Source organism: Rhodococcus sp. T2V (assembly GCF_029269925.1).
GTDB classification, from domain to species: Bacteria; Actinomycetota; Actinomycetes; order Mycobacteriales; family Mycobacteriaceae; genus Rhodococcus_F; species Rhodococcus_F koreensis.
The window spans coordinates 171,695-287,037 of the sequence record NZ_JARJBD010000004.1 but is presented as its reverse complement, the minus strand read 5'-3'; the positions used below and the strand labels follow the sequence as shown (position 1 = coordinate 287,037).

General features: G+C 65.9%; 104 protein-coding genes, 1 pseudogene and 1 riboswitch (2 of these 106 running past the window's edge). Of the genes and pseudogenes, 43 read left to right on the top strand and 62 right to left on the bottom strand.

Features of this window, described 5'->3' with window-relative positions; translation table 11 throughout:
• A pseudogene (locus P3H15_RS06105) lies at positions 1-1,182 on the top strand (ABC transporter ATP-binding protein); it begins 489 nt to the left of the window's first position.
• Between the two features lie 6 nt (positions 1,183-1,188).
• Here the strand turns inward: P3H15_RS06105 and P3H15_RS06100 are convergent.
• The 3 genes from P3H15_RS06100 to P3H15_RS06090 form a co-directional block, all read right to left on the bottom strand.
• A complete protein-coding gene (locus tag P3H15_RS06100; protein ID WP_276136417.1) occupies positions 1,189-1,440 on the bottom strand; it encodes a hypothetical protein in 252 nt (83 codons plus the stop codon).
• Positions 1,441-1,586: 146 nt separating this feature from the next.
• Positions 1,587-2,957, bottom strand: a complete 1,371-nt coding sequence (locus P3H15_RS06095; RefSeq protein WP_276136416.1) for an NtaA/DmoA family FMN-dependent monooxygenase — start codon at positions 2,955-2,957, stop codon at positions 1,587-1,589.
• A 23-nt stretch (positions 2,958-2,980) separates the two neighbouring features.
• Positions 2,981-4,063 (bottom strand): LLM class flavin-dependent oxidoreductase, encoded by a 1,083-nt coding sequence (locus tag P3H15_RS06090; RefSeq protein ID WP_276136415.1) that lies wholly within the window; start codon positions 4,061-4,063, stop codon positions 2,981-2,983.
• Between the two features lie 59 nt (positions 4,064-4,122).
• Positions 4,123-4,236: riboswitch (SAM riboswitch) on the bottom strand.
• A 321-nt stretch (positions 4,237-4,557) separates the two neighbouring features.
• On the opposite strand from P3H15_RS06090, the gene P3H15_RS06085 reads away from it, so the two are divergent.
• Positions 4,558-5,061, top strand: coding sequence for a GNAT family N-acetyltransferase (locus P3H15_RS06085; RefSeq protein WP_276136414.1), 504 nt, complete (start codon positions 4,558-4,560; stop codon positions 5,059-5,061).
• Positions 5,062-5,316: 255 nt separating this feature from the next.
• Here P3H15_RS06085 and P3H15_RS06080 read toward each other — a convergent pair whose 3' ends face one another.
• Genes P3H15_RS06080 through P3H15_RS06065 form a run of 4 tightly spaced genes read right to left on the bottom strand, consistent with a single transcriptional unit; the run spans position 5,317 to position 8,014 of the window.
• Positions 5,317-6,087, bottom strand: coding sequence for an SDR family NAD(P)-dependent oxidoreductase (locus P3H15_RS06080; RefSeq protein WP_276136413.1), 771 nt, complete (start codon positions 6,085-6,087; stop codon positions 5,317-5,319).
• A gap of 36 nt (positions 6,088-6,123) precedes the next feature.
• Entirely contained in the window at positions 6,124-6,891 is a 768-nt protein-coding gene (locus P3H15_RS06075) for an SDR family NAD(P)-dependent oxidoreductase (RefSeq protein ID WP_276136412.1), read from the bottom strand.
• 10 nt (positions 6,892-6,901) lie between these two features.
• The gene (locus tag P3H15_RS06070; protein WP_276136411.1) at positions 6,902-7,408 is read right to left on the bottom strand and encodes a VOC family protein; all 507 of its coding nucleotides are present in this window, start codon (positions 7,406-7,408) and stop codon (positions 6,902-6,904) included.
• Between the two features lie 36 nt (positions 7,409-7,444).
• Positions 7,445-8,014 (bottom strand): hypothetical protein, encoded by a 570-nt coding sequence (locus P3H15_RS06065; protein WP_276136410.1) that lies wholly within the window; start codon positions 8,012-8,014, stop codon positions 7,445-7,447.
• 226 nt (positions 8,015-8,240) lie between these two features.
• On the opposite strand from P3H15_RS06065, the gene P3H15_RS06060 reads away from it, so the two are divergent.
• Positions 8,241-9,125, top strand: a complete 885-nt coding sequence (locus tag P3H15_RS06060; protein WP_276136409.1) for a LysR family transcriptional regulator — start codon at positions 8,241-8,243, stop codon at positions 9,123-9,125.
• A 220-nt stretch (positions 9,126-9,345) separates the two neighbouring features.
• On the opposite strand, the gene P3H15_RS06055 is transcribed toward P3H15_RS06060, so the two are convergent.
• The 5 genes from P3H15_RS06055 to P3H15_RS06035 form a co-directional block, all read right to left on the bottom strand.
• Positions 9,346-9,504 (bottom strand): hypothetical protein, encoded by a 159-nt coding sequence (locus P3H15_RS06055; RefSeq protein ID WP_276136408.1) that lies wholly within the window; start codon positions 9,502-9,504, stop codon positions 9,346-9,348.
• A gap of 30 nt (positions 9,505-9,534) precedes the next feature.
• Complete coding sequence (locus P3H15_RS06050; protein ID WP_276136407.1) at positions 9,535-10,764, bottom strand: PLP-dependent aminotransferase family protein; 1,230 nt, start codon at positions 10,762-10,764, stop codon at positions 9,535-9,537.
• A gap of 37 nt (positions 10,765-10,801) precedes the next feature.
• On the bottom strand, positions 10,802-12,085 hold the full coding sequence (locus P3H15_RS06045; RefSeq protein WP_276136406.1) for an NtaA/DmoA family FMN-dependent monooxygenase: 1,284 nt from the start codon (positions 12,083-12,085) through the stop codon (positions 10,802-10,804).
• 153 nt (positions 12,086-12,238) lie between these two features.
• Positions 12,239-13,672, bottom strand: a complete 1,434-nt coding sequence (locus P3H15_RS06040) for an MFS transporter (protein ID WP_276136432.1) — start codon at positions 13,670-13,672, stop codon at positions 12,239-12,241.
• A 7-nt stretch (positions 13,673-13,679) separates the two neighbouring features.
• Positions 13,680-15,101 carry a PLP-dependent cysteine synthase family protein gene (locus P3H15_RS06035; RefSeq protein ID WP_276136405.1) on the bottom strand — a complete coding sequence of 474 codons (1,422 nt, stop codon included), beginning with the start codon at positions 15,099-15,101 and terminating at the stop codon, positions 13,680-13,682.
• Positions 15,102-15,283: 182 nt separating this feature from the next.
• On the opposite strand from P3H15_RS06035, the gene P3H15_RS06030 reads away from it, so the two are divergent.
• Entirely contained in the window at positions 15,284-15,559 is a 276-nt protein-coding gene (locus P3H15_RS06030) for a WhiB family transcriptional regulator (protein WP_346348755.1), read from the top strand.
• A gap of 215 nt (positions 15,560-15,774) precedes the next feature.
• Here the strand turns inward: P3H15_RS06030 and P3H15_RS06025 are convergent, their stop codons facing one another.
• The 13 genes from P3H15_RS06025 to P3H15_RS05965 form a co-directional block, all read right to left on the bottom strand.
• On the bottom strand, positions 15,775-16,815 hold the full coding sequence (locus P3H15_RS06025; RefSeq protein WP_276136403.1) for an aldo/keto reductase: 1,041 nt from the start codon (positions 16,813-16,815) through the stop codon (positions 15,775-15,777).
• Positions 16,815-17,867 (bottom strand): aldo/keto reductase, encoded by a 1,053-nt coding sequence (locus P3H15_RS06020; protein WP_276136402.1) that lies wholly within the window; start codon positions 17,865-17,867, stop codon positions 16,815-16,817. The genes P3H15_RS06025 and P3H15_RS06020 overlap by 1 nt, the downstream gene beginning before the upstream one ends.
• 29 nt (positions 17,868-17,896) lie before the next feature.
• Entirely contained in the window at positions 17,897-19,231 is a 1,335-nt protein-coding gene (locus tag P3H15_RS06015) for an NtaA/DmoA family FMN-dependent monooxygenase (RefSeq protein ID WP_276136401.1), read from the bottom strand.
• A complete protein-coding gene (locus P3H15_RS06010; RefSeq protein WP_276136400.1) occupies positions 19,231-20,574 on the bottom strand; it encodes an LLM class flavin-dependent oxidoreductase in 1,344 nt (447 codons plus the stop codon). Before P3H15_RS06010 ends, P3H15_RS06015 begins: the two co-directional genes overlap by 1 nt.
• Complete coding sequence (locus tag P3H15_RS06005) at positions 20,571-21,761, bottom strand: acyl-CoA dehydrogenase family protein (RefSeq protein ID WP_276136399.1); 1,191 nt, start codon at positions 21,759-21,761, stop codon at positions 20,571-20,573. Before P3H15_RS06005 ends, P3H15_RS06010 begins: the two co-directional genes overlap by 4 nt.
• Positions 21,758-23,101, bottom strand: a complete 1,344-nt coding sequence (locus P3H15_RS06000) for an NtaA/DmoA family FMN-dependent monooxygenase (RefSeq protein WP_276136431.1) — start codon at positions 23,099-23,101, stop codon at positions 21,758-21,760. Before P3H15_RS06000 ends, P3H15_RS06005 begins: the two co-directional genes overlap by 4 nt.
• Before the next feature lie 104 nt (positions 23,102-23,205).
• Positions 23,206-24,111 carry a LysR family transcriptional regulator gene (locus P3H15_RS05995; protein ID WP_276136398.1) on the bottom strand — a complete coding sequence of 302 codons (906 nt, stop codon included), beginning with the start codon at positions 24,109-24,111 and terminating at the stop codon, positions 23,206-23,208.
• 179 nt (positions 24,112-24,290) lie between these two features.
• Entirely contained in the window at positions 24,291-25,526 is a 1,236-nt protein-coding gene (locus tag P3H15_RS05990) for an acyl-CoA dehydrogenase family protein (protein ID WP_276136397.1), read from the bottom strand.
• A 178-nt stretch (positions 25,527-25,704) separates the two neighbouring features.
• Positions 25,705-26,109: a rhodanese-like domain-containing protein gene (locus P3H15_RS05985; protein WP_276136396.1), complete on the bottom strand. Its 405-nt coding sequence runs from the start codon at positions 26,107-26,109 to the stop codon at positions 25,705-25,707.
• 34 nt (positions 26,110-26,143) lie between these two features.
• Entirely contained in the window at positions 26,144-27,820 is a 1,677-nt protein-coding gene (locus P3H15_RS05980) for an ABC transporter ATP-binding protein (protein ID WP_276136395.1), read from the bottom strand.
• Positions 27,817-28,701, bottom strand: coding sequence for an ABC transporter permease (locus tag P3H15_RS05975; protein WP_276136394.1), 885 nt, complete (start codon positions 28,699-28,701; stop codon positions 27,817-27,819). The genes P3H15_RS05980 and P3H15_RS05975 overlap by 4 nt, the downstream gene beginning before the upstream one ends.
• Before the next feature lie 12 nt (positions 28,702-28,713).
• A complete protein-coding gene (locus P3H15_RS05970; protein ID WP_072941319.1) occupies positions 28,714-29,676 on the bottom strand; it encodes an ABC transporter permease in 963 nt (320 codons plus the stop codon).
• Positions 29,677-29,679: 3 nt separating this feature from the next.
• Positions 29,680-31,335, bottom strand: coding sequence for an ABC transporter substrate-binding protein (locus tag P3H15_RS05965; RefSeq protein ID WP_276136393.1), 1,656 nt, complete (start codon positions 31,333-31,335; stop codon positions 29,680-29,682).
• Between the two features lie 470 nt (positions 31,336-31,805).
• On the opposite strand from P3H15_RS05965, the gene P3H15_RS05960 reads away from it, so the two are divergent.
• The 11 genes from P3H15_RS05960 to P3H15_RS05910 all read left to right on the top strand — a co-directional run bounded on the left by P3H15_RS05960 (position 31,806) and on the right by P3H15_RS05910 (position 45,377).
• Positions 31,806-32,183, top strand: coding sequence for an ANTAR domain-containing protein (locus P3H15_RS05960; RefSeq protein ID WP_276136392.1), 378 nt, complete (start codon positions 31,806-31,808; stop codon positions 32,181-32,183).
• A gap of 257 nt (positions 32,184-32,440) precedes the next feature.
• Positions 32,441-35,719: a protein kinase gene (locus tag P3H15_RS05955; protein WP_276136391.1), complete on the top strand. Its 3,279-nt coding sequence runs from the start codon at positions 32,441-32,443 to the stop codon at positions 35,717-35,719.
• 109 nt (positions 35,720-35,828) lie between these two features.
• Positions 35,829-36,131, top strand: a complete 303-nt coding sequence (locus tag P3H15_RS05950) for a hypothetical protein (RefSeq protein WP_276136390.1) — start codon at positions 35,829-35,831, stop codon at positions 36,129-36,131.
• Positions 36,132-36,205: 74 nt separating this feature from the next.
• Positions 36,206-36,841, top strand: a complete 636-nt coding sequence (locus tag P3H15_RS05945) for a VOC family protein (RefSeq protein ID WP_276136389.1) — start codon at positions 36,206-36,208, stop codon at positions 36,839-36,841.
• 58 nt (positions 36,842-36,899) lie between these two features.
• Positions 36,900-38,090 carry an epoxide hydrolase family protein gene (locus P3H15_RS05940; RefSeq protein ID WP_276136388.1) on the top strand — a complete coding sequence of 397 codons (1,191 nt, stop codon included), beginning with the start codon at positions 36,900-36,902 and terminating at the stop codon, positions 38,088-38,090.
• A gap of 158 nt (positions 38,091-38,248) precedes the next feature.
• Positions 38,249-39,139 (top strand): NADP-dependent oxidoreductase, encoded by an 891-nt coding sequence (locus tag P3H15_RS05935; RefSeq protein ID WP_276136387.1) that lies wholly within the window; start codon positions 38,249-38,251, stop codon positions 39,137-39,139.
• A 39-nt stretch (positions 39,140-39,178) separates the two neighbouring features.
• The gene (locus tag P3H15_RS05930; RefSeq protein WP_276136386.1) at positions 39,179-41,641 is read left to right on the top strand and encodes a LuxR C-terminal-related transcriptional regulator; all 2,463 of its coding nucleotides are present in this window, start codon (positions 39,179-39,181) and stop codon (positions 41,639-41,641) included.
• A gap of 168 nt (positions 41,642-41,809) precedes the next feature.
• The gene (locus P3H15_RS05925; protein WP_276136385.1) at positions 41,810-43,141 is read left to right on the top strand and encodes an NAD(P)/FAD-dependent oxidoreductase; all 1,332 of its coding nucleotides are present in this window, start codon (positions 41,810-41,812) and stop codon (positions 43,139-43,141) included.
• A gap of 61 nt (positions 43,142-43,202) precedes the next feature.
• On the top strand, positions 43,203-43,685 hold the full coding sequence (locus tag P3H15_RS05920; protein WP_276136384.1) for a VOC family protein: 483 nt from the start codon (positions 43,203-43,205) through the stop codon (positions 43,683-43,685).
• Between the two features lie 75 nt (positions 43,686-43,760).
• Positions 43,761-43,985, top strand: a complete 225-nt coding sequence (locus P3H15_RS55480; protein WP_346348754.1) for a thiamine pyrophosphate-binding protein — start codon at positions 43,761-43,763, stop codon at positions 43,983-43,985.
• A complete protein-coding gene (locus tag P3H15_RS05910) occupies positions 43,986-45,377 on the top strand; it encodes a thiamine pyrophosphate-dependent enzyme (protein WP_346348753.1) in 1,392 nt (463 codons plus the stop codon). It abuts the gene before it with no gap.
• Positions 45,378-45,564: 187 nt separating this feature from the next.
• Here P3H15_RS05910 and P3H15_RS05905 read toward each other — a convergent pair whose 3' ends face one another.
• The 12 genes from P3H15_RS05905 to P3H15_RS05850 all read right to left on the bottom strand — a co-directional run bounded on the left by P3H15_RS05905 (position 45,565) and on the right by P3H15_RS05850 (position 60,540).
• Positions 45,565-46,557, bottom strand: coding sequence for an alpha/beta hydrolase (locus tag P3H15_RS05905; RefSeq protein WP_276136383.1), 993 nt, complete (start codon positions 46,555-46,557; stop codon positions 45,565-45,567).
• 3 nt (positions 46,558-46,560) lie between these two features.
• Complete coding sequence (locus P3H15_RS05900) at positions 46,561-47,400, bottom strand: IclR family transcriptional regulator (RefSeq protein ID WP_276136382.1); 840 nt, start codon at positions 47,398-47,400, stop codon at positions 46,561-46,563.
• Complete coding sequence (locus tag P3H15_RS05895) at positions 47,397-48,572, bottom strand: CaiB/BaiF CoA-transferase family protein (RefSeq protein WP_276136381.1); 1,176 nt, start codon at positions 48,570-48,572, stop codon at positions 47,397-47,399. The genes P3H15_RS05900 and P3H15_RS05895 overlap by 4 nt, the downstream gene beginning before the upstream one ends.
• Positions 48,573-48,672: 100 nt before the next feature.
• Complete coding sequence (locus P3H15_RS05890; protein ID WP_276136380.1) at positions 48,673-49,437, bottom strand: SDR family NAD(P)-dependent oxidoreductase; 765 nt, start codon at positions 49,435-49,437, stop codon at positions 48,673-48,675.
• Entirely contained in the window at positions 49,434-51,380 is a 1,947-nt protein-coding gene (locus P3H15_RS05885; protein WP_276136379.1) for an NAD(P)/FAD-dependent oxidoreductase, read from the bottom strand. Before P3H15_RS05885 ends, P3H15_RS05890 begins: the two co-directional genes overlap by 4 nt.
• The gene (locus tag P3H15_RS05880) at positions 51,377-53,020 is read right to left on the bottom strand and encodes a class I adenylate-forming enzyme family protein (RefSeq protein WP_276136378.1); all 1,644 of its coding nucleotides are present in this window, start codon (positions 53,018-53,020) and stop codon (positions 51,377-51,379) included. The genes P3H15_RS05885 and P3H15_RS05880 overlap by 4 nt, the downstream gene beginning before the upstream one ends.
• Positions 53,017-54,408: a dihydrolipoyl dehydrogenase gene (gene lpdA / locus P3H15_RS05875; RefSeq protein ID WP_276136377.1), complete on the bottom strand. Its 1,392-nt coding sequence runs from the start codon at positions 54,406-54,408 to the stop codon at positions 53,017-53,019. Before lpdA ends, P3H15_RS05880 begins: the two co-directional genes overlap by 4 nt.
• Position 54,409: 1 nt before the next feature.
• Complete coding sequence (locus P3H15_RS05870) at positions 54,410-55,678, bottom strand: dihydrolipoamide acetyltransferase family protein (RefSeq protein ID WP_276136376.1); 1,269 nt, start codon at positions 55,676-55,678, stop codon at positions 54,410-54,412.
• Between the two features lie 10 nt (positions 55,679-55,688).
• Positions 55,689-56,666 (bottom strand): alpha-ketoacid dehydrogenase subunit beta, encoded by a 978-nt coding sequence (locus tag P3H15_RS05865; RefSeq protein ID WP_072941363.1) that lies wholly within the window; start codon positions 56,664-56,666, stop codon positions 55,689-55,691.
• Positions 56,663-57,715: a thiamine pyrophosphate-dependent enzyme gene (locus tag P3H15_RS05860; RefSeq protein WP_276136375.1), complete on the bottom strand. Its 1,053-nt coding sequence runs from the start codon at positions 57,713-57,715 to the stop codon at positions 56,663-56,665. Before P3H15_RS05860 ends, P3H15_RS05865 begins: the two co-directional genes overlap by 4 nt.
• A 573-nt stretch (positions 57,716-58,288) precedes the next feature.
• Positions 58,289-59,155, bottom strand: a complete 867-nt coding sequence (locus P3H15_RS05855; protein ID WP_276136374.1) for a sugar phosphate isomerase/epimerase — start codon at positions 59,153-59,155, stop codon at positions 58,289-58,291.
• 11 nt (positions 59,156-59,166) lie between these two features.
• On the bottom strand, positions 59,167-60,540 hold the full coding sequence (locus P3H15_RS05850) for an amidohydrolase family protein (RefSeq protein WP_276136373.1): 1,374 nt from the start codon (positions 60,538-60,540) through the stop codon (positions 59,167-59,169).
• 618 nt (positions 60,541-61,158) lie between these two features.
• Between P3H15_RS05850 and P3H15_RS05845 the strand changes: the two genes are divergently transcribed.
• From P3H15_RS05845 to P3H15_RS05785, 13 genes are all read left to right on the top strand, one after another.
• Entirely contained in the window at positions 61,159-62,034 is an 876-nt protein-coding gene (locus P3H15_RS05845) for a cyclase family protein (RefSeq protein WP_219458585.1), read from the top strand.
• Positions 62,031-63,248 carry an acetyl-CoA hydrolase/transferase family protein gene (locus tag P3H15_RS05840; RefSeq protein WP_276136372.1) on the top strand — a complete coding sequence of 406 codons (1,218 nt, stop codon included), beginning with the start codon at positions 62,031-62,033 and terminating at the stop codon, positions 63,246-63,248. Before P3H15_RS05845 ends, P3H15_RS05840 begins: the two co-directional genes overlap by 4 nt.
• 119 nt (positions 63,249-63,367) lie before the next feature.
• Positions 63,368-64,252 carry a phosphotransferase family protein gene (locus tag P3H15_RS05835; RefSeq protein WP_276136371.1) on the top strand — a complete coding sequence of 295 codons (885 nt, stop codon included), beginning with the start codon at positions 63,368-63,370 and terminating at the stop codon, positions 64,250-64,252.
• Positions 64,249-64,626: a hypothetical protein gene (locus P3H15_RS05830; RefSeq protein WP_276136370.1), complete on the top strand. Its 378-nt coding sequence runs from the start codon at positions 64,249-64,251 to the stop codon at positions 64,624-64,626. The genes P3H15_RS05835 and P3H15_RS05830 overlap by 4 nt, the downstream gene beginning before the upstream one ends.
• A gap of 21 nt (positions 64,627-64,647) precedes the next feature.
• The gene (locus P3H15_RS05825; RefSeq protein WP_276136369.1) at positions 64,648-65,793 is read left to right on the top strand and encodes a hypothetical protein; all 1,146 of its coding nucleotides are present in this window, start codon (positions 64,648-64,650) and stop codon (positions 65,791-65,793) included.
• 392 nt (positions 65,794-66,185) lie between these two features.
• Complete coding sequence (locus P3H15_RS05820; RefSeq protein WP_276136368.1) at positions 66,186-67,226, top strand: substrate-binding domain-containing protein; 1,041 nt, start codon at positions 66,186-66,188, stop codon at positions 67,224-67,226.
• The gene (locus P3H15_RS05815) at positions 67,223-68,032 is read left to right on the top strand and encodes an ABC transporter ATP-binding protein (RefSeq protein ID WP_276136367.1); all 810 of its coding nucleotides are present in this window, start codon (positions 67,223-67,225) and stop codon (positions 68,030-68,032) included. The genes P3H15_RS05820 and P3H15_RS05815 overlap by 4 nt, the downstream gene beginning before the upstream one ends.
• Positions 68,032-68,784, top strand: coding sequence for an ABC transporter ATP-binding protein (locus tag P3H15_RS05810; RefSeq protein WP_276136366.1), 753 nt, complete (start codon positions 68,032-68,034; stop codon positions 68,782-68,784). The genes P3H15_RS05815 and P3H15_RS05810 overlap by 1 nt, the downstream gene beginning before the upstream one ends.
• Entirely contained in the window at positions 68,781-69,671 is an 891-nt protein-coding gene (locus P3H15_RS05805) for a branched-chain amino acid ABC transporter permease (protein ID WP_276136365.1), read from the top strand. Before P3H15_RS05810 ends, P3H15_RS05805 begins: the two co-directional genes overlap by 4 nt.
• A gap of 86 nt (positions 69,672-69,757) precedes the next feature.
• The gene (locus P3H15_RS05800) at positions 69,758-70,843 is read left to right on the top strand and encodes a branched-chain amino acid ABC transporter permease (RefSeq protein ID WP_276136364.1); all 1,086 of its coding nucleotides are present in this window, start codon (positions 69,758-69,760) and stop codon (positions 70,841-70,843) included.
• Positions 70,844-70,908: 65 nt separating this feature from the next.
• Positions 70,909-71,391: a VOC family protein gene (locus P3H15_RS05795; protein WP_276136363.1), complete on the top strand. Its 483-nt coding sequence runs from the start codon at positions 70,909-70,911 to the stop codon at positions 71,389-71,391.
• Positions 71,392-72,171: 780 nt separating this feature from the next.
• Complete coding sequence (locus P3H15_RS05790) at positions 72,172-72,930, top strand: SDR family oxidoreductase (protein ID WP_276136362.1); 759 nt, start codon at positions 72,172-72,174, stop codon at positions 72,928-72,930.
• Positions 72,931-73,005: 75 nt separating this feature from the next.
• The gene (locus P3H15_RS05785; RefSeq protein WP_276136361.1) at positions 73,006-73,641 is read left to right on the top strand and encodes a VOC family protein; all 636 of its coding nucleotides are present in this window, start codon (positions 73,006-73,008) and stop codon (positions 73,639-73,641) included.
• 29 nt (positions 73,642-73,670) lie between these two features.
• On the opposite strand, the gene P3H15_RS05780 is transcribed toward P3H15_RS05785, so the two are convergent.
• Complete coding sequence (locus P3H15_RS05780) at positions 73,671-74,309, bottom strand: carboxymuconolactone decarboxylase family protein (RefSeq protein WP_276136360.1); 639 nt, start codon at positions 74,307-74,309, stop codon at positions 73,671-73,673.
• A gap of 25 nt (positions 74,310-74,334) precedes the next feature.
• On the bottom strand, positions 74,335-74,901 hold the full coding sequence (locus P3H15_RS05775) for a VOC family protein (RefSeq protein ID WP_206011107.1): 567 nt from the start codon (positions 74,899-74,901) through the stop codon (positions 74,335-74,337).
• 86 nt (positions 74,902-74,987) lie between these two features.
• Here P3H15_RS05775 and P3H15_RS05770 point away from each other — a divergent pair, with 86 nt between their 5' ends.
• The 6 genes from P3H15_RS05770 (at position 74,988) to P3H15_RS05745 (ending at position 80,968) form a co-directional block, all read left to right on the top strand.
• The gene (locus tag P3H15_RS05770) at positions 74,988-75,623 is read left to right on the top strand and encodes a TetR/AcrR family transcriptional regulator (protein WP_276136359.1); all 636 of its coding nucleotides are present in this window, start codon (positions 74,988-74,990) and stop codon (positions 75,621-75,623) included.
• Between the two features lie 148 nt (positions 75,624-75,771).
• Positions 75,772-77,037, top strand: coding sequence for a CaiB/BaiF CoA-transferase family protein (locus P3H15_RS05765; RefSeq protein WP_276136358.1), 1,266 nt, complete (start codon positions 75,772-75,774; stop codon positions 77,035-77,037).
• Positions 77,034-77,957, top strand: coding sequence for a hydroxymethylglutaryl-CoA lyase (locus tag P3H15_RS05760; RefSeq protein WP_276136357.1), 924 nt, complete (start codon positions 77,034-77,036; stop codon positions 77,955-77,957). Before P3H15_RS05765 ends, P3H15_RS05760 begins: the two co-directional genes overlap by 4 nt.
• 74 nt (positions 77,958-78,031) lie before the next feature.
• The gene (locus P3H15_RS05755; protein WP_276136356.1) at positions 78,032-78,418 is read left to right on the top strand and encodes a nuclear transport factor 2 family protein; all 387 of its coding nucleotides are present in this window, start codon (positions 78,032-78,034) and stop codon (positions 78,416-78,418) included.
• A gap of 1 nt (position 78,419) precedes the next feature.
• Positions 78,420-79,604, top strand: a complete 1,185-nt coding sequence (locus P3H15_RS05750) for an acyl-CoA dehydrogenase family protein (RefSeq protein WP_276136355.1) — start codon at positions 78,420-78,422, stop codon at positions 79,602-79,604.
• On the top strand, positions 79,595-80,968 hold the full coding sequence (locus P3H15_RS05745; RefSeq protein WP_276136354.1) for a phosphotransferase family protein: 1,374 nt from the start codon (positions 79,595-79,597) through the stop codon (positions 80,966-80,968). Before P3H15_RS05750 ends, P3H15_RS05745 begins: the two co-directional genes overlap by 10 nt.
• A gap of 71 nt (positions 80,969-81,039) precedes the next feature.
• Here P3H15_RS05745 and P3H15_RS05740 read toward each other — a convergent pair whose 3' ends face one another.
• The 7 genes from P3H15_RS05740 to P3H15_RS05710 all read right to left on the bottom strand — a co-directional run bounded on the left by P3H15_RS05740 (position 81,040) and on the right by P3H15_RS05710 (position 88,344).
• Positions 81,040-82,104 carry a branched-chain amino acid ABC transporter permease gene (locus P3H15_RS05740; protein WP_276136353.1) on the bottom strand — a complete coding sequence of 355 codons (1,065 nt, stop codon included), beginning with the start codon at positions 82,102-82,104 and terminating at the stop codon, positions 81,040-81,042.
• Entirely contained in the window at positions 82,101-82,985 is an 885-nt protein-coding gene (locus P3H15_RS05735; RefSeq protein WP_276136352.1) for a branched-chain amino acid ABC transporter permease, read from the bottom strand. Before P3H15_RS05735 ends, P3H15_RS05740 begins: the two co-directional genes overlap by 4 nt.
• A gap of 16 nt (positions 82,986-83,001) precedes the next feature.
• Complete coding sequence (locus tag P3H15_RS05730) at positions 83,002-83,709, bottom strand: ABC transporter ATP-binding protein (RefSeq protein WP_276136351.1); 708 nt, start codon at positions 83,707-83,709, stop codon at positions 83,002-83,004.
• Positions 83,706-84,491, bottom strand: a complete 786-nt coding sequence (locus P3H15_RS05725; RefSeq protein WP_276136350.1) for an ABC transporter ATP-binding protein — start codon at positions 84,489-84,491, stop codon at positions 83,706-83,708. The genes P3H15_RS05730 and P3H15_RS05725 overlap by 4 nt, the downstream gene beginning before the upstream one ends.
• Positions 84,488-85,726, bottom strand: coding sequence for an ABC transporter substrate-binding protein (locus tag P3H15_RS05720; RefSeq protein ID WP_276136349.1), 1,239 nt, complete (start codon positions 85,724-85,726; stop codon positions 84,488-84,490). Before P3H15_RS05720 ends, P3H15_RS05725 begins: the two co-directional genes overlap by 4 nt.
• Before the next feature lie 114 nt (positions 85,727-85,840).
• Complete coding sequence (locus P3H15_RS05715; RefSeq protein WP_276136348.1) at positions 85,841-87,373, bottom strand: long-chain-fatty-acid--CoA ligase; 1,533 nt, start codon at positions 87,371-87,373, stop codon at positions 85,841-85,843.
• A 44-nt stretch (positions 87,374-87,417) separates the two neighbouring features.
• Positions 87,418-88,344: a cyclase family protein gene (locus tag P3H15_RS05710; protein ID WP_276136347.1), complete on the bottom strand. Its 927-nt coding sequence runs from the start codon at positions 88,342-88,344 to the stop codon at positions 87,418-87,420.
• A gap of 204 nt (positions 88,345-88,548) precedes the next feature.
• On the opposite strand from P3H15_RS05710, the gene P3H15_RS05705 reads away from it, so the two are divergent.
• Positions 88,549-89,562, top strand: a complete 1,014-nt coding sequence (locus P3H15_RS05705; protein WP_276136346.1) for an alcohol dehydrogenase catalytic domain-containing protein — start codon at positions 88,549-88,551, stop codon at positions 89,560-89,562.
• A 25-nt stretch (positions 89,563-89,587) separates the two neighbouring features.
• Here the strand turns inward: P3H15_RS05705 and P3H15_RS05700 are convergent, their stop codons facing one another.
• From P3H15_RS05700 to P3H15_RS05685, 4 genes are all read right to left on the bottom strand, one after another.
• The gene (locus P3H15_RS05700) at positions 89,588-90,019 is read right to left on the bottom strand and encodes a DUF5313 family protein (RefSeq protein ID WP_276136345.1); all 432 of its coding nucleotides are present in this window, start codon (positions 90,017-90,019) and stop codon (positions 89,588-89,590) included.
• Positions 90,020-90,069: 50 nt separating this feature from the next.
• Positions 90,070-90,546 carry a MarR family winged helix-turn-helix transcriptional regulator gene (locus P3H15_RS05695; RefSeq protein ID WP_276136344.1) on the bottom strand — a complete coding sequence of 159 codons (477 nt, stop codon included), beginning with the start codon at positions 90,544-90,546 and terminating at the stop codon, positions 90,070-90,072.
• Between the two features lie 73 nt (positions 90,547-90,619).
• The gene (gene hemQ / locus P3H15_RS05690; protein WP_276136429.1) at positions 90,620-91,267 is read right to left on the bottom strand and encodes a hydrogen peroxide-dependent heme synthase; all 648 of its coding nucleotides are present in this window, start codon (positions 91,265-91,267) and stop codon (positions 90,620-90,622) included.
• A 51-nt stretch (positions 91,268-91,318) separates the two neighbouring features.
• Positions 91,319-92,146 carry a sulfurtransferase gene (locus tag P3H15_RS05685; RefSeq protein WP_276136343.1) on the bottom strand — a complete coding sequence of 276 codons (828 nt, stop codon included), beginning with the start codon at positions 92,144-92,146 and terminating at the stop codon, positions 91,319-91,321.
• Positions 92,147-92,253: 107 nt separating this feature from the next.
• On the opposite strand from P3H15_RS05685, the gene P3H15_RS05680 reads away from it, so the two are divergent.
• Together P3H15_RS05680 and P3H15_RS05675 are read left to right on the top strand one after the other, a co-directional pair.
• Complete coding sequence (locus tag P3H15_RS05680) at positions 92,254-93,936, top strand: nitrite/sulfite reductase (RefSeq protein WP_072941548.1); 1,683 nt, start codon at positions 92,254-92,256, stop codon at positions 93,934-93,936.
• A complete protein-coding gene (locus P3H15_RS05675; RefSeq protein WP_276136342.1) occupies positions 93,933-95,036 on the top strand; it encodes an aminotransferase class I/II-fold pyridoxal phosphate-dependent enzyme in 1,104 nt (367 codons plus the stop codon). The genes P3H15_RS05680 and P3H15_RS05675 overlap by 4 nt, the downstream gene beginning before the upstream one ends.
• An 8-nt stretch (positions 95,037-95,044) precedes the next feature.
• Here P3H15_RS05675 and P3H15_RS05670 read toward each other — a convergent pair whose 3' ends face one another.
• The 9 genes from P3H15_RS05670 to P3H15_RS05630 form a co-directional block, all read right to left on the bottom strand.
• Entirely contained in the window at positions 95,045-95,677 is a 633-nt protein-coding gene (locus P3H15_RS05670; RefSeq protein WP_276136341.1) for a hypothetical protein, read from the bottom strand.
• Between the two features lie 111 nt (positions 95,678-95,788).
• Complete coding sequence (locus tag P3H15_RS05665; RefSeq protein WP_276136340.1) at positions 95,789-96,031, bottom strand: hypothetical protein; 243 nt, start codon at positions 96,029-96,031, stop codon at positions 95,789-95,791.
• Between the two features lie 14 nt (positions 96,032-96,045).
• Entirely contained in the window at positions 96,046-96,375 is a 330-nt protein-coding gene (locus P3H15_RS05660) for an ANTAR domain-containing protein (RefSeq protein WP_072941556.1), read from the bottom strand.
• Positions 96,376-96,703: 328 nt separating this feature from the next.
• Complete coding sequence (locus P3H15_RS05655) at positions 96,704-97,561, bottom strand: class I SAM-dependent methyltransferase (protein ID WP_276136428.1); 858 nt, start codon at positions 97,559-97,561, stop codon at positions 96,704-96,706.
• Between the two features lie 708 nt (positions 97,562-98,269).
• Positions 98,270-100,813: an excinuclease ABC subunit UvrA gene (locus P3H15_RS05650; protein WP_276136339.1), complete on the bottom strand. Its 2,544-nt coding sequence runs from the start codon at positions 100,811-100,813 to the stop codon at positions 98,270-98,272.
• A gap of 89 nt (positions 100,814-100,902) precedes the next feature.
• Positions 100,903-102,069 (bottom strand): FAD-binding oxidoreductase, encoded by a 1,167-nt coding sequence (locus P3H15_RS05645; RefSeq protein ID WP_276136338.1) that lies wholly within the window; start codon positions 102,067-102,069, stop codon positions 100,903-100,905.
• A 48-nt stretch (positions 102,070-102,117) separates the two neighbouring features.
• Positions 102,118-103,266 carry a Glu/Leu/Phe/Val dehydrogenase gene (locus P3H15_RS05640; protein WP_276136337.1) on the bottom strand — a complete coding sequence of 383 codons (1,149 nt, stop codon included), beginning with the start codon at positions 103,264-103,266 and terminating at the stop codon, positions 102,118-102,120.
• A gap of 32 nt (positions 103,267-103,298) precedes the next feature.
• Positions 103,299-104,855 carry an aldehyde dehydrogenase family protein gene (locus tag P3H15_RS05635; RefSeq protein WP_276136336.1) on the bottom strand — a complete coding sequence of 519 codons (1,557 nt, stop codon included), beginning with the start codon at positions 104,853-104,855 and terminating at the stop codon, positions 103,299-103,301.
• Positions 104,856-106,319, bottom strand: a complete 1,464-nt coding sequence (locus P3H15_RS05630) for a VOC family protein (RefSeq protein ID WP_276136427.1) — start codon at positions 106,317-106,319, stop codon at positions 104,856-104,858.
• Between the two features lie 171 nt (positions 106,320-106,490).
• On the opposite strand from P3H15_RS05630, the gene P3H15_RS05625 reads away from it, so the two are divergent.
• The gene (locus P3H15_RS05625) at positions 106,491-107,408 is read left to right on the top strand and encodes a LysR family transcriptional regulator (protein WP_276136335.1); all 918 of its coding nucleotides are present in this window, start codon (positions 106,491-106,493) and stop codon (positions 107,406-107,408) included.
• Positions 107,409-107,427: 19 nt separating this feature from the next.
• Here P3H15_RS05625 and P3H15_RS05620 read toward each other — a convergent pair whose 3' ends face one another.
• A complete protein-coding gene (locus P3H15_RS05620; RefSeq protein ID WP_276136334.1) occupies positions 107,428-108,558 on the bottom strand; it encodes a CdaR family transcriptional regulator in 1,131 nt (376 codons plus the stop codon).
• Positions 108,559-108,830: 272 nt separating this feature from the next.
• On the opposite strand from P3H15_RS05620, the gene P3H15_RS05615 reads away from it, so the two are divergent.
• Complete coding sequence (locus P3H15_RS05615; RefSeq protein ID WP_276136333.1) at positions 108,831-110,222, top strand: amino acid permease; 1,392 nt, start codon at positions 108,831-108,833, stop codon at positions 110,220-110,222.
• A gap of 70 nt (positions 110,223-110,292) precedes the next feature.
• Here P3H15_RS05615 and P3H15_RS05610 read toward each other — a convergent pair whose 3' ends face one another.
• Complete coding sequence (locus P3H15_RS05610) at positions 110,293-113,142, bottom strand: FAD-binding and (Fe-S)-binding domain-containing protein (RefSeq protein WP_276136332.1); 2,850 nt, start codon at positions 113,140-113,142, stop codon at positions 110,293-110,295.
• Positions 113,143-113,194: 52 nt separating this feature from the next.
• Here P3H15_RS05610 and P3H15_RS05605 point away from each other — a divergent pair, with 52 nt between their 5' ends.
• Positions 113,195-113,920: a GntR family transcriptional regulator gene (locus P3H15_RS05605; RefSeq protein WP_276136331.1), complete on the top strand. Its 726-nt coding sequence runs from the start codon at positions 113,195-113,197 to the stop codon at positions 113,918-113,920.
• A 63-nt stretch (positions 113,921-113,983) separates the two neighbouring features.
• On the opposite strand, the gene P3H15_RS05600 is transcribed toward P3H15_RS05605, so the two are convergent.
• Positions 113,984-114,172, bottom strand: a complete 189-nt coding sequence (locus tag P3H15_RS05600; RefSeq protein WP_072941588.1) for a ChaB family protein — start codon at positions 114,170-114,172, stop codon at positions 113,984-113,986.
• A gap of 271 nt (positions 114,173-114,443) precedes the next feature.
• Here P3H15_RS05600 and P3H15_RS05595 point away from each other — a divergent pair, with 271 nt between their 5' ends.
• The 3 genes from P3H15_RS05595 to P3H15_RS05585 form a co-directional block, all read left to right on the top strand.
• Positions 114,444-114,698: a hypothetical protein gene (locus P3H15_RS05595; protein WP_276136330.1), complete on the top strand. Its 255-nt coding sequence runs from the start codon at positions 114,444-114,446 to the stop codon at positions 114,696-114,698.
• Entirely contained in the window at positions 114,695-114,901 is a 207-nt protein-coding gene (locus P3H15_RS05590; RefSeq protein WP_072941917.1) for a hypothetical protein, read from the top strand. Before P3H15_RS05595 ends, P3H15_RS05590 begins: the two co-directional genes overlap by 4 nt.
• A gap of 401 nt (positions 114,902-115,302) precedes the next feature.
• Positions 115,303-115,343, top strand: the 5' end (the start) of a protein-coding gene (locus P3H15_RS05585) for a 3' terminal RNA ribose 2'-O-methyltransferase Hen1 (RefSeq protein ID WP_276136329.1). It continues 1,396 nt past the right edge of the window; the window shows 41 of its 1,437 coding nt (coding positions 1-41); its start codon is at positions 115,303-115,305; its stop codon lies off the right edge, out of view.

The window sequence follows — 115,343 nt, the reverse complement described above, 5'->3', positions numbered from 1 at the left end:
CTGTCCGGTGGCATGAAGCAGCGGGTGCTCATCGCGATCGCCCTGTCCGGCGAGCCGGAGCTCCTCATCGCCGACGAACCGACCAGCGCGCTGGACGTGACGGTGCAGAAGCAGATCCTCGATCACCTCGACCGGCTCCGCACCGAACTGGGCATCGGCATCCTGCTCGTCACCCACGACCTCGGGGTCGCGCTCGAACGCGCCGACCGCGTCGTGGTGATGCGCAGCGGCGTCGTCGTCGAGGAGGGCCGCAGCGACACCCTCCTGAACCATGCGGCCGATCCGTACACGCGGCGGCTCCTCGACGCCGCTCCCGGTCTGCACGTCGGAAACTTGGAGCCGCGACCGATTCGGGTCGGCACGCTCACTCCGCACTCGTCCGCTGAACGCACCTCCGCCGAGTACGCGATCGAGGTGAAGGGGGTGTCGAAGACGTTCCACACCGCGCACAGCAGCGCGGAACCGGTGGTCGCGGCCGACGACGTCTCGTTCCGCGTCGCGACCGGAACCACGCACTCACTCGTCGGCGAGTCCGGTGCCGGCAAGTCCACGATCGCCCGGATCGTCGCGGGCCTGCGTACTCCCGACGAGGGCGAGGTCATCCTCCTCGGGCAGAGCGGCGCCTGGAGCCGCCAGCAGCTGAGCAAGCGCCTGCAGTTCGTGTAGCAGAACCCGTATTCCTCTCTGAATCCCCGGCTCTCGGTCGCCGACCTGATCACCGCGCCGCTGCGCGTGCACCGCAAGGACATCGACCGCAGGCAGCGGCGCGCGATCGCCGAGGAACTGCTCGACGGCGTGCGACTGGACCGCAAGTACGCCTCCCGCCGGGCCGGGGAGCTCTCCGGCGGGCAGGCACAGCGCGTCGCCATCGCTCGCGCTCTGTCCCTGAACCCGGAGATCGTCATTCTGGACGAGGCGGTGTCCGCGCTCGACGTGTCGGTGCAGGCCGAGATCCTGCATCTGCTCGTGGACCTGCAGGCCGCGTACTCGCTGACCTATCTGTTCATCACGCACGACCTCGGAGTCGTGCGGCTGATCGCGGACACGGTGACGGTGATGCGTCGCGGGAGCGTCGTCGAATCCGGTCCGACGACACAGATTCTCGACGCACCCACGGACGAGTACACGCGGCGGCTCGTCGACTCCGTGCCGGGCACCGCGGCGCTCCGCATCCGCGCGTGAGATGCACTAGAAGAGGCCGCTGGTCGGGGTTCCTCCCCGGTAAGGAGGAATGCCGCGGGCTTCGCCAGTGTCCAGTCCCGGGGGTTGTGGTTGGCGATGGTCCGTGAGTTGCGCCAGTGCCGGTCGGTCGCCGAAACCGCCACCCACGTCGAAGAGCAGCGTCGCGGCCTCGAGGGCCGTCATCGTCCGTCCTCCCGTGCGGTGCTCGGTCACCCTCCTGCCGCGGCGGGTGTCGGCGCCTGTCGACTCGGTGGGCATCGGACGTCCCTGCGCCGCGGAGATGCGGTGCTCTTGATCGTATTGGCCGGGCGGACAGACGATCCAGATATCCGACGTCCGCGTCCTCGCCTGGGTACAGCAGAATTCGCTCGCCCCGACACGCTCGGGCGACCCACGATACCGCCTTACACGGCAGGCAAGCGCAGGTGGTCGCGCAGAGTCTCGGTCGTGTACTCGGTCCGATAGACCCCGCGTTCCTGCAATTCCGGTACGAGTCTGTCGACCAGGTCGTCGATCGAATCCTGCAGGTGGTACGGGTTGACGTTGAATCCGTCCACGACGCGATGTCGCACCCAGTACGCCCAGCGATCCGCGATCTGGCCGGCAGTCCCGGCCAGGTAGCGCGAGTTCGGAGCCACTTCGAGGACAAGCTGCCGGATGGACAGCGCCTTCCCCGCGGCCAGTGCACGCCACTGGGTGATCTGATCGAGCTTGCCGGTGCGGTCCGCGATCGCCAACGTCCCGCGCGACGGATCGAGTTCTCCGTCGATCGGGTCGATGTCCGGCAACGGGCCGTCGGCGTCGTATGCCGAAAGATCCTGCCCCCAATAGTGTTCGAGAAATGCAATGGCCCGGTGCGGGTTGTAGGCGTTCTCGCGGAGCCACCGAGCCTTCTCCTCGGCTTCCTCGGGCGTGTCTCCGATGATCACGGTGACACCGGGAAGGATTCGGAGCGAATCCGTGGACCGGCCGTGGGCGGACAATCGCGCCCGGAGGTCGCGTGCGTAGGCAACGGCCGCGTCGAACTCGTTGTTCGCCGAGAACACGACGTCGGCATGACGGGCTGCCAGCTCACGGCCGCCGACGGAATCACCGGCCTGGAACAACACCGGCCGCCCCTGTCTGCTCGACGGAACGGTGGAGACCGCAGAGGCGTGCAGAAGGTCACTGCGTCGTGTGATGACCGCAGATCGGTCGGCGGGCAGCCACCTGTCCTGGCCGGCATCCGTGGCGACATCAGAGAGCGACCACGCGGCCCAATACTCCTTGGCCAACTCGACGAGTTCGGTGGCCCGCTCGTAGCGGCGTTCGTGCGGTAGCCATCCACCGCGCCGAAAGTTCTCGCCGGTCCACGCGTTGTCGGTGGTGACGATGTTCCATCCCGCCCGTCCGTCGGACAGGACATCCAAGCTTCCCAGCCGCCGCACAAGGTCGACCGGCAGACTGTACGTGGTGTTCTGCGTGGCGACGAGACCGATCCGGCTGGTCACCCCAGCAAGCGCCGACAGTTGGGTGATGGCGTCGGGACGGCCTGCAATGTCGGTGGCCAGTGCCGCACCGCGGTTCTCCCGCACACGCTGGCCGTCACCGAGGAAGAACGCATCGAACAAGCCCCGTTCCAGGGTTTGAGCAACCCGCAGGAAGGTATCCGGGGATACCTGGTCGGGGGCCTTGGGATCTTCCCACACCGTCTGCGGGCCGATTCCCGGGTAGAAAACACCGAGGTGGACCTGCGCGTCGGCATCGTACGGTGCTCCGGTGTCCGGAGTGGACATGGCAAACTCCTGCCTGGTCGTGGCTAGCTGGTGGTCGATGCGAAGCGGCTGAGCGGCCGAGGTAGTCCGAGCGTCTCCCGCAACGTCGAGCCCGGTTTCGGAATCCGGTGCAGAGACAATTCCTGCAGTATGGGAAGGACCTCGTGGACGAGAACGGCGAGGTCGGTGGTGACGACGGCGGGATGGATCCGGACACCGTCCACCTTGTCCGCCAGGGACCGCACCAGGTCGACGAAGTCCCGTGCCGAACCCGCGAATCGAAGGCGTCCCCGGTCCGGCCACGGTGAGTACCCATCGAGGCGGGCAAGGCGGGACTGCGCGGACTCGGTCTTCGTATCGAGAATCACGTCGATATCGGCGAAGGTCACGGCCTGCTGTCCTGTCGCCGACGTCCCGATTTCGGTCACATCCCGACCGGACAGCAGCACAATGTCGAGAAGATCCGTCACCCCCAGTTCCGCAGCTCCGACGACGACTATCTGACCCTGCGGTGAACGGGGTGTGATGAGCGGTCCGACGACGCTGAAGAACTCGCCCTCGAACCCGACGTGATGCACCTTGTCGGGATCGAGGTAGCGACCCGTCGCGGCATCGCGGATCACGGCATCGTCCTCCCACGAATCCCACAGCTGCCGGGCGAGCTCGATGACGTCTCGGACCTCGCGCTGTACGGCCTCGGGGTCGCGTGGCTCGAATCCGACTGCACCATTGACGTCCGCGGAGTTGTCCGAGCCGACCACCCATGCCGCGCGACCCCGACTGCCGTGATCGAGGCTGGCCAGCTGCGTCGCGAGATGGAACGGTTCGGTGGTGAGGGCTTGCACCGTCGGCGCCACCCCGATACTGGCCGTCGTCGTCGCCACGAACGACGCACGCGTCCCCGCATCCAACCGTCCCACCGGGTACTCGTCCTCCCCCGGCACCACTCGGTCGTCGATGGTGACCAGCGCGAAACCGGCGGCCTCGGCGGTGTCCACGACCGACCTGAGAACCCGGGGAGAGAGCGCATCCGCTGGCGGGCGCCCCCACACACGCCACGCGGCGGGATGACCTCCCGCGCCATCTATCTCGACTGCCAGATGTAGCGGTTTGGGCGCTCGAACCACGACGAAAGTCCTTTCGAAGGAGTGCGGACGCGCACCGGAGACCCAGGGTCCACGGACTCCTTGCGCGCTTGCGGAATCAGTTGTCGATTCCGCCGGGTCGTCACCTGGAGCACCCCGCCGCGCGGGAGGGTTGCCGACCAGCAAGCCAGGGCTTGATGCTGGTACTCATGACCGTCGACATGAATGTATCACGACACGTGAGACCGAAAAGCGCACCGTCACAACATGCTCAACGGTTCCCATAGCCCACGACGGGGACCGCGCGAAGCTTTACGCTCTCGGTGATTGAAATTCACCTGACGGGACACGCCATCCGCGTATGGGAGACCATCCGGCGCTACGATGCGGCATCGGGCCAATAGCCCAATCGCGCTCCAAATGGAAGAGTTTCAATCGTCGGATGACATTGAGGTTGCTCTGATTTCAACCATCGACTGACGCGTCGACACCATGGCACTGTGGTTCGTCGAATCTACGTGTATGGAGATACTGTCATGACCGAAAGCGTCACGCGCAGCAAGTTCGTCGTCCGCACAGCCCGTTGGTCCGATCCCGACGCGGTGACATTGCGGTCGGCTATGGCGGCAGAAGTCGGTCCCCGATATTCCGACCGAGTGTCGGATGCTGTTCGTGCTACCACCAATGCCGTGGATCCGGAATCGGTGCACGTCACTATCCTGGTGTACGTCAGCGAAATCGAGGCTGCGGAGCCACGTGCTGTCGGCCACGCGGCCCTGCGCTGGAACGGCGACGACCTCGAAGTGAAGCGGATGTTCGTCGTCAAGGAGCATCGCGGTACCGGTGTGTCGACCGCGCTGCTGAGCGCGGTCGAGGATGCGGCACGAGAGGCGAGGCGACCCCGCTTGATTCTCCAGACCGGTGACCGGCAACCCGACGCGGTCAGGCTGTACGAGAAGAGTGGCTACTCGAGGATTCCGATCTTCTCCCCGTATGAGGCCTTGCCCTTCTCGAACTGCTTCGAGAAGGTATTCGGATAGGTAACGCGCTGCATACGGCCGCGCTGGTCGTCGTCGGTCAACTCGGATAGCCGCTGCGCGAAATACGCCGTGCCGCGGGCTGAAGCGTCCTGCCTACTGTGCGCTTGCGGCCAAGACTCGCAGATCGAATCTCCTCGGCTCGACGAGGCACCGGGTTCGATACCGACCAAAACTATGCCGGGTTCGGCCGGCGAACGCCGAGGCCTGCGGTCGGCGCCCGGACGATCCGGGCGCCTCTCTCCGCACGTGCCGTCGTTACGCGGTGGTTCCGCCGTCAGCGGTGTAGACGGCACCGTTGACGAACGACGCATCATCCGACAACAGCCAGGCGACCAGCGTCGCGATCTCGTCGGCTGTGCCGTATCGGCCGAGTGGGATCTGCGAGATGAGCTGGTCGTGGACAGTTGCCGCGTTGCCGGGCGCCCACTGCTCTTCGAGGCTGTCGATCATGCGGGTCGCGATCTGACCGGGCGCGACGGCATTGACCCGGACGCCGCGTCCTCCCGCCTCCAAGGCGGCGCTTCGGGTCAGTCCGACGACCGCGTGCTTGCTGGCGGCATACGCGGAGAGCCGGGGAACACCTCGGATTCCGGCCTGGCTTGCGGTGTTGACGATGGCGCCTCGCCCCTGCGCATACAGGTGCGGAAGCACTTCCCGCATTCCGAAGTACACGCTACCCGCGTTGACCGTGAGTACCTGCCCGAACTGGTCCGGGTCACTCTCGTCGAGAGCGGTCGCCGACCCCTCGATTCCGGCGTTGTTGTGCAGGTAGTCGATGCGCCCGAAATGCGCGCGTGCCGCGTCGACATACGCTCGTGTTCCGTCGTGGGTGGAGACGTCGGCACTGACCGCCAAACAGCATTCTCCGAGTTCGCTCTCCAACTCCTTTACAGCCTGCTCGTCGAGGTCGACGGCCGCGACGCGGATCCCGTCCGCAACCAATCGGCGCACCGTCGCGGCGCCGATCCCGCCACCGGCACCGGTGACGATTGCTACACGGCCGGCACCCTGGTGATCGTCAATCATATTGCCTCACTTGTTATCGATTCCGTCGTGAACGCTCTACTGCGCGGTGTATCCGCCGTCGACGAGTAGAAGCTGACCGGTGACATAAGACGAACTGTCGCTCGCAAGATGTGCCACCGCATCGGCGATGTCGTCCGGAGTCGCGGTTCGGCCCAATGGATGGTGTGCTGCCATCGAATCCCACTGGGCGTCGTCGCTGATCTTGTCAGCGGTGAATCCCACCCGCGCGAAACTGGGTCCGACCGCATTGACACGCACTCCGTGCGAGCCGTATTCGACTGCTGCGGCTTTCGTCAACCCGAGCACCGCGTGCTTCGACGCCACGTACGCACTGATGTTCGGCATCGCAACGGTGCTCATGATCGAGGCGATGTTGATGATGGACCCTCCGCCCGAGGCCGGCGAGATCATCGCCGCCAATTCGGCTTGAAGGCAATAGAACACGCTGCTCAGGTTGACATCGATCACCTGCTTCCAGGCGTCGAGCGGGTACTCGGCGAGCGGCACCATTTCGCCGCCGATTCCGGCATTGTTTACCGCGATGTCGAGGCGGCCGTACTCGCCGACCACGGAACCGACCACGTCGCGCACTACGCAGGGATCCGTGAGGTCGATCTTGTAGAACGTTGCGAGGCCTCCGGCCTCCCGAACAGCTGCGGCGGTGGCTTCTCCGCCGGCAGGATCTCGGTCGAGCACTGCAATTTCGGCGCCCGCCGCCGCGAGGCGTCGACTGATCGCGCGGCCGAACCCGCCGCCACCCCCGGTGACGAGCGCTGTCTTGCCCGCAAGGTGTTGATCATTCATGGATATTCCTTCACTCGTGTGCGGAGGCGCGGTTGGCCCAGGTCTGATCGAACGTGCCCGAGCTGATTTCGAGGATGTTGCCGAACGGGTCCTCGCAGTAGACGACGTCGCGACCGGGAAACAGCGTCCACACCTTGCTGCGCTGCTTGCCGCCGTGCCGCTCGATATGTCCGGCCAACTCCGCGACGTTCGGCCAGGTCAGGCACACATGGAACGGCCCGGTACGCCAGTACTCGACCCGGTCCGGCTGCGTGGTGGCGGGCGAGAGGAACTGGAACAGCTCGATTCCGGTGCCGTCCCCGGTGGCGAGGAAGGCTACGCGCAGGCTCGCCCACTCGGCCCCGAAGATGTCGCTGAGGACTTCGCCGAACGGTTCGTCCTCCTTGCCGATCTTCATCGGTCCGCCGAGGACGGTGAAGCGCAGTACCTGTCGATACCACTCGACAGCCTTGTCGAGGTCGGGAACGGTGATCCCGACATGGTTGAAAGCGGGCGTCGACAATAGAGATGGGGTCATAGTTCTCCGATCGATGAGCTGTGCAGATGGAAACGGCTACTGAAGATCCGTCGATCCGTACGAGTAGTCGACCAACTGCGTGTTGGGCACCGCGCTGTTGTCTTTGGCCATGTAGTAGTGAAGTCGCGCATCACCCATGACGGCGAGTTGCCCATCCTCGGTGTAGCCGCCGATGGGTCCGTCGAACATCGCGAGCATCACGCAGCCCGTGTCGGTCGAGAAGGGCTCGTGAATGGTGCCGGCCGTTTCGACCGTGAACGAGTGGGGTGTTCCAATGTCGGGGATCGTCTGCCCGTCGACGACGACCGTTCCGTCGTAGTAGTAGAAGCCGCCCTCGAGGATGTAGACCTGCAGGTTCCCGACATGCCAATGCGAGGTGGCCTTGATGCCCGGATCCACCTGCAACAAGATCGTGAAGGCACCCGAAACGAGGTTGCAGTAGAGCAGCTTGTAGCGCGTTCCTGGCATCAGCCAGTCGGTCCACTCGGTCTCGTCCATGGTGTGGAAGTCACGCCGATCCCCCTTGGGGGTATTTCCCGGGCTCGTCATCCAGAACAGCGGATTCCTGGCGTTGGCGGGTGTGGCGGTGTCGTCGACAGCGGTCATCGAATTTCTCCTGCAAAACTGGGGGGGATGGAGGTCGTGGTGTCCGGCCGTGACGAGGACTGTTTCGACGGCCTGTGACTCACCACACTGTGCCGCCGGAGCGGGAGGAACACCAGGTCCTATCCGACGCCCAACATTAAGCAACGCTTACCGGTCCGTGCGGATGCTCCTGACGTGCACACTTGCAGAATAAGGACGCACGCCGCCGGAACCGGGAAGGAAACCCATGGACATACACCCCCGCGTCTTACGCTACTTCCTGGTGGTAGCCGAGGAACTGCACTTCCGCCGCGCTGCCGAACGCCTCTACATCACCGGACCCGCCCTGAGCCAGCAGATTCGTCATCTGGAGCGCGAGCTCGGGTTCGAGGTCCTGAGAAGAACTTCCAGGTCGGTGGAGCTCACAGACAAGGGCGCGGAACTGGTAACGCTCGCTCGCGCAGTTGTCGACGCAAGCGACACGTTGTCGGCCTGGGTTGCGCGCGCAGACCAGGGAACGACGCGCATTCGGATCGGGTTCATGGCCACCGGGGCGGGTGAGCTCACCCAGGAGATCCTCAATGCCACGAGCGCGAATCTCCCGCTGGTCGATGTGCAGCTCAAGCATCTCGAATGGGGCGACCAGACCCGTGCGCTTCTCGAGAATCGGGTGGACGTGGTCTTCACACGCGAGCCTGTCCGAGCTGACGATCTGCGATGCAGCGTGGTCCTGAGCGAGCATCGTGTAGTGGTGCTCCCCAGCAGCCATCCTCTCGCGAACCGGTCAACCGTCGCGTTCCGCGAAATCGCGGAGGAAACGTTCCTACCCAGCGAAACAGGTTCCCAGGAATGGATCGACTACTGGCTGGTCAACCCTCGCTCCGACGGATCCGCGGCGCGAACCGGACCCTCTATTTCGACGGTCGAAGAAATGCTCGAGCAATGCGCGGCCGGCACCGGCATCGCCATCACCGCGGAGTCGGTCCCCCACTTCTACGCCCATCCCGGCGTGCGCTTCGTCGTTGTCGAGGACCTGGCACCTACACGCGTTCTCCTGTGCGCTCGTTCAGACAACAGCGACCCGACCGTGCGCAAGTTCGAACAGCTTGTCGAGGAAATTGCCCACGCTTGAACCGCTCGCTTTTGCTGCGAAGCGGTACTCGTACACACGAGTCGCGGCCGCGGGCGACCGCCCGCTCACGCACGTAGCGGGTGTGGTCGCGCGCCGCTCCGATCGAGGCCGAAATTCGCCCGACATCCGGGGTGAAGCTGCTGACTGCGTTCCACACCGCTCGGCCGGCACTGATGTGGTCGAGTGTGGCGAGCCGGCGCGCCAGAATGTAGGGCGAGTTTCAGCCGGTCGGGGCCATCAGCAGCAACCCGATGTCGGAGACGTCCGCCGCGAGCGCCGAGAAGAGGATCAGCGAATCGAACGAATGGATGGGCCCAGACGTGTTGTCGCGCTGAACTTCCACGTTCAGGATCAGGGGCCGACGTCCGGCAGTGGTCATCGCGGTTCCTGTCGACGTGAGAGATGCGGATCAGGCGAGCGACGCGGAGTGGATCTCACGGACGGCCCGGGCGATGCGCTGCGCCCCGAGCCGGAGGTTGTGTTCACTCTGGTTCGTGAAGCCCAAACGCAGGCTCCGCGCGTAGAGTCCGCCCGCGGCGGGATCGAAGTAGCGGCCCGAGGAGAAGTCCGCGCCGAGCGCGTTCGCGGCGGCACGGACTTCCGCGAGATCGATGCCGGGGTCGGTCACCGTGGCCCAGGCGAAGATTCCGCCCTCGGCCTGCGGAATCGACAGCAGGTCACCCGCCTCGGTGGTGAGAACGTCGGCCAGCAGATCCGCTCGCGCCCGGTAGAGGGTTCGGGCGTTCGCGACGATGCCGTCGAACAGTCCTGGCCGACCGAGAAGTTGTGCCACGGCGGACTGGGTCACCAACGATGGATGCTGATCGAGGTTCGCGCGTAACCGCAACAGTCCGGCCTGAAGCCAGGACGGGGCGACAGCCCATCCCAGTCGGAGCCCGGGTCCGAGGGTCTTGGAGAAGGTATTGATTCGCACCACACGGTCGCTGTCGAGCGGGACGTCCGGGACTGCCGTGCCCCGGAAACGGAGTTCGCGGTAGGGATTGTCGGAGACGACGACGAATCCGTAGCGCTCGGCGAGGGCGACCAGTCGCAACCGGTCCTCGGCTGCGAGGGTCGTGCCGGTCGGATTGTGGAAGTCGGGGATCACGTAGAACAGCTTCGGGATCCGCCCCGCCTGCAGATGGTCCTGCAAGACGTCGAGGTCCAGTCGGCCGCCGGTGTTGAGCACCGGCAGGACCTGGGCACCGTAGTGGTCGAGCACCCGCAGCGCAACGGGAAAAGTAGGGCTCTCGACGGCCACCAGGTCGCCGGGGTCGAGGAGAGCGGCGAAGACCAGGCTCAGTCCGTGCAGGGCACCGTTGGTGACGACCACCCGGTCCGGATCGACGACACCGGACTCGTCGCTCTCCCGCCCCGCGATCCACTCGCGGAGGCTGGCGATGCCTGGAGCGACCGAGTATTGCAGCGCCCGAGCTCCGGTCGGGGGCGTCGCGAGGGCGACGGCGAACGCGGCCGCCAGTTCGTTCACCGGGAGCGCCTCGTCGGCGGGGACCCCGCCCACCAGGCGGATCGCGTCGGGTTGCAGCGAGTCCGGCGGCGGTCCGAACCCACCCGCTTCGAGCGGGCGAGTGATCAAGCGGGACAACGAGGACGGAGGAGAGGATGTGAGACTCGTCATGTTCGAACTTCCTTCGTGGGCGGGAGTGTACGACGGATCACGCAGCGAGGAGGCGGTCCGGAGTCGCGGGGAGGCCGAGATTCCCTCGAAGCGTGGCGGATTCGTATTCGGTGCGGAACAGTCCGCGCTTCTGCAGGATCGGGACGACATGCTCGGTGAACGCCTCGACACCGCCCGGACCCTGCCCGGGCATGACGATGAACCCGTCGGCACCGCCCTCGGCGAACCACTGCTCGAGCCGGTTCGCGACCTGTTCGGGTGAGCCGACAGCGCGACCGTGACCTGCGGACCGTTGCTGCAGTGTGATCAAGTGCCGAACCGTCCAGCGTTCGTCCACCGCCAGTTCGCGGAACATACCGTACCGACTCTGCCTGCCTTGCACCGATGCGACCGGTGGCAGCCACGACGGCGGAATCGTGTCGTCGAGTGCGAGGCCGGACAGGTCGACGCCGGCCAGTTGACCCTCGAGCGCGGTGCGGGAGGCATCACTGAAGTGCTGTTCGAACAACTCGTCGTCGATCCGCCTGGCCTCGTCCTCGGTGCCACCGATCGTTGTACTGATCCCGGGTAGGACATGGATGTTCGCCGGATCGCGGCCTGCTGCCGCGGTCCGGGCCTTCAGGTCGCGGTAGAAGTGCTGCGCTCCGCGCAGTGTCTGCTGCGCGGTGTAGACGCCCTCCGCGAACGCGGCAGCGAACGCCTTGCCGTCGTCGGACGAGCCGGCCTGGAACAACACCGGATGATGCTGTGCGGACGGTGGCAGCGGAAGGGGCCCTTCGACGGTGTAGAACTCGCCGCGGTGGTCGATCGGGACAGCAGACTGGTCGTCGACCCACGAGTTCCACAGCGCCTGGACAACGGCCACATGTTCGAGTCCTTGCCGGTACCGTGCCTCGTGTTCGGGCAGCGGTGCGTCGCCGAAGTTGCGCTCCCCCGCAGCCGACGTGACCGCGTTCCACCCCACGCGACCACTGGAGAGGTGGTCCAGCGACTGCAACTGTCGCGCAAGGTTGAACGGCGCGGTGAAGGTCGTCGACACCGTCGGGACCAGCCCGATGTGGTCCGTCACGGCGGCGACCGCCGAGAAGAGTGTCAGCGGTTCCGGTTTCGCGCCGAGCTCGGTATCGGACGTCAGTCCGTCGGCAGCGAACAGGACGTCGAACTTCGCGGCTTCCGCAGCCCGGGCGAGATGGGTGTAATGGTCGAGGACGCGGCCGGGATGCCGAACATCACCGGGACGGATCTGCCCGCGGGCACCGTTGCCGGGCGGGTTGGTGAGGAGGCCGAGCCGGATCTGCCGGCGTGCGGATTGTGCTGACACGATTCTGTGCTCCATTGTCGTTGTGCGGCGGGCTGAATCACGCAGAAGTTGTCCCCAGTCTCCAAGCCGCCCCGCCGACCTACAAGAGTTTGTCTCGCACCGATCCGAAGCGGCCGATGCTGCAGCGCCGACGGCGGGGCCACGGAACCGTCATTACCGTCTCCTGCGACCGTCTCGGACGGCACATGCCAATGACAACAACAGCATTCCGGCGCACACTGCAAGCCCCGCCGCCATCGCACGGCCGTAGTTCCCGGCGTCCGCGGACAGGACCCCGAGATACAAGCCAGGCACCGCGGCGAGGCTGACGGTGGCCGACAACCGCTGCGACAGCTGCAGGAATCCCACGGCCACGCCACTCACACCGGCCGGCGCATGCTCGAGCGTCATCGCACGGTTGGGGGCGTCGACGAATCCGCTCGCGACCCCGGACAGAACGGCCAGCGCGGCGACCACCGCGAGCACCGACGTCCGCGGCAGCACAGTGACCGCGAGCACGTATCCGGCGACCACGAAGAGTTCCGCGACGATGGCACCCACCACCGCGGCGCGACCGAACCGAGCGACCACCCGCCAGCCGGCTGCCGAGGTCACGGCCATCATCACCGAACTTCCCGACATCACCAGGGCCGCGTGCAGCGGTGCGATGCCGAGTCCCTCGATCAGATAGAGGCTCATCACGGCGTTCATCGCCAGGAGGGCGCCGAACCAGAACAACGCGACCGCCGTACCCAGTGTGTAGCCACGTGCCCGCATCAATGCAGGCAACAGCACCGGCGTGCTTCCGCGACTCGCGTAGCGCCGTTCCCACCAGCGGAAACACCCCAGAGCCAGGATCGAACCCGACACCGACAGCACCGCTCGCGTCGCCCCGAAGCGCGACACCATCGGCAACAGCAGTAGCGTCGTCGCAGCCGCGAGCAACCCGAGACCGACGACATCGACTGTCGCCCCCGACCGCGAGCGGCTGTCGCGACGCAGGAACAGCACGCCGAGCGCCACGGTGACGACCGCGAACGGCACGTTCAGCACGAGCAACAGCCGCCACCCCCAATCGGGACCCCCGACCCCGAGGAGCACACCACCGACGATCGGACCGATGAAACCGGCGAGCCCCCCGGCCGTTCCGTATGCCGCGAGTGCCTTGGCTCGACGAGGCCCGGAGTAGCGGTCGGAGATGATGCCGAGGACCTGGGAACTGACGACTCCCGCCCCGACGCCCTGGCCGAGGCGGGCCGCAACGACGGTCCACGGCTCCGCGGCGAAGGCACCGACCAGGCCCATGACGGCGAACAGGCTCAACCCCGCGAGGAACAGCCGCCTGCGGCCGATCAGATCACCCATCCGCCCCGCCGGGACGAGGGCGAGACCGAAGGTCAGTGAGTAACTCGCCAGGATCCACTGCACGTCCGCCGTCCCCGCATCGAGGGACGACCGGATGGCCGGCAAGCCGATGCCCAGCACAGCGGAGTCGAGGAGTGTGGTGAAACCGGCGGCGGCGCAGACGAGTACCTCCCGATGTCCCGCCGTGTCGCGGAGCGCCGGTCCGGCATCGGTGCGTTCCGGTGCTGTGTCGAGGTCGGTCAGGATCGGCCTACCGATGCTCGCCCGCGGCGGCGGTGCGGATGCTCTCGGCGTCTGCGAGCGCCACCACCCGCCCGGCTTCGGCCACGACCACCGGCCCCCGGTGTCCGCCGATTCGCCGCACTGCCACCGACAACTCCTCGGTGACTCCCACGACGGGCAGCGGCTGAGCGACGTGCGCGCCGACCGGGTCGTCGTCCGGAGCGTCCGACAGCGCCTCGGGACCGACGGCCCCCAGGATCTCCGCGACCACGATCGGACCGGCACCCGGGCGCGCCAGCACGACGGGTAGCGCCGGGGTGTCCGTGAGCAGGTCACGTGCCTCGGCCACGGTCGCGGTGGACGGCACTGTCCGGGGTGCGATTCCCCGGCCACCCAGTGCGTCACCCACGACGGGTCCGCTCGCTGCGTGGTAGAGCGGGAAGCCGAGCCGTCCGAGCCACTCGTTGTCGAAGTACTTCGACAAGTACGCCCGGCCCGAGTCCGGGACGATCACGACCACGACGTCGACCGGGCCGAGAGTTCGCGCGACCCGCAGGGCGGCGGCGACCGCGGTGCCGGCGGATCCCCCGACGAGGAGTCCTTCCTCCCGGGCGAGGCGGTGCAGCACCGTGAGGGCCTCGACGTCCGTGATCCGCTCGAGTCGGTCGACGACGTCCGGGTGGTAAGAGTCCGGCCACTCGTCTGTCTCGGTCTGCGGGTGCAGGAAGTGGCCGACGGATTCGATGTACCAGGCCCGGCCGTCTCCCCCGCCGTACACAGAGGTTTCGGGGTCCGCGCCGACTGTCTGCACGGCGCCGCCGGAGACCTCGGCCAGGAACTCCCCTGTCCCCGTGATGGTCCCACCGGTTCCGACTCCCGCCACGAAATGGGTGACCCGGCCCTGGGTCTGACGCCAGATCTCGGGTCCGGTCGTGGTGCGGTGCGCGTCCGGATTGGCCGGGTTGTCGTACTGACCGGCGAGCCAGCCGCCGGGAATCTCCGCCGCGAGCCGAGTGGCGACGTTGCGGACGAATTCAGGATGATGACTGGGCCGTCCGCCGGGCGTCACATGCACCTGCGCCCCGTGCGCCCGCAGCAACGCGATCTTCTCGGCGCTGGTCTTGTCGGGCACGACGACGACCGAACGGTAACCCCGGGCGGCAGCAACCAACGTCAGACCGACCCCGGTATTGCCCGACGTGCCTTCCACGACAGTGCCCCCGGGTAGCAACTCTCCCGATTCCTCCGCCGCGCGAATCATGGCCAGCGCGGCACGGTCCTTCACACTTCCGCCGGGATTGAGGAACTCGAGCTTGGCGTACACCGTCGCGGAGATGCCTTCGGTGACCCGGTTCAATCGAACGAGGGGCGTGTTGCCGATGGCATCGGTGATCGAGTCGTAGACGCCGAGGCTCGCAGCATCGACTGTGGGTGGATCGAGGATGGTCATGCGTCTACCTTTCGAGGCCGCAGCGGTGTCACTCGATCAGCATGGCAAGGACGGTCGCCGAACGACAGGATTCGAGTCACGCCGATCGGATCTTCGCATCCTCGAGATTCGAATTCTTCTCCGGCGACAGCCGATCGGCTGTACTACGGGACGACCCGAGACCGAAGGGGGTAGTCGAAAAGATGTCGACACCGGTGACAACACTGCAGCGTCACGACACAGAGCTGTGGCAGTGGCGACTGTCTGCGCGTTGCCATGAAGAGGACGCGGAGATCTTCTTCCCGGCGGACGCCGAACGCAGGAACGCGCGCTTCGAGCGGGAAGATATCGCCAAGGAGTTCTGCCGCGGCTGCGCAGTAGTTGCGGAATGCCTCGCGTATGCGCTCGACACCGGCCAACAGCACGGAGTCTGGGGAGCGACGACGCCGGGTGAACGGCTCGCTCGACTGGGCCGCTGAGATACGTTGAGCGCGAAAGCCGAATTATATTCGCAAAGAATTGATTTGGTGCGCCACTCCCGGAAAGCAAGTACGTTCGGTATGCCGCGGTCTTGGGAGAGGCTGCGGTGACATGCGGTGTTCGAGAAGAGGGGTAAGAACACCGGACGTGGTGGATGGCCCCGCCGACGACGTCTCCTCGAGACGCGTTGGCGGGGCCTCCGCCGGCCCTCGTGTTACGCGGCGGGGCTCCGTCGCAGCTCCGGACGGGCCAGCGCCTCGGGAATCTTTCCGGTGTCGCGCTCGGTGAACACCGTTCCCGGAGGGACGATCTCGTCGATCCTGTCCAGCACTTCACCGGACAGCGGTACATCGACCGCACCCAGATAGCTGTCGAGGTGCTCGATGGTGCGTGGTCCGACGATCGCGGATGTCACATCGGGATGGGCCAGCACGAACGCCAGCGACAGTTGGATCAGGCTGATGCCGAGTTCTTCCGCCAGCACGGCAAGTGCGTCCGCGGCGGCGAGCTTGTGGGCGTTGGCGGGTGCTTCGATGTCGAAGCGGCCCTTGATCAGTTCGGCGCGGTACGACTCCGGCTGCGGAGCACCGATCCGGTACTTCCCGCTGAGCCAGCCCGCGGCGAGCGGACCGTAGGTGATCACACCGAGCCCGTATTTGCGGGCGATCGGCAGGGTTTCCCGTTCGATGCCGCGGATCAGCAGCGAATACGGAACCTGCTCGCTCGACGAGCGCTGCAGGTTCCGGGAGTCCGCCACCCACTGGGTCTCGACGAGTTCCGCCGGCGAGAACACGGAGGTTCCGTAGTAGCGAATCTTGCCCGCCCGAACCAGATCGTCGAGTGCTCCGACAGTTTCACCGATCTCGGTGTGCGACTCGGGCCGGTGGACCTGGTACAGGTCCAGGTAGTCGGTGCCGAGGCGCCGAAGACTGCCCTCCACGGCCTCGGTGATCCATCGCCGCGAATTGCCGCGATGCTGTGGATTGTCGTCGACGGCGTTGTGAAACTTGCTCGCCAGGAACACGTCGTCGCGGCGGCCCTTCAACGCCTTCCCGACGATCTCCTCGGATTCCCCGCGCGAGTATGTGTCTGCCGTGTCGACGACGTTGATGCCCGCGTCCAGCGCCCGGTGGATCACCCGGATGCCGTCCTCGTGCGTAGTCTTGCCGCGGGCCCCGAAGTTCATCGTGCCCAGCGTCAACGGGCTGAGTTTCACACCCGTGCGTCCCAAGACGCGGAAGTCCTGCAGTGCCATCAGTGATCGTCCTTTGCTGTAATGGTGGCGCGACGGCGAGTTGATGCGTCGGTCAGTGACGGCGGAAGGTAGCCCTCGTCCGCCGGGCTGATCGTGACTCCGGGCACGACGATCTCGTCGATACGGTCCAGGATGTCGCTGCCCAGTCTCACGTCGACGGCGCCGAGCTGACTCTCGAGGTGCTCGAGGGTTCGCGGCCCGATGATGACGGAACTGACGGCGGGATGCTGGAGGACGAAGGCCAGGGAGAGGTGGATCAGCGACAGGCCGGCGTCGTCGGCCAGCTTCTGCAGTTCCTCGGCGGCGGCCCGCTTGCGCTGGTTGGCGATCAACTCCGGGTCGTGGCGGTGCGGCTGCCGGGTCAACCGGCTCGACTCCGCGGCATCCGTCTCACCCGCGCGGTACCGGCCCGACAGCCAGCCGCCGGCGAGCGGGCTCCAGGTGAGGACGCCCAGCCCGTACTTCTCGGCGATCGGCAGCGTGGCGCGTTCGGCGGCGCGCGCGAGAATGGAGTACGGCGGCTGCTCGGTGACCGGACGCTGCAGGTGGCGCCTGTCGGCCGCCCACTGTGCTTCCACCAGTTGGTGCGGCTCGAACGTGGTGGTACCGAAGTAGCGGATCTTGCCCTGCCGCACGAGGTCGTTCAACGCGCCGAGGGTCTCGTCGAAGTCGGTGTCGGGGTCGGGGCGGTGGATCTGGTAGAGGTCCAGATGATCGGTCTGCAACCGTCGGAGACTGCCCTCGATCGCCTTGAAGATCCAGCGCCGCGAGTTGCCGCGATGGGTGGGGTCGGACCCGATCTGGCCGTGGAACTTGCTGGCGAGGACCACGTCGTCGCGGCGGCCGTGCAGCGCCTTCCCGACGATCTCCTCGTTCTCGCCTTGCGAGTACACGTCGGCGGTGTCGACGACGTTGATTCCGGCGTCCAGCGCGCGGTGGATGATCCGGGCGGCGTCCTCGTGGTCGGTGTTCGCCCAGGACCCGAAGTTCATCGCGCCGAGCGTGAGCGCGCTGACCTGCACACCGGTCCGTCCGAGGTGGCGGTACGTCATGATCTGGTTTCTGCTTTCTGTCGGGGCAATCATCTGCGGGAATACGTGTTGATCGGTACGCGGAGACCGAGGTGGCTCCGGAGTGTGCGGCCGGTGTAGTCGGTGCGGAAGAGCCCGCGGGCCTGGAGGATCGGAACGACGTGGTCGACGAAGTCTTCCAGATACGAGGGCAGAACGGCCGGGATGACGGTGAACCCGTCGACGGCGCCCGACCGCCACCACGTCTCGACATGATCGGCCACCTGCTCCGGAGTACCGACCACCACGCGGTGCCCACCGAGGAACTCGGACAGGAGCTGCCGGACGGTGTGCCCGGTGTCGGCGGCGTACCGGGTCAGCGACGCGAAGAAGCCCTGCGGTCCGACCCTGTTCTCCGGCAGCGTCGACAGCCGCTCGGGGAGCGGCGCGTCCAGGTCGAGGTCCTCGTCCGGGTAGCCCAGCCACCGGGCGAGTGCCCGCACCGGGGCGCTGTCCGGGTGCAAGCGGGACTGCAAGATGTCGAACTTACCGGACGCCTCCGCGGTGGTGCCGGCGACGACGGGGACGAGTCCGGGCAGAATTCGGATCTGGGCGGGGTCGCGACCGGCCGCGGCCGCGGCCGACCGGATCTCCCGGGCGAACTGCTGCGCCGGCCCCAGCCCGAACTGGGTGGCATAGATCGCCTCCGCATGGGCCGCCGCGAAAGCCTTGCCCTGAGCGGACGAACCCGCCTGCACCAGCACTGGTCGGCCCTGTGGGGAGCGGGTGACGTTCAGGGGCCCGGCGACGGTGAAGAACTCGCCGCGATGATCTACCGCGTGCACCTTGTCGGGGTCCGCGAATCGCGCCGATGTCTGGTCGCCGACCAGTGCGTCGTCTTCCCAGCTGTCCCACAGCTTCTTCGTCAGTTCGACGTACTCGCCGGCACGCCGGTAGCGTTCGTCGCGCTCGGGGAGATGTTCGATGCCGAAGTTGCGGGCGGCGTTCGGCTCGAACGTGGTGACCACGTTCCACCCGGCCCGGCCGCCGCTCACGTGATCGAGCGAGAGAATTCTGCGCGCCAGGTTGTACGGCAGATTCAGCGTGGACGTGGCGGTCGGGATCAGCCCGACACGTTCGGTCGACACGGCCAGAGCGCTCGTGAGCAGAATCGGGTCCAGTGTGGCCGCGGGACCGCGGGCGATGCCCGGCTGCTGCACCGGGATGTCCGGGAACAGCAATCCATCGAGGAGTCCACGCTCCGCGACGGCGGCCACCCGGCGGTAATGGTCGAGGCTGATGAACGACTCCGGTGCCAGCTCAGGATCCAGCCAGGCGGCCGGGTGATATCCGGCGCTTCCGACGTTGACGAGGAAGTGCAGCGAGCGACCGTCGGCTCCGCCCATCACGCCACCACCCGGTCCGTCGAGGTCGGCACGGTGTGAGCCGGGACATTCAGGCCCAGGTGCCCGCGCAGAGTTGTCGTCTCGTACTCGGTGCGGAACCGGCCGCGGCGCTGCAGGATCGGGACGACATGGTCGACGAAATCGTCGAATCCGCTGGGCAGCACGTCGGGCATCAGGTTGAATCCGTCGGCGACGCCTTTGTCCACCCAGTCCAGGATCGCGTCGGCGATCTGCTCCGGGGTGCCGGTGACGATGCGGTGCCCGGCGCCGCCGCCCAGTCGGCGCAGTAGTTGGCGAACTGTCAGATTCTCGCGCTGCGCCAGTCCGACGGCGATCTTGTAGAACGTCTGCGAGCCGCCTGCCTCGTCCGCGTCCGTCAGCAGGTGCCAGGGCAGAGGCCCGTCGAGGACCAGCGCGTCCTCGGGGACGCCGAGCTGACCGGCCAGGCGGGTGAGCGCGTACTCGGGCGGCACGAGTTCGGCGAGCAGGTCGCGGCGGCGCAGCGCTTCCGCCTCGGTGCTGCCGATCACGGTCGACAGGCCCGGCAGGACCACGACGTCTTCGGCCCTGCGCCCGTAACCCACGGCGCGGGCCTTGACATCTCGGTAGTACTCGGCAGCTTCCTGTTCCGTCTGCGCGGCCGTGAAGATCACCTCACCGACCTGGGCGGCGAGTGCCCGCCCGTCCGTCGATGCACCGGCCTGCACCACCACCGGCTCCCCTTGCGGTGAGCGCGGAACGTTCAGCGGTCCGGCGACGTCGAAGTGCGGGCCGTGGTGGTCGGTGCGGTGGATCTTGTCGGGGTCGGCGAATCGCCATGTCGGCTTGTCGCCCACCAGGGCGTCGGGCTCCCAGCTGTTCCAGAGTTTCCGCACCACCTCCACGAACTCGGCGGCCCGGGTATAGCGGCCGGCGTGGTCGGGTTCGTCGTCGAAGCCGAAATTGCGCGCCGATTCCTTGCCCGCCGTGGTCACCACGTTCCAGCCCGACCGGCCGCCGCTGAGCTGGTCGAGTGTGGCGAAACGCCGTGCGACGTCGTACGGGTCGTTGTAGGTCGAGGACAGTGTGCCGATCAGACCGATCGTCTCCGTCGCAGCGGCAACCGCGGCCAGCACGACGGACGGCTCCAGGCTGTTGAACGGCCGGTAGCGCAGGTCTTCCCGGATCGCCGGACCGTCGGCGAGGAAGATCGCGTCGAGCCTTGCTGCCTCCGCTTTCCGGGCGATGTCGATGTAGTGGTCGAGCCCGAAGGAGGCGAGCGGATCGGTTCCGGGGAACCTCCAGGACCCGCCGAAGACGCCGGCGTTGAGAATGTTGACGTTGAGGTGAACCTGCCTGCTCACTGCTCCTCCTCGGCCGGCGCACCTGCTGCGATGGCGGACTTGCCGAGGTTGGCGACGACGAAGTCGCTCTGCGGGAAATGAATCCGGCCCACCATGGCGTTGCGGTGGTGCCGTTCGAGTGGGTTGCTGCGCGACAGTCCCGGGTTCCCGGTGAGGTCGAGCGCTGACTCGGTGATGCGGATCGCCGTCGTCGTCGCCACGTGCTTCGCCAACGCGGGCAGGGCGCTGTTGGTCTCCACTACCGCCGCCGCGTGCCGCAGCAGTGCACGGCTGGTCTGCAGTTGCGCTTCGATCTCCCCCACGCGGTCGTGGAAGCGCGGCACCGTGGCCAGCGGCGCGCCCAGCGCGGTGGGCACTCGGGTGTGGAGGTACCGGACCAGCCAGTCCCTCGTCGCGATCGACACCCCGTTGTAGTTGGCGGCCAGGAGCAGGGGCAGCGCCTGCCTGCCTGCACTGCGGACCTTGCCGGTGCCGTCGTTCGGGTTGCGCAGATCCACCAACCGGGAGTGCTGAATCCGGGCATTGTCGAAGATCACGGTCTGCGTGTCCGACGCGCGCAGCCCGAGGTGGTCCCACGTCTGCTGTACCCGCCAGCCCGTGGCCTGGCGGTCGAACAGGAACGTGGCCACCTTCGGCTGGGGATCCGCGGTGGTGGCTGTGACGGTGAACCAGTGCAGCCCCGAGATGCCCGTTCCGTAGGCCTTCTCGCCGTCGATCCGCCAGCTTCCGTCGGGCAGGCGGGTGGCCGTGGTGGCGGGGACGCCTCCGCGGGACAGGCTGCCGAGTTCGCGCTCCACCGCGAGACCGTTGATGAGGGCGCCCTCGGTGACCGCTGTGCGGAACACGGCGGCCTTCAGGTCGTCGGGCCACGGGTTGTCGGGTCGTTGGAGCGTCAGGTGGTTGGTGTAATTCCACTGCAGGATCAATCCCACCGACGGGTCCGCGGCTCCGACGCGCTCGATCACCTCCACGGCCTCGGCGATTCCGGCGCCGCCCCCACCGAACTCCTCGGGCACCGTCAGCGACTGCGCCCCGATCCGGCGCAGCGCATCGAACGCGTCGAACGGGAACTCCCCGGTGAGGTCGTGGTATTCGGCGCGGGAAGCGATGAACTCGAGAACCTCGCGGAATCGGTTTTCGTCGAGTCCTCGCACGGTGGTGCGGGGTTCGGTCACTCCGACAGTCATGTGAAGCTTTCCTTCCTGGTGCGGCCGACAGTCTCGGTCACCTCGAGGCCGAGATTGCCTCGCAGAGTGCGGTGGGTGTATTCAGGGCGGAAGAGTCCGCGGCTCACCAGATGCGGCACCACCTGTTCGACGAAGGCCTCGAGGCCGGTACCCACCTCCCCCGGCATGATCGTGAAGCCGTCGGTGGCACCGCTGCGGAACCATGCTTCGATCCGGTCCGCGATCTGTTCGCCGGTCCCGACGGCCAGTTGATGACCCGCCCCTCCTGCGAACTTGTGGATCAACTGCCGTGCGGTGAGGGGTTCGCATGCGAGCAGTGCACGTGTGCTCGCGAAGAATCCGGCCGAACGCGGCAGCGACGAGTCCGCGCCCGGAAGATCGTCGGCTCTGATCACCGTGTCGAGCCGGAGCCGCTCAGGATCGAGACCGAGCTGTCCCGCGAGCTGCCGCAATGCCGGCTCGAGCGGAATGGTCTCGCGCAGTTCCTCCTCGCGTCGTCGGGCCTCGGCCTCGGTGCCGCCGACGACGGTGATGAGACCGGTCGAGACTTTGACCCGGTCGGGATCGCGCCCGTTCGCCGCCGCCCTGCCGCGGATGTCGGTCCTGAGGGTCCTCGCGACGTCGACGGTCTGTGCTGCCGAGAACACGAGATCCGCGTACTTTCCCGCCAGGGCGAGGCCGCCTTCCGACGCGCCTGCCTGCACGATCAGCGGCCTGCCCTGGGGTGAGCGCGGCAACGGCAACGGGCCCGCGACCGACAGGATCGGACCACGATGGCCGGGAGGAGTGATCCGGTCCGGGTCGGCGAACCGCCCGCTCTCGGTGTCCCCGATGATCGCGCCGGCTTCCCACCCGTCCCAGAGCTTGGCCACGACATCGACGAATTCGTCTGCTCTGCGATATCTTTCGTCCTTGACGGGAGGCTCCGAGAACCCGAAATTGGCGGACGCCGCCGGATGCTGGGTGGTGACCACGTTCCACCCGGCCCGACCGCCCGTGAGATGGTCGAGAGACAGGTATCGCCGGGCCAGGTTGTAGGGGTCGTTGTAGGTGGACGATCCGGTCGCGATCACCCCGATGTGTTCCGTTCCGGCCGCCGCATCGGCCAGCATGACCACAGGATCGAGACCGAGGCCGGGAGCGTGGTGAATGTCCGAGGACAACGCGGGACTGTCACCGACGAAAACGGCGTCGAGGTGTCCGCGCTCGGCGATCCGGATGAGACGACGGAAGTGCGCCGGATCCACGAAATCGCCGGGGGCGTTGCCCTCCACCCGCCAGGAGCCGCGGAAGTGCCCGGGTGTGAGAAGTGAAATATTCAGGTGCAGTTGCGAACTCATGGTCACGTGCTTCAGTATCGAGCCGGAAGGTGAGGCGAACAAGCCAGTGACGCTACGAGATTCGTTAAGAAATCCTCAAGCCGGGTCGGACGACCGCAGGCGGTTCACGACGCGAGCTGCAGTGGTCCTGCGACCATCCGCAATGCCCTGATGGCCGCGGCCACCGCGGGGCGCTCGATCGACGCCTGACGGTACGTGACGCCGATCTGCCGTGCGCCGTTGGAGACCGGGCACGCGACGAGGTGCCGGTGGGCCTCGGAGACCGCCATCTCGGGGACCACGGCCACCCCGAAGCCGGCTTCGACCATTTCCGCCATCCCCGTGAAGCTGCCGCACCGATGCTCGATCCGGGGCGTGAATCCGGCCTGACGGCACGCGAACATCACCGACACGATGGAGGGGGCCCCGTCGGAGGCGGCGATCCAATCCACGTCGGCGACCGCGCCGAGCCCGTGCTGCCTCGCGCGCTCCCGCAACGGAGTCGGAGCCAGGAGCACCAGTGGGTCGTCGAACAGGAACTCCGAGGCGAGACCGGCGGGAAGGTCGCGTGCACGGAACGAGTAGGTGTAGGTGATCGCCAGATCGACTTCCTGCTGCCGGACTGCAGGCACCGAATTGACCGGCATCGCGTCGATGAGTCGCACCCGCAATCCGCGGTGCTCTCGACCCAGTCGCGTGGCCACCGGCAGCGCAAGCCGGGTCAGGGCGGTCTGGAACGTCGCCAGGGTGAGGACGCCGGTGACGGATTCTCCCGTCGCCGCTACGGCGCTCTCCGCTTCTTCCAGTGCGGCAACGACTCTCGATGTGTGATCGACCAGCACCCGGCCCGCGTGGGTGAGACGCAGCACGCGCCCCTCTCTGCGGGTCAGGACCGCGCCGACCTCGTCCTCGAGGATCCTCAACTGCTGGGACACCGCGGACGTGGTGATCCCGTGCAGTTCGGACACAGCCGTCATCGTCGTGTGCTCGGCGAGGTCGCGGAGCAGAATCAACCGTCGAATGTCATACACAGGTGGTCCTCGTGGGTAGATCGGCCGGTCGTACGGGATCTCCGCTCGACCGTATTTCCCATCCTGCCCAGCGGCGACCGTTCAGCACAGGTTTGTGATCACGACGATTCTGTTCAGTACACCTTGTCGCGCGCACTCGATCCTCGACCGGAAGGCTCTTTCCGGGGACGGAGCGGCGATCAAGAATTCTTCGGCTCGCCGTACCGGTCGGCGAACGACTTGGGTGTGGTGCCGTTGACCAGGTAGTCGCCGATGACCGTCGGCTTGTAGACCACGGGGTTGTGTGAGGCGAGAGTGCGGGCGTTCCGCCAGTGACGGTCCAGATTGCGTCCCTCTCGCACCGCGGAGGAGCCACCCGCGTTGAAGATGAGGTTGGCGGAGTCCAGGACCGCGTCGATCACGGCGATCTGCGCCGCGGACGTGTTCACGAAGACCTCCGCGAACAGATCGCGGGTGGGCCCCTCTGCCTCGAACCGTGCATTGACGTCTTCGAGTTCCTGTGCGATCCGCTGCAGGATGCTGTCGACGACCAGAACGTTCTTCGCGATCTTCCCGACCACGCCGAGGACAGCGTAGTCCGACGTCGCCGCATCGGACGGCGCATGCAGACTCGTCCGGGTGCGGCTGCGCACCAGTTCCACTGCGTCGTCTCGGACGTTGCGGTTGATCCCCGCCAGCGTCGCCAGGTGCACGATCTGCACGAACGAGGACTGCTGGTCGAGGAATCCCGGGCGGTGCCCGAACTCGCCGAATTCGGCGACCGGTGCCGCCTCGAACTTCGTGGTTCCACTGGCGGTGAGCCGTTGACCGATCCCGTCCCAGTCGTCGATACGGTCGACACCCGCCGCGGTGGCCGCCACCACCACGAAGCGGCGCCGCGCATCGCCGTCCGTCACGGCGACTCGGATGTAGTCGGCGTAGAGGGTTCCCGTCGTGTAGTACTTCTCGCCGGATACCACTGCCTCACCGCCGTGGTCGGCGACGGTGGTCGAGATGTCGAACGTTCCCCGGCCGGTGGGTTCCGACTGTGCGTTGCCGAATGCCGCTCCCGCGCCGATCTTTTCCAGCCAGTGGGCCCGAACCGGTCCGTCGTCCAGGTTGCGGAGGATTTCGACGGTGGTGAAGTGCCCCCGCAGGATCTGCGGAATGTTGGAATCGGCCTGCCCGAGCTCCGCGAGGAGTTCGAAGAGCTCGGGCAGGGTCGCCCCGTGGCCACCGAACTCGACCGGGACGCGCAGAGCACCGAACCCCGCGGCGAACAGCTCGGCCACCTCCGCGTACGGCAGCTCCCGGGCGCGTTCGCGCTCCGCCGCGCCGGCAGCGATGCGCGCGAAGATCTCCCGGAACCGCGGGAGGGAACGGTCCACGGCGGTGGAATGGTCGCTGACGCGGCCGGTCAGGGTGACAGCGGTCATGAAGGGTCTCCTCGGACGACGTGATCGAGCGCCGTCACCCGGACGGGTGACGGCCGACGGAACGGTCTACCGGCCGGGCCCCGAAGGGAACGACCGGAAGCCCAGGTTCTCCGTCCCATCTCATATCGAGACATGTTGCCGATCAACATAATCGGCCTTGACGCTTCGTGTAGATCCGCTAAATCCGCGTCTCGTCGCCGTGTGCCCGTGCAGGCTCGTTCGCGGGCAGGCCTGCGGCCTTCCATGCGGCGAACCCGCCGTCGATGTGCACCACGTTGCGGAAGCCACACTCGAGCAATCCCTCCGCCACCGGACCGGACCCCGCAATGGATCCGCACACGACGACGATCGGCTGGTCGAGCGAGATGATCTCGGCGTGCTTCGTGGGCGAGTCGAGTCCGAACTGTTCGTCGAGTGCGTCGCGGTCGGCAACGATCGCTCCCGGGACCTCGCCGTTCTCTCCGCGCCCCTTGTCGCTGCGCACGTCCACGAGCACGGCGCCGCCCTTGACGGCCGCGGCCGCGAGCACCGGGGTGACGAGAGCGGGGGTGAGTCGGCCGGCGGTGTCGGTGTTGTCGGTCATGTGATGTCCTTCTCGGTAGGTGGTTGTCCGGATGTCAGAGCGCGGCGGCGAGAAGTTGGTTCTCGCCGGGTACGGCGTGCAGCAGGTTTCGGGTGTAGGCCTCGCGCGGCGCGCCGAAGATGTCGTCGACACGTCCCGACTCCACCACCCGCCCGCCGCGCATCACGGTGACGTCGTCGGCGATCAACCGCACCACGCCCAGGTCGTGGGTGATGAACAGGTACGTCAGCCCGAATTCGGCCTGGACGTCGACGAGGAGTTGCAGGATCTGCGATTGAACCGAGACGTCGAGGGCCGAGACCGCCTCGTCGAGAACGACGATTCTCGGGTCGGCGGCGAGTGCCCTCGCGATTGCGACGCGCTGCCGTTGCCCGCCCGACAGTTCGACGGGTTTGCGCCGGAGAAACGTGCTGTCGAGCGCCACCGCGTCGAGCAATTCGACCACCCGTGTGCGGCGTTCGGTTCGATTGCTCCGAATCTTGAACGCAGCCAGCGGTTCCGCGATGATCTGCTCGATGCTGAGCTTGGGGTCGAGTGACGAGTAGGGGTTCTGGCGTACCAGCTGGATCCTACGTCGCACCGGCCGCAACCCGCGGTGGGACAGTCCGTCGATCCTGTCGCCTTCGAGCAGAACCTCGCCGGCGTCCGGTCGGCTGAGCCCGACCGCGATTCGCGCGAGTGTGGACTTGCCTGCTCCCGATTCACCGACCACGGCGTGGGTGGAACCGGCGGTCACACCGACGGTCACACCGTCGACCGCGACGAACTCGGAGGCCTTCGAGCTCGACCCGACGGTGAACCGCCTGGTCACGTCGCGCAATTCCAGGACGGGGGCCGCGGCCGCGGTGTCGTCCACGGCGCGCGCCGCGAGCGCAAGCGGTGACGGCCCGAGGCGCGCGCTGCGGAACGACGGCGCCGCGGCGATCAGCGACCGGGTGTATTCCTGCCCCGGATTCTCGACCAGCTCCCGCGTCTCCCCTTGTTCGACGATCCTCCCCTGCCGCATGACGACCACGCGGTCCGCCCGGTCGAACGCCACCCCGAGGTCGTGGGTGACGAGCAGGACGCCGAGCCCGAGGGTGTCGCGGAGTACCGCGAGATGGTCGAGGATCACCTTCTGAACCGTCACGTCGAGCGCCGACGTGGGCTCGTCCGCCACCAGCAGTGCCGGATCACTCGCGAGGGCAATCGCGATGAGGACTCGCTGCTTCATCCCGCCGGAGAGTTCGTGCGGGAACTGCGAGTAGACCCGTTCGGCACTGTTCAGTCCGGCGAGGCGCAGTTTGTCGAGCGCCAACTCCCGCGCCGGACCCGATTCGACCTTCCGGTGCAGCCGGATCGCCTCGAGGACCTGCACCCCGACTCTTTTCACCGGGTTGAGCGAGGTGCCGGGATCCTGTGGAACGAACCCGACGAACGGACCGCGCAGCTGTGCCAGCCGCCGGTCCTTCCACCGGGTCACATCCCGCCCACCCAGGTGGATCGTGCCGGACTCGATGGACGCCGACGACGGCAGGAGCCGCAACGCGGCATGGACGGTGGTGCTCTTGCCCGAGCCCGATTCACCGACGACGGCAACGAACTCACCCGGGTGGACGCTCAACCCCACACCCTCGACGGCGGTCTTCCCGGCCCCGCGAGCGGTACGGTAGCTGACCCGCAGATCGTCGATCTGCAGCAGCGGACCGTGCCCCTGTTCGACGTCGCTCATCTCTGGTCTCCTAGCGATTTGCTGATGCGGTTGGTGGCGAGCACGACCACGGCGATCAGGACGCCGGGCAGGATCGAGATCCATGGGTAGGTGGCGAGGTAGTCGCGGCCCTCCGACACGGCGAGCCCCCACTCAGGCTCCGGCGGCGGCGCTCCGTAACCGAGGAAGCCCAGTGCCGCCACGGCAAGGATGGCCGAACCGCATTCGAGCGCAGCCAACGACAACACGGCGGTGACCGAGTTCGGCAGCACGTGCCGGACCACGACCCGGCCGAAGCCGGCTCCCGATCCGTAGGCCGCTTCCACGTAGTCGCTCTGGGCGACCTTGAGTACCTCGGAGCGCATCACCCGGGCGAATGCCGCAACCGCGGAAATTCCTACCGCCAACGCCACATTGAAAGTGCCGTATCCGAGTGCCGTCACCACCGTCATGGCGAGCAGAAGCGCCGGAATCGCGAGCAGCACGTCGACGAAGCGCATGACGATCGCATCGGTGCGACCGCCGACGAACCCGCTGAGCAGGCCGACGACCGAACCGACGACGAACCCCACCAGCACCGCGAGCAACGTCGCACTGAGCGTCGTGGACGCCCCGAAGATCACGCGGGCGAGGAGGTCCCGGCCGAGGCGGTCGGTGCCGAAGAGGTGTTCAGGACCGGGTGGGCTGAAACTGGCGTCGACGTCACCGTCGTAGGGACTGAACGACGTGAACCAGCCCGGCGCCACCGCCCAGAGAACGACCGTGACGATCACCAGCCAGGACAGGACCAGGCCCGGTGCGGTCGACGCGAGCCGCCGCACGAACCGCACGAACCGGTCGCCGGCGGTGTCGGCGGTGTCGGCGGTGGATGAGGCCGGTGAGCGGAAATCGAATGTGGTCACTGTGATGCCTCCTTACCCGGCCGCCGGGGCGGCGCCGGCGAGGACCCGCGTGCGCAGCCGCGGGTCGAGCAGCGGATAGACGATGTCGACCACGAAATTGACGACCACGAAAACGACGGCCGCGAACACCACCACCGCCTGCACGAGCATCACGTCCTGCGTGCGGACTGCCGTCTCGGTCAGCCGGCCGAGGCCGGAACGCGAGTAGATGGTCTCGACGATCACGGCACCGGCCAGCAAATTGCCGAGGGTGAGTCCGGCAATCGTCAGTGCGGGCAGGCTCGCGTTCTTGAGAACATCGCGCACGAGAACCCACAACCGGCTGGCGCCTTTCGCGACGGACACCGTGACGTAGGGCGCGTTCAACCCGAGTTCGATGTTCTTCAGCAGCAGCTGCGCGATGGGCGCCGACACCGGTATCGCCAGCGTGACGGCGGGCAGCACGAGCGAGGCGAAGCCGTCGTTTCCGATGGGGGGAAACCACCGTAGCTGGAACGAGAAGACCTGCAGGATCGCGAGCCCCACCAAGAACACCGGTACGGATACACCGGCCGCGGGGAGGGACGCGATGGCCTGCGACAGCCACGAGCTGCGGGTGTACGCCGCCGACAGTGCAATTGCGAACGCCACGATCACCGCGAGTAGCAGTGCGGCACCCGCGAGGATCGCCGTCTGCGGCAGCACCGCGAAGATCATCGACCACACGTTCTCCCCCGTGCGCACCGAATGCCCGAAGTCCCCGTGCAACGCACCGAACAGTCGCGTGGCGTACTGCACGACCACCGGCTGATCGAGACCGTAGTGTGCGCGCGCCGCGTCCTTGTCGGCGTCACTGACCAGTTCCGCCTCGCTCGGGTCGAACATGAGGTCGACGGTGTCGTACGGAAGCACGTACAGCAGGACGAACGTGAGCGAGTACGCCGCCCACACGACGAACAGGGACTGACCCAGTTTGGCGAGGATGTACCGTCCCATTGCTCAGCCCTGCTCTATCCAGGTGTCGTAGAACACGTTTCGCGACTGTGCCTCGTAGCCCACGTTGTGGACCTTCGGGTTGGCCGCTGTCACCTGGGCCGGGTTGTACACCGGCACGCTGAGGATCTCCTCGTTGAGTACGAAGTCCTGCGCCGCGGCGGCCGCGGCGGCACGCCTGGCCGGATCGAGTGTCTCGTTGACGGCGCGGAACGTGTCGATTGCCTTCTGCCGGACGGGGTTGTCCGCGGTGATGGCGGCGCCGTTCGTGAACAGCGGCGAGTACGTCTGCTCGAGCACCGCCACGTCCGATCGGCTGGTATTGAACACCTGGACGTTCCATTTGCCCTGCAGCTTGCTCGCCGCCTGGTAATCGGGGATGGGAAGGACCTGCAACTGCAGGTCCACACCGATGTCACGCAGATCCTGCTGGATGAGTTCGAACGCGGGCTTGTTGATCACCAGGTTGTTGATGGCGAGCAGACTCAGCGTGAGCGGCTTGCCGTCGGCGTTGACGCGAATACCGTCCGGGCCGTCCTTCCAGCCGGCCTGATCCAGGATCCGCTTCGCCTCGTCCTGGTTCTCGACCAGTCGATCGCTGAAATCCGCATATCCCGGCACGCGCTCCGAGACCACCGAGGACGACGGCCGGTAGCTGTCGGTCAGTACCGTCTTCGCCAGCGCGTCCCGGCTCCAGCCGAGTTTGACGGCCTCGCGCACGGCACGCTCGTTGGTCGGGAAGAGATCGGTCTTGAAATCGAACGCGATATCGCGGCCGGGGATCAGCTGGGGAACGATCTCGTAGCCCTCGGCGCGCAGCGGCGCCTCGTCGGTCGTGTTGACGTCCAGGATCGCGTCCACCTCACCCGAGCGCAACGCCCCCGTCCGGACCCCGGCCTCCGGGATGACGAGCACTTCCACCGCGTCGAGGTAGGCGTCACCGTTGTGCCCCCGGCTCGCCGGCGCCCAGTTGTATCCTTCCCGCTTCCGCAGGACGGTCTTCTCCTGGTACACGTGTTCGGTCACGACGAACGGTCCGGTCGCCACGATGTTCTGCGGAAGCGCGCGGTCCTCTTTCCTCAACTGCAGCGTCGTGTGCCCGAGGATCCCGGCAAAGTACATCGAGAGACCCTGGAGGAAACCGGCACTCGGCTTGTCGAGGGTGACCTTCACGGTGCTCGGATCGATCACCTCCGTGCCGAGGTACCCGCCCCAGTATGCGGATACCGGGACGACACCGAGTTCCTTGTTGCCGAAACCGAGGAGGTCGAAGTTCTCCTTCACCGAGTCCGCTGTCAACGGCGTGCCGTCGCTGAACGTGACGTCGTTCCGCAAGTGGAACGTGAATTCCGTCAGGGTCTCGTTGACGTTCCAGGACGTCGCCAGCCAGGGCTCGAGAGCACCCGATTCGGGATTCTGATAGACGAGCTTGTCGCTGATGTTGCTCGTGATCAGCGACTCCGGGTACGAGCTACCGGAATGCGGATCGAGGTTCGCCGGCGCGTCCAGGACGGCGAACCGGAGGGTCCCGCCGGGAACCGGATCCCCACCGACGTTCGAGGAGGCCACCGACTGGGATGCGGCGCACCCGGTGAGCACCAGTGCTGCGGCGGCCGTAGCCGCAATCAGAGCTGTTGCTCTGCCGACGAATCTTCGGGTCATCTGACGGAACTCCTCAATGCATGGACGAACGGAAGGAAGACGAGACACGCGCGTGGCGCCGAATCCACGCCGACGACGGTCGGGCGGACGAGACGATCAGGGAATCGGAGGTACGAACTCCGAATCGGGTGCCCGCAGGCGCCCGGTCACCAGATCAGCGACAACAGTGGAACGCAGCGGAGGAGAACAGGGGGCCATGGGCGCTCATGACGTTCTTCCTTCCGCGTCTCGACACTCGTCACAACTGTGACCAGCTGAGTGTGCACAGTGCCGGAATGACGAACAACCAACCTGAACTACGAGGTTCTTTAAGATTGGCTCAAGGGAACGATCGGCCGACGATCGGCGGCCGCAGTGCGCCCGGTCGAGCTGATCGGTTTCCCCATCCTCGGCGAACGTGGACGGGAATGCGTTCGTATCCGTTTACGACTCCGCGACCCGGGGAATGTCGTAGGCGAAGGTGATGCCAGATGTTGAATTCCGAGATCTCGAACCCCGTGCGGTCCGCCCGAAGCTTCCTCGACCGGCGCCGAGGGCCGTCGGACCGTGAACTCGTGACCACTGCGAAGGCGGTCCTGATCACCAGACGCGGCTACAGCGATGCCCAGGCTTTCGACGAACTACTCGACGTGGCGCGCAGGCACCACCTCTCCGTGCAGGGCGCTGCCCGGTGCCTGATCGACCTCACCAGCAACACCGGTCACCTCACGAGTCGCAGGCCGGTCGCATTCCCCGAGTGGGAAGGACTCCGCGGACCGCCCTCCGGGCACCACCGTCGTCCGTCGCAGCGGATGGACAGTTTGCAGGGACGCCACCACCCCCACCTCGCGACACAGATTCGACCGTGATGACACCCGACGTGTAGGCGAATGTGTCAAGTGGGCAAGATAGGGCGCCGCCGGGGAGTTACCCCGACAGCGCCATGCACTTCGTCACGCGGAGGTGGGCGGGCGGATTGAGCGCTGGGTTGACGCAGCTAGTGAAACAGGCGTGACCATTCGCAACGCCACCGTCATTGCAGCGATATCCTTAGATACATCCGCGAGAGGCCAGCAGTGATGCATTTCTTCGACAACGACTCGAACCGGAAGAATCGATGTAGTCGATGACTGACATCGATCCTTTCGCGACGCAACGTGGCGCGACGGGTTCGATCACGGCGGAGCTGGCAGCCGCCGGATTCGAGGACGCACATGAGATCGGCCGCGGCGGTTTCGGCGTCGTCTACCGGTGCACCCAGGCGGCGCTCGACCGCACCGTGGCAATCAAGGTCCTCACCGCGGACCTCGACGAGGAGAACCGGGAACGGTTCCTGCGTGAGCAGCGCGCGGCGGGCAGGCTGACCGGACACCCCCATGTCGTCAATGTCCTCCATGTGGGCGTCACCGACACCGGTCGGCCATACATCGTCATGCCGTACCACGCCCAGGACTCACTCGACACGCGGATCCGGCGCGACGGACCGCTCCCGCTCGACGAAGCGCTGCGGCTCGGGGTGAAGATGGCCGGCGCCCTCGAGACTGCCCACCGCCTCGGGATCCTTCATCGCGACGTCAAGCCCGGGAACATCCTGATCACCGACTACGGCGAGCCCGCGCTGTCAGATTTCGGCATCGCCCGTATCGCCGGCGGGTTCGAAACCACCGCCGGCGTCGTGACGGGTTCGCCGGCGTTCACCGCCCCCGAGGTGGTGACCGGCGAACCCCCGAGCGCTGCCGCCGATGTCTACGGCCTCGGTGCCACGTTGTTCGCTGTGATGACCGGTCACGCTGCCTTCGAACGCCGCAGTGGGGAGCAGGTGGTGGCCCAGTTCCTGAGGATCACGGCCGAGCCCGTTCCGGACCCACGGAAGCACGGCATTCCCGAGGACGTCAGCACGATCATCGAACGTGCCATGTCCGGCACCCCGGCGAGCCGCCCCTCCGCCACGGAACTCGGCCAGCAACTCCGCGCATCCCAACGTCTCCACAATTTTCCCGTCGACGAGATGGCACTGCACACCGAACCGGGAGACAGCCATCGCGAGGAGAACGTGGCGGCGGCCGACCAACCCGTTCCCACCGCGCACGAATTCTTTCGTGAAGTGACAAGTTTCGTCGGACGCCGAAATGAAGTGGCCGCGGTCAAGGCGCGGCTCGCGGATTCTCGGATAGTGACACTCACGGGATTCGGAGGGGTAGGTAAGACCCGGCTGGCGTGCCGCGTCGCCTCGGAAGTGCGCAGAACCTACGCCGACGGCATCTGGTTCGTGGATCTCGCCGCGATCTCCCTTCCCGAACTTGTCGTCAGCGCAATTGCCGAGGCGCTCGATATTCGAGACGGAGTGACTGCGGATGGAACTCACTACCTCTTCGAATTCCTCGGTGGAAGGCATGCACTCATCGTCCTGGACAACTGTGAGCACTTGATCGAGGCGTGCGGAACGGTCGCCGCCGACATTGTTCGGCGGTCGGACCGCGTGCAGATCCTCGCGACCAGTCGGGAACCGCTCGGTGTGCTGGGTGAGGCGGTGTTCGAGGTTCCTCCCCTGTCGGTTCTGGATGAAGCTCAGCTCGCCGAGGGACGAGATGGCAAAAGCTTTCGTTCCGAGGCGGTCGATCTTTTCGAGCAACGCGCCGCATCCGTCGTCCCCGGATACACCCTCGACGACGAGAGCCGCCTGGGGGTTGCCCGTCTGTGCCGGCGGCTGGACGGCATCCCTCTGGCGATCGAACTCGCAGCGGTCCGGATCAGGTCTCTTCCCCTCGACCGCGTCCTGTCGCGGGAGGGCGCACTGTTCGATCTGTTGACTCGGGGAAACCGCGGCGGTCCGGTGCGGCATCAAACGCTGCGTGGCGCCATCGATTGGAGCTTCGATCTGTGCTCGCAGGAGGAACAAGTCCTGTGGGCGCGGCTGTCGGTATTCGCGGGCGGTTTCGATTTCGATGCAGTCGAGAGCGTGTGCACCGATCCGGACATCGTTCCGGATGCTCTCGAATTGATCTCCACTCTTGTCGAAAAATCAGTCGTCTCCACCGTTCAGTCCGGATCCACGGTTCGATACAAATTGCTGGAAAGCATCAAGGATTACGCGGTCGAGAGACTTGCCGAGCAAGGTGACGAGGACAAGTGGCACAGGAATCATCGAGACTATTTCCTGCGGATGTCGGAACGCAGCGAGGCTCAGTCACTGGCATCGGGCCAGCTGGAATGGAACCGTCGCCTGCGGCACGAGCGGGCGAACCTGCGGTCGGCGCTGGAGTACTGCCTGTCCACCCCCGGCGAGGCCCGAACCGGTCTCCGGATGGCGGGTTCGCTGTGGTTCTTCTGGAACGCGAGCGGCCTGCTGCGAGACGGGCGGTACTGGTTGACCCGAGCCTTGGAGGCCGACCAGGATCCGAGCCGCGAGAGGGCCAAAGCGCTCTGGGTGATCGGTTGGTACGCAATGATTCAGGGCGACATCGCGACCTCCAAGCGCTACTTGATGGAATGCAGCGACGTCGCGGAATCGATCGGTGATCGAACCGCCCAGGCGTTTGCGCTTCAGTTCCGAGGCGCGGCGGAGGAGATCGACGGAAATCTCGAAGAAGCGTTGGAGCTTCTCACTGCCGGCACGTCACATCACGCCGAGTCAGGGGAAGTCAACTCCCTGACACTGTTGGGCGGCGCCCAATTAGCTTTCGTGCACTGCCTGTCGGGCAACCTGGAACAATCCCTTGCCTGGGCGGAGGAAACAATCGCCCGGGGTAAATCGCTGCCGGAGCGGTTCTCGACGTCGTGGGCGCTGTGGGCCCGCGGACTTGCCCTGTGGACCCAGCGCAAGTACCCGCAAGCTTCGGATTCGTTGAAGGAAGCGATCGAACTGAAGCAGTCACTGAGCGACTGGCTGGGTGTGAGTGCATGCACCGAGATTCTTGCGTGGATCGCGATCGAGGAAGGCAATCCCTCTCGATCCGCACGTCTGCTGGGTATCGGGCGCACTCTGTGTGGCGAGATGGGCAGCTCTCCACTCTTCGGAAACGAAGAGTTGATCCGCACACGAACTCGTTACGAGAACCGCACCCGTCAACTGCTGGGTGACTCTGCATTCGAGCGAGAATCCCAGGCCGGTGAACGACTCGAACACCTCGCGTCGATCGAATTCGCGTTGCAAAAGCGCACGTCCAAGCCGGCGGCGCCGGCCACTCCTTCAGGGCAGGTGAAGCTCACACCTCGCGAGAAGGAAGTGGGAAGGCTCGTCGCGGAGGGACTCACGAACAAGGAGATCGCGGAACGGCTGGTCATCTCGCCTCGTACCGCAGAAGGACATGTAGACCGCATCCTCACGAAGACCGGGCACCGATCCCGTGCGCAGCTTGCCGCCTGGATCGCCCGCGAGGAGAACATCGATTCCCGAAAGCCGTAGTTCGGACTCCGCTGGGTCCATCGGGGGCATACCTGCGTAGGAAATGCAGGTAGTGAAGCACGTAGATCACCGCCGTCAGACGCGCCGCGCAATTGCGAGTCTTATCGGCATGAACAGCACGCACCTCCACCAGAACAACTCACACACCAGCATCTCCTCCTGGAAGCGGTTCGCCACCGCCGCAGTCGCCACCGCCGCACTCGGCGTCATCCCCGCCGGCATTTCAGCCGCCACCACAGCTGCCGCCACCCCCGTCGCCGCCGTCATCGCACCTGGCACTCCCCGCGACCACGACAACACCATGCAGCAGCAGAGCCGGCACGACCGGCAACGCGACCAAAGGCAGGACCGCCGCGCCGAGACCACCATCGGCGACCAAATCCTTGCCGGCTGGCACAGCAGCAGCATGTAAGACGTTTGCACCGTCGATCGCCCCGACCTCACCTCACCACCCACCAGAGAAATCCCCAGAAGGAAGTAATGAGCATGACCGAAACCCGCACCACCGAGGCGACCACCACCACGACGGTCGCGACCGTCGACATGAAACTCGAGGTCCTCGTCCTCCCCGTCTCCGACATGGATCGCGCCACCGACTTCTACACGAAACTCAGCTGGCGACGAGACTTCACACCGCCCGACTCCGGCGTCGTCCAGTTCACCCCGCCCGGCGCCGCCACCTCGATCCATTTCGGCACGGATCTGACCACCGCAGCACCCGGCTCCGCCACAGCCTTCCTCATCGTCTCCGACATCGTCGCCGCCCACCAGCAGCTGGTCGCCGCCGGAACCGATGTCAGCGACATCTTCCACTACACCGCGAACGGCCCGGTCCTCGGACCGGACCCCGACCATTCCAGCTACAACTCGTACGCCAGCTTCCACGATCCCGACGGCAACACCTGGAAGTTGCAGGAAGTCACCACCCGGCTGCCCGGACGCATCGACTCCGCCGCAACAACATTCAGTTCCCACCGCGAACTGGTGAAGGCGCTTTTCCGCGCGGCCATCGCCCACGGTGAACACGAGAAGCGCAACGGCGGACAGTACGACGAGAACTGGCCCGACTGGTACGCCGCCTACATGGTCGCCGAACAGGCCGGGACAGAGCTGCCCATCTGACGCTCCGATCCACCCAAAAACCAATCTCGACCACCAACCAACACAGCAAGGACCCCACATGTCTGTCACATCCGAAGTCGCGATCCGGCCGTTCACGTTCGAGTTCCCCGAGACCGAACTCGAGGCGCTGCGCCAGCGCATCGCGGCCACACGGTGGCCCGACAAGGAGACCGTCGCAGATCAGTCGCAGGGCGTGCCTCTCGCGACGAGCCAGGCACTCGCCCAGTACTGGGCGTCGGATTATGACTGGCGCAAGGTCGAGGCGAAACTGAACGCTCTGCCGCAGTTCATCACAGAGATCGATGGGCTCGACATTCACTTCATTCACATTCGCTCGAAGCACGAGGACGCGTTGCCGCTCATCGTCACGCACGGGTGGCCCGGGTCGATCATCGAGCAGCTGAAGATCATCGAACCGCTGACCGATCCCACCGCTCATGGTGGTGACGCATCGGACGCTTTCCATCTGGTGATTCCGTCGGGGCCCGGCTACGGGTTCTCGGGCAAGCCGACCACCACCGGCTGGGGCCTCGACCGCATCGCACGTGCCTGGATCGAGCTGATGAAGCGCCTCGGATACACGCGGTACGCGGCGCAAGGCGGCGACTGGGGCGCGATCGTCACGGAACTGATGGCTCTACAGGCGCCGCCGGAACTGGTCGGCATTCACACCAACATGGCTTCCGTGGTTCCACCCGAGATCGATCAGGCGCTCCGCACCGGCAACCCACTACCGTCCGATCTCTCCGACGACGAAAAGGCCGCCTCCGACCAGCTGGCCTTCTTCTACCAGCACATCGGATACGCCGTGGAGATGGGGACGCGCCCACAGACACTGACCGGATTGACGGATTCGCCCGTCGGACTGGCAACGTTCATGCTCGACCACGACGCGAAGAGTTTGGAGCTGATCTCCCGGGCCTTCGCCGGACAGCCCGAAGGCCTGACGCGAGACGACGTCCTCGACAACATCACGCTGTTCTGGCTGACGAACACCGCGGTGTCCGCAGCTCGGCTCTATTGGGAACTCACGTCCCCGGCCTTCCTCGCCACCAGGGGCGTCTCCATCCCGGTTGCCGTGAGCGTCTTTCCCGACGAGCTCTATCAGGCACCGCGCAGTTGGACGGAGAAGGCGTATCCCAACCTCGTCCACTACAACAAGCTCGACAAGGGCGGGCACTTCGCGGCCTGGGAACAGCCACAGCTCCTGGCAGAAGAGATTCGCGTGGGCCTGCGGTCGCTTCGATAGCCGACCGTCGTCGGACGTGTGCACCGGCCCACGTCCTGCCGGGGCGACCGGGTGGCTCACCGCGAGCCACCCGGTCGCCCCGGCTGCGCGGCCACGCCGTGCGTTCTCACCGCAACCGCCCCAGATCGTCTCGTTTCACACACGAAAAGGTATGAACCATGTTCGCTGTTCAGTTCGATTCTCCTGGATACATCGATGTGCTCCAGGTGCGAAATATTCCGGTCCCCAGTCCGGGTGAGGGTGAAGTACTCATCGCCCTCGAAGCATCGGCGATCAATCCCGCCGACGTGAAAATTCGTAGCGGGATGATCACACCTCAGGGAAGTGCGCCGTTCACGCTCGGATACGACCTGGTGGGCACCGTAAAACAGACGGGCCCGAATGCCGGCCGGTTTCTGCCCGGTGATCGGGTCATTGGTGCCTCGACGTCGGCCGTCACCGGAAACGGGACATGGTCGGAGTTCGTCTGCCTCCCGGAGACGTCCCTTGCCCGTGCCCCCGAAAACGTCGACTCGGCCATCCTTGCCCAGTTACCTCTACCCGGCTTGACCGCGATGCAGGCCGTCGATGCTCTGCAGTTGACTCCGGGAGCCGACGTGCTCGTCGCCGGAGCCGCCGGCGCGGTCGGACGTATCGCCCTGCAGCTTCTCCACCTCCGCGGATACCGCGCGCACGCGTTGGTTCGGCGGGCCGAGCAGGCGGAATCGTTGCCGACCGGTGTAGCAGAGGAAGTACATATCGGCTCACTGCCGGTCTCCCGCGTCGACGCAGTGATCGACACCGCCGGAATTGACCTGTCCGCCTCGTTACGGCCCGGGGGGCACTACGTCACCGTTGTCCCGGGAAGCCCGCCCCACAGCGTGTCGCCGGAGAGCGCGACGCTGGTGATCACTCACGAGTCCGGCGCGATGTTGCACGCACTCGCCGAACTCCTCGCGAGCGGTGAGCTAGACCTCCCCGGCTCGACAACGTTCACGTTCTCAGAGATCGAGGCTGCTCACCACGAGTACGACCGCCAGCTGGGACGCCGCATCACGCTCGTCGTCTGACCGGCACGGTAGCGGCCCACCGAGATCTGCGAAGAATCCATGAACGACGAATCCAATCGAGCCGGGCCCGCGGGCCGCCCGACCGAACTCACCCCGATGCCCGTGCCGCCGCCCGACGCGAAGGCACGATCGGGCGGTGGTTCGGGCAATTCGATGCCGGTCCGGGGCCGAGGCCGGACCGGAAACCTGCCGGTGGAGCTGACCAGTTTCGTCGGCCGCCGCCATGAGGTGGGCGAGACGAAGAAGATGCTGTCCGCGTCCCGGCTGGTGACACTGACCGGGATCGGGGGCGTAGGGAAGACCCGGCTCGCGCTGCGAGTCGCCACCGACTCGCAGCGAGCGTTCACCGACGGTTCCTGGCTGATCGAGCTCAGCGAGCTCTCCGATCCGGAGTTGGTGACCGGTGTCGTATCGGACGTCCTCGGACTGAGGAATCACACGGTGGACGCACCGTTGGTCCTGCTGACCGACAACCTCGCCGACAAGGATGTGTTGCTGGTGCTCGACAACTGTGAGCACCTGCTGGAGTCGGTGGCGGCACTGGCGGCCACCGTGTTGCGGACCTGCCCAGCGGTGCGCATCCTGGCGACGAGCCGGGAGCCGCTGAGGGTCAGAGGGGAAGCGGTGACCCGGGTTCCGCCGATGCAGACCCCCAACCCAGACCATGCGCCGTCGCTTCGCGGGTTGCCCGGCTACGAGTCGATCGCGTTGTTTCTGCAACGAGCCGTCGCCGCCGTTCCCACGTTCGAACTCACGGAGGACAACCAGGTGGCGGTGGCGCAGATCTGCGCCCGCCTGGACGGATTGCCATTGCCGATCGAATTGGCCGCAGCTCGGCTGCGAGTCATGTCCGTGCACCAGATCCTCGACCGCTTGTCCGATCGATACCGCCTGCTCACCGGCGGCAGCCGTGCCGCACCCGACCGGCAGAAGACGTTGCGGTGGTCCATCGGCTGGAGCTACGAGCTGTGCACCCCGCAAGAGCAGCGTCTGTGGGCGCGGTTGACGGTGTTCGCCTGCAGCTTCGAACTCGACGCCGCCGAAGCCATCTGCGGCGACGATGATCGGGGCGGCGATCTCCTCGACGTCGTGTCGGCACTGGTCGACAAATCGATTTTGATCAGGGAAGAGGCCGGCGAGGTGGTCCGGTACCGGATGCTGGACATCTTGAGAGAGTACGCCCAGGAAAAACTGCAGCTCACGGGCGAATACCCCAACCTGCGCAGACGCTTTCAGGACTGGTACCAGGAGCTGATCACGCGTGCCGCGGCCGACATCATCAGTCCTCGCCAGCTGCATTGGCTCGATCTCCTCGATAGGGAACAGCCGAATCTTCGTGCTGCCCTGCATTTTGCGCTCTCCGAACCAGACGAGGCCGATGCCGGACCGCGCATGGCGGTCGGGTTGTCTCCGTTCTGGCTCTCCCGCGGATACGTCCGGGAGGGCCGGCTCTGGCTCGACCGGGTCCTCGCCGCCCACGTCGGCGAATCCGGTGCGGATCTGGCCAAAGCCCTGTACCTGGTCAGTCTCTTCGCGGGAGTGCAGGGAGACGTGGCTGAAGGTGTTGGTCTGCTGGCCCGCGCCGATTCCCTCGAGGATCGACCGGGCGCCACCTCGATGCGTGCGCTGCGGGGATTCGTCCGAGGATTCCTCGCTCTCTACAACAGCGACTCCGTATCCGCCGTAATGTATTTCGATGAGGCGATCGGCGCCGCGCAAGAAACCGAGGGTGCTGCCTTCTTCCATGTAGTGAGTCTGTTGGGCAAAGGGCTCTCCTACGTGTCGCTCGGCGACGCGTCGAAGGCGCGCGTCTGCCACGAGGAGATGCTGGCCCTCACCGGGGCACTCGGAGACTTCGTGTACTGCGGGCGGTCCGCGATGATCGGGGCATGGGCGTGGTGGTGCGATGGTGATCGCACCCGGGCGCGAGCGGTCATCGAGGAGGGAATCCGACTGTCGACTCGTGCCGACGACTCGTTCGGCATCGGCTGCAGCCTGGAAGCCCTCGCATGGATCGAAGCCGACCACGATCCCGGCTGCGCCGCAGTCCTTCTCGGAGCGGCCGCCGCAATCTGGCGGGACGTCGGCGGAACCATGGCCAACTATCTCACAGGTCTGAGTTACCACAGCGACTGCGAACAACACGCACGCCGTGTGCTCGGTGACCGGCAGTTCGAGGAGAAGTACCAGCACGGCAGCGCGTTCAGCGTCGACAACGCGGTCGGATACGCCTTCGATATACAGCCCGCGCCTGCGAAGAAGTCTCCCGAAGTCGGCACCCTGAGCCGACGCGAACGACAAGTCGCCGAGCTCGTCGCCGAGGGACTGACCAACAGGGCGATCGCCGCAAAGCTGGTCATCTCGCAGCGCACCGCACAGGGCCACGTCGAACGGATCCTCTCCAAACTCGGCTACACCTCGCGAACGCAGATCGCCACCTGGCTCGTCGAACAGCGACACCAACAGAACCCTGACCCCGAGACGCGAACTCACCACTCATGACCATGCCTGCGTTGCACGCTGCCGCCACCGATCGCACCGACCAACCACCCGGGCGACCGCGACTGATCGCCCCGCACTGTCCGTCGCCCTCTCTTGTCAGGTCGATGGACGAGCGATACCATCGCGGTTACCAGAACTGGAAACTAATTTCGAAAGTAGGAAATCTTGATGGTCCAGCGAATTGCCGTGATCGGCGCAGGGCCCGCCGGGCTGAGCGCAGCCAAACACCTCATCGGACGGGGCTTCGACGTCACCGTCTACGAGAAGGGGTCCGAGGTCGGTGGGCTGTGGGTATACGACAACGACAACGGGATCGGCGCGGCATATCAGTCGCTGCGGATCAATTCCGAAGCGAGGGACACCGGTTACCGCGACTTTCCGATCCCCGCGGAGGCATCCCTCTTCCCCACTCACTATGAGATGAGGGCCTACTTCAACGCCTACGCCGACCACTTCGGGTTGCGTCAGCACATCGTTGTCAACACTGCGGTCGACAGCGTTGAGCCCGTAGCGGAAGCGCCGGGCGCTCCGCGCTGGAAGCTGAAGTTGAACGATGGCACGGAACCCGAATTCGACAATGTGGTGGTAGCGAACGGACACCAGTCGATCCCGAGCCACCCGCCGTTCGCAGCCGACTTCACAGGTGAATACCTGCATTCACGTGACTACCGGGTCCCGGATCGGTTCGCCGGAAAGAAGGTTCTCGTAGTCGGGACCGGAAACAGCGGCCTGGACATCGCTGCGGATGTCTGCGTTGTGACGGATCGGACGGTGCTGGCCGCCCGCTCGCCCGTTCTGATCATGCCTCGAATGATGTTCGGTGCTCCGTTGTCACGTTTTCTGGCGAAGGTGGAGCGCCCCTGGCTACCTTGGCCGCTGGCGCGCCGGGTCCGAGAACTGGTCACGCTGGTCGCGCACGGGCGGATGGAGCACTGGGGCTTCACGACACCGAAAACGCGGACGCACCCGGCCAGTCACCCCACCGTGATGTCCCATATCGCGTGGAACCGAATCGCAGTCCGTCCCGGAACACACAGCGCCGAAGGCACTACCGTTCGATTCGACGACGGAACGGAAGAGGTTTTCGACGCCGTGATCGCCGCGACCGGCTACCAGTTCGACATCCCGTTCCTCGGCAGCGAGGTGTCGCCGATCAACGGTGGGCGCATCGACCTGTACCGAAGGGCCGTGTCGCCAAATTGGCCCGGCCTCTACTTCGTTGGACTGTTCGACGTCAGCGGCGGCGCCAATATCCGGATGATCGACATCCAGAGCCGTTGGCTCGCCGCGGTCATCTCCGGAGACGTCGACCTTCCCGACGAGGCCGCGATGCGATCGGCGATCGCTGAAGAACACGAGCAGATGGCTCGGCTGTATCCGTCGGGGCGGCGGTACGGACTCGAGTTGGACCCACGTGAGTATGGTCTCGCCGTTCGTGAAGACCTCGCGAAGGCGAAAGAGAAGGCCGCGGCATCGGCTCAGATCCCGCAACCTGTCTGATCGGTTTGTGCCTCAACCGATACGAATTCCCCCCGGTGTCACCGAGAAACAAAGGAACGAGATGAGCCACCCCGTCGTAGCCGTCAATCACGTGAGCGTGCCAGCTCGTGCACTGGGTGAATCGGTGCGCTTCTATGAGGACTTTCTGCATCTCGAGCAGGTCCCGTCTCCGACCTTCGCAGTTCCGACCGCGTGGTTCTCGATCGGTGACAGGACACTGCATGTATACGAGTACGGGGCGACGACGGACGTAAGTCAGATTCATCACTTTGCGCTGGAGGTCAGCGATTTCATGGGTTTGTACGACCACGCGACGAACCTGGGGATCAAAGAAAAAGGATTTCTCAGCACCATATATGAGCTCCCGGATGGCGGGGTCCAGATGTATGTGCGAGATCCGGCGAACAATCTTCTCGAATTGGTTTGCCGCGACCGGTCGACAGTGGACCGTGGCCGAATTCCCGAATACAAAGTGCTTGCCGACACCATCTCGCAAGAACCGGCGTCAGAAGGCGCGCGGATGTTCAACTACCACGTGCAATGAACGCGGCTCCGTTGGGAATCCGCCGACTGATCGGCAAACGTGCTCTCGAGACGTTCTGAACGAAAGGGTCAACCGATGCAGGTCCACAAAGCTCTCGCCCAAGGGCTGATCGACCATGGGGTCACGACGTTGTTCGGCCTGATGGGCGACGGCAACCTCTACCTGGCGAACTACTACTCCTCGATCCCTGGAGCCACATACATCGCATCAGCGCACGAGGCCGGCGCCGTGTTGATGGCCAACGGCTACGCCAGCGTTTCAGGAGAGGTCGGCGTGGCGACCGTCACCCACGGTCCATGATTGGCCAACGCACTTCCGCCTGTGATCGACAGCGTACGGAGCCGGATGCCGATAGTGTTGATCTGCGGCGACACCGCAGACGGTGACCGAAACACCTTGCAGGACATCGTACAAAGAGAACTGGTTCTTCCGACAGGAGCCGGTTTCGAACAGGTACGGCGCCCCGAGACCGCTGTTCAGGATTTGCGCGAGGCCCTGTGGCGGGCGACCGCAGAACGCAGACCGATCGTACTCAACGTGCCGGTCGATTACATGTGGAAAGAGGTTGAGTACCAACATGACCCTCTGCCGCCTGCGGACCGGAACACGACACTGGACCCTGACGCGATGGACCGAGCGGTCGGCATTGTTGCTGACGCCGAGCGACCGATCGTCCTGGCCGGCCGCGGGGCGGCGACGCCGAGCGCTCGGGCAGCCATCTGCCGGCTTGTCGAGCGTCTCGGCGCGCCGGTCGCAACCACCTTGCGAGGAATGTCGCTGTTCTCGGCGGACCCAGGGGCGATGGGAGTATTCGGCACACTCTCCACCTCCGCCGCTCTGGACCAGATCGGCAAGAGCGATTGCGTCATCGCGTTCGGTGCGGGCCTGAATTCCTGGACCACGGATTCAGGGGCCCTCCTGGACGGCAAACGAGTCGTGCAGTGCGATACCGATCCACAGGCGATCAAGCGACACATCGATGTCGATGCTGCCGTACTGGGCGACGCTGCGACGATCGCGGACGCGATCCTCGGGTATCTCGACGAGGCAGAGGTCCCTGCCCGCCGGTTTCGGGAAGACTGGATCGAGAAGTCAGTTGATCGCGAGGACTACGAGATCCCACCGGCTTCCACTTCTCTCGTGGGCAGTATCCCATTCCGTGAGACCGTGCGAGCAATCGACCGGTTGATTCCCGAGGACCGAGTGGTCGTAGTCGATGCCGGTCGCTTCATGTTTGCAGGCTATACGCTGCTCCACGTTCCTGACCCCCATTCACTCGTGCATACCTGCAACTTCGGCGCGATCGGCCTCGGCATGGGGAACGCGATCGGAGCCGCGCTCGCCGCGCACGGCAGGCCCGTACTCCTGGTCTGCGGAGACGGCGGCGTCATGCTCGGTGGAATCACTGAATTCGTCAACGCCGTGCACAACGGGATCGACTTGATTGTCACGGTCCTGAACGACTCGTCGTATGGCGCCGAGCACATTCAGTTTCGTAACCGGGACATGGACCCTGCCCGGACACTGTTCCGGTGGCCGGATCTTTCGGCGCTTGCAATTGCCCTCGGGGGCGAGGGAGTCACAATGCGAGTTCCGGACGATCTCACAACGGTGGAGAAAGCTATCGTCAATCGCACACGACCGCTCCTGATCGAGGTCGAGCTCGACCCCGACGACGTGCCCATCGAGTGATCGGAGTCATGAGCCGGTCGATGCTCGACTCATTGGGTATGACCCACCCGAAGTGCCCAGTGCTGCTAGTGTTCTGAGACTCGGCCGTCGGCGCCCGCGTCGGCATCGGCGCCACGGACGGTGGCAGATTCGATCTCGCGGTCACCCTCGCGAGGTCGCGAGGGTCTGATGCGGACCCGGGGCGATGTCAGGGCGAGGCCGGATCGCTCCGAAGGGCGCAGCGCAGCGCCTCGATGCGTTGCGCCCATGCCTGACGGGTGCGCTCCGCCCCGGGCGCCAGCTGGTCGAATCCGTGGTAGGCGCCGGGGTGGACGTGCAGCTCCAGGGATACCCCGGCTGTCGCCAATGCCTGTGCAAAACGCAGATTTTCGGAGAGGAAGAGATCGAGCGAGCCGACGTCGAGGAAAGTCGGCGGCATGCCTGTCAGATCCGTCGCGCGGGCCGCGGCGGCGTCGGCGGGGACGTCGGTCCCTCCTGCCCTGTCACCGAGGATGTGACGCCACGCTTCGGTGTTGTGTTCGCTGTCCCAGACGCCGAGCGCCGGCTGAGCGCCTTGCTCACCGGTGCGGTCGTCGAGCATAGGCGCCGCCAGTGCGAGGAGTGCGATGCGCGGGTCTCTGCGGTGGCGCCAACGCAGGGCGAGCGCCGCTGCGAGCCCTCCGCCGCCGCTGACGCCGTAGACGGCAACTCTGGCAGGGTCGATCCCCAGCGTGTGGCCCGAATTCATCATCCAGGTCAGTGCTGCCGTGCAATCGTCGATCGCAGCCGGGTAGGAGTGCTCCGGGGCCAACCGGTAGTCGATGGAGACCGTGGTGGCCCCAGTGCCCGCGGCGAGTTGCGCCGCATATGCGTCCTCGGCCTCGATGCTGCCCATGACCATTCCTCCGCCATGGATGTAGAGCAGTCCGCCCTCGCAGCGGTCTTCGGCAGGTTGATAGATCCGCGCCCGAACCGTCGAGCCCGCCTCCAGAACGACGTCGCTCCGGACGACTGCAGGCTGCTCGCCAGCAACCGTGACGCTCATGCCCAACCGGTCGTACAGCCGACGCCTTTCCTTCAGGTCGGCGACGCTGAGGAAACCGCGTGGTCCGAGAGAATCACGCAGCGTCGCCAGCTGTCGACGCATCTGCGGGTCTATCCGGTGTGCCTCCGGAATGTCGGTGTCGCTGGGTGCCCTCATGTTTCAGCGCCGCGCCGCTCGTGCAGCAGACTTCGTGGCAGTCGCGCCGGCCGCCCCGCTATCGGGGGCGTCGGTGCCAGGCGAAACCAGCTTGGCGAGGTCGTTGACGCCGAGATCGTCTTGGATGTCCGCAGCGGTCCGCTGGCTCTGCTCGATCAGCTCGTCTTCCCGGGCGGTGTCGAGGCCTGCGCTGAGCGCAGAAACGTGGATCGCAGCCACCATCGTCCCGGCGGCGTCGCGAACCGGAACAGCGATTCCAAAGATTCCCGGATAGCCCTCCTCTCGGCTGACAGACAGTCCACTCTGCCGGATCCGATCGAACTCGGCTTCCAGCAATTCCGGTTCGGTGATCGTCGTGGACGTCAACCGGCGTTGCGGACGCGCGAGCACCCGTTCGCGCAAGTCGTCCTCATATGCGGCATACAGTTTTCCGACCGCGGTGGCATGCAGCGCCAGGGAATCGCCGATCCTGATGTTGACCGACACGGGCTGCGTCCCGCGAAATCGATCCACGTACACGATCCGGTCGCCGACCCGTACCGCCAGGTACACGTCGTTGCCCAGCGTCTTGGCGAGATGTTCGAGATGCCGCCGCCCGAGCGTACGTACTTCGAGCGAATTCATGATCTTGATCCCGACTCGAACAGCCCGCGGGCCGACCGTGTAGCGGAGATCGTCTGTGGCCGCAATAATTTCGGCCGCGAGCATCGTCTGCAGCAGGTTGTGAGTGCTGCTGACCGGCGCGCCGACCGCCTGACTGATCTCGGTGAGCCGCAACCCGTCGGGTGCGTCGACGAGTGCGTCGAGGACATCGAATGTCCTCAAGAATCGATCCGGGTTCATGCCGTGACCTCCTGATTCGTTGCAGCGATCGAGCCAGATGCGAGCAGCGCGTCGATCCTTGCTTCATCCATACCCGCTTCGCGGAGCACCTCCACCGAGTGCTGTCCCGGTTCCGCCACGCCGCGCCGCACCCGTGTGGGCGTGCGACTGAATCGGGGAGCCGGGGCCGGCTGGGTGATGTCGTCCACCTTGATGAACGCATTCCTCGATACGTTGTGACGATGACTGGGCGCTTCCAGCATGGACAGGACCGGAGTGACGCACGAGTCGGTGTTCTCCAGCAGCGCCGTCCACGCGTCGCGGGTCCGCGTCCGGAAGATTTCTGCGAACACTTCGCGTAGCGCCGGCCATTGACTACGGTCCCACTGATCGAGCAGATCGCGGTCATCGAGCCCGAGCGCCGCGAGGAGGTTTGCGTAGAACTTCGGTTCCATGGCGGCCACCGCCACATACTTGTCGTCGGAGGTGGCGTACACGCTGTAGAAGTGGGCGCCGCCGTCGTTCATGTTCGACTCCCGGTCGTGGTCCCACATGCCACGCCCGGACAGCTCGTACATCATCGTCATCAGCAGTGCCGAGCCCTCGGCCATCGACGCATCCACCACCTGGCCCCGACCCGAGTTCTTCGCTTCGAGCATCGCTGCGACCATGCCGAACGCGAGAAGCAGGCCTCCGCCGCCGAAGTCGCCGATGAGGTTCAACGGCACCGTGGGCGCCTGATCTCGACCGCCGATGTGGTGCAGCACGCCGGCGACCGCTATGTAGTTCAGGTCGTGGCCGGCACGCTGGGCCAGGTCGCCGTCCTGGCCCCATCCGGTCATTCTCCCGAAGACCAGGCGCGGCTTTCGAGCCAGGCACACCTCCGGCCCCAAGCCCAGGCGTTCCATGACTCCGGGCCGGTATCCCTCGATCAGTCCGTCCGCGTTCTTCAGCAGTTCGAGCACGGTATCGATCCCACCGGGGGACTTGAGGTCGACTGCCACCGAGCGGCGCCCCCTGCCAAGCCCCCCGGTGGTCATTCGGACCAAATCGTCTGGTGTACCGCCATCCGCGGAAGGTACCCGGTCGATGGTGATGACATCAGCTCCCAGGTCACTCAGTAGGAGAGCGACGAAGGGCGTCGGTCCGATGCCTGCAAACTCGACCACACTGATCCCCGCCAACGGACCCATACTTGAACTCCCAACACTCAACTAGCCACATTCTACATAATAACGGATTTGAATTCGATATCTCGAAAGGATGGATCCTCGGGTCGATCTCGAGGCAGGCTCACCGCGGCCCCATCCTGATCGCGCCGTCGAGCCGGATCACCTCACCATTGAGCATCGGATTCTCGATCACGTGCTGCACGAGACCTGCATACTCATCGGGATTGCCGAGCCGACTCGGGTGCGGAACCTGCGCCCCCACCGAGGCGCGCACCTCATCCGCGACTCCCGCGAACATCGGAGTTTCGAACAAACCGGGGGCAATGGTGACGACGCGGATCTGGTGCCGGGCGAGTTCCCTCGCTGCCGGCAGCGTCATTCCTGCGACTCCGCTCTTGGAGGCCGCGTAGGCCACCTGCCCGACCTGCCCCTCATATGCGGCGATCGAAGCAGTGCAGACCACCACTCCTCTCTCTCCGTCGGTCTGCGCCTGCTCACTCATCGCGGAAGCAGCTTGCGCGATGAGGGCATAGGTTCCGCCGAGATTCACAGCCACCGTCTGCGCGAACAGCTCTCCCCTGTCGCTGCGCGGGCCCACAAGACTCCCGCTGGTCGCAATTCCAGCGGCGGCCACCGCGATCCGCAGCGGAGCAAGTTCCCGTGCCGTCTGCATGGCAACGCCCACGTCGTCCCACTTCGTCACATCCCCGGGCACGAAAACGGCGCCGCCGCCCAACTCTGCGGCGAGTGCCGCGCCCGTATCCTCCGACCGGGGGAGGTCGAGTAGCACTACGCTCGCGCCGGCTCGGGCCAACCGGCGAGCGGCAGCCGCGCCGAGCCCCGACGCTCCCCCGCTGATCACTGCGGAGCAACCTGCAATCTTCATCCCATGTCTCCTGAGGCACGTTCGGTGGTCCGGAAGTCGCCCAGATCGGCTCGGCGGATCATGTCCCAGAAGTCGACCACCTTGAACGGGTTGTTGACCACGACCCGTCCCTTGGAGTTGCGGTAGTAGACGTCCATCCCGGGGTGGGACCACACCATCCGAGAGTGCGCGTCGTCCACCTTGCGGTTGTAGTCGTCATAGACGTCCTGGCTGCACTCCACGGAGTCCAGGTCCTTGGTGATCATCTGGTTCATCAGATCGGCGATGTAATTCATCTGGAGCTCCATCATGGAGATGAGGCTTCCACCGTGTCCGAACTGGGTGTTGGGACCGTACAGGCAAAAGAAGTTCGGGAAGTCCGGAACCGCGACGCCGAGATACGCACGCGCGTCGTCACCGTCCCAGGCCGCCTCGAGTGTGCGGCCGCTGCGGCCCGTGATCCGCATGGGGGCGAGGAATCTGACGACGTCGAATCCCGTGGCGAACACCAGAACGTCGACTGGATGTGTGAGACCGTCCGTGGTGTGGACGCTCTGATCCTGGATCTCGGCGATCGGTGTCGTCTGCAAGTGGACGTCTTCGCGGGCCAGCGTGGCGAACCAGCGGTTGTCGAGCAGCATTCGCTTCCCGAAGGGCGGATAGGTCGGCAACACATCGCCGAGCATCTCCAAGTTCCCGTCGAGCTCCTTGACCAGGTATCGGGTGAGGAAACGCCGGTGGCCGTCGTTCATCGCATTGATCGACCGATGCTGGTGCGGCCATTGAACATCTCTCTGCAATCCGTCGTGGCCGCGGTCGTTGAAGATCCAGGTCAGCCGGAGCCGATACCACGACCGGTACAGCGGAACCTCAGCCATGAGGTAGCGGATCGGCTCTGGAACGTCGACCTTGAATTTTTCGAACGGGGCGGCCCACTGTGGCGACCGCTGGAATACCGTGACCGACTCGGCGGCATCGGCGATCGCGGGAACCAGCTGCATCGCGCTCGCCCCGTTGCCGATCACTCCTACTCGCCGGCCTGCGACGTCCAGGTCCTCCGGCCACCGCGCTGTGTGGACCACGGGCCCGGTGAACGAATCGGTGCCCGGGATCGCGGGGATCTTCGGCTTGTTGAAGGCGCCGACTGCGCTGATCACGATCGCGGCAGTGGTGGTCGATCGGTGACCGTCCCGGTCGATCAGATCCAGCGTCCACCGCCGGGTGTAGTCATCCCAGGTGGCACCCTCGACCTCGATACCGAACCTGATGTTCGGGCGAATTCCGAACCGGTCGGCAATCTGTTGGAAGTAGCCGTGCAACTCGTCCCGTGAGGCGAACCATCGGGACCAGTCGTGTCGCGCGAACGAGAACGAGTACAGGTGACTCGGTGTGTCGACACCGCATCCCGGGTAGCGGTTCTCCAGCCATGTTCCGCCGACTTCGTCGTTCCGCTCGAGTACGGTGTAGGAAATGCCCATCTCGCCCAGCCGGAATGCGGCACAGAGGCCCGACGCGCCGGCGCCGATGACGACGGCGTCGAAGCCCGGCGGCGGGACCATCGGGGGAGCCGCGCTCGTCTCGCCCGCGCCGACCTGCAATTCGTGGGTGGCCATGTCGGCGTACTGGTCGGGCACGTGCTCCCCGACCGACACGCGCAACATCTCGATCAGCTGGTCGGGTGACAGGTGCGCAACCGCGAGGGTACCGCTCCTGCCCCAATTCAGGATCGCCTCGGCCGCGGCGTGTCGAATCTCGTCCTGGAGAGACCGTTCGAGCCCGGCGGTGTCGTTGTCGCTGAGCCCCCGGACAGGGGTCGGCAGGTAGGGCTCGGCCAACCAACGCTGCTCCCCCGTCATCTGGAACAACACCATCAGCAAGGTCGGCACGTTGGCCACCGCCACAGCCTCGCGAATCCTTCGTTCGTCCAGCCGCGAGGTCTCCGCCCCGACATCGGTGTTCGTCACTCTGTGTACTCCTTCGTGTTATCGGACGACGCCCACACTTCCTTGGCTTCGTCCAGCAAAGCGTTTCGAATGAGCTTCCCCGTCAAGGTTCGAGGTAACTCGTTATGTTTCATCACGATTCGGCCGGGAACTTTGTAGGAGGCGATGTGATGGCGGCAGTAGTCGACCAGCGCGGCCTCGTCTGCGACGGCGGAGCCATCGATGCGGACGAACCCGATGGCGACCTGTTGCTTGTCGATGTCGTCGACCCCCACGACCGCCGCCTCCAAGACCTCGTCGTGAGTGAGCAGGAAGTCCTCCACCTCGAGCGGGGAGACGTTGATGCCACCGGTCCGGATCATCTCCGAGGCACGGCCGGCGAAGTGCAGCCTGCCGTCGTCGTCGAGTTGCCCGAGGTCACCGGTGCGGAACGCGCCGTCTTCGGTGAACGCGGCGGCGGTCTCATCCGGCTGGTCGAGATAGCCGGATGAGACGAAGCCGGACACTGTGATCTCGCCGACCTTCCCGGCGGGCAGTTCGGCGCCGGTCTCCGGGTCGATGATCGAAACCTGGTTTCCGGCCAGCGGTGGCCCCTGGGTCGAGCACTTCATTTCGAGTGGCCAGTCATGCGGGGTGACCGTGGCGCCGCCGTACATTTCCGTCGACCCGTATGCGTTGCAGATGTCGGTCACACCGAGTTCTTCTGCGGCGGCACGGACATCGGTGTCCGGGCCGATCGTCATCCCTCGTCGCAGACTCGCGGTGCGGGAACGGGCGAACCCCGGGTTCGCCAGCAGGCTACGGGTGATCGAGGGCAACGTGTAGATGGCAGTGCATTGGTGCCGCTCGATCTGCTCGAGGACTCCGACCGCATCGAAGGTGTCCTGGAGGACGATCGTGCAACCGGTGACGAGGGCGACCATCAGTGCGTTGGCCCCGCCGTAGCTCCAGAAGAGCGGGACGGGCACCACGATTCGATCCTCCGGTGTGATCCCCATCCGCTCGGCGACCTCGCGAGCATGGTCGATGGCATCGTGTTGTCCGAGCCGGACAGCTTTCGGCCTCGATGTCGAACCCGATGTGTAGAGGACCAGAGCGGTGCCTTCGGTGTCGGTCTCGTTGCGGGAAGCGGCGCTGCCGCGACGATGTTCGCCGAGGTCTCGGAACGCGTACGCCCCCGCTGGGACCCGGTTTCCGATGATCACCACACCGCGCAGTGCGGGGTAGGCCACGGAACGCCAACCTGGCCCGGCGGCACTCCACGCTTCGGGGACGAGTTCGCGGATCGTGGGCATCAGGTCGGTCGGGCCGAATCCATCTACTGTGATGAGCACCTCGCAGCGCGAGTGGGTGAGTAGATGATCGAGATCCCACCGCCGCGACCAGGTCGCGAAGGCGGCCACGGTCGCTCCGACCGTTATCGCGGCATAGGTGGCGACGAGCCACTCTCTGCGGTTCGTGCACAACAGACCCACCCGGGTTCCCGGGCCGACTCCGATCGCACGCAGCCCAGCCGCAGTCGCCGCCACGGACTCCGCGAGCTGACCGTGGCTGAGCTCTCCTTGTTCGTCGATGACGGCGGGCTGGGAGCGGCGTCGTCGTGAGGTGTCCTGAATGATCTCGGAGATCGACGCGGGCAGCGGCGTGTCGGCGGCCGTCATCGTTTCCTCCTGCGTGCAGCGCGACGGCGCGCGGCCACTGCGGCCGCGTGCACCGTCTCCACCAGAGACGGATGTGGGTGGATCGTTGCCACTAAATCCTCGGCGCGGCAGCTGGTCTCGACTGCGACTGCGGCCTGGGCGATGAGATCACACGCGCTGGGGCCGACCATGTGTACCCCGAGCACCACGTCCGTCTCCGCGTCGACGACGATCTTCACCATCCCGTCGGCTTCGTCGAGCACCACAGCCCGACCGGAGGTGGCGAACGAGCTACGGCCCACTACTACCTCGTACCCTTGCTCCTCGGCCTGCTCCGCCGTCAGCCCCACGGCAGCGATTTCAGGGTCGGTGAACGCGATGAGCGGCACCTGCGTGTCGAAGGCGCTCGGCAGCCCGGAGATCGCCTCGGCGGCCACGACTCCCTCAGCCATCGCCTTGTGGGCGAGCGCGGGTCCTTCGGTGATGTCCCCGATGGCGTATACGTGGGGCAGCGCAGTCCTGCCCTGCCCGTCCACGGGGATGTGTCCGGTCGCAGTCACTGCGAGTCCCAGCCTGTCGAGCTGCAGGTCGCCGGTGACCGGGCCGCGGCCCACGGCGACCAGGATCGCATGCGCGGGCACCTGGTCGTCGGTGCCGTCTGTGCGGACCAGCAAGTTGTCGGCCTGGACTCCGACGGCAGTCGTGCCGAGGCGGATGTCGATGCCCAGCTCGCCCGCGCGCTCGGTGACCACCTGCACCAGGTCGGGGTCAAATCCCGCAAGCAACCGGTCGGTGGCCTCGACAACGGTGACGCGAGTGCCGAAATGGGCGAACGCCATGCCCAGTTCCATCCCGACGTAGCCGCCTCCCACAACTACGAGCGAGGGCGGCACCTCGTCGAAGGCGAGCACTCCCGTCGAGTCGAACACCCGGATCCCGTCGACGGGCAGAGCCGCGAGCTCGACCGGTTGGGAGCCGGTGGCCAGGATCGCCTGCTCGAACCGAAAGTGCTGGACGTGATCACCGCTCTCGACCGATATCCGGTGCTCGTCGAGAAAGAACGCGGTGCCGGACACCACCCGCACCCGGCCCAGGGTGGCGCTGACGCCCCCGACCAGCCGGTCGACGACCTGCTTTCGCCAGGCCTGCAGACCGGAAAGGTCGATTTTGGACTGCAGCTGTGGTCCCTGGACGGGAAGTCGTGCGCTACGGGCAAGGTCGTGCGCGGCGGTCGTGAAGACCTTCGAGGGGATGCATCCGACATTCAGACACACTCCACCGAGATCACTCCGCTCGACGAGCAGCACCTCTTTGCCCAGCTCCGCGGCCCGGGCGGCGGCCGTGTACCCTCCGGGGCCGCCTCCCACCACCAGTACCTCGACGGGCTCGGCCATCTCTCCTACAACCATGTCATCCTTCCTCGACGAGAAGCTGCACCGGCGCCTCTAGCAGCGTGATCAGTGCCTGGCAGAAGCCGATCACGACGTCGCCGTCGACCAGCCTGTGGTCGGCGGAGTACGAGATCGGCAGCAACGTACGTGCGACAATTTCGCCGTCACGGACGACGGCCTGCGGGGTGGCGCGCCCGAAGCCCAGGATGCCGCCCTCGGGTGCGCGGATGATGGGGGTACCGAAGTTCCCGCCGAGCGGCCCGTGATTGCTGATGGTGAACGTGCCCTCCTGCATCTGCTCGATCGCCACCGTCCGGGTCCGTGCCGCGGCGGTGAGGGCTTCCACCTCGCGCGCGATGGCCAGCAGCGGCTTCCGGTCGGCGTCCTTGACCACCGGAATGACCAGACCGTCAGTGGTATTGACCGCAAATCCGACATTTCGCCGTGCCCGCACGACGATTTCCTGGGCTGCATCGTCGAAACTGGCGTTGGCCATGGGGAACTGGGCCAGCGCGAGCGCTGTGGCCTTCACCAGGAACGGGGTCAGTGTGAGGCCGATTCCCTTGGCCTCGGCTCCGGGCAGCAACGTCTTGCGCAGGGCGAGCAGATCCCCCACGTCCGCGTGGTGCATCGCGACGGTGTGCGGGATGTCGCGGAGTGCCCGGACCATCGCCTCCGCGGTACGCCGGCGCAACCCCCGGACCGGTATTCGCTGGTCTTCTGTGAGACGGGCCGGCTGGTGGAATCCGGACTCCGGAAGCGAGCGTTCGGTGGCTGCCGCCCCAGCGGGGCCGGAATTCTCCTGCGGCGCCCCGTGAACGGCAGCGCGAACGTCGTCGTCGCTGATGCGTCCTCCGGGCCCCGTGCCCACGAGGCCCTCGAGGCTCACGCCGACCTCCCTGGCGAGCCGCCGGGTCGCCGGCGTTGCCAGTGGCCGCTTCTGCACACCGGATCCGTGTGCACTCTGGGCAGTGTGATCGGCCGAGCCGGCCGGCGGCGCGGCTACCTCGCCGTCAACGGACTGCGCCGGCTCGGCCGGCGTGGGGGCCGCGCCATCGGCGATGACGATGAGACGTTCGCCGACCTGGACCATGGCGCCCTCTGGTGCACAGAGTTCGGCGACCTGGCCGGTTGCCGGGGAGGGCATTTCTACCAGCGCTTTATCGGTTTCGATCTCGGCGACGGGCTGGTCCTCGACGACCTGATCTCCTGGGCCGACGAGCCATCGGATTATTTCCGCCTCTGCGATGCCTTCGCCGATGTCGGGCAAGTGAAAGGTATAAGACATGTATCGATCCTCAGAAGTGGACGGCGGCGCGGATCGCGCGCAAGATTCGCCTCGCGTCGGGGATGTAGTGATCCTCGAGCTGGGGCATGGGAAACGGGATGTCATATCCGCCGACGCGGGTGACCGGGGCTTCGAGGTGGAGAAAAGCCTCTTCGGCGACGGTAGCGGCGACCTCGCCGGCAAACCCGCCGGTGTAAGGAGCCTCCTGAACTACGATCGCTCGGCCCGTGCGCGCCACAGCCTCACGTATGGTGTCGCAATCGAGCGGGACAAGTGAGCGCAGGTCGATGACTTGCACATCGATACCCTGCTCAGCGGCAGCAGCCGCGGCCTCCATTGCGACCTGGACCATCGCGCTCCACGCGATGACGGTGACGTCGGTCCCCTCACGTGCGATGCGCGCCTTACCGAACGGGACGAGGTGGTCACCGTCGGGAACGTCGTCGCGCACAAGCCGATAGCCACGGAGCGGCTCGAGGACGAAGATCGGATCCGGATCCCGAATTGCAGTGGCCAGCAACCCCTTCATGTCCGCTGCCGTCGCGGGGGCGACCAACCGCATCCCGGGGTTGTGGGCGAAGAGCGCTTCGAAGGCGTCGGAATGCAGTTCTGGGGTACGTACGCCACCGCCGAAGGGCGCGCGAATGGTCACCGGCATTGTCAGAGCACCGTTTGTGCGATAGCGCATTCGGGCGAGCTGATTGCCGAGCTGATGGAACCCTTGCTGAGTGAAGCCGAGGAACTGCATTTCGACGACGGGCACCAGGCCCGAGCCGGCGAGCCCGACGGCGGCGCCGATTATCCCCGCCTCACTGGTCGGCATGTCGAAGACGCGGTCCGCCCCGAACTCCGTCTGCAACCGGTCCGTCGCACGGAAGACGCCGCCCGACTTCCCGACATCCTCGCCGAGCAGGACAACCCGCTCGTCGCGGCGCATCTCTGCCTCGAGCGTGCTGCGCACCGCTTCCACCATGTTCATGCCGGTCATCGGTTCTCCTCGATACTGCTACGCAGTTCTTCCTGCTGGCGACGTAGTCGCATATCGGGCTCTGCGTAGAGGTGGTGAAGCATCTGCCCGGGGTCGGGTGGCGGCGTGGCATCGAATTCGGCAACTGCCGTGGCGATCTGGTCGTCGCACCAGGCGATCGTGTCGGCGTCAGCGGTGTCGTCCCACTGTCCGAGGCCGACCAGGTAGGCCCGGAACCGGTGGATCGGATCAACCCCGGCTGCCCGCTCGTCGAAGTCGGCGGGTCGGTAGCGCTTGGGGTCGTCGGCTGTCGAATGGGCGCCGAGCCGATGGCATCGCGCCTCGATCAGTGTCGGGCCGTCGCCGGCCTCGGCGCGGGTCCGCGCATCCGCGACGGCTGTGTAGACCGCGAGCACATCATTGCCGTCGACTGCGATCCCCGGAAATCCGTATCCTGCTGCGCGCAACGCCACGGACTCTGCGGCCGATTGCTCATGCCACGGGATCGAGATGGCCCAGCCATTGTTCTGGCACACCATGACGAGTGGCGCACGTTTGACGCCTGCGATATTGCACGCCTCGTGAAAGTCGCCCTCATTGGAGGCGCCGTCGCCGAACTGGGTCAGTACCACGCCCGGCTTGCCCTGCAGTCGCATTCCCCATGCGACCCCGACCGCGTGAGGCAGGTGCGCGCCCAGCGCGACTTGCTGCGGCCACAACCTGCCGTGGGACGGCAGGGCCGAGCCCGCGGGGTGCCCCATCCGCTGCAGAAGGTAGGTGGATAACGGCAATCCCCAGTGCAGCATCGTAAGTTGTTCACGGTACTGGGGCACGAAGTGGTCTACTTCGGCATCCATCGCGTACGCCGCGCCGACCGCGGCGGCCTCCTGCCCGGACAGCGGCGGGTAGGTGCCGAGTTTCCCCCTGCGCTGCAATGAAATTGCCTTCTGGTCCAGGCGGCGTCCAAGCATCATCAGGCGCAGCATCGCACGCTGGCGCTCCGGCTCGATCTGCGGCGGCTCCCCTACCAGCATTCCGTTCTCGTCGAGTATCCGCGCAGGCGTCAGCACGTGCGCTGACGCGCTTGCATTCGACGTGTTTGTACCGTTCATGACGTCCTTTTCTGCCGTCGGGGACGGCGTCCGCGATGGCGGTCCGCACTCGCCCCCTCCGCGTCCTGGTCGGCCGCGTCTCGCTGGCGGCGCTGCTACCCTCGGGAGCGGACCGCGGCGATGGTCTTCGTAAATTCGAAATTGAATTCCTAACATCGAATACTCGTCGCTCGGGTACACCATGTCAACCCTCATTTCTTTCGCGGCACCCCAATTCGGTCTCGTGTATCGCCACATGCCGGCGAGCCGGAGGCCCGTGGGCCTCCGGCTTGCCGGCCAGCTATTGATCTGCGTGCCTGAATGATTCGGCCCGAACGGCAAGGGCCGTACGCATCCCACCGCCACGAAGAGCATGGAGACCGAACCCTGCGAAAAGGCATGACCGTGTGTTCATGTCGATCAGACTCGCAATCACGCGGCGAGTGTGACGGCGGTGATCTACCTGCTTCACTACCTGCATTTCCTACATAGGTATGCCCGTGGACCCAGCGATGTACGCCCTGGGTTCATTCTGGCCCGGCACGCACGAACCTATTTCCCTGCCAGCGCTTCGATCGCGCCGCCGTAGCAGCGGCGTGCTGCCTCGGCGGGTTCGAGTCGGGCAAGTTCGTCCGAAATCACCTCGACGGACACCGGCGCGGTCACACCGCCCTCGGTCACGGCGTCGACGAAACCGTCGAGGTCGAAGTCACCGGTGCCCGGCACCGCCCGATGGTGAAGGGTCTCCACCAAGAAGTCGGGATCGGCGGGATCCTTTGGACCGTCGTTGATCTGGATCATCGTGACTCGTCGAGACGGAATCGATCGCAGCATCTCGAGGTCGTTGGCTCCGCGCGTGTGGTGCCACGAATCGACGCACAGGCCGGCATTGTCCCGGCCGGACTGCTCGACGATCGAGAGAGCCGTGCCGGCGTCCGGGATATTGGTCGTCGGCACGAACTCGAGAGCGATCTGCAGCCCGACGTCGGCCGCACGATCGCAGAGCGATGCGAATCGCTCCACGACGTCGGGTTCCAGATCCGTTCGGTCGAATGCCCCGACAGCTTGCAAGTGCCGTGCGCCGAACAGTTCGGCCATGGCCCAAAACTCGTTCAGGTCGTCGGGGCTGGTGTAGACGAGCCCACCGCCGAACGGCACGCCGGTCTCGGCCGTGGGAACGGCAAACCCGAATACTGCTTCGAGCTCGACGATCTCCAGACCGTTGTCGACCACGACGGCCTGGAGCTCCTTCGGGCTCATCTCCTCCGCGACGACCCGACGGTAGGTGTCCAGGCTGATGCCCAGCGCGTCGAAACCGGCGGCCGCCGCCACCTCGATGCGTTCTCGAAAGCTGGCCGTCGTCACAGTGGTCATGTTGGCCAGCACCACGTACTGCTGGCGACCATTTACCTCGATCATTCGCTTACCCGCTACCGAAGAACCGGCTCGGGGGCGCCCGCCGCGGACGCGCTGATCGACCATTTCTCGACGTCACCGCTGCGCGAGAGCGGCGGTTCCTTGTGCCAGACGCCATCCTTCATGATGCCGGTGAACGTCGACTGATTCTGCAGGATCGCGATGTCCTCCAATGGGTCACCATCGAGAACCAGCAGGTCGGCGAGGTAGCCGGCCTTGGTGCAGCCCAAATCGTCCGGTTGGAGCATCAGCTCGCCACCGAGGCGGGTTGCGGACTCGATGGCCTCCATCGGGCTGAACTCCAGGAAGTTTACGAAATGCTCCAGGTCCCGGGCGTTGTTGCCCATCGGGTTCCAGGGCACGAAGTAGTCACCGCCGGGCAACACTCGAACTCCGCGCTTCTTGAGCTCGATCATGTTCGCGATCAGGCTCTCGAGCTGTTCGTCGAGACCCATGGAAGCAGTGACTTCCGGGGTCAGCCCCCAGTCGCCGGCCTCGTACCTCGACGTGTGGAGGAAGCCGAAGGCCGGGGCCACGAAGTGCTTGTCCTTGTTCTCGGCCACCAGGTCGAGACCGTCCTCGTCGGTGAAATCGGCATGGAAGATGATCTCGATGCCGTGGCGGACGCACATCTTCACCGATTCCGCGCTTCGGGCGTGTGCCGCCACGCGTTTTCCGCGAGCGTGGGCCACCTGGCACGTGGCGGCAACCTCCTCGTCGGTCATGGTGGTCATGCGACCTTTGGCATAGGGAATGAACTCGTCACCAGAGATGTCGAGCTTCATATGGTCGACGCCTTCACGCATGTACCACCGCGTCGTCTGGCGGAATTGATCCACGCCATCGCAGACGTGTTCAACGGATTGCCGATGCATGTGCGGCAGCCGAACATCGCCGACTCCTCCGGTGACGGTCAGCTCGGGGGACGCGACCAGCATGCGCGGTCCGATCAGGTTGCCCGCGTTGATCTCGTTCCGGACAACCAGGTCCAGTCGTGGCTTCGCCGATGCGGCGCACAGAATGCTGGTGAACCCCTGATCCAGCATCAGCCGCGCGTTGCGAGCGGTGAGCAACGTGTGCTCCTCGACCGGCAAATTGCCCATTTTGGCAAGGTCGATCTCGGGAAGGAAGCTCGGATGCGAGTGAGCATCGATCAGTCCCGGCATGACCGTCGCGCCGCCGACGTCTATGACTGTGGCGTCGGGGTCCTGCCCGTTTCCGGTCCCCTCGGCAGCGACACTTACGATCCTCTGCCCTTCGATCACGATTTCGGCGAGATACGGCTCTGCCCCCGTCCCATCGATCAGCCGTGCGTTGCGAAGCTTGATCGTCACGATTTTCTCCTTCTCAGCCTCGGGGAATCCAGGATTGGTGAAGCGCAGCGGCAAGGCCCGGACAGGATTGTCCGTTCCACTTCCAGGGGCATAGGGCGCCCTTCGAGCGTCGCTTCGGTGAGCGGAATGCGACCCCTGCGCACTCTTCCTAAATTCGGAATCATTTTCCTAGTTGTGAAATGTGTCACCGGACCGTGGGGCTTGTCAAGAGAAATCCCGCATTGGCCGGATAGTCGCGAGGAGGCAAGTCGGCAAACTTGACACCGGCACGGCCCGCCTTCCGCATTACTGCCGTCGCGCAGTAGACGGGTCCGACGGCCTGGGCCGTGCTCGCATGCAATTGACTTCTCCCGCTTCGCTTGTCGCGCCGTTGCGCCGAAGTCGCCCGGACAGGGGCAATTCACGCACGCGGGGCGCAGGCGACCCCGAGCGGTCCGAAGACGCCCACCTGCCCGGACCCTTGACGTCGCCGTGCACGGATCGCTAGCATTCGAATATGCGAAACCAATTTCGAAAACCCGAGAGATTGAGGGTTGCCGGTTCACCGTCGCGGGCTCGCGGAGCGGAACCCCAAGAGGAGATAGATCGCAATGTGCCATCACGGCTCGAAGAACCATGACTGACCCACCTGCGCGGCGAGCCGGCACAACTGACACAGGATCGGAGTTGCGCATGAGCAACAACTGGGGACGGTGGGGCGCCGACGACGAAGCCGGTGCGCTCAATCTCGTCACAACCGGCGTGACGCGCAGAGCCGCGGGCTTGGTCGCCACCGGACAGACGCTGTCACTGGCCCAACCTCTCGGCCCGAAGACACCTGCGCCCGGCCACCGGCAGCAGCCGTCGCGGTTCATGAACCGCGACGCCGGCGACTACGCGCTCGGCGCACGCACGCCGGGAGGATTCAAATTCGCCGAGGACACAGTGCAATTCGCGACGCACAGTGGTACTCACGTCGACGCGCTGTCCCATGCGTGGTCGGGGGACGAACTCTACAACGGGCATTCGTCTGCCCTCACCAGAAGTACGCAGGGCGCACAGCGGTGCGGCGCCGAGAAGCTCGCACCGGTCGCCACCCGTGGCATTCTCGTCGACTTGGTACGCGCATCCGGTCAGCCGCTCGCCCCGCAGACCGCGGTCGGCCCGGAAGACCTCGAGCGTGGCATTTCCGAAGCCGGCGTGTCGGTTGAGCCGGGCGACGCTGTACTGATCCGGACCGGGTGGTGGGAATCGAAGGGATCGAGCGACTCCTATTTCGCGGACGAACCCGGCATAACCGAAGAGGCCGCCCGCTGGCTCGCGAGCCGTGACGTGGCGCTGGTCGGTGCGGACAATTACGCGGTCGAACAGCAATCGGCTGAACCCGGCTTTCCGGCGCATCTGGTGCTCCTCCACCAGTTCGGCGTGCCGCTGATCGAGAACCTGGATCTCGCGGAACTCGCGGAGGCGCTGTCCGTCCTCGACCGTTCGACGTTCTTCCTGCTGTTCGCCCCGATCCCCCTCGTCGGCTCGACCGGAACTCCGGTGACGCCCGTGGCGGTCCTGTGAACAGCAACTGGCCTGCCGATCTCGTGCGGCCCGGAGACCTGGTTGTGGTGGCGCAAGGCGTCGGGGAGCCGACGCCACTGCTCGATCAGCTCCTCGCGGCCTGCCCACCCGACGTCGAGATCTTCGTCGGACTCAGCCACAGCGATGCGCTCACAGGATCCGCGCCGCAGCGTCCGCTCGTGTCCTTCGGCGCCATGGGGCCGCTCGGCAAGCTCGCGGCCACCGGCCACGCCGAGGTAATCCCCTGCAATTTCGACGACCTGCCACGCCTGTTGCCTTTGCGTGCCCGGAGCAACCTCGTGCTCCCGATGCAAGTGTCCCCCGCTGATTCGCAGGGATGCCACGGCTTGGGAATGGCGATGGACTACACCTACGAACTGATCTCGCAAGCACGAACCGTGGTGGCCGAGGTCAATGCCGCGATGCCGACCACGTCCGCGCCTACACTTCCGGCCTCCACGTTCGACGCCGTTATCCACACGTCCCGGCCTCTTCCGATTGTGTCCACACCAGCAGTGGATGAAGATCACCACGGAATCGCCAGGCATATCCTGCCGCTGATCCCTGACGGCGGGACCATCCAACTCGGCATCGGCGCGGTCCCCTCAGCCATCGGGAAGGCGCTGACCGCACGCCGCGGATTGCGTGTTCGATCGACCCTCGCCGGCGACTGGCTGCTGGATCTACATCGCGCTGGATCACTCTGCGAAGAGCCCGGTTCGGTCATCATCAGCGAGGCCGCGGGCTCCGAGGAACTGTACGAACACATCGCCACGTCGACAGCGTGGGTACGGCCGGTCGCCGAGGTAATCGGTCCGGCAGCCGCAGCGTCGATCCCGCGACTGTTCGCAGTGAACTCGGCACTGCAGGTAGACCTCACCGGTCAAGTCAATGCCGAAGAGATCGACAGCAGATATTTGGGAGCGACCGGTGGGCAAGCAGAATTCCTGCGGGCCGCTCAGCGCTCGCCCGGCGGGGCATCGATCGTCGCGCTCGCTGCGACGGCAAACGGCGGACGAACCTCCCGGATCGTTCGACAACTGCAGCCCCCGACCGTTACGACGCCGCGAACGAGCATCGACTTTGTGGCCACCGAGTTCGGCGTCGTCGATCTCAGAGGGCGGACCCTGCGCGAACGCGCCGACGCCATGATCGCGATCGCGGCGCCTCAGCACCGATCGAGTCTTCACGAACAGAACGGACACCAACGATGACACCACCATCCGAAATCGACGACCGTCTCACCAGATTCCTGTCCGACCAACTGAATGGGGCCGGTGCTCGAGTAGTAGGCCTGAACCGCATCGGTGTCGGCAGGTCCCGGGACAATTGGGTGTTCGACCTGGTGACCGACCACAATGGCACCGAGCATTGCGAGCCTTTGATCCTGCGCAGCGACCCGGACGGAGGCCTGGTCGACACAGACCGCAACGTGGAGTTCGCTTTGCTCGGAATACTGGAGAACAGCGATCTGCCAACCCCGGGTGCCCGCTGGCTCGACGCCGACGGGCGATGGCTCGGCCGGCCCTCGCTGATCATGCAGCGGTGCCCGGGGGACTGCGATTACCGGGTGCTTTCGGACTCGCAACGCTCGATCACTCAGCGGCGGGCCCTTGCCGAAAGCTTCTGCGACCTCATGGCGCAAGTTCACAGCACCGATTGGCAGGCACTCGGGTTGTCAGCGGTACTCGATGGTTCCGGCCAGCTCGGTGCGCCTGCCGAACTCGACGCCTGGGAGAAGGTTCTGCGTCAAAACCAGCTGGAGCCATTGCCCGAGTTGGATTTTGCGATTGCGGTTCTACGAGCGTCAGCACCCGAACCGGCGCGCACCGCTCTGGTCCACGCCGATTTCAAGCCCGGCAACATTCTGTTGGACGGTGATCGGATTACCGCACTGCTCGACTGGGAGTTGGCTCATCTCGGCGATCCGCTCGAGGACGTCGGCTGGGTGACGCAGCCGCTGCGCAGGGCGGAGCACCTGATCGACGGAGCGTGGGATGCCGACGACCTGATCGCGCATTACGAGAAAGCCACAGGATTCGACGTCGACCGCAGCAGCCTCCGATGGTGGCAGGCCTTTTCGACGTTCAAGACCGCGGTGATGCAGGTCAGCGGCCTGCGATCGTTTCTCGACGGCCGTAGCGACGAGCCGTTTCGTCCCACTCGCCGGGTGCTTTCCACACTGCTCGATTTCGTAGTCAAGGAGGACTTCCGGTGAGACCGACCATTCACGAGCAATTGTCCGGGGTTGATCGGCTTCTCGATCTCGCTGACGAATCCCATTCGCTTCCGGCCGAAACGTCCGAATTGCTGAGCAACGCGCGCCGACTGATCAAGCGGGTTGCCACATCATGGGACACGGCATTGCCTTTCCTCCTGGACGACAACGCGCGGCTCACCGAACTCCTGAACGGCGCCGAGGCGCAGGAACCTGTCCCAACCGACATCACAGCTGTCGCCACGCGAAACGAGGAGCTACGAGGATCGTTGGCTCAGCTCATCTCCACCATTCCCAGAGACCCCGAGTTTCGACAGCGTCGGGCCGAGATCGGACAGTACCTGCAGTGGCGGGTTGCCACCGATCCCGCCTAACAGCCAGAAAGACGAGCAAACGTGAACGCACTACCACCAGAATCGATCTCCGGCGACGAGCACTTGGCCGAACAGTTCCCGCTGTCGCCGATAGATGACTATTTCGTCCACCAAACCCCGGATCCCGTGCGGGTCATGTGGACAGGGGATCCCCGGGCGTACGAGCGCCACTGGGTGGTGATCCACGACGACACCGGCGAGTTGCTGATCGCCACGGGCGGCAGCCTCTATCCGAACCTCGATCGGGCCGAGGCCTACGCGATCGTCAACTCGAAAGGCCGACATACCACCGTCCGGAGTTTTCGCTCGATCGGCGCGGATCGCACCGACCTTCGCGTGGGACCGATCGTGCCCACGATTGTTCGCGGTCTGCGGGAGTGGCGCTACGTCCTCGAGCCGAACGAGTGGGGGGTCAGCTACGATCTGACGTTCCACGACACCACCCGGCAGGTTTTTCGCGAGCCGGTGTCGGACTCTGCGCACGGCTTTCCGACTGGCCGCCGCAACGATGTCACCAGCGGATTCGAATGCTTCGGATCGGTGACCGGATGGGTCGAGATCGAGGGCGAGCGAACCACTTTGGGTCCGAATGCCGCAGGCACGAGGGATCGTCACTGGGGCACCGGCCGCGGTGTCGGTGGACCGGAGTTGTCTCTGGGAGGTCGCCTGCACGTAGGGACCAACGGCAACGCGTTCGTGGCATTTCCGGACTGGGCGCTGTGGGGCGACCGACTGTTCTACCCATTCGGCGACCCGGCATCGGGTTCGACACGAGTTTTCAAGCCCACCCGCCGGTTCCGGTTCGATCCGGACACGGACATCTTCGTCGAAGCCATCGTCGACTACGAGTTCGACAACGGCAAGCAAGTCCAACTCCACTACGAGCGCGTAGGTCAGCAGACGGCCTATCTGCGATGCGGAATGTATGGCGGCACACCGGATCGCGACATCCACCAAGGAGGTTACGACGGCCCCGACCTGACCGAGGGAGAAACCTATGATCTGAGCCGACCGGAGACCCGGATAGGCATCCGCGGCCTCGACGAGCATCTCTGCCGCGTCACACGTGATGACGGTCAGACCGCTCTCGGGATATACCAGACCATCGACCCCGTGGCCTATGAAGTATGCGTGTCGGGCAGGAAGGGCTGGAACCTCCTCGTCTGAGAAGCACCAGGCCAGGACGGTATGGACCGTACAGCCGAAACTCTCTGAAACCCTTGACTTCAGCCATCGCTCGCGAGATTCTGATAATCGGAACGCATTTCGAGTCCATGAATTCTGAATCTCCTGTGACCGTGGCGAACCAATCAAAATACGGTCGAAGACCACGAGATTGACCACTTCTGACGCAGCATGGAGCGATTTCGGCCAGTCGCATTCCTCAGATGCAGGCATTTCGTGCAACGAGAATCTTCCTGAAGGGGCAAATTGTGGTGATTCTACGAAGTGCACGGCGAGGCGCGTGTGTACTGTCCGCAGCGTTGCTGGCATCGGCCGGGTTGGTCGCTTGCAGCGCGACGGGTTCCGGCACATCGGGAGATGCGATACGAGTGGGCGTGACAACGTCGCTCACCGGATCGTTCGGTACCTACGGAAACATGATCAAGGACGGACTGGAGGCCGGCCTGTACTGCAGCACCGAAGGCACCAACGAAGTCGACGGCAAGCCAATCGAATTCGTCTACGCCGATGACGGCGGCGATCCCGAGCAGACGCTCGCCGCGGCCACCAGGATGGTTGGTGACGGGATCAACATCCTCACCGGCACCACGTCGTCCGCCGCCGCGATGCAACTCGGCCACTTCGCCGAGCAACAGAATCTCCTGTACATCTCCGGCGCCGCGGGGATCGATGATGTCACCGGTCTGAACGCCAACACTTTCCGTGCCTCGCGACAGGCGTATCAGGAAGCGGCCGCCCTGAGCAGCGTCCTTGAGAAGAACAATAACAAGACGGTAGTCCTTGCCCAGGACTACGCATTCGGACAGAAGTACGCCTCTACGATCACCGGCATCCTCGAATCGAGCGGATCTGAAGTAGAGAAAGTGCTTGTGCCTTTGGACACGAATGAGTTCACGCCCTACGCGCGGCGAATCAGCGAGTTGAAGCCCGATCTACTGATTGTTGTCTATTACGGCGATGGGGCTCCGTCCATGTGGCAAGCGATGTCGCAACAAGGGATCTTGGACACGACCACGGTGGCGAGCGTGCTGGTCGAGAAGCCGCACTGGTCAATCTATGGTGACGCCGCCGAGAAGATCAACTTCGTGACGCACTATTACCCGGGCGCACCAGGCGGCGAAATGAACGAATGCCTGACTGAGCGAGTACCAACTGCCGACCTGTCCACCCACGACGGATTCGTCGCCGCGCAGCAGATCGTGCACGCACTCTCCACTGCGGGCCCCGACGACGTCGAAGGCATGATCGAGGCACTCGACGGGTGGTCATTCGAGGCGCCGAAAGGACCTATGACAATCCGCTCGGGTGACCACGCCCTACTTCAGGACATGTACCTCGTCTCGCTCAGTGACAGCGATGGCGAATTGGTCGCCCACACAGTCGGAAACGTCGGCAGTGAGGCAGCGAAACCATGAACGATACTGCAGCACTTGCCCGGACGCTGCCGTCCTCACAGGCACTGGGACCCGCGATCGAATATGCGCTCGAGACAGTCGATCTCTCCTGGAGTGTTGGCGGATTCGCCATCGTCAGCAATGTCGGACTCCGTGTCCGGCGTGGCGAGTTTCTCACCGTTATCGGGCCCAACGGGGCCGGCAAGAGCACGTTGATGAATCTCCTGTCAGGGGTGTATCGCCCCTCATCGGGTTCAGTCCACTTCGATGGTCAGGACATCACCAGGATGGGAGCCGCACCCCGTGTCCGGCGCGGCCTGGGACGGACGTTCCAGACATCGAGCCTGTTTGCGGGATTGACGGTCCTCGAGAACGCACGGTTGGCAGCCCAGGCTGCGCTGGGCGGCAGCATGAACCTCTGGGGCAGGCCATCGGCCCACGATCGAGCCACAGAGCGTGCGCGAGAGCACCTCGAAGAGGTCGGCCTGCACGACATGGGCGGAAACATCGTGTCCGACCTACCGTACGGAGACAAGCGGAAGCTCGAGATAGCCCTCGCGTTGTGCGCGCGCCCGCGCGTCCTGCTCTTGGATGAACCGACGGCCGGCGTCTCGGCCGAAGATGTCCACGCGCTGATCGACGTTGTACGGGCAGTGCACGACTCGGGCCGTACGGTGGTGATGGTCGAGCATCGAATGGATCTGGTTCTCGAAGCGTCAGATCGTATTGCCGTCATGCAAGACGGCGGTCTTCTCCTGTGCGATGATCCGAACGCAGTGATGTCCGATCCGCGGGTCCAAGCCGCCTACCTCGGGCCGGAGTTCTGATGTCCGCCGGCGACGCGGCCCTGTCCGTGCGAGACCTTCAGGTTCACCGCGGCGAAGCACATGTTCTGGAAGGTGTGTCATTCGAGGTACGTCCACGTCGTGTCACCGCACTGCTCGGTCGCAACGGTGCGGGGAAGACGACAACCTTGATGACAATTCTCGGTTTGCTGGAGGGCAGCGGCAGCATCAGGCTCTACGGTGAAGAGACCTTGGGCGTGCCGACCCACCACCTGGTCCGCCGAGGTATCGGATACGTGCCCGAGGACCGCGAGGTATTCGGCACGTTGACTGTCGCCGAGAATCTTCGATTGGCTGCGCGGACACCGGAGGCGACCCAACGACTGGACCTCGTACACGAACTGTTTCCAGACTTGCTGCGCAGGAGCGCTCAGCGGGCGGGAGCGCTGTCCGGCGGCCAGCAGCAGATGGTGGCGATCGCGCGTGCCATCCTGAACCCGAACCGCTTGCTCCTCATCGACGAGCCGAGCAAGGGATTGGCGCCCATCGTGGTCGGCCAGGTAGTCGAGGCTCTGGCGAAGGCCGCCAGCGCCACCACAATCTTGCTGGTCGACCAGAACATCCGAGTCGCGCAGCGCTTGGCCACCGATGCCATCGTGCTGGACCACGGCGCAGTTGTATTCACCGGTTCGATGGAGGATTTGGCTGCGGATGCAGATCTCACGCAGCGCTACCTCGGTGTCGCGCCGTCTTCCCGCGACAGCAACACGATCGGGAAGGGGTCTGCACGATGACAACCCTCATCGTCCTCACTGCTACAAGCCTCGGTCTCGCGGGCCTGTATTTCCTCCTGTCTTCAGGGCTTTCCCTGATATTCGGTTTGATGGACGTCCTGAATGTTGCGCATGCCGCAATCTTTGGGGTGGGCGGATATGCGGCCTGGGTCGTCATGGACCGGTTCAACTTGATAGATTCCCTCGCTGCGCGTTTCGCGGTCGCCACAGTTGTGGCGGTCATATTCGGATGCGTTCTAGGATATTTCGTAGAGCGGACGCTGATAGCGCGCAACTACGGTGATCACCTCACACAGATCCTCATCACGTTGGGGCTCGCATTCGTCATGGAGGGGCTCATCGGCGGTATTTTCTCGTACTCGCCGCAGTCGATCGCACAGCCAGCCTGGTTCACCGACGTCACGGTGATCCTCGGTGGACGCATTCCCAACAGTAGAATCCTTATCTTCGGTATATCAGCCTTGGTGCTGGTGAGCTTGCTGGTCTTCATGAAGAAGAGCAAGTACGGGTTGATCATCCGCGCAGGTGTCGAGAACAGGCGGATGGTTCAGGCGCTGGGTATTGACGTCGCGCGGAGCTTCACCTTCGTGTTCGTACTGGGCGCAGCCTTGGCCTGCCTGGGTGGCGCGCTGGGCGCGGTCTACTTCACGGGAATTACTCCTGCTCTCGGTCCGAATCTGTTGATCTTCGCTTTCATCGTGGTGATTATCGGCGGACTCGGATCAATCGGCGGCACTGCCATCGCTGCCGCTCTCGTCGCCTTCACTCAGCAAATCGTGAACTTCTACGTGAGCACCGGACTGGGCGACATCGCCGTCGTCGGTCTGCTTGCGGCTGTGCTCTTACTGCGCCCACAGGGCTTGCTCGGAAGGGTTGCATCAGCATGATTCCGTTTTCCAGTACCCAAACACAGTTGCCCGTCGACCGGGGTCCGGGAAAGATACACCCGAGACGGATTTCGGTCGGGGCGCGAGTGGGCCTCACGGTCATTCTCGTTTTGGCTGCTCTACCGATGTTGGATGTTCCGATTCCGATCCTTCTCCCCGGACAGTTGTCGAGCTCTGGTTCTCTGCTCATCTTGTCGATCGGCCTTGTATTCGCTGGTGTCGCGATATCTTTCGATGTCGTATTCGGATACACCGGCCTGCTGAGCGCTGGTCATGCCCTGGTTTTCGCTCTGGGAATCTACGCAACCAACCTGCTGATGCACGCAGGCCTGGGGTACTTTTCCGCTGCAGCGCTTGCCATCGTGCTGTCCGGGCTGGTCAATACCGCGCTGGGAGCGATCGCCCTTCGCGTGAAGGCAGTCGCCTTCACGATGGTCACACTGGCGTTCGGTGAGGCCTTCTATATTTTGCTCCTGGTAGATCCTGTGGGGATTTTCGGCGGTGAGGAGGGGCTGCCTGTTGCCTTCGAGCGGATCCCCGATCTGCTTGCGAGCGCCCGCGATGTCCGCTGGCTCTACTGGCTATCGCTTGCATTCGCCGTGGTCGCCTACCTTCTGGCGTGGATGGCGACGCGGTCTCGTTGTGGCCAGGTGTGGCAAGCGATCCGCGAGAACGAGGATCGGGTCGAAAGTCTCGGGTTGTTGTCGTACAGCTACAAGCTGGTTGCATATGCTTTCGGCGGCGTGATCGCTGCGGCGGGCGGGGCGGTGTATCTCTTGGTTGCGCGAGGCGCCAATCCGTCCAGCGCATCAGTGCACTTCAGTCTTGCATTGATCGTCATGGTGGTATTGGGCGGACGCGGCCGGATCTGGGGTGCAGCGGTCGGTGGCCTCATATACGGAATCCTCACTTTGAGGCTGCCCGAGCTTTCTACATCCGGCGTCCTCGACGAGTTACCTGAATGGGCAAGTCGCACAGTGTCCGAACCGCTCGTCGTCCTAGGATTTCTGTTCATCCTGATTGTGCTGTTTTTTCCAGATGGCATAGTCGGTCTTGTCGACCGTGCCAACTCCCGGCTCCGGACAATGCGACGTCGGAGCATGAACGAAAATACACTCATTCTTCCTCCGGATGAACCGATTGGGGTGGATGAGATCAGGACGAAGCATTAGGAGAAGGCAGGTTTCGCACCGCCCTCCCGCCGCCCAATTTAATCGCAGTCCCGAAAGGAACGCACATGGAATCACCGAACGTCTATCACTACGGAATTCTCGTCAGCGACATCGATAGCGCAATCAAGCTGTACGGGAAGCTTTTTGGGCTTACCTTCCATGAGCCGACCGAAGTGCATCTCAATAGACTTGTCGATCCCGACGAACACGAGTTCGACCTGCGAGTCACGTATTCTCAGCAAGGACCCCCCTATATGGAACTGCTCGAAGCCAAGGGTGACGGAGTTTATTCCGCTGGGCACGGGGAGGGCGTGCATCACATCGGCATGTGGGACCCGAAAATCGATGACAACAAGAAGCGGCATCTCGATTCCGGAGTGGAATCGGATGGCGAGGTTTTGAACCCCGATGGAACCACGTTTGCGTGGTACACGAACCCGAAGACTACCGGCGGGGTCCGCTTTGAGTTCGTCGATGAATCCGCACGGGAAGATCTCGAGAAATGGATTCAAACCGGGATAATGGGGCCGGGAGGTTTCGTCGTCTGAGGCCAATGGCCTCCCGGCGTCGTGACGTGAACACGCTGGCTGGTCGAGCGCCGCCGAGTTGGCCGACGCTCGACCAGGTCCGCACGGGCTCTCGGGTCCCGAGACCGGGGTCGTGGACCACGAGTTCTTCGTCCGCATTGGCCCGGACTCCTCCTGGCTCACTTCGGATCGCCCTCAACTGCTTTCCGTTGCCGGCGCGCGTCAGGTAGCCACGATGATGAGGACCGCAACGCGCCTCACGTGGCCTTGGCCAATATGCAGGGTCACACGGAGAATCTTCCGTCGGACCGCTGAGAGTGGCGATGCGGTCCGGTGCCAATTGGACACGTGACCTCGCGCTCGATTGCCGCGATGGGACGACAACCTGATGGCGATCCATGTCGGGCGCGTGCGATGTTCGTACTCGTCCCAGCGCGCTGGGTCGCAGCGGACGTGATCGTCGCCATGTTCGGCCCCAAGACCACCGGCGCGCCGCTGGAATAGACTGACGACCTTCACGCCCATCCGGTAGCGGCGGCTGGGAAACCAGACCCACGTCCCGATGGTTGATCCCACCCTGGTGTCGCCGAGATCAATCGACGGCGATTGGTGCCGCCACTTGCCCCGCCACGACGACTGTAGAAACATTTCCATAGGCGGACACCGACCCGCGACTCGAGGTCGCGCGGTGCCGGACTGCGAGGTGCTCTCCCCGACCGCGCCGACATCGTCGATCGGCGTGAGAGCGCCACGCGTGCGAATCCCGGTGATCGGTGGCCGACGCTACCGATCGGAGAAATCGTGACCAGCGAAACCACACCCGCCTCCATCCAACGCGAACCGGAGCTGGCCGGACAGACCGTCGTCCTCATCGGCGGCAGCGCAGGCATCGGGCTCGAGACAGCGCGACGCGCCCGGATGGAGGGTGCCGACGTCATCCTCACCGGGCGCAACCCCGACCGGCTCGAGGCTGCAGCGGCAGACGTCGGCACGCAGCGCACCGCAGCGTTCGACGCCAACGACCCGATCGCATTGCGGAGGTTCTTCGAGGACCTGCCGACACGGATCGACCATGTGCTGGTGACGGCAGGCGGCCCGCGTTACGCTCCCCTGCTCGAGATGGACGCGGACGAGGTGCGCCGGCAGCTCACCGAGCACATAGTGCTGGGGCTCGAGGTCGCGCGCAACGCGGCGAGCAAGATGCGGCCCGGGGGCACGCTGCTGTTCATGGGCGGCACCAGCGGCCGGCGCATCGGTCACGGCCTGGGGATCGCCTCCGCCGCCACGGCCGCACTGCCCCCGTTCACGGCGGCCCTCGCTCTCGAAGTCGCGCCGGTTCGCGTCAACCTCATCGCCGCGGGCTTCGTCGACACCCCGCTGTCGGCATTGCTGCTCGGTGATCGGCTCGACGAACGGCGGAACGAGTTGAGGACGAAGCTTCCGATCGGCCGGGTCGTCGGCCCGGCCGACGTCGCAGCCCTCGCCGTCCACATCATGAGCAACACGGCACTCACCGGCGCGACGTACGACATCGACGGCGGCCAGCAGTTCGTCTTCTGACGACCGCACGACGACACACGCAGCGATTCGCACGACCTGTTCGATCGATCCCCGACACATCGCGAGAGGAAACCCATGAGCACCAACGAAGTTCACACCGACGAGGCAACCAGCACCACGAATGTCCCGACCGTCGACATGAAGCTGGAGGTCGTCGTTCTCCCCGTCTCGGACATCGACCGCGCCACCGAGTTCTACACCACACTCGGCTGGAGACAGGACGTCACACCGCCCGGCTCCGGCGTCGTCCAGTTCACCCCGCCCGGCTCCGACGCCTCGATTCATTTCGGCACAGACCTCACCGCGGCCGCACCCGGTTCGGCCAAGGGATATCTCATCGTCTCCGACATCGAGGTCGCTCGTGACCAGCTGGTCGCTGCCGGCATCGCGGTGAGCGTGTTCCATCGCGGCGCGGGCGGGCCTGCAGACGGGCCGGACCCCGACCGCCGCAGCTACTCCTCCCTGGCGTCGTTCAGCGACCCCGACGGCAATTCCTGGCTGCTGCAGGAGGTCACCACCAGGCTTCCCGGGCGGATCGACACGGCCACCACGTCGTTCGGCTCCGCACGCGACCTGGCGACCGCGCTCCGCCGGGCGGCGGCCGCCCACGGCCGGCACGAAGAGCGCACCGGCGAGGAAGACCCGAACTGGCCCGACTGGTACGCCGAGTACATGGCCGCCGAGCAGTCCGGGGCGGAGCTACCCACGTGAGGAGCGGCGACCGGTAGCGGAGCGAGGTGTCATTCTCCGGACAGGTCGGCCGAAAGGTCACGGACCTCGACGCCGGCGGGAATCTCGACCTCGGCGATCAACTCCGGCCGGTCGTCGAATTCGAGGCGGAGGGCCCGGCATATCGTGGCGTGCATGTCGTAGAGGGTGGTGATGTACGTCAGCTGCAGAATTTCGGGATCCGTCAGGTGGGCTTTCAGGACCGCGAACACCTCGTCCGGCACCCGGCCGCCGTCGTAGACGAGGCCGTCGGTGTAGGCCAGGACCGCCCGCTCGAGTGCGGAGAAGCAGTCGCTGACCTGCCAGTGCGGAAGGGCCGCGATCTTGTCCTCCGGCGCCCCGAGGGATCGCATCTGCTTGCAGTGCTGGGAGAAGACGAACTGGCTTCCGCGTGCGTACCCGGCCCTGGCCTGCCCCAGTTCACGCAACAGGGGGTCCAGGGTGACGTTGCGGTAGAGCGAGAATCCGCGGACGGCGTGCCGGAACACGTCCGGTGACTGGGCGAACACGGTCCACCAGTCGCCGGGGGTGGCGTGGATGGTGCCGTGATCGACGGCGGGATCCTTGTCGGGTCCGAACAGTCGGTCGTAGAAGAAGAGGATCTTCTCGTCGGTGACTTCGGCGCGGGGTACCTCACGGAGACGGGGCACGGCTCTTCCTTTCGGGCGGTGGCGGTCAGGATGCGGTGGGTACGCGTCGGTCGGCGGCGGTCTTCGGTTCGTGTGAGACGTCGGCTTCGGTGAAGGTTCGCGTCCAGCAAGCGAATTCGAGCAGTACGCCGTCCGGGTCCTGGAAGTAGAACGAGCGCACGAAGGTGCCCGGGTGCACGTGCCGGGACACGCCGGCGGAGCTGTCGTCGTGGTTGAGGACCCGACTGACCTTGATCCCCTCGGCCTGCATGCGGGTGTAGTACTCGTCGAACTGTTCCGGGGGCACCGCGAACGCGACGTGATTCATCGACCCGACCGCACTCGCGAGTTCACCCTCGTCGGGGAGCCCCTTGGGGGCGGCGAGTCCGGGCGCGGCCTCGGGGGAATCGGCCAGCCAGAAGAACGCGATGGTGTTGCCGTTGCCGCAGTCGAAGAAGAAGTGCTGGCCCAGATCCCCCGGCAACTCGATGGTCTTGATCAGGGGCATGCCCAGGACGCCCGAGTAGAAATCGATGGTGCGTTGCATGTCCGAGCACACCAGCGCAAGGTGGTTGATACCCCGAAGTTCGTACTTGGAGTTCGGATTGCTCATGGCGGTCCTTCCGATGTGGTGAAGTCGTCGCGAGAAGGGAACAAAAATGACTTGACAGTCATGTCATCTATTGGGAGAGTTTGTCTGTGAGCAAGTCATCTGTCAATACCCCGTCCACGCCGGCCACTGTCGACACCCTGACCGCGCGTGGCCGCAAGACACGCGACGCACTGCTCGACGCCGCCCGGAAGGTGTTCGAGACGGTCGGATTCCCCGACACCCGGGTCGAACACATCGCCCAGGAGGCGAACGTCTCCTACGGCACCTTCTACCGCTACTTCGAGTCGAAGGAAGAAGTGTTCCGGGAGCTGAGCACCCGATTGTTCGAGGACATGCACCGCCGCGAGCCGACCGACAGCGACCTGTCTCCGGCGGAGAAACTGGTCGCGTCGAACCGCTCGTACTATCAGTCCTACCGCCGGAACGCCCCGCTGATGGCGATCGTCGAACAGGTCGCGACGTTCAACGACGAATTCCGCGAACTCCGTCACGAGCACCGCCGTCAGCTGATCGACCGGACCTCTCGCGCGATCGCACGCTGGCAGCAGGACGGACTGGTCACCGCCACTCTCGACCCGGTGCTGGCGGCCCGCGCGATGGCCGCCATGGTCGACCACACCCTGTACCTGTGGTTGATCCAGGGTGACGACGCCGACGAGGCGGCCCTGCTCGACACCCTCGACCAGATGTGCCTCGGCGCACTCGGTCTCGACCGGAACTGAGCGCCGCGCGCTTCCCCGCCGAGAACCGTGCCGGGTCACGATCCCGACGGTGCGCTTCCTGCACACCCCTCACCATCGACTGAGCAACGGCCGACCGATCGATCTCGTCGACTCGGCCGTTGTTCCGATCTCCCCGAAGGCACGCACAATGACAACGCACTCACCGTTCGCGTCCGCTACCACCGACACACCGCAGGGAGCGCTCGACGGCCTGCGGGTACTCGAACTGGGCACCCTCATCGCAGGCCCGTACTGCGGACGCCTCCTCGGTGACATGGGCGCCGACGTCATCAAGATCGAAGCCCCCGATCGTCCCGACCCCCTGCGGGACTGGGGCCAGGCCGAGGGCGGTCACCAATACTTCTGGTCGGTGCACGCCCGCAACAAACGGTGCGTGAACCTCGACCTGCGCACCGAGGCCGGCCGGCGGATCTTCCTCGACCTCGTCGCCACCGCCGATGTCGTCGTCGAGAGCTTCCGGCCCGGCACCCTCGAGCGCTGGGGCGTCGGCTACGACGTCCTCCGGGAGATTTCCCCGCGGCTGGTCCTGGCCCGGGTCTCCGGTTACGGCCAGACCGGTCCATACGCCGCGCGTCCCGGATACGCGTCGGTGGCCGAGGGCATCAGCGGCTTGCGGCACCTCAACGGATTTCCCGGCCAGGCGCCCCCGCGGATCGCGCTCTCGCTCGGCGACAGCCTCGCCGGGATGTTCGCCTTCCAGGGTGTCCTCGCCGCGCTCATCGCGCGCGAACGCACCGGACGGGGACAGATCGTCGATGCCGCGCTCACCGAGGCCGCACTCGCCATCCAGGAGTCCACCGTTCCCGACTACCACAAGACCGGTCACGTCCGGCAACCCTCCGGCACCCGCCTCGACCGCGTCGCACCGTCCAATCTGTATCGCACGCAGGACGGACTGTGGGTGATCATCGCGGCCAACCAGGACACGCTGTTCGCGCGTCTGTCCGCTGCGATGGGCCGCCCCGACCTCGCCACCGATCCGCGCTACGCCACCCACACCGCGCGCGGTGATCACCAGGACGAGCTCGACACCCTGATCGCCGAGTGGGCGGCCGGCTTCCCCGCCGCGGAGCTGATCGAGCTGCTGACCAAGTTCGAGGTGGTCACGGGCCCGGTCAACACGGTCGCCGAAGTGATGGCCGATCCCCAGTTCAACGCCCGCGAGATCTTCGTCGACCACGTCGACCCCTCCGTCGGGCCCGGCGACACCGGATTCGATCCGGAGCCGGTGAAGGGAGTCGGGGTGATCCCGAAACTCAGCGAGACCGCGGGCGGGGTCCGCTGGGGCGGGCCCAGCCGCCCGGGCACCCACACCGACGAGGTGCTCACCGAAATTCTCGGCTACGACGCCGACCGGATCGCCGCACTGCGCGGGCAGGGCACGATCTCGTGACCGCGATTCCACCGGAGGTCGACATCCGGGAGGTCGGGCCCCGCGACGGACTGCAGATCGAGAAGCCCATTCCCACCGCCGCCAAGCTGGAGCTGATCGACGCGCTCGCCGCGACCGGTGTCCGGCGCATCGAGGTCACGTCCTTCGTCTCCCCGCGGGCCGTCCCGGCGCTGGCCGACGCCGAGGCCGTCGCCGCCCAACTCGGCCGCTGGCCACACGTCACCTTCTCGGCGCTGGTTGCCGGACTCGGCGGCGTCGAGCGAGCACTCGCAGCGGGTCTGACCCGCCTCGAGTACGTCGTCTCCGCGTCCGACGGGCACAGCCGGGCCAACGTCGGCCGCAGCAGCGAGGAGTCGATCGCGTTGATCACCCCCGTCGCCGAACTGGTTCACCGGGCGGGCGGCACACTCGAAGTGATCGTCGCCATCGCCTTCGACTGCCCGTTCGACGGGCCCACCCCACCGGACCGCGTGGCCGACATCGCGCGGCGCGCAGTTCTTTCGGGCGCGGATGCGGTGTCGGTCGCCGACACCATCGGTACCGCAACGCCGGTGCGCACCACCGACGTGCTCGCCCGGGTGCGCACCGCCATCCCAGGCGTCGAGCTCGGCCTGCACCTGCACGACACCCGCGGCCAAGGACTGGCGAACGCGTGGGCCGCATACACCTCGGGCATCCGCCAGTTCGACGCCTCCGTCGGCGGGCTCGGTGGGTGCCCCTTCGCGCCGGGTGCGAGCGGCAACATCGCCACCGAAGAACTGGCCTACATGTTCGAGGACGGCGGCATCACCACCGGAATCGACATCGACATCGAACTCGACGCCGCTCGACTGGCCGAGCGCCTGCTCGGCAGATCCCTCGCAGGCAGACTGCTCGCGGCCGGGGGCCGACCGGTTCCCGCCGACACCGCCTGTAATTGACCACCTCGCTGCCGACGCGACGGAACACTCCGCTGCGCCGCGAGCAGCACTACACGGAAGAGACGGATTCTCCCATGAACGAGCTGGCTGATCGCTTCTTCGCCGCCGTCGGTGACGGCGACGAAACGACACTGACCGAGCTGTACGCACCGGACGCGCGGATCTGGCACAACGACGACGGACGCGAACAGACGGTCGCCGAGAACCTGACGGTGCTGCGCTGGCTCTCGCGCACACTCGAGGACCTGCGCTACGAGGACATCCGCCGCCACGAGTTGCCGGACGGCTTCGCCCAGCAGCACGTCCTGCGCGCCACGCTGCCCGGCCACGGACCGCTGGAGGTGCCTGCATGCCTGTTCGTCCGCGTCGACGACGGCCGGATCACCCGTATCGACGAGTACGTCGACTCCGCCGCCACCCTGCCCCTGCGCGCGCAGGCCGGCCGGCGACGGGAGCGCTGACATGCCCGGAACCCGTTCCGCCGTCCCGCTCCCCGAACTGTGCGCGCGGATGCGCTCGTTCATCGACGACGCCGTCATCCCCGCCGAACCCACCCTGGTGAACGAGGACGGCCCCGCTCACGTGGCCATCACCGAATTGCGAGAGAGAGCCAAGGAACTCGGCTTGTGGGCGCTCGGCCATCCTGCCGAACTCGGCGGTGGCGGTGTCCCGTTCCTCGACTTCGTGCATCTCAACGAGATCATCGGACGCTCGGAGTTCGGCCAATTGGCCGTGGGCTCGGTGTCCATGCAGGACACCCTGATGCTGCACAAACACGGCACTCCCGAGCAGCGGCAGCGGTGGATTCCCCCGCTGGTCGCCGGGGAATTCCTGCCGTCCGTCGGGTTGACCGAACCGGACGCGGCGGGATCCGATCCCACACTCATCGAGACACGCGCCGGCCTCGACGGCGACACCTGGATCATCAACGGACACAAATGGTTCACCACCGGAGTAAAGGACGCCGGCTACTGCTCGGTCTTCGCCCGGACCGAACCCGACACCGCCCCGAGGCACGAGCGCATCAGCGCGATCATCGTGCCCACCGACACCCCCGGATTCGAGATCGTCCGGTCGATCCCGACGATGGGGCACGACCCGAGCGATCACTACGAGGTCCGGCTCACCGATGTACGCGTCCCCGCCGCCAATCTCCTCGGCGAACGCGGCAAGGGCTTCGCGGTGGCCCAGGACCGGCTCGGCCCCGGCCGGATATTCCATTGCATGCGGTGGCTCGGGCAGGCTCAGCGCGCATACGAGTTGATGTGTTCCCGCGCGAACACCCGCTACACCCACGGCTCGCTGCTCGCGGAGAAGGGCGAAGTGCACCGCTACATCGCCGAATCCGCCGCCCAGATCCACGCCGCCCGGCTCATGACTCTCGATGCCGCCCGCGCGATGGACGCCGGGGAGGACGCCCGCGTACGCATCGGGCTGGTGAAATTCTGGGGCGCCCGCATGCTCCACGACGTCGTGGACCGGGCCATCCAGATTCACGGGGCGCTCGGCCTGACCGCCGATACCCCACTCGAGCGGATGTACCGGCAGGCGCGGTACGCCCGTATCTACGACGGTCCCGACGAGGTGCACCGCATGTCGACTGCCCGCCGGTTGCTGCGCGATCCCGAGGCTGCCCCATGGCGATGACCGACGCTCCCGTAGCCCTCGCGGACGGCATCCGCGCCGTCCTGACCGCCGCCTACGGCATGGACGCCACGGTCGGGGAACCCCGGCAGCTGACCGGCGGCGCCAGCCGGCAGGTGTGGGCCGTCGATGCCGGCGGACCGGACGGGCAACCCCTGCCCGTCGTGCTGCGTCGCGACCCGCCCGGGCACGGCGACGCCGCCCGGATGCGCGCGGAGGTGGCGTGCCTGCGGGCCACCGCCGCCGCGGGAGTGCCGGTGCCCACCGTCCTCGCTTCCGGGGACACCGCGCCCGGCATCGACGCCCCGTACCTGATCATGAACAAGGTGGAGGGCGAATCGCTCCCCCGGAAACTGCAGCGGGACCCTGCCTTCGACGAGGTGCGCAGCCGTCTCCCCGAGGACATGGGTTACGTCCTCGGCCTGATCCACCGCACTCCCCTGGACTCTCTCGACGTGCTCGACGCCACCGACCCGGTGGACGCGCTCGAGGCCACCTATCGTGACCTCGGCGACCCCCGGCCCGCGGTCGAGGTGGGTCTGCGGTGGCTGCGCGACCACCGTCCGCCGTCGCGACCGCAGGCTTTGGTACACGGCGACTTCCGGATCGGAAACCTTCTCGTCGACGGAACCGGCATCCGCGGGGTGCTCGATTGGGAACTCGCCCACCTCGGTGATCCCGTCGAGGACCTCGGCTGGCTGTGCGTGCGGGCGTGGCGGTTCGGCGCAGACGCGCCGGTCGCGGGGATCGGCACCCGTGACCAGCTCCTGGACGGCTACGAGAAGGCCACCGGGACGAGGCCGTCGTTGCCCGAACTGCACTGGTGGGAATCGTTCGGAACCGTGAGATGGTTGGTGCTGAGCAGGTTCCAGGCCGAACGTCACCTCGGCGGGGCCGAGCGGTCCCTCGAACTGGCGGCCATCGGACGCCGGGTCTGCGAATCCGAGTACGACCTGCTCGACGTCCTCGGACTGCTCGACGACTCCGCAACCGCTCCCCCGCCGGCGCCACCCGGGCGCACCGTGCACGACAGGCCCGGTGTCCCGGAGATCCTCGACCTCGTGGCCGGCACTTTGGCCGACGACCTCGGACCGGCCCTCGACGGAACGCACGAGCGGGAGCGGTATCTCCTGCGGATCTGTGTCAACCTGTTGCGCACCGCGGGGCGTGAACTCGATGCCGGGAACGGCGCCGAATCCCTGCTCGACGGCGCCCTCGGTGCGCTCGGATGCGCGTCAGAGGCCGAGCTTGCCGCACGGATTCGCACGGGGGCTCTCGACTACCTCGACGACCACGTGCGCCGGGCGATCTCGATCGCCGTTCTGGCCCGCCTGCGGGTGGCCAACCCCCGGCACATGAACGCATAGCTGCGAAAAGCGGGAAGTGCCCGGCGGATTCATCCGCCGGGCACTTCTCGTTTCGAGCCCACCACAGATCGTCAGTGGGAGGCGACCAGCTCCCGCGGATCCTCGTCGACCGCAGACACAGCCCGCCCGTGTCGGCGAGTGCCGGGGATCTTGCTCACCAGCGGCCCCAGCACCCACCGGATCACACTGATCAGCCCGTACGGGATCACGAAGATGAAGACGATCAACGCCGCACCGTACGTGATGCCCGCCGCCGACTGGTTGATCTCCGCCGTCCACTGCGGCACGTACTGAACGAAGAAGGCCCCGAACACCACACCGGGGACGGTGCCGAGGCCACCGATGACGATCATGGTGATGAAGGCGATCGCCAACGGGAGCCCGAATGCCTCGGGGCCGACGTACTGGACCACGAAGCTGTAGAGCACGCCGCCGACGCCGGCGAAGGCCGCGCTGAGCGCGAACACCGTCGTCTTCGTGCGGGTGGCCGGGACGCCGAGCGTGGTGGCGACGGCCTCGTAGTCCCGGATCCCGATCAGTGATCGGCCGATCCGGCCGGTGGAGAGTCGCCGGACCACGAAGAAGGCGATCAGCGCCACCACCAGGCACAGGTAGTACACCCACTGGTCGCGTTCGAGTCCGCTGAAGGCCGGGGGTTCGGCGCCGGCGATGTTGATTCCCGCCTGGCCGTCGGTGACGTGCTCGAACCGTTTGATCACCGCCGGGGTGACCAGTGCCAGCCCTAGAGTGGCGAGCGCCAACTGAAGTCCGTGGAGGCGCAAGGCCGGCAGGCCGAACAGGTACCCGATCACGTAACAGACCGCGAACGCGACCGGAAGGAGCAGCAGGTACGGGACGTCGTGATTCTCGACCAGCACGGCACTGAGGTACGCACCGACGGCGAAGAAGAAGCCGTGGCCGAGAGAGATCTGACCGGTGTTGCCGGTCAGCAGGTTCAGTCCCAGCCCGACCACCACGTACACCAGCACCATGGATCGGTCGAAGTTCACGTACGGCGCCGACACCAACGGCGCCACGGCCGTCACGAGGATCACCACCGCGACCGTCGCTCTCGCCAGCCAGCGTGGTGGATCGAGTTCGGCGCGGGGACGGCGAAGCAGTTCGACGATTCTCATACTCGGGCCACCTTCCGTGCACCGAACAGACCCTCGGGTTTGAGGAGCAACACCCCGAGGATCAGGGCCAACGCCACGGCCTGTTTGAAGTCGTGGCCGATCCAGGAAATGTAGGTGCCGGCAAGGTTTTCCGCGACACCCACACACAACCCGCCGACGAGGGCACCGACCGGGCTGTCGAGGCCGCCGAGGACCGCGCCGGCGAACGCGTAGATCAGCGAGGCGACGAGCATGTTCGGTTGCAGGAACAGCTGCGGCGCCGCGAGGGAGGCGGCGAGGGCTCCGATGGTCGCGGCGAGGCCCCAGCCGATCATGAGCATCCGCCCGACGGGCACGCCGATCAGTTGCGCCGAGTCCGGGTTGTCTGCCGCCGCCCGCATCGCCAGCCCGACCTTCGTTCGCTGGAACAGGACGAACAGCAGCGCCGCGACCACGACGACGGCGGCGACGATGACCAGCGACTGCTGGGACACCGCAACCGGACCGAGCGTGAGCACCGGCCCGGACACGATCGCGGGGAACTCCTTGCTCTGCACGCCCCAGATCCAGCCGGCGGCGCTGTTGAGCACCAGCATCAGGCCGAGGGTGATGATGACCAGCGGCATGTGGTTCGGCGACGATGCCAGCGGCCGGATCAGTACCCGTTCGGTGGCGGCTCCGCCGACGAAGGCGACCGCCATCGCGCCGAGGACGGCGAGGTACAGCGGCACGCCCCATGCGTGGAACTGCCAGGCGAAGAACGCCGAGAACATCGCCATCTCGCCCTGCGCGAAGTTGACGATTCCCGATGCGCGGTAGACCAGGACGATGCTCAGCGCGAACGCGCCGTACAGCGCGCCCCACATGAGCCCGTCCACCAATTGTTGGAGAAATACATCCATGACCACTCTCCTGTGCTCAGTAGCCGAGGTAGGCGCGCCGCACCGACTCGTCGTGCGCCAATCCGGCGGCGGGGCGTTGGGCGACGACACGGCCCGCGTCGACGAGGACCGCGGACGTGCCTATGTCGAGGGCGAGGTGCGCGTTCTGTTCGACCACGAGGATCGTGGTCTCGGTCTCCTGGCTGATCCGGCCGAGCGCACGGAAAACCTCCTGCGTGATGCGCGGGGCCAGGCCGAGGGACGGTTCGTCGAGCAGCAGCAGACGCGGCCCGGCCACCAGCGCGCGGGCGATCGCGAGCATCTGCTGTTCACCGCCGCTGAGCCCGCCCGCCTGCTGGTTACGTCGCTCGCGTAGTCGCGGGAAGAAGTCGTACCAGTGCTCGACGGCCCGGTCGGTGATCGCCGCCGACGTCGTGAATCCCCCGACGCGAAGGTTCTCCTCCACCGTCAGGGTGCCGAAGGTGCCGCGGCCCTGCGGAACATGGGCCACACCGAGCCGGGCGATCCGGTCGGTGCGCATGCCGGTGATGTCGCGGCCGTCGAGCCTGATGCACCCGCTGGTGCGGACCATCTGGCAGATCGATCGGAGGATGGTGGTCTTGCCTGCGCCGTTCGCGCCGAGTACCGCGGTCACCTCCCCTGCCGGTACCTGGAAGTCGATGCCGTGCAGCACTTCCGCACGGCCGTATCGGGCATGCAGGTTTTCCACGGTGAGCAGGTTCATGCCGCACCGCCCAGGTACGCCTCGATGACCTCGGGGTGAGCAGCGACCTCTGCCGGTTCGCCCTCGGTGACCTTCTGCCCGAAGTTCAGTACCACCACCCGGTCGGAGATCGACATCACCATGGCCATGTGATGCTCGACGAGGAGCACCGAGAATCCGCGCTCGTCGCGCAACCGGCGGACCGTCTCGGCGAGTTCGAGGACCTCCTCGTGGATCAGTCCGTTCGCCGGTTCGTCGAGCATCAGCAGGCGAGGTCGCTGCATCAGTGCCCGTGCGAGCTCGACCCGTTTCAGGGTGCCGTAGGGCAGGTTGCCTGCCGGTTCGCGCCCGACGTGCGCGAGATTCATCGACTCGAGCAGAGCCCAGGCCTCGTCCCGTTCGCCTGCCTCCTCCCTGCGGGTGCGCGGCAGTCCGAGGGCGGTGGCGACGAAGCCCGCGCGGGTGCGCGAGTAGGCCCCGGTGAGGATGTTGTCGAGCACCGAGATCGTCGGGAACAAGCCGATGTTCTGGAAGGTGCGCGCGATCCCGGCGTCGGCGACCCCGTCCGCCGACAGGGCGAGCAGGTCGGTGCCGCCGAAGGTGATCTGTCCCGAATCCGGTTCGTAGAGTCTGCTGATGCAGTTGAACAAGGTGGTCTTCCCGGCGCCGTTCGGGCCGATCAGCCCGACGATCTGTCCAGGCTCGATCGTGAACGACGGTCCGTCGAGGGCGACGACTCCTCCGAACCGCAACCGGACGTCGCTGACTTTCAGCGTGGGCACATCCGGTGGCCGGGCGGTCATCGTTCGGCGCTGCGCGTGACCACAGCGTCGTAGTGCCAGCTGCCGTCGCGGAACGTCATCGGCGCCATCGACGTGATTGCGTACGGGTAGTCGGCGCTCGTGTCGAACGTGACGCCGTCGATGGACAGATCGGTGGTGACCGCGTGCAGATTCCGGACGGAATCGAGCAGATCGGCGCGGGTGCACCCCTTCATCTGTTCGAGTGCGGCCACCAGCAGCTGAGCGGTGTTGTAACCGGTGGCGGCGATGGTGTCGGAGGACTTGAACGCGCCGGCGTGCCGATCGGCGAAAGCGCGCCATTCCTGCACGCCCGGCACCTGGTCGTGGTCGGTGCTGCTGACGTCGTAGATCCAGTAGAACGAATGCACGCCCTCGGCGGCGTCGAGGCCCGCCGGTGCGAGGACGAAGTTGGTGTCGGTCGCGCCGGAGTAGATGTACGTCTCGGGCTTCCAGCTCAACTCGTGGGCCTTCTTCAGAGACTGCGTCACGAAGCCCGCGGTGGCGAAGTTGACGAACACGTCGGCCCCGGAGTTCGCGAGGTTGACCACCTGCGAGTCCACGGACGGTGTGGTCTGTTCGTACGACTGCTCGGCGACGATCTGTGTGCCGCTGCCGTCGAGGGCGGACTTCAGGGCGTCGAGACTGCCGTTGCCCAGACTGTCGTTCGAGTACAACACCGCGACCTTGCCTTGCGGGTGATCGCGAAGGATCTGTTTCGCCCGCTCGGCGACCTCCCAGCCGGTCTGCGGGTTCACCGCGCCGGCGACAACGGGCCGTTCGTCGAGGGTGGTGAGCAGTTCGTCGGTGCCGGTCATGGGGAACACCAGCGGGACGTTCTTCTGGGCGAGGTAGTCGACGACCGCGAGGGTCGATGCGGTGCCGATCAGGTTCTGGATCGCGAAGACGTGTTGCTGTTCGACCAGCGATCGGACGTTGCCCACCGTGCGCGCCGGGTCGTATCCGTCGTCGAGTGCGGTGTAGACGATCTTGCGGGACTTGCCATCACCCATCGCGACTCCGCCGGCGGCGTTGATCTCGTCGAACAGGGCGGACGCCGCGGTCGCCTGCGGTCCTGCGATCGACTGGACCAGGCTGGTGCCGAAGTGGATCTCGGTGTCGGTGATGCCGGGGTCGCAGCCGCCTGCGGCGGTCGCGGTGTCATCTCGGCCAGAACATGCGGTCAGAGCCGCGGTGGCGCACAGGGCTGTCACGCCCGCAGCGAGGATACGTTTCATGGTTGCTCCGTGAGAGGGAAGGCACAGGAACGGAAGACGTTCCAGCGGGGTTGTTTTCGGCAGCGCGCAGCGGGCGACGACGAGAATCGTCGCCGCCCTGCGCGGTGAGTGGGACTAGACCGTGGTGTGGGAGAAGCGTTCGCGCAGATCGCGTTTGAGGATCTTCCCGGTGACGTTCCGGGGCAGGGTGTCGACGAACTCGACCCGGCGGGGCACCTGGAATCCGCCGAGCTGTTCCCGGCAGGCCGTGATGATGTCGTCCGCGGTGGCGGTGGCGCCGTCGCGGAGAACGACGACCGCACAGACCAGCTCTCCCCAGGTGTCGTCCTCGACGCCGATTGCCGCGGCCTCGGCGACCGCAGGGTGACGGTAGAGGACCTGCTCGACGGACAGAGAGGCGACATTCTCGCCGCCACTGATGATCAGGTCCTTCTTCCGGTCGACGATGTAGACGAAGCCCTCGTCGTCGCGTCGGACCAGGTCACCGGTGTGGAACCAGCCGTCGGTGAACGCGGCCGCCGTCGCGTCCGCATCGCGCCAGTAGCCGGTCATCACCTGGTCGCCGCGGACCACCATCTCCCCCACCTGACCGGTGGGCACGTCGCGCATGGCGTCGTCGACGATGCGGATGTCGACCAGGCGCATGGGTTTTCCTGCGGCAGCGAGTAATCCGCTCTCCCCGCCGGCAGCGCGCCGATGCGCGTCGTAGTCGAGGTGGAGCACGTTGCCTGCGAGTTCCGTCATTCCCATGCCCTGATAGAAGTCGCAGCAGAGACGTTCGAGTCCCTGCCGCAGCACCTGCGCCGGGATCGCCGACGATCCGTACCCGATCGCTTGCAGGGTGCTGAGATCGTGGTCGGCAAGGGCCGGATTCTGGAGCAGGAAGTTGATCATCGTGGGTGCCAGCCCGGTCTGCGTAACCTGCCATTGCTCCACGAGACGCAGGAACGTCGCATTGTCGTAGGCGCGGACGATGCCGACGGTGCTCCCCATCAGGTGGTTGAGCAATGTCACGTACCCGCCGACATGGCACAGCGGGAAACAGAACAAGAAGACTGTGTCCTCCGGCAGAGCCCACTGCAGCGCCGAGGACGTGATCCCGCTGACCAGGTTGCGGTGGCTGATCATCACACCCTTCGGTGTCCCGGTCGTGCCGGACGTGTAGACCAGCCACGCGATGTCGTCCGGTGCCGGCCGAACCGTCGGCGCCTGCGTGGGTCCGGCACCGACGAACTCGTCCCAGCCTACGGTTCCCGGGGCGGCCCCGATCGAGACGACCGTGTGCACCGACGGGATAGAACCGCGAATCTGGTCGACAGCGCCGGCGAACTCTTCGGCCACGATGAGCACGGTGGCACCCGAATGCTGGATCAACGCGGCAATCTGGTCGGGATGCAGGCGGAAGTTGAGGATGGTCAGGGCCATCCCGGCCATCGGCACACCGTAGTAGCAGTCGAAGTACTCGGTGCAGTTGGTGGACAGGATCGCGACCCGGTCCCCCGGCGCGGCAACACCGAGCAGTGCACCGGCGAGCCGTCGGCTGCGATCACGCAGCTCGGCATAGGTCACTGCCTCGTCCTCGAATCGCAGCGCGATCCGATCGGGATGCTTGCGCGCGCCGTACTCGACGATGTCGCTGACCAGCATTCAGTTTCTCCTTGGTCGAGGTGAGGTGGTGGTGGACTCGGTGCTCACCGGATCGCGAGCGGGTTGATCGGCGACCCGACCCCGCGGGTGAACTGGAGAGGCGGTCCGGCATAGAAGAAGTCGTACAGGCCGTCGGCAGCGCAGGCGGCGGACAGCTCCTCGAAGTCGAGCAACTCGGCAAGGGTCATACCCATGTCGCGGATCAGCACCATGTGAAGCTCGAACAACGCCCCCGGAGTCTCGCCGGGCATCACCTCGACCGCCCAGTTGTCCGAGCCCACGACCGCGACGTCGCGCTCCCGCAGCCACGTGGCGCACGACAGACTCAAACCCGGCTCACCCGCCATGAATCCTGCCGGATCGTGGTCGGCGAGAAACTTTGCGCGCCAACCGGTGCGGATCAGCACGATGTCGCCCGGACCGACCTCGACGTTCTGAGCGGCGGCGACGGCGTCGAGTTCGTCCGGAGTGATCGCCGTCCCGGCCTCGAGCCACTCCACACCGCGCGCCCTCGCGACGTCGAGCAGCACGCCGCGACCGGCGATCCCCTTCGCCTGAGTGTGGATCCCGCACTTGTCGGCACCCTTGACGGTGACCCCCGTACCGGGATGACCGTTGTAGAGCTGATCGTCGTAGTGCACATGGGACAGGGAGTCGTACTGCGAGCCCGCCTGCAGCGGCATGAAGACGTAGTCGTCGGCCCATTTGAAGCCGCCGGGAAGCACCTGCTCCTGCCCGTTCTCGGCCATCAGCCTGATCGGGTTGATCCGATTGCCTCCCGGCTGTGGCCCGTCCCCGTCGAGTGGGATGCCCAGTTCGAATATCGTGCCGGTCCGAATCAGCGCAGCGGCAGCCGCCACACGCTCGGGCGTGATGAGGTTCGTGGTTCCACGCTCGTCGTCGGCGCCCCAGCGCCCCCAGTTGCTCAACCGCCGGCCCAGTTCTCGCATGTCGGATATGGACGTGGTCATCCTGCCTCCTCGGGCAATCGAACAAAGTATGACGTGACAGTCATGTCAACTTCGTGAATTGTGACCCCCGGCACCCCCGGTGTCAATACCGGACATGCGCGAGGCGCCCCACAGCCCTCGTCAACCCTTGTCACGAGCTCCGCCGAGGGTCTTGACTGGAACGTGGGTCTCGATCGCTCACGACGACAGACAGGAATGATGCAGATGCCAACCCATCAGGCAGTTCACGTCCAGGCCCCCGGCGAGCCGCTGACACTCGTCGACGTCGAAACGGAATCGCCACCGCGCGACCACGTTCGCATAGCCGTCTCCGCGTGCGGCGTGTGCGGGACCGACCACGCGTTCGTCAGCGGCGCGTTCCCCGAGATGTCGTGGCCGTTGACACTGGGACACGAAATCGCCGGAACCATAGCCGAACTCGGCGCCGGCGTCGACAACTACGCCGTCGGCGACCGCGTCGGAGTGGGCTGGTTCGGTGGGCACTGCAACCAGTGCATTCCGTGCCGCAAGGGCACCTTCATCTATTGCGAGAAGTTGCAGGTGCCGAGCTGGCAGTACCCCGGCGGATACGCGGAGTCCGTGACGGTTCCCGCCAACGCGCTCGCCCGGATTCCGAGCGAACTGTCCTTCACCGAGGCCGCACCCCTGGGCTGCGCCGGGGTCACCACGTTCGACGCGCTGCGGAAGACACGAGCAGTTCCGGGCGACCGCGTCGCCATCCTGGGCATCGGCGGGCTCGGCCATCTCGGGGTGCAGTTCGCCCGGGCGATGGGCTTCGAGACGATTGCCATCGCGCGTGGCGCCGACAAAGCCGACGACGCTCGCCAACTGGGCGCCCATCACTACATCGACTCCACCGCCGGCGACGTCAGCGAAGCCTTACGTGCACTCGGTGGCGTATCGGTGGTTCTGGGTACCGCGGCGAATTCGAAGGCGATGGGCGCCGTGATCGGCGGACTGCTTCCGCTCGGTGAGCTCACCGTCGTCGGTGTCACGCCCGACCCACTGCCGATCAGTCCCCTGCAGCTGATCACTCCCGGCGTCAACGTCACCGGCCACCCCTCCGGCACCGCCCGCGATGTCGAGGAGACGATGCAATTCGCGGTCCTGTCCGGCGTGCGCGCCCGGATCGAGGAGCGGCCCCTGCGCGAAGCCGCGGAGGCCTACGCCGCGATGGAGGAAGGGCGGGCGCGCTATCGCATGGTCCTCACCATGTGACCGTTCTCGGGCTGATCGACTGGGTTCAGCGGAGTTCGTTGCCGCCCCGCCGCGCTACGCCCCAGGAGACGGAAGGTCCGTGGAGCTTCTCGTACGCCGCCTTTTCGGCGTCATGACGGGACGCCTTTTTCGGGTTCTCCAGATCGGGCGGCAGCCCGTGCCTCTCGAGCCGTCGAGATCGGTTCTGCGCCATATAGGACACCGCATAGAACACGGCGAGTAGCACTCCGAGCAGGACCATGGAGGCTCGCAGACCGAGCGGGCCCGGGAACAGGAAGAACGCGGCGAAGACCGGAACGAACGGGACCATGCTGCGAACGAGGTGCCGGGGAACGGCCCAGTCACCGACCAGGTCGTTGCGGACCCAGTCCTGCATGGAGTCGGGAAGTGTGCGGCCCACCGCGTAGCCCAGCCACTGCAGGGGGCCGGGCCGGGTTCGTTGCGTCTTTCGCGACATGACAACTACCTGTTCATGTTGTGCTGGAATCGAATTCGACATGGTTTCCCTCAGTGATCGAGCGCGCCCGCTCGGAGCGCAGCCTGATTGACGCGGGTGAGAACGTCGTGAAGTTCCTCGAGTTCGGCCAGGCTGACACCGAGCTTTTCGATCACGGCGGGCGGAATCTTCAACGCTTCCGCCCGCAGCGCGGCACCGGCTTCGGTCAGCTCGACATCCAATTGCCTCTCGTCGGCCCGGCTGCGCGTGCGCGTGATCAGTCCAGACGCCTCGAGGCGCTTGAGGAGCGGCGAGAGGGTGGGTGAATCGAGTTGCAGCGCGGTCCCGATCTCCTTGACCGCCATCGGGGCCTTGCCCCAGAGAGCGAGCATCACCAGATACTGCGGATGAGTCAGCCCCATCGGTTCGAGCAAGGGGCGGTAGACGGCGAGCACCGCCCGGTTCGCGATCGCGAGCGCGAAACACACCTGCCGGTCGAGAGCAAGTAGATCGTCGCCGGCCTCACTCTGCTGCACGTCTGCGGTCATGCGACCAGGCTACCAGATTAATTAGTGCAATAACTAATACTGCACGAATCAATCTGGAGGCGCTCGACGATCGTCAAGGCAGACGCGCAACGAGGGTATCGAGGCCGGTTCGCGGGCCGGAGAAAAAAGGCGTTTCCAGCCGAACGTGCCGGCGCGCGTCGGTGGCGCGAAGGTCTCGCATCATGTCGACTATCCGGCTCGGGTCCGGAGCCTCGAAGGCGAGGATCCACTCGTAGTCGCTCAATCCGAAGGAACTCACGGTGTTGGCACGCACATCCGGGTAGGCACGAGCCGCTCGGCCGTGCTCGGCGAGCTGCCGTCGCCGTTCGACGTCCGGCAGCAGATACCACTCGAGCGATCGCTTGAACGGGTACACGCACACGAACTGCCCCGGCTCCTCATCGGCCACGTATGCAGCGATATGGCTGCGATTGAATTCGGCCGGCCGGTGGAGCGCGGCCGCACTCCAGACCGTGGTACACGCTCGCCCGAGTCGGCAGCGCGGAAAGCCCGAGTAGGCCGCCTGCAATCCTTCGACGGTGTCGGCATGCGTCCAGATCATGAAGTCGGCGTCTGCACGCAGTCCTGCGACGTCGTAAATTCCGCGGAGCACGACACCGGACTCGGCGACTCCCTCGAAGTAGGCACGTGCATCCTCCACGACCTCGGCGCGCACACCGGGAAGCACGCCGGGGACCACCTGGAACACGGTGAACATCATGAACCGCACGCGTTGATTGAGTTCGACGAAGCGAGAGCCGATCAAGGCAGGTCACCTCTCGACCGGGACGCCGACCAACGAGCCGTACTCCACCCAGGAGCCGTCGTAGTTCCGGACCTCGGGGTAGCCGAGCAGTTCGTGGAGCACGAACCAACTGTGCGCGGATCGCTCGCCGATTCGGCAATAGACGATGATGTCCTTCGTGTCGTCGAGACCGGCATCGGCATACAGGGCGCGGAGTTCGCCCTCGCCGAGGAAGGTGCCGTCGTCAGCGGCAGCCTTGGACCACGGCACGTTGACAGCGGTCGGGACGTGCCCCGGAACCTGGGGTTGTTCCTGCAGGAACTGCGCCGGAGCGAGGATCTTGCCGGAGAATTCATCGGGCGACCGGACGTCGACGATGCTCTTCGTTCCTATCTGCTCGATCACCTCGTCGCGGTGCGCGCGGATACCCGACACGGGCTCGGACGCCACGTAGTCGGTAGCCGGTCGGGCGACAGTATCGCTCGACAACGGCCGGCCGTCGAGCTCCCACTTCTTGCGTCCGCCGTCGAGCAGCCGGACGTCGCGGTGACCGTAGAGCTTGAAGTACCAGTACGCGTAGGCCGCGAACCAATTGTTGTTCCCGCCGTACAGGATCACCGTGTCGCCGTTGGCGATTCCCCGCTCGGACAGGAGTTTCTCGAACGATCGCCGGTCGATGAAGTCGCGGCGTACGGGATCTTGAAGGTCGCGTTTCCAGTCGATGCGGACGGCACCGTCGATGTGGTCCTTCTCGTACTGGGTGGTGTCCTCGTCCACCTCGACGAGGACGACGTCGGGGTCCTTCCCGTGTTCGACGACCCAGTCGGCGTCGACCAGGAAATTGCTTCTGCTCATGGTTCATCCTTCACTTCGCGAAAAATCGGGGCGTGCACATATTATTAATGCACGATCTATTCGCCTACGCTACAGTTTCGCCCACACAGTTTCGACAGGAGCACCGGATGACAACACCGACGACCCGTCCTGCCCGAGCGAAGTCCCAGCGCCCAGAGGGGCAATGGGCACAGGGCGATCGCGAGCCACTCAACGTGAACGAGAAGGTCAAGCAGGATGACGACGGCCTCAACGTGCGCAAACGGATCGAAGAGGTGTACTGCCGCACCGGTGTCGCCGGCATCGACCCCACCGATCGGCGAAGCCGGTTCCGCTGGTGGGGGCTCTACACCCAGCGCGCACCCGGCATCGACGGCGGCCGAACCGCCACGTTGCCACCGGAAGAGCTCGAGGACGAGCACTTCATGCTCCGCATCCGCATCGATGGAGGAGCACTGACCACCGAACAGCTGCGCGTCGTCGGCGAAGTCTCCCGGCAGTTCGCCCGCGACACCGCGGACCTCACCGACCGCCAGAACATTCAGCTGCACTGGATCAGGGTCGAGGACCTACCCGACATCTGGCGGAGGCTCGAGGGGGTAGGCCTCACCACAGCCGAATCCGCAGGTGACACCCCGCGCGTGGTCCTCGGCTCGCCGATGGCAGGCATCGCCGTCGACGAGGTCCTCGACGCCACGCCCGCACTGCGCGAGATCACCCGCAGATTGATCGCGAACCCCGAATACTCCAACCTGCCGCGCAAGTTCAAGACCGCCATCTCCGGACTCCAGGACGTCGTCCACGAAATCAACGATGTCGCATTCATCGGCGTCGAACACCCGGAACACGGTCCAGGACTGGATGTCTGGGTAGGCGGCGGCCTGTCGACCAATCCTCGCATCGGCGAACGATTGGGCGCATGGGTTCCGCTCGAGGACGTGCCCGACGTGTGGATCGGCATCGTCTCCCTCTTCCGTGACCACGGTTATCGACGCCTGCGGGCGAAGGCACGCCTGAAGTTCCTGGTCGCGGACTGGGGTGTCGAGAAGTTCCGCGACGTGCTCGAGAAGGAGTACCTCGGACACCCGATGATCGATGGTCCCGCGCCCGAGCCGCTCGACGAACCACGCGACCACGTCGGAATCCAGCGGCAGAAAAACGGTCTCAACGCCGTGGGAATCGCACCTGTCGTCGGCAGAGTCGGAGGCACCATGCTCATCGACCTGGCGAGCGTTGCCGAGTCCTCCGGATCCCGACGGGTCCGCATCACCCCGATGCAGAAGCTGGTCGTCCTCGACGTGCCCGACGAACAGATCGACCCACTCCAATCCAGTCTCCACAGTCTCGGATTCCCGTCGCGTCCGTCACCCTGGCGACGGAGCACCATGGCATGCACCGGCATCGAATTCTGCAAATTCGGGATCGTCGAGACCAAGGCGCGGGCCGCCACCGTCATCTCCGAGATCGAGGACCGACTCGCCGACGTCCAGGATCGACTCGAGCACCCGATCACGTTGCACCTCAACGGGTGCCCCAACTCGTGCGCACGCATTCAGGTCGCCGACATCGGCCTCAAGGGCATGATCGTGACCAACGCCGACTCCGAACAGGTCGAGGGATTCCAGGTTCATCTCGGCGGCAGCCTCGGCCTGGACACGAGCTTCGGGCGCAAACTGCGCGGCCACAAACTACCCGCCACAGACGTGGCCGACTACGTCGAACGCATAGTTCGACGCTATCTGGCCGACCGTGCTCGCTCCGAGAAGTTCGCGAACTGGGTCCACCGCGCCACCGACGCCGACCTCACATGATCCGACACCGCCCCGGCATCCTCGAGATCGACAGCTACGTTCCCGGCGACTCCGGATCGTCCATGAGACCAGCAGCGCGGCTCGCTTCGAACGAGTCGCCCTTCCCGCCGGACGACAGGGTGGCGGCGGCGATCCGCGCGAGCATCACCCGGGCCAATCGGTACCCGGACTTCGACAACAGGGAACTGACCGAGGCCCTCGCCAGTCGGTGGCACCTGTCCCCCGATCAGGTGAGCGTCGACAGCGGATCCAGCAGTCTCCTGCGCAACATCGTCACGGCATGCGCCGGCCCGGGAACTGAAATCGTCTACGGATGGCCTTCGTTCTCGAGCTGCGAGCACACCACGCTGCTTGCAGGAGCGACACCGATTCGCGTCGCGCTCACGCCCGACCACCGCCTCGATCTCGCTCGCATCCTCGCCGCAATCAACGACCGCACTCGGGTGGTACTTCTATGCCTGCCGAACAACCCGACCGGCACCACTGTCGACCACATCGCGCTCGAGGCCTTCATGGAGGCGGTACCCGAAGACCTGCTGATCGTCCTCGACGAGTGCTATCGCGAGTTCGTCACCGATCCCGACGCTGCGAGCGGCCCCAGACTCCTCGGACGATTCCCGAACGTCGTCGTGCTCGCGTCGCTGTCGAAGTCCGCGGGATTGGCGGGACTGCGGATCGGTTATGCCCTGTCGTCCCCCGATGTCGGCTCCTTGCTGCGCGCCGTACGCATCCCCTTCTCCGTCTCCACGGTGGCTCAGGCGGCAGCCCTCGCGTGTCTCGAACCCGCGGTGACGGCTGCCCTCGAATCTCGCATCACTGCAACGGTGTCCGAGAGGAGGCGTGTATACGACACTCTGACAGGTGCGGGGATCGAGGTAGTCCCCAGCCAGGCGAACTTCCTGTTCCTTCCCCACCAACACGCCGCACCGGAGAAGGTACGACTCCTGGCGCAGCTCGGTGCACTTGTCCGGCTGGCGGGACCCCGGGAAATCAGAATCTCGATAGGCAACAGCAGGGAGAACGATCACCTACTCTCGTGCATCGACCCCCTGACCGTAGGGATACGGAAGTCGTCACGCTCCGAAGCCCACCTCACATGATCGGCTCGTCACACCATCTCGGGGACGTGCAGATGAGCGATCGCCAATTCGAACTCCCCCACCTCGAGGAGCCGAGCGCCGGACTCGCACATCTCCGACGTTCCGATGCTCTCGGCCACTTCACCGGTACCACCGCCCGCAGCCGGGGCCTTGTCGAAGGTAATCGACGACACCACACGACCGGCGGCCGGATCGACGAGCAGACTCGCGCTGCAGAATCCCTCGAGCTCGTGCATCGCGGGCAGCGAGGACATCTTGTACACGTCGATCACACGGTCCAGGTGCCCCGGCTCGACCTCGAGCCACGCGACCCGCACCCAGGCGCCTTGATGTGAGCGGTGGTCACGGTGCAGGGCCGCGATGTCCCACCGCGACACGGTCGCGGTGGCGTGGAAAACCTCGGCCATGCGGTCACGCAGGTGTCGAACAGGTGCTTCGCTCGCGCGCAGAGCCTCGTCGTCCGTCCAGGAACTCGTGGCGATGCACCGGCCGGAGCCTCGATCGACCAGCAACGACATTCCGGCGGACCCTGCGATGTCGGCGAGCGCGGGCATCACGGTGTCGCGCACGTGCTTGATCCCCTCGTCGATGAACGACGGGTGCGCATCAAAGGTGGAAGAGCGTGCATACACGATGGGCATCCTTCTCCTCGGGCGGCGCCCGGCGGCGCCGACGGCCAATCCCCATCTCCCACACTCCTCCCCCTACGCGGGCGAGACAATGATCGACAGCGAAAGAAGAATCTCGGACGCCTACTTGCGCCGTGTGGAGGGCTCGCCCTCGGCGTATACGGAGGGTTCATCCTCGGCGTAAATAGAGGGCTCGCCCTCGGCGAGTGCGGTTGCATGGTCGATGACCACACGCTTCCACCACGAATCGAGCGGGCTCGGGTCCGGCCATACGACCGCGTCGGCGGTGAGCGAGGACGTGGTTTCGCGCGGGTGGCCCGATTCCGTTCCGCTGATCTCGTCGGGATCGGCCTGAATGCCGCCCACCGCCCCCTGTTGCGTCAACTTGCCTGAGCGTGTCGGCGGGGAGGGAGCTGGGCGACCAACTGCTCCCACTCGTCGAATCGGGCGGTGTCGGCCCTGCGCGGTCGGGATGAGGGGCCGGCCGCCAGCTCGACCAGGCTCCGGGCGGCGCCGAGGACGGTCAGGTGATGGCGTCGTGCGACGTCGAGAAGTTCGTCGAACGCCTGGGCGTCAGAGCAGCCGCGGCCTGCAATCAGAATGCCCTTCGCCGTCCCGAGCAGTTCTCGGCCATCGGGGCGCCTGCGCGGAACCAGGCGCGTCGGGCTGGGGACTGGAGTGAGGGATGGTTCGGTGCTGTCCTCGATCATTCCGCAGTACTCCTTCGCTCTCGTGCATCTGCCGCCGGTGTGCCGACGATCCCGTCCGGACGCAAAATGTGAGTCACGTCACTGTCGATGCACGATCAGTTGTAGCGGACCGAGCCGCACCTGTCATCTAGACACATGTCCAGCTCCACGACCGTTTGCCCTGGTGACGTGGCACGCGGCGCGATTCGCGACTAACATCACGATACCAACTTGTGACCTGTACCACACAGTAGCGTTATCTCGAGGTGAGATTGCACCGGCTTGGACACCATGTCGACCCACGATCACGACTCGGTGACGCGACCGGGGACGGCGTTAACGAACGCCATCAGATAGTGGCCACCAACAGGTCCTCGCCACTCGACGGACGCAGGCCGTCGGTGCGGTCGGCGAAGTAGCGTTCGGCGAGCGAGGCCCCCGACACGTGCCCAGGGCTGCCGAAGCCGGATTCGCGAGCCAGCGCCAGCATCTCCTGCGGGGTGTAGAAGCTGACGAACGGTGTTCCGGAGGCCCGCGCGCCGTTCTCGGACACCTGGAGTCCGGCGCGATCGGCGACGTCGACGAGATCGGTGGGCAGCAGAAACGTCATCGCCAGCGTCGAACCGGGAGCGAGTCCGGCGAGCTGGCGCAGGGTGGCGGCGGTGGCTCCTTTCGTGAGGTACATGGTGACGCCGGTGGAGACGACGACCGCGGGCCGGCCAGGATCGAAGCCCGCCGCGACAAGCCGCTCCGACCACGACTCGTTCGCCTCGAAATCCACCGGCACCAGCCGAAGCCATTCGGGGACACCGAAACCCACGTCGGTCAGGCGTTGTCGCTTCCATGCCTGAGGGCTCGGCTGGTCGACCTCGAAGACCCGCATGCGGGAGGCGATCTCCGTCCTGCGCTGAGCAAACGTGTCCAGGCCCGCCCCCAGGACGACGTACTGGACGACGCCGCGGCCGGCCTGCTCGGCGACCAGATCCTCGATGAAGCGAGCACGGGCGACGATGGCCGCCCGGAACCCGCTGGTGCCGGTCGGGTCCATGTCCGGGCGATCCCGCCAGCCCTCGTCCGGGGCCGCCAGCTGCAGGCCGATCTCGTCGACGAAAACGTGCGGCGGCGGGTCGACCAGCACGTGCATCGCCCGCCACAGGGCGACTCGAACCGCCGTGCTGTCCGGTGTCCCGGCCTGCTCGTCTGCCATCGCCATGACGTTCTCACTCCTCGCCGTCCGTCCCGATCCGGGCGCACGGCCGGATCTCCGTCGTAAGGCCCAGAAACAGACAAACATTCACCTGAAATGGCGTCCACCTCTCGATCCATTGTTCAGATCAAAATGGACGGTTGTCAAATTTCAATATGTGAGAAAATTCCGGTTTGGTGAAACGCCCCGAGATCGCGAACGCGATAAATGTAGTAAGCGGCGATCGACGATCCCGTGGATTTTCATCACCAACAGAGGAGTGAATTCTGATGGGTTCTGCAGGAATCGACTTCAACGTCGCATTCGAGGCGTTCCTGAAGTGGCTCAGCCTCACGTTCGGCGGCGGAATCGGACTGAGCTGACCAGCGGAAAGATCCGACAAGCGATGGCCAGGCTCACCTGGGGACAGCCTGGCCATCACTTTGATCTGTACGTGTGAATACCTCGGCGGCGGAACACGCCGTCGAAGAACTCGACGGAATAATACGCAATGTACCATTACTGCGCATCGGAAAATTCGACCGCCACGGTTAGCGACTTCGAGCGCGATCGTTGTGCATTCCGGCGCCACCAAAAGCTGTCTGTTCTTTTCAATTCTCCGCAAAAAGGGGCCTCGCCCGAGGCGTGACAGATCCACTCTCGACGGTGCGGCCTGATCGGGGGACCGGTCGGTCCGCGCGACGACGCTGGCCGACCCTCCCCCCAGACCTACACCGCCGACGGTGCGAGGTGCCGGCCGAGATATGCGGCGGTGGCGGAGTCGGCCGTCTCCGCGACGATCGCCGGCTGGCCCTCGGCGATGATGCGGCCGCCGTTGTCTCCGCCGCCGGGCCCGAGATCGATCATCCAGTCCGCCGAGGCGATCACCGACATGTCGTGTTCGACCAGGACGACGCTGTTCTCCGCCGCGACGAGACGGCGCAGCACCACCATGAGTCGGTCCACGTCGGCGGAGTGTAATCCGGTGGTGGGTTCGTCGAGCACGTAGAGCGTGTGCCCGGATCGGATGCGCTGCAGTTCGCTGGCCAGCTTGACGCGTTGCGCCTCCCCACCCGACAGCGTGGTGGCGGATTGGCCGAGCCGCAGATATCCGAGACCCACCTCTACCAGCATGTCGAGGCTCTTCTTGGCGGCCGGGACGTGGTTCAGGAAGTCCCGGGCGTCGTCGACGGTCATCGCGAGGACGTCGGCGATCGACCGGCCGTCGACCAGGATCTCGAGAGTCTCGGCGTTGTAGCGTGCGCCGGCACAGGCCGGGCACGGCGCGGAGGCCTCGGGAAGAAACAGCATGCCGATGGTGATCGCGCCGGCGCCCTCGCACTCGTCGCATCGGCCACCGGTGACGTTGAACGAGAAACGACCGGGACCGTATCCACGTTCGCGGGCGGTGGGGTGTGCAGCGAAGAGTTTCCGGATCACGTCGAACAGTCCGGTGTAGGTCGCGAGATTCGAGCGCGGCGTCCGCCCGATCGGGGTCTGGTCCACACGCACCAGCCGGTCGATGTGTCCGAGCCCGTGGGACGACACCACGGTCGGTGCGGCGAAGTCCCGGCCGTCGGCCAGGACAGCCGTGGAGTCGTCGGCGTCGTCGCCCACGGTGTCGGGGCCGGGTTCGTCGTCTACTCCGAGGTGCCGGCCGACGACGTCCGTGAGCACACGGCTGACGAGTGTGGATTTGCCCGAGCCGGACACGCCGGTGACCGCGGTGAGCACCCCGAGCGGGATCCGCACGCTCAGATCCTGCAGATTGTGCATCGTGATGCCGGAGAGTTCGATCCACCGGCTCGGCTGTGCGGGCTCGGGGCAATTCTCCGGCGGTTCGAAAAGGTATCGGCGGGTGACGGATTCGGGAATCTCCGCGAGACCGTCCACCGCGCCGCTGTAGAGGACCCTCCCACCGTGCTCCCCGGCATCCGGGCCGACGTCGACGATCCAGTCCGCCGCCCGGACGACGTCGAGGTTGTGTTCGATGACGAAGACGGAGTTGCCTGCGGCGCGAAGCCGCCGCACGGCAGCCACCAGCGCCTCGGTGTCGGCGGGGTGCAGGCCCGCGGACGGCTCGTCCAGGACGTACAACACGCCGAACAGGCCCGACTGCAGCTGGGTGGCCAGCCGAAGGCGCTGAAGCTCCCCCGGCGACAGGGTGGTGGTCGATCGGCCGAGACTCAGGTACCCCAGCCCGAGCTCGGACAACCCTCGGAGGCGTCCGAGTAGGTTGTCCACCAACGCCTCCGATGCTCGATCGGTGACGTCGTCTGCGGAGGCATCGCGGGATGCGACCGCGGTTTCGAGAACCGTGGCCAGCTCGGCCAGTGGCAGTTCGGTCGCGTCGGCGATGTCGAGGCCGGCGAACCGCACCGCCAGTGCCTCGGGTCGCAGCCGCTTGCCGCCGCATGCGCCGCAGGGGCGGGAGACCAGATATCGCGACACCTTCGCCCGCTGGGTTGCGCTCTTCGTCGTCGCGAAGGTGTGCAGGACGTAGGTGCGGGCGCTCGAGAACGTTCCCTGGTAGTCGCGCACCATCTTGCCCGGGTCGCGGATCGGTGACACCGTGACGGTGGGCTGCTCGTCGGTGGTGAGAATCCACTCACGTTGGTCTGCAGGGAGTTCCGACCATGGGCGGTCCACATCGATGCCGAGGGTGTCGAGGATGTCGCGGTAGTTCTTCCCCAGCCAGGCGCCGGGCCAGGCGGCAACGGCGCCGTCGCGGATACTGCGGTTCGGGTCCGGGACCAGGGCGTCGACGTCGACGTCGTGGGTGCGTCCGAGTCCGTGGCAGGTCGGGCATCCTCCTTCCGGTGTGTTGGGCGAGAAGGCGTTCGAGTCGAGGATGGGGGCGTCCGGCGGGTAGGTGCCGGCCCGGGAGAACAGCATGCGCAGCACGTTGGAGATGTGGGTGAGGGTACCGACCGACGATCTGGCGGAGGTGTGACCGCGGGCCTGCTGCAACGCGACCGCGGGTGGAAGCCCCGTGATGTCCCCCACCATGGGTGCTCCGACCTGATCCATCAATCGGCGCGCGTACGGGGTGACGGACTCGAGAAAACGTCGTTGCGCTTCGGCGTAGATGGTGCCGAAGGCCAACGACGACTTGCCCGATCCCGACACCCCCGTGAACGCGACGATGCAGTCCCGGGGAATGAACACATCGACGTGGGCGAGGTTGTGTTCGCTGGCATCGAACACTTCGATGCCGGCAAATTCCCGGGCGGGTGAGGGTGCGGCCGGCGGTCCGGGATCGAGGGTCGGCACAACTGCTCCAGGTGTCGGTTCGTGCTCGGACAGGTCGGGCCCCAGTCTTCCTCGAGGGATGGAACCGCTGTCCCGGTGGTGCCGTCCGGTCAGACGATGTTCGTCTCGCCCGCGCCGATACCGGTCTTCGCGAAGCGGCGCAGAGCAAACGAACTGATGTCGTAACCGGGCTCCCTGCTGTGGTAGAGGTCGCGCACGATCTCACCGGTCGCCGGTCCCATCAGGAAGCCGTGGCCGGAGTAACCGGTGGCGATGAGCAGGCCCTCCACCTCGGTGGATCGGTCGATGATCTGGTTGCGGTCGGGAGTGACCTCGTAGAGTCCGGCCCAGCCGGTACTGATGCCGTAGTCCAGAACGGCAGGCACCCGGGTCTCGGCGATCGCGCCGAGACCCATCAGCCAGTCCTCGAGTTCGAATCTGAGGTTGAATCCCTCGGGCTCGTTCGGGTCGGACCAGCCGAGCAACAGGCCCTTGCCTTCGGGATGGAAGTAGAAGTTCGAGGGAAAGTCGATGGTCAGCGACGGCGAGAACTCGGGCAACTCGGACAGCGGCTCGGTGAACGCGATCTGACGGCGGACGGGGACCACGGGGATGTTCACCCCGACCATGGTGCCGATCTCCGCCGACCACGCCCCGGCGGCGCAGACCACGGTGCTCGTCGTGATACGTCCGTGTTCGGTGACGACGGCGGTGATGGTGCCGCCCGTGCTCTCGATGTCGGTGACCGCGCAGTGCCGGATGATGCGGGCGCCGCGGCGACGGGCGGCCGCGGCGTACCCCATCACCACCGATTCCGGCGTGGCCTTGCCGTCCTGGGGGGACCAGGAGGCGGCGAGGAGTCCGTCGGTACTGATGAGCGGCGAGATCTTCTTCGCCTCGTCGGGAGTGATCATCCGGCTCGGAACACCGTGCCGGTTCTGCAGCGCCACGCTTTCGGTGAAGATGTCGACGTTGGTCTGGTCCGAGAGAAGGTAGAGGTAGCCGTCGCGGCTGAAGTCGATCTCCTGACCGTAGTCCTCGGCGAACCGCGAATACACCTCGAGGCCGCGCAGACCGATCGCGATGTTGGCCTCGTTGCTGAACGATGCACGGACGCCGCCGGCGGCCTTGCAGGTCGAGCCGCAGGCCAACTCGTCCTTTTCCAGGAGGACGACATCGGAGACCCCGGATTCGGCGAGGTGGAACGCGATACTGGCGCCGATGACGCCACCGCCGATCACGACGACGGACGCCTGCTCGGGGAGTTCCTTGCTCATGTCGCTTCTTCTTTCCTGAAGAGTGATTATGTTATGCCGGACCGTCTTCTAGAACGCTGCGTTCCGCGGAGCCCGTCCACGCAACACCATGGCTTCACGCACGCGATCCTGGGCGGTGCTGCGCGCCACCTCGTGGGTGGTACGCCCCTGAACCTTTGACGCATCGAGGGTGTCGATGGTGCTGGCGCGCAGCTTGTTCGAGATGTTGGCGAACACCGCGGCGGGTTCGGGACGGATACCGGAGTAGCGCGCGTCCATGGCCACCGCTGCGGCCACCACGCCGCCGGCGTTGGCAATGAAGTCCGGGACGACGGTCACCCCGCGGCCGTGCAGCACCGACTGCGCCTCGGGACTGCTCGGCAGGTTCGCGCCTTCGACGACGATCCTGGCGGGCAACGTCCGGGCGAGATCGGCGTCGACGACGTCCTGCAATGCTGCCGGGATCAGGACGTCCGCCGTCACCGAGAGTTCTTCACCGGCCGCGAGCGGCTTGGCGCCGGAGTACTCGTCGACCAGTCCGTCACCGTATCGTTCGCGCAGGTCGAGCAAGGTGGCGACGTCGAGGCCGTCCGGGTTGTGGATGCCACCCCGCGACGTCGAGACGGCGACGACGGTCGCGCCCAGTTCGGCGAGGCGTTTCGCGCTCGCCGCGCCGACCGCTCCGAAGCCCTGGATGGACACGCTCAGAGAACCGGTGGACAGACCGATCGCCTGCGCGGCGGCGTCGGCCGACTCCGCGACTCCGTGGCCGGTGACGCCGAGTTGGTCGTACGGGAGTCCGCCGAGCGCGTGTGGGGTGCCGACGGCGCCGCCGCGGCCGCCGACCTCGTCGAGCATGATCGCGGCGTCCTTCTCGGTCAGTCCGATGTCGAGCCCGAAGACGTACTCCTCGGGGACTTCGTTGCGCAGGGCCCGCACGAACGCCCGCAGGACCTCTTCCTTCGACTCGGCGTGCGGGTCGGCCCAGATCCCGGCCTTGGCGCCGCCGTAGAAGGTGTCGACCCCGGCCCATTTCCAGGTCATGTTCCGGGCCAGCCGGGCGACCTCGCCGACACTGACGGTGGTGGACATGCGGGTGCCGCCCTTGCCCATTCCGCGGGCGGTGTTGTCGATGACCAGGACGCCGCGCATGCCGGTGCGTGCGTCGGAGACACACACGACCTTTTCCGGGCCCCATTCGTCGATCAGTTCGAACATCGTCGTTGCTCCTCGTGTGATTCGAAGGGGTGTCAGGCGAAGTTGACGCCCTGGGCCAGGGGCAGCTCGCGGGAGTAGTTGACGGTGTTCGTGGCGCGGCGCATGTAGGCGCGCCAGGCGTCGGAGCCGGATTCGCGGCCGCCGCCGGTGGTCTTCTCCCCGCCGAATGCGCCGCCGATCTCGGCGCCGGACGTGCCGATGTTGACGTTGACGATGCCGCAGTCCGAACCGTCGGCGGCGATGAATCGCTCGGCCTCGCGCTGGTCGGTGGTGAAGATCGACGACGACAGACCCTGCGGAACGTCATTGTGCAGAGCGATCGCCTCCTCGAACGTGTCGTAGGTCAGGACGTAGAGGATCGGTGCGAAGGTTTCGTCCTTGACGATCTCGCTCTGGGTCGGCATCCGCACGATTGCGGGCTCGACGTAGTACGAATTGTCGTTGCTCGGCCGGCGCCGACCACCGGCGAGAATCTGCCCGCCCTGCGCGACGGCCTTGTCGAGGGCTTCGGTCATGTTGGCGTGGGACTTGCCGTCGATCAGCGGGCCCACGAGGGTGCCGTCGGCGAACGGGTCGCCGATCGGGAGGCGCCGGTAGACCTGGGAGATCCGGTCGATCAGCTCGTCGGCGATGTCCCGGTGAACGATGATGCGGCGCATCGAGGTGCACCGCTGACCTGCGGTGCCCGCGGCGGCGAAGACGATGCCGCGGGTGGCGAGATCGAGGTCCGCGGACGGGGTGACGATCGCGGCATTGTTTCCGCCGAGTTCGAGGATGGCGCGGCCGAAGCGGGCGGCGACGCGCGGGGCGATCTGCTCCCCCATTCGTTCGGAACCGGTGGCGGAGATCAGCGGCACCCTCGGGCTGTCGATCAGGGCCTGCGTGTCGGCGGCATTCGCCGAGACGAGGACGTTCAGGTTGGCCGGTGCGCCCGATTCCGCTGCGGCGCGGTCGAACAACGCCGAGCATGCGGCGGCCGTCAGGGTGGTCAGCTGTGCCGGCTTCCAGATCACCGCATCACCGCAGACAATGGCCAGGGCGAGGTTCCAGGACCACACCGCGGCCGGGAAGTTGAATGCGGAGACGACACCGACGACACCGAGCGGGTGCCAGGTCTCCATCAGGCGGTGGCCGGGGCGCTCCGAGGGCATGGTGCGGCCGTCGAGCTGGCGGGACAGACCGACCGCGAAGTCACAGATGTCGATCATTTCCTGGACCTCGCCGAGGGCCTCCGAGCGGATCTTGCCGACCTCGATGCTGATCAGGTTCGCCACGTCTTCCTTGTGCTCGGTGAGCAGTTCGCCGAGGCGCTTGATCAGGAATCCGCGGACCGGGCCGGGAACGGTGCGCCACTGCAGGAACGCGTCGTGGGCCGCGTCGATCGCGGCCTCGACGTCGGCGGCGCCTGCGGCCGGGTAGTCGAACAGGCTCTCCCCGGTGACCGGGGTGCGGGCGGTGACGGTGTTCTTCACCCCGGCGGTGTCGAGCACGGCCGGGTCGACCCCACATCGCTGCAGGCTGGTGTGTGCAAGGGTGCGCAGTTCGTCGGTGGTGGGCAGGGTGATGGTGGCGGCGACGGCGGTGCTCATTTACTTGACTCCCTGGGTAGCGATGGGTGGGGTAGCGATGGGTGCAGGTACTTCGATGGGTCCGCGGATGTGCAGTTCGGTGGCCACGCGATCGAGGGATGCGCGGCGGATGCCGTCGTAGAGGTCGTACGGGTCGTGCAGGGTGCGGTTCAGGACGCCTTCCATCCAGGCGGCGTCGATCGCGGTGACCGACTGGGTGGTGTCCTTGCGACCGTCCGAGGTCAGGTTGGACTGGAAGATCCCCGCAGCGGACTTCGGCAGGAAGTCCTCGTAGACGATCGGCTCGGGGCGGACCCAGCCCTGGTCGATCAGATCGGGCAGCGACCTGGACGGCGCGTGCCCGTTGAGCTGCTTGCCGGTGTTCACGGTGTAGGTGAAGTAGGCGAGGTCGTGCAGGGCCAATCCCCGCTCGGTGGCGGGCATCTGCTGATTCCACAGCTCCGCGGCAATCGCGTTGCGCGCCTCGGCCGACACCGGCGCGGCGGCGGCCGCCTCCCGGACCGCCTGATCGGTCTCGACGGCCAACCGGTCGTAGACCTTCCGGCCGCGGACGGTGGCGGCGATGCCGCGGGCTTCGACCTCACCGAAACGCACTCGCAGCGAACCTTTCTCGACTCTGCCGTCGGCGTCGCGGAACACCCGCGGTTCGGCGAGGGCCCGGAACGAGGTCTGACGCAGCAGCAGATCAGGGCCGGCCCACAGCGGCGGACCCTGGATCGTGTCGATCATGTCGATGCTGCGACGCTCCATGCGGGCGTAGAGATCGTCGATGTCCAGTACACGCGGGGTCAGGTGGTTGATGTGGGTGCTGGTGACGCCGCCGATGTCGGCGGCCACCGAGGACACCTGTTCGAGTTCGCGGTACCAGGCGCGGTCGACGGCCTCGGTGGAGAGCGTGAACGCCGCCGTCGCGAGAGTCAGGAACATCTCGGCGTCGCCGGAATTCAGCCCTCGGTACTCGCTCGCCCGGTCGGCGAGGACCAGCAGTTCGGTGGTGAATAACGTGCGCCTGGCGAGGAAACTCTCGAGGCGCCGCTGCAGATCTGCGCTGAAGAAGCGGCGGTCCGCGGGAACGAGCATGGACGTGAACACCCGGAAGGGGTTGCGCGCCAGCTCCTCCGGGTCCGTGGGCCGGAAGGCGGTCGAGACGACCGGGACGGAACTGGCAGCCGCCTCGCGCAGGTCGTAGAACCCGACCGGGTGCATGCCCATGGCCGCGAACACGCGTGCCACCTGCGCCATCTCCTGTGGGGTGCCCACGCGGATGGCTCCGTGGCGTTCGGCGGTGACGCGAGCGATCGAGCCCAGCCGTTCGGTGTCGGAGCCGGGGCGCGACAGCACGGCGTCGTTGACGGCCTGCGACACCTCGAGCAACGTGGTGTAAGCGGGAACTTCCTTCCCGTACAGGTGCGAGAGGCGGCGAGCGAACTCGGCGCGCAGTTCCCACTGCTGGGTGATCGGCATGCGTGCAGCTCCAGGGTCGATGGGGATCGGGTGCGAGAGCGAATTCGTCATGTGCGGAGGGTTTTCGAACAGTGCGGCGGTTCGACATTTCGTTCCCGCTCGTTCATCGTGGCGTGCCGGATCGAATAGCACCAGCGAAGAAAACTAGCCGAAACCGTTTAGGATCCCTATATGAATATGAGTTTGGCCCACCTTGTCACGCTCCGGGAACTGGCCCTGCGCGGAACGATGGTCGCGGTCGCCGAAGAACTCGGCTACACCGCAGGCGCCGTGTCGCAGCAGATCGCAGCGTTGGAGAAGGCCGTCGGCTCGCAACTCGTCACCAAGGTGGGACGCAACGTCGTCCTCACCGATTCCGGCGTCGTCCTGGCCGAACACGCCGTGAAGATCCTGGGCGCGGAACAGACCGCACTCGACGCGCTCCGCGCAGTCCACGACGACGTGGCCGCGCCCCTTCTGCTCGGCACCTTCGGCAGCACCGCCGCCGCGCTACTGCCGCCGGTCGTGGCCGCCGCGCAGCGCGAGTACCCGCTCCTCACCCTCAGCAGCCGGGAACTCGACGTCGACGAGGCCGCCCTGGCGGTCCAACGCGGACAGGTCGACGTCGCCTTCGGGCTGGACTATCCCAACTCGCCGATGCCCCGCACTCCGGATATCGAAATGATCACCCTGCGCAGCGAGCGATTCGGGCTCGCCGTCTCCTCGGGGGCCTACGGCATCCGCACCGAGTGCACGATCGATCTGCGCGAGGCCGCGGAGTGGAATTGGATTCTGCCGCCCGCGGAAACACAGTTCGGTCGCGCCATCCGAATCGCGTGCCGGCAGGAAGGCTTCGAGCCGATCGCTCGACACGAAATCGTCGACACCGCCGTTTCCCTGGCGCTGGCCGCGAAGGGGCTGGGCGCGGCTCCGGTCACGGACATGATGATCAGGCTCAACAGCTCGGTACCGATCATCAGGGTCGACCTCACCCAGGAGATCGGCAGGCGGATCGTGCTCCTGCGCCTCGCCGGCTCGGAGACCCGGCCCACCGTGCGCGCCGTCACCGAAATCGTGCGTGCCGTGGTGAACACGGCCGAGACACGGTGAGGACTCCTCCGCGAGGAAGTCAGTTCTCCTGTCCGATGGAGGTGTCCCGTACACCCTGGTTCTCGAAGATGAAGCGTCCCAGCGTGAGACCCACGTGCAACTCGAGTCGCTGCGCGCCCACCGACAGGTCGAGGCCGGTGACCTCCTCGATCTTCGCGAGCCGGTAGTACAGGGTCTGACGGTGGATGCCGAGGATCGCGGCGGTGGCGGCGGTATCGCCCGCCCGGTCGAGATACGTCTGGGCGGTGGCGAGCAGGTCGACGTTGCGGTGGTCGAGCAGGGCCCGCACGGACGGCGTGAGGACCGCATCGGCGAGGGCGCCGGTGGGCCCGCACGACGCCAGCCGGTAGATGCCGAGTTCTTCCCAGTAGGCGATCGGTCCCGTCGACTCGTCGTGCCGGGCGACCCGGACACCCAGCTTGGCCTGCTGCCAACTCCGCCGGGCCCAACGCAGTCCCCGATACGAAGCTCCCACTCCGACCAGAGCTCCGGCACCCGCACCGCTTTCGGCAACGGACCGGACGGGGTCGACGGCGCCGTCCACCGCGGGCACCATGACGGCGGTCAGCGATCCGATCGGCGCCAGCAGACTGCGCGTGCCGGGGGCGGGCAGGAGACCGTCGACGGCCAGCACGGTCAACGTGCCACCGTCCGGAAAGAGCCCGGAGTCTTCGATGCGAGTAATCGCACGGGCGAAAGCCTTTCGGTCGCCTTCGAGGAGGTCTGCGACGGCGACCGCCATATCGTCACGACCCCGGGACGTGTGTGCGAGTTGCGCGCCGGCCTGGCCGGCCAGGGACATCGCGGCGGTGAGATCACCATCGGACACGGCGCTGTTCTCATCGGGCAGCACGAACAGATATCCGTACGCCGAACCGGCGTAGCGGGCCGGGAGGCAGATCCGTGACGACGCCTCGATCTGCCGATTCTCCGGAGTGGTGACTGGGCGCGTGCTGTCGGCGATTCCGAAGCTCTCGTACCATGCACGCGCTTCCGGCGCACAACTCCGGGTGAGGATCGACTGCACCCGATCCCTGTCGACACCCGGTGACTGGGTGCTGTAGGCGATCAGCGAAAAGGCCCGGTCGACCAGGACCACCGACGCCGACAGTCGTTCGGCCACCTCGGTGACCACTTCGTCGAGAGTCACTTCATCATCTCCGTGAACAGCACATTTCGTGGGCAATACGTACTGCGATCATTCCGCGTCGGCCATACACGTGTCTGAGCGCCAGGGCCGAAAATTCTGGCAACTGTCCCTAGCATGCTACGTGTTGCGCCGTTACGTTGGTCACACACGAACGGAAGTTCGCCATCTCGCCAGGCCCCGCCCTCGGCACTTCCTCTGTCGGAGCGTCCCACCACCGCGGAACGGATCGCGCCCTGACGCCCTCGTGTCCGACTCGACCTATGGAGCGTGTGATGTCCACTCACGAACAACCACCCGAGACGTTGCAGAAGTCTCTGAAACAACGACACCTCACCATGATCGCGATCGGAGGTGTCATCGGCGCCGGCCTCTTCGTCGGTTCGAGCGCCCTGCTGCACACCTCCGGCCCCGCAGCATTCGTGTCCTACGCCATCACCGGTGTCGTCATCGTCCTCGTGATGCGCATGCTCGGCGAAATGGCCACCACCAACCCGTCGACCGGATCGTTCGCCGGATATGCACGCAAAGCCTTCGGGGGGTGGGCCGGCTTCACCACCGGTTGGCTGTACTGGTTCTTCTGGGTCGTCGCGGTCGGCGCCGAAGCCGTCATCGGCGGCAAACTGCTGCAACGCTGGATCGACCTGCCCTCCTGGGTGATGGCGGTCGTCCTCCTGTTGGCGATGGTCGCCACGAACCTCCGCTCCGTCCGCAACTTCGGCGAGTTCGAATACTGGTTCGCAGGCATCAAGGTCGCCGCGATCCTGCTGTTCCTCGCCCTCGGTGCCGCCTACGTCTTCGGCCTGTGGCCGAGCCATTCCGCCGACTTCTCCAACCTCACCGATCACGGCGGCTTCACCCCCAACGGCTGGACCGTCATCCTCTCGGGCGTCGTCGTCGCCGTCTTCTCCATGGTCGGCCCCGAAATCGCCACCATCGCCGCCGCCGAATCCGCCGAGCCGGAGAAAGCCGTCGCCAAGGCCACCAACTCCGTGATCGCCCGCATCGGGTTCTTCTACATCGGCTCCGTGCTGCTGCTCGCCGTCATCGTCCCCTGGACCGACGTCAAGGTCGGCCAGTCGCCGTTCGTCGACGCCCTCGCCCGGATGGGCATTCCCGGCGGACCCGACATCATGAACGCCGTGGTGCTCGTCGCCGTACTCTCCTGCCTGAACTCCGGCCTCTACACCTCCTCGCGGATGCTCTTCACCCTCGCGCACAAAGGCGATGCGCCACAGAGCATCGCAAAGCTGGACAGCCACGGCGTCCCCCGCAACTCGCTGCTCCTGGCGACCCTCGTCGGTTTCGCCTGCATCGGCCTCGACTACCTCTCCCCCGACACCGTGTTCGCGTTTCTGCTCAATGCCTCCGGCGCCACCATCCTCATGGTTTACCTGATGATCGCGATGTCGCAGATCAAACTGCGCGGCCTGATGACCCGCGACGAAGTCGCCCGGCTCCGCCTGAAGATGTGGCTGTTCCCGTACCTGTCCATCCTCGCTGCCGGCGGCATCCTCGCCGTGCTGGTGTCGATGTTCTACGTCGAATCGTCGCGCTCGCAGATCTCCCTGAGCGTCGGAGCCCTCGTCGCGACGTTGATCGCCTACCGGCTTCGCCGTCGCATCAACCCACCCGTCACCACTCACCCCGCACCCGTCACGAACTGACACCCGGGGCGGCGGCAGGCGAGACACACCGTCTCCGGCCGCCGCCCCTCGTCGTGCGCGCACCCGAGGTTCAGTCCCGTCGCCGGGCGGCATCGGCGTCGAGCTGCGCGGCGAGCAGCTGCGCCAGGTGGTCACCGCGACGATCGGTCAGATCAGCGAGCTGGGTGCGGCAGGAGTAGCCGTCCGCGAGGATGGTGGTGTCGGCATCGGCTCCGGCCACGGCCGGGAGGAGCTGCTGTTCGGCGACGGCCACCGACACCTCGTAGTGCCCCTTCTCGACGCCGAAGTTCCCGGCCAGGCCGCAGCATCCACCCAACCGCTGCACCTGTGCACCGGCGTTCTCCAGGAGCTGCGCGTCCGGACTCCACCCCATCACCGAATGGTGATGACAGTGCGGCTGCGCGACAACCGATTTGCCTTCCAGAGACGGCGGTTCCCACCCACGGTCCGTCAACAGTTCCGCCAGCGTGCGGGTGGCCTCGGCGACCGGGTCGGCGACCGCCCTGCCCAGCAGTTCCGCGGCGTCCGAACGCAGCACCCCGGTGCAGGACGGCTCCATTCCGACGATCGGGATTCCGGCCGCGGCACTGCCGGACAGTGCGTCGACGGTGCGTCCGAGGATCTTCTTCGCCGCGGTGAGTTGACCGGTCGAGATCCAGGTCAGTCCGCAGCACTGCTGCTTGTCGGTCAACTGCGGTCGGTAGCCGGCGGCCTCGAGCACCCTCACGGTGGCGTGCCCGACCTCGGGGGTGAAGTAGTTGGTGAACGAGTCCACGAACAGCATTACCGGGTCGCCGGTGGTGGCACGGTCGTTCTCGGTGGCCTTGAACCAGGATCGGAACGTCTGCTTCGCGAACGGGGGGATGGTGCGGCGCCTGTCCACTCCGGCCGACGACAACGCCAGCGGTCCGATGCCGGGAACGCGCATCATGGCGTTGACCGGACCGGGGGCACGGCTGGCGATCTTCGCCCAGCGCGGAAGCCACCCCAGCGAGTAGTGGGAGGCAGGGCGGATGCGACCCTTGTAGCTCTGGTGCAGCACTTCGGATTTGAATGCGGCCATGTCGACCCCGGTCGGGCAGTCCGAGGAACATCCCTTGCAGGACAGGCACAGGTCGAGGGCGTCGTGGACCTCCGGCGAACGCCAGCCTCCGTCGACGGCGGTGCCGTTGATCATTTCCTGCAGGACGCGCGCGCGGCCGCGGGTGGAGTCCTTCTCCTCCCGTGTCGCCTGGTACGACGGGCACATCACTGCGCCGGTGGCGGTGTTGTCGGCCCGGCACTTCCCGACGCCGGTACAGCGGTGCACGGCCTGGGTGAAGTCGCCGTCGTCGTGGTGATAGGCCATCGCGAGTTGGCGGCGCACGAGCGGGGCGGCCGGCACCCGCAGATCCGCATCGACGGGGCGGGGGTCGACGACGACACCCGGGTTGAGGATGTTGTCAGGGTCGAAGACGTGCTTGACGGCGGCGAACAGTGTCATCGCGTCCGGTGAGTACATCAGCGGGAGGAGTTCGCTGCGGGCGCGGCCGTCACCGTGCTCACCCGACAGTGAACCGCCATAGCCGGCGACCAGTGTGCTTGCCGCCACCAGGAACTCCCGGAAGATGCCGCTGCCGCCGGGCTCGTCGAGCGGCCAGTCGATGCGCACGTGCAGGCAACCGTCGCCGAAATGCCCGTACGGCAGGCCGGTGACGTCGTATTCGTTCATCAGCGCATCGAAATCGCGGAGGTAGTTGCCCAGCATCGCTGGTGGCACGGCCGCGTCCTCCCACCCCGCGTGCGCGGGCAGTCCGGCGGGGCTGCGCCCGGCGAGCCCGGCCCCGTCGGCCCGGATCCGCCACAACTCGGCGGTGCGGGCGGCGTCCGTGACGACGAGGCTGTCGATGGCTCCGCAGTCGCGTCCGACCTGCTGGGCCCGGGCGATCGTCTCATCGAGGTCTTCGCCGACCACCTCCACGAACAACCAGGCCGCCCCCGTCGGCAGTGGCGGCACCGCACCCGGGCCGCGGCGTTCACGGACGACGTCGACGATCCGGGAATCGATCCCCTCGCAGGCCGTCGGATCGAACTTCAGCACCAACGGGGTCGCGTCCCCCGCCGACGCGATGTCGGCGTATCCCAGGACGACCAGAACGCGGTGGGCGGGCTCGGACACCAGCCGAACCGTGGCCCGGGTCGCCACCGTGAGCGTGCCCTCGGTACCGACCAGCATGCGGGTCACGTCGAACCGGTTCTCCGGCAGGAGATGTTCGAGGGCGTAGCCGGACACCTGACGACCGAACCGGCCGAGTTCGGTGCGGATGGTCGCCAGGCCGCCTCGGGTGACCTGCTGCAATGCACTCAGCGTCGGGGATGCCGTCATCTCGCCGGCCGCGCCCAGTTGCAGCGACTCCCCGATTCCGGTGAGCACGTGGAGGCCCGTCACGTTGTCCGAGGTCCGGCCGTATCCGAGGGTGCGGGAGCCGCACGCGTTGTTGCCGATCATGCCGCCGATCGTGCAGCGGGTGGAGGTCGACGGATCGGGCCCGAATCGCAGGCCGTGCGATGCCACGGCGTGCTGCAGCACCGTCTGGATCGTGCCCGGCTCCACTGTCGCAGTCTGTGCGTCCGTGTCGACCGAGAGCACCCGGTTCATGTGCCGGCTGAAGTCGAGGATCAGTCCCGTCCCGACCGCGTTGCCGGCGACGGACGTGCCACCGCCGCGCGAAGTCAGGGGCACGCCCTCCCGGCGGCACACCGCGAGGGCCGCCGCGACCTCGTCGGCGTGCCGCGGCCGCGCGACGACCAGCGGCCGCACCCGGTACAGGGACGCGTCGGACGAATAGGCGGCGCGGGTCGTGCCGTCGGAGAGAACATCGCTCACTCCAGAACTGCGCAGCTCAGCGGCCAGTGATTCAGCGGTGATCATTCGTAGCATGCTACATGCTCCTAGCATGCTACGAATAGCCCAGTGTTGTTACAGTGATCGGGTGGCAGACGAAGCGCTCGAACTCGAACCGCTCACCCCGTTCGCAGGACGACGGATGGAGCAGGCCATCGCCGCCGTGCGGGCCGCCATCGACGACGGCCGCATGAAGCCGGGAGTGAAGTATTCGGTCTACCAACTCGCCGAGGGCCTGGGCATCTCCCGCACCCCCGTGCGCGACGCGCTGCTCCGCCTCGAAGAAGTGGGACTCATCAAGTTCGAGGCTCGGCAGGGGTTCCGCATTCTGCTCCCCCAGCCCAAGGAGATCGCCGAGATCTTCGCTGTCCGATTGGCGCTGGAACTTCCCGCCGTCCGCAAGGCCGCGACCGCATCCGACCCCGCCCTGTCGGACGCATTACTACGCCGGCAACGCCTGATGCGGGACGCGGCCGCTGTCGGCGACGAACACCAGTTCGCCCACCATGACCTCGGGCTTCACGACCTGATCCTCGACGCCGCCGACAACAGCCGGGCCCGGGCGATCGTCAAGACATTGCGCGAGACCACCCGACTGCTCGGGGCCAACACCGCCGACAAGACCAGAACGCTCACCGACATCGACGACGAGCACACACCCGTCATCGACGCGATCATCGCAGGCGATCCCGACGAGGCAGAGGCCGCGATGCGTAGGCACCTGGAGAACACCGGACGCCTGCTCGTCGCACAGGCGCTCCGCACCGAGGCGTCCGATCGATCCGTCGACGAGATCTGGTCTGCCGTCGTCTGAGGCCCCTCCACCCGTGAGTACTTATCAACGTCCGGCGGTTGACAAGTACTCACGGGTGCGACATCAGTCCTGCTTGGGCACCCAGTGGTCCGTCACGAGCTCGAAAGATTGTTTGAGCTCGCCGTATGCCGCACGTTGAGCCTCCTCGCCCTCGCCGTACCGCCGAACGGCTGTCTCATGCGCTGTGGCGAAAGCGGCCTGCACCTCCTTCGATGATCTCCGCAGTGTCTGTGGGAGGTCTGTCCGGTTCACGGCTCCACTCCTTCTCGGTCATGGGCTTGATCTCGTACCCATCGATTGTCCGCCCGGTACCACCGCGACGGAACCGGAGTTGGGCAAGTTTTCCGACGCCGATGGACTGATCAGCCATCGGCAGTCACGAGTCACCCCGACTCCCGACCGTGGCGGCACAGACCGGGAAACACCAGCATCGGACACCTGCATAGGCCACAATGACTCGGGAAGCTCGCCGCCACGTGAAATTCATTCTCGCCGAAGGGAATTCCGTACCAGAGGAGACTCGATGCCCGTTTCGCCACACACTTTGTTGCAGCACGTCCAGGATCGCACCACCGACCTGCGCCGATGGTTGGATACCGGCGAGAACACCGCCACCCTGACTGCGTATCTGCGCGACGAACCCGTCGACCACCGATGGCTCTCCACCTACCGACGACTCACCCACGACCTGCTGCGGGCGGTCGACCACGCCTGCCCGCCCAGGGAACCTCACGACACGCCGACGCCCAGCGTCGACCGCCAATCGGACCTGCGATGAACGACGACCAACGCCGGGCACTCGAACACGTGCGCGACACGTGCGCGATGCTGCACTGCTTCCTGACCACACACCCGAGCGACCGACCCCCGGAACGGGTCCGCACCGCCACCTTCGAGCAACTCACCGACGACCTCCTCGACGCCGTCACCTCGGCACAGAACGCCGGCGTCCCGGAACAACGCATCTTCGACAGCATGTGACGGATGGTCTTCGTCGGAGTAGGCCCTGCCGTGACCGGGGTAGAACCCGCGAGTGACGGTGGACCCGTTCGCAGACGCTGTCCTTGCCGAAGTCGGTCAGCCGGAGTGATCAGATCCGCCGATCCAGGGTGAGGCCCCTGCTGCCCGGCAGTTCGCCCACCGCACTTCGAGCGCTCGGTCGAGGCGGGCCACCTTCTCACGGGTCAGCTCTTGCCCGTTCCCCTCGGTGAAGGCTCCGCAGGACGGCGGCCGGGATGAGCGGCGCCGTCACTGTCAGGGGCGAGGTGGTGGCGATCGCGGTCAACTCGTCGAGGGCCAACGGGATGTGTCCGCTGTGCCGGCCGCCGGCCCGACCGAAATCTGGGTGCGGCGGGCACCCTGCCTACGGCAGACTGTGCCTGGTGATCCTGACGATTTCCACGACGGCGCGCCCGGCAACCGA

Coding starts and splice junctions, on each gene's coding strand:
- P3H15_RS06100 (WP_276136417.1), bottom strand. CDS start 1,440: ATGCCCACCGAGTCGACAGGCGCCGACACCCGCCGCGGCAGGAGGGTG.
- P3H15_RS06095 (WP_276136416.1), bottom strand. CDS start 2,957: ATGTCCACTCCGGACACCGGAGCACCGTACGATGCCGACGCGCAGGTC.
- P3H15_RS06085 (WP_276136414.1), top strand. CDS start 4,558: ATGACCGAAAGCGTCACGCGCAGCAAGTTCGTCGTCCGCACAGCCCGT.
- P3H15_RS06080 (WP_276136413.1), bottom strand. CDS start 6,087: ATGATTGACGATCACCAGGGTGCCGGCCGTGTAGCAATCGTCACCGGT.
- P3H15_RS06075 (WP_276136412.1), bottom strand. CDS start 6,891: ATGAATGATCAACACCTTGCGGGCAAGACAGCGCTCGTCACCGGGGGT.
- P3H15_RS06070 (WP_276136411.1), bottom strand. CDS start 7,408: ATGACCCCATCTCTATTGTCGACGCCCGCTTTCAACCATGTCGGGATC.
- P3H15_RS06065 (WP_276136410.1), bottom strand. CDS start 8,014: ATGACCGCTGTCGACGACACCGCCACACCCGCCAACGCCAGGAATCCG.
- P3H15_RS06060 (WP_276136409.1), top strand. CDS start 8,241: ATGGACATACACCCCCGCGTCTTACGCTACTTCCTGGTGGTAGCCGAG.
- P3H15_RS06055 (WP_276136408.1), bottom strand. CDS start 9,504: ATGACCACTGCCGGACGTCGGCCCCTGATCCTGAACGTGGAAGTTCAG.
- P3H15_RS06050 (WP_276136407.1), bottom strand. CDS start 10,764: ATGACGAGTCTCACATCCTCTCCTCCGTCCTCGTTGTCCCGCTTGATC.
- P3H15_RS06035 (WP_276136405.1), bottom strand. CDS start 15,101: ATGACCATCCTCGATCCACCCACAGTCGATGCTGCGAGCCTCGGCGTC.
- P3H15_RS06030 (WP_346348755.1), top strand. CDS start 15,284: ATGTCGACACCGGTGACAACACTGCAGCGTCACGACACAGAGCTGTGG.
- P3H15_RS06025 (WP_276136403.1), bottom strand. CDS start 16,815: ATGGCACTGCAGGACTTCCGCGTCTTGGGACGCACGGGTGTGAAACTC.
- P3H15_RS06020 (WP_276136402.1), bottom strand. CDS start 17,867: ATGACGTACCGCCACCTCGGACGGACCGGTGTGCAGGTCAGCGCGCTC.
- P3H15_RS06015 (WP_276136401.1), bottom strand. CDS start 19,231: ATGGGCGGAGCCGACGGTCGCTCGCTGCACTTCCTCGTCAACGTCGGA.
- P3H15_RS06005 (WP_276136399.1), bottom strand. CDS start 21,761: ATGACTGTCGGAGTGACCGAACCCCGCACCACCGTGCGAGGACTCGAC.
- P3H15_RS06000 (WP_276136431.1), bottom strand. CDS start 23,101: ATGAGTTCGCAACTGCACCTGAATATTTCACTTCTCACACCCGGGCAC.
- P3H15_RS05990 (WP_276136397.1), bottom strand. CDS start 25,526: ATGACCGCTGTCACCCTGACCGGCCGCGTCAGCGACCATTCCACCGCC.
- P3H15_RS05985 (WP_276136396.1), bottom strand. CDS start 26,109: ATGACCGACAACACCGACACCGCCGGCCGACTCACCCCCGCTCTCGTC.
- P3H15_RS05980 (WP_276136395.1), bottom strand. CDS start 27,820: ATGAGCGACGTCGAACAGGGGCACGGTCCGCTGCTGCAGATCGACGAT.
- P3H15_RS05970 (WP_072941319.1), bottom strand. CDS start 29,676: ATGGGACGGTACATCCTCGCCAAACTGGGTCAGTCCCTGTTCGTCGTG.
- P3H15_RS05965 (WP_276136393.1), bottom strand. CDS start 31,335: ATGACCCGAAGATTCGTCGGCAGAGCAACAGCTCTGATTGCGGCTACG.
- P3H15_RS05960 (WP_276136392.1), top strand. CDS start 31,806: ATGTTGAATTCCGAGATCTCGAACCCCGTGCGGTCCGCCCGAAGCTTC.
- P3H15_RS05955 (WP_276136391.1), top strand. CDS start 32,441: ATGACTGACATCGATCCTTTCGCGACGCAACGTGGCGCGACGGGTTCG.
- P3H15_RS05950 (WP_276136390.1), top strand. CDS start 35,829: ATGAACAGCACGCACCTCCACCAGAACAACTCACACACCAGCATCTCC.
- P3H15_RS05945 (WP_276136389.1), top strand. CDS start 36,206: ATGACCGAAACCCGCACCACCGAGGCGACCACCACCACGACGGTCGCG.
- P3H15_RS05940 (WP_276136388.1), top strand. CDS start 36,900: ATGTCTGTCACATCCGAAGTCGCGATCCGGCCGTTCACGTTCGAGTTC.
- P3H15_RS05935 (WP_276136387.1), top strand. CDS start 38,249: ATGTTCGCTGTTCAGTTCGATTCTCCTGGATACATCGATGTGCTCCAG.
- P3H15_RS05930 (WP_276136386.1), top strand. CDS start 39,179: ATGAACGACGAATCCAATCGAGCCGGGCCCGCGGGCCGCCCGACCGAA.
- P3H15_RS05925 (WP_276136385.1), top strand. CDS start 41,810: ATGGTCCAGCGAATTGCCGTGATCGGCGCAGGGCCCGCCGGGCTGAGC.
- P3H15_RS05920 (WP_276136384.1), top strand. CDS start 43,203: ATGAGCCACCCCGTCGTAGCCGTCAATCACGTGAGCGTGCCAGCTCGT.
- P3H15_RS55480 (WP_346348754.1), top strand. CDS start 43,761: ATGCAGGTCCACAAAGCTCTCGCCCAAGGGCTGATCGACCATGGGGTC.
- P3H15_RS05905 (WP_276136383.1), bottom strand. CDS start 46,557: ATGAGGGCACCCAGCGACACCGACATTCCGGAGGCACACCGGATAGAC.
- P3H15_RS05900 (WP_276136382.1), bottom strand. CDS start 47,400: ATGAACCCGGATCGATTCTTGAGGACATTCGATGTCCTCGACGCACTC.
- P3H15_RS05895 (WP_276136381.1), bottom strand. CDS start 48,572: ATGGGTCCGTTGGCGGGGATCAGTGTGGTCGAGTTTGCAGGCATCGGA.
- P3H15_RS05890 (WP_276136380.1), bottom strand. CDS start 49,437: ATGAAGATTGCAGGTTGCTCCGCAGTGATCAGCGGGGGAGCGTCGGGG.
- P3H15_RS05880 (WP_276136378.1), bottom strand. CDS start 53,020: ATGACGGCCGCCGACACGCCGCTGCCCGCGTCGATCTCCGAGATCATT.
- lpdA (WP_276136377.1), bottom strand. CDS start 54,408: ATGGTTGTAGGAGAGATGGCCGAGCCCGTCGAGGTACTGGTGGTGGGA.
- P3H15_RS05870 (WP_276136376.1), bottom strand. CDS start 55,678: ATGTCTTATACCTTTCACTTGCCCGACATCGGCGAAGGCATCGCAGAG.
- P3H15_RS05865 (WP_072941363.1), bottom strand. CDS start 56,666: ATGACCGGCATGAACATGGTGGAAGCGGTGCGCAGCACGCTCGAGGCA.
- P3H15_RS05855 (WP_276136374.1), bottom strand. CDS start 59,155: ATGATCGAGGTAAATGGTCGCCAGCAGTACGTGGTGCTGGCCAACATG.
- P3H15_RS05845 (WP_219458585.1), top strand. CDS start 61,159: ATGAGCAACAACTGGGGACGGTGGGGCGCCGACGACGAAGCCGGTGCG.
- P3H15_RS05815 (WP_276136367.1), top strand. CDS start 67,223: ATGAACGATACTGCAGCACTTGCCCGGACGCTGCCGTCCTCACAGGCA.
- P3H15_RS05810 (WP_276136366.1), top strand. CDS start 68,032: ATGTCCGCCGGCGACGCGGCCCTGTCCGTGCGAGACCTTCAGGTTCAC.
- P3H15_RS05805 (WP_276136365.1), top strand. CDS start 68,781: ATGACAACCCTCATCGTCCTCACTGCTACAAGCCTCGGTCTCGCGGGC.
- P3H15_RS05795 (WP_276136363.1), top strand. CDS start 70,909: ATGGAATCACCGAACGTCTATCACTACGGAATTCTCGTCAGCGACATC.
- P3H15_RS05785 (WP_276136361.1), top strand. CDS start 73,006: ATGAGCACCAACGAAGTTCACACCGACGAGGCAACCAGCACCACGAAT.
- P3H15_RS05775 (WP_206011107.1), bottom strand. CDS start 74,901: ATGAGCAATCCGAACTCCAAGTACGAACTTCGGGGTATCAACCACCTT.
- P3H15_RS05765 (WP_276136358.1), top strand. CDS start 75,772: ATGACAACGCACTCACCGTTCGCGTCCGCTACCACCGACACACCGCAG.
- P3H15_RS05755 (WP_276136356.1), top strand. CDS start 78,032: ATGAACGAGCTGGCTGATCGCTTCTTCGCCGCCGTCGGTGACGGCGAC.
- P3H15_RS05750 (WP_276136355.1), top strand. CDS start 78,420: ATGCCCGGAACCCGTTCCGCCGTCCCGCTCCCCGAACTGTGCGCGCGG.
- P3H15_RS05745 (WP_276136354.1), top strand. CDS start 79,595: ATGGCGATGACCGACGCTCCCGTAGCCCTCGCGGACGGCATCCGCGCC.
- P3H15_RS05740 (WP_276136353.1), bottom strand. CDS start 82,104: ATGAGAATCGTCGAACTGCTTCGCCGTCCCCGCGCCGAACTCGATCCA.
- P3H15_RS05735 (WP_276136352.1), bottom strand. CDS start 82,985: ATGGATGTATTTCTCCAACAATTGGTGGACGGGCTCATGTGGGGCGCG.
- P3H15_RS05730 (WP_276136351.1), bottom strand. CDS start 83,709: ATGAACCTGCTCACCGTGGAAAACCTGCATGCCCGATACGGCCGTGCG.
- P3H15_RS05725 (WP_276136350.1), bottom strand. CDS start 84,491: ATGACCGCCCGGCCACCGGATGTGCCCACGCTGAAAGTCAGCGACGTC.
- P3H15_RS05720 (WP_276136349.1), bottom strand. CDS start 85,726: ATGAAACGTATCCTCGCTGCGGGCGTGACAGCCCTGTGCGCCACCGCG.
- P3H15_RS05715 (WP_276136348.1), bottom strand. CDS start 87,373: ATGCTGGTCAGCGACATCGTCGAGTACGGCGCGCGCAAGCATCCCGAT.
- P3H15_RS05710 (WP_276136347.1), bottom strand. CDS start 88,344: ATGACCACGTCCATATCCGACATGCGAGAACTGGGCCGGCGGTTGAGC.
- P3H15_RS05705 (WP_276136346.1), top strand. CDS start 88,549: ATGCCAACCCATCAGGCAGTTCACGTCCAGGCCCCCGGCGAGCCGCTG.
- P3H15_RS05700 (WP_276136345.1), bottom strand. CDS start 90,019: ATGTCGCGAAAGACGCAACGAACCCGGCCCGGCCCCCTGCAGTGGCTG.
- P3H15_RS05695 (WP_276136344.1), bottom strand. CDS start 90,546: ATGACCGCAGACGTGCAGCAGAGTGAGGCCGGCGACGATCTACTTGCT.
- hemQ (WP_276136429.1), bottom strand. CDS start 91,267: ATGATGTTCACCGTGTTCCAGGTGGTCCCCGGCGTGCTTCCCGGTGTG.
- P3H15_RS05685 (WP_276136343.1), bottom strand. CDS start 92,146: ATGAGCAGAAGCAATTTCCTGGTCGACGCCGACTGGGTCGTCGAACAC.
- P3H15_RS05680 (WP_072941548.1), top strand. CDS start 92,254: ATGACAACACCGACGACCCGTCCTGCCCGAGCGAAGTCCCAGCGCCCA.
- P3H15_RS05675 (WP_276136342.1), top strand. CDS start 93,933: ATGATCCGACACCGCCCCGGCATCCTCGAGATCGACAGCTACGTTCCC.
- P3H15_RS05670 (WP_276136341.1), bottom strand. CDS start 95,677: ATGCCCATCGTGTATGCACGCTCTTCCACCTTTGATGCGCACCCGTCG.
- P3H15_RS05660 (WP_072941556.1), bottom strand. CDS start 96,375: ATGATCGAGGACAGCACCGAACCATCCCTCACTCCAGTCCCCAGCCCG.
- P3H15_RS05655 (WP_276136428.1), bottom strand. CDS start 97,561: ATGGCAGACGAGCAGGCCGGGACACCGGACAGCACGGCGGTTCGAGTC.
- P3H15_RS05645 (WP_276136338.1), bottom strand. CDS start 102,069: ATGAGCAAGGAACTCCCCGAGCAGGCGTCCGTCGTCGTGATCGGCGGT.
- P3H15_RS05640 (WP_276136337.1), bottom strand. CDS start 103,266: ATGTTCGAACTGATCGACGAATGGGGCCCGGAAAAGGTCGTGTGTGTC.
- P3H15_RS05635 (WP_276136336.1), bottom strand. CDS start 104,855: ATGAGCACCGCCGTCGCCGCCACCATCACCCTGCCCACCACCGACGAA.
- P3H15_RS05630 (WP_276136427.1), bottom strand. CDS start 106,319: ATGCCGATCACCCAGCAGTGGGAACTGCGCGCCGAGTTCGCTCGCCGC.
- P3H15_RS05625 (WP_276136335.1), top strand. CDS start 106,491: ATGAATATGAGTTTGGCCCACCTTGTCACGCTCCGGGAACTGGCCCTG.
- P3H15_RS05615 (WP_276136333.1), top strand. CDS start 108,831: ATGTCCACTCACGAACAACCACCCGAGACGTTGCAGAAGTCTCTGAAA.
- P3H15_RS05610 (WP_276136332.1), bottom strand. CDS start 113,142: ATGCTACGAATGATCACCGCTGAATCACTGGCCGCTGAGCTGCGCAGT.
- P3H15_RS05595 (WP_276136330.1), top strand. CDS start 114,444: ATGCCCGTTTCGCCACACACTTTGTTGCAGCACGTCCAGGATCGCACC.
- P3H15_RS05590 (WP_072941917.1), top strand. CDS start 114,695: ATGAACGACGACCAACGCCGGGCACTCGAACACGTGCGCGACACGTGC.